Source organism: Bradyrhizobium sp. HKCCYLS2038 (genome assembly GCF_051167655.1).
GTDB lineage: Bacteria > Pseudomonadota > Alphaproteobacteria > Rhizobiales > Xanthobacteraceae > Bradyrhizobium.
On record NZ_JBNPTM010000004.1, the window covers coordinates 624,544 to 738,470 of the forward strand.

At 65.2% G+C, this 113,927-nt stretch carries 106 protein-coding genes, 1 tRNA gene and 1 riboswitch (2 of these 108 only partly in view); of the genes, 59 read left to right on the plus strand and 48 right to left on the minus strand.

The features are described from left to right. From ACQR1I_RS20785 to ACQR1I_RS20805, 5 genes are all read right to left on the minus strand, one after another. Positions 1-1,058, minus strand: the 5' portion of a protein-coding gene (locus ACQR1I_RS20785) for a branched-chain amino acid ABC transporter substrate-binding protein (RefSeq protein ID WP_434866412.1). 169 nt of this gene lie to the left of the window's left edge; the window shows 1,058 of its 1,227 coding nt (coding positions 1-1,058); its start codon is at positions 1,056-1,058; the stop codon falls past the left edge of the window. 145 nt (positions 1,059-1,203) lie between these two features. Then, positions 1,204-3,654 carry an alpha/beta fold hydrolase gene (locus tag ACQR1I_RS20790; RefSeq protein ID WP_434866413.1) on the minus strand — a complete coding sequence of 817 codons (2,451 nt, stop codon included), beginning with the start codon at positions 3,652-3,654 and terminating at the stop codon, positions 1,204-1,206. 5 nt (positions 3,655-3,659) lie between these two features. Beyond that, positions 3,660-4,601 (minus strand): phytanoyl-CoA dioxygenase family protein, encoded by a 942-nt coding sequence (locus ACQR1I_RS20795; RefSeq protein ID WP_434866414.1) that lies wholly within the window; start codon positions 4,599-4,601, stop codon positions 3,660-3,662. Positions 4,602-5,325: 724 nt separating this feature from the next. Next, positions 5,326-5,415 (minus strand) — tRNA-Ser (locus ACQR1I_RS20800). 467 nt (positions 5,416-5,882) lie between these two features. Beyond that, positions 5,883-7,007, minus strand: coding sequence for an ROK family protein (locus ACQR1I_RS20805; protein ID WP_434866415.1), 1,125 nt, complete (start codon positions 7,005-7,007; stop codon positions 5,883-5,885). Between the two features lie 373 nt (positions 7,008-7,380). Here ACQR1I_RS20805 and rplU point away from each other — a divergent pair, with 373 nt between their 5' ends. From rplU to ACQR1I_RS20820, 3 genes are all read left to right on the plus strand, one after another. After that, positions 7,381-7,764 carry a 50S ribosomal protein L21 gene (gene rplU, locus ACQR1I_RS20810; RefSeq protein WP_035648644.1) on the plus strand — a complete coding sequence of 128 codons (384 nt, stop codon included), beginning with the start codon at positions 7,381-7,383 and terminating at the stop codon, positions 7,762-7,764. A 136-nt stretch (positions 7,765-7,900) separates the two neighbouring features. Further along, the gene (gene rpmA, locus ACQR1I_RS20815; RefSeq protein ID WP_315715952.1) at positions 7,901-8,170 is read left to right on the plus strand and encodes a 50S ribosomal protein L27; all 270 of its coding nucleotides are present in this window, start codon (positions 7,901-7,903) and stop codon (positions 8,168-8,170) included. Between the two features lie 139 nt (positions 8,171-8,309). Beyond that, positions 8,310-8,897, plus strand: a complete 588-nt coding sequence (locus ACQR1I_RS20820; protein ID WP_434866416.1) for a GNAT family N-acetyltransferase — start codon at positions 8,310-8,312, stop codon at positions 8,895-8,897. 162 nt (positions 8,898-9,059) lie between these two features. Here the strand turns inward: ACQR1I_RS20820 and ACQR1I_RS20825 are convergent, their stop codons facing one another. Next, a complete protein-coding gene (locus tag ACQR1I_RS20825; RefSeq protein WP_434866417.1) occupies positions 9,060-9,977 on the minus strand; it encodes a DMT family transporter in 918 nt (305 codons plus the stop codon). Positions 9,978-10,178: 201 nt separating this feature from the next. Here ACQR1I_RS20825 and obgE point away from each other — a divergent pair, with 201 nt between their 5' ends. The 11 genes from obgE to ACQR1I_RS20880 all read left to right on the plus strand — a co-directional run bounded on the left by obgE (position 10,179) and on the right by ACQR1I_RS20880 (position 21,247). Next, complete coding sequence (gene obgE / locus ACQR1I_RS20830) at positions 10,179-11,249, plus strand: GTPase ObgE (RefSeq protein ID WP_434866418.1); 1,071 nt, start codon at positions 10,179-10,181, stop codon at positions 11,247-11,249. Positions 11,250-11,408: 159 nt separating this feature from the next. Next, a complete protein-coding gene (proB, locus tag ACQR1I_RS20835; protein ID WP_434866419.1) occupies positions 11,409-12,545 on the plus strand; it encodes a glutamate 5-kinase in 1,137 nt (378 codons plus the stop codon). A gap of 72 nt (positions 12,546-12,617) precedes the next feature. Then, positions 12,618-13,907, plus strand: coding sequence for a glutamate-5-semialdehyde dehydrogenase (locus ACQR1I_RS20840; RefSeq protein ID WP_434866420.1), 1,290 nt, complete (start codon positions 12,618-12,620; stop codon positions 13,905-13,907). Positions 13,908-13,973: 66 nt separating this feature from the next. After that, on the plus strand, positions 13,974-14,597 hold the full coding sequence (locus tag ACQR1I_RS20845; RefSeq protein ID WP_434866647.1) for a nicotinate-nucleotide adenylyltransferase: 624 nt from the start codon (positions 13,974-13,976) through the stop codon (positions 14,595-14,597). Between the two features lie 338 nt (positions 14,598-14,935). Continuing rightward, complete coding sequence (gene rsfS, locus ACQR1I_RS20850) at positions 14,936-15,292, plus strand: ribosome silencing factor (RefSeq protein ID WP_434866421.1); 357 nt, start codon at positions 14,936-14,938, stop codon at positions 15,290-15,292. A 56-nt stretch (positions 15,293-15,348) separates the two neighbouring features. Continuing rightward, on the plus strand, positions 15,349-15,831 hold the full coding sequence (gene rlmH / locus ACQR1I_RS20855) for a 23S rRNA (pseudouridine(1915)-N(3))-methyltransferase RlmH (protein WP_434866422.1): 483 nt from the start codon (positions 15,349-15,351) through the stop codon (positions 15,829-15,831). Between the two features lie 33 nt (positions 15,832-15,864). Beyond that, positions 15,865-17,259 (plus strand): murein hydrolase activator EnvC family protein, encoded by a 1,395-nt coding sequence (locus ACQR1I_RS20860; RefSeq protein WP_434866423.1) that lies wholly within the window; start codon positions 15,865-15,867, stop codon positions 17,257-17,259. Beyond that, positions 17,256-18,635: a S41 family peptidase gene (locus tag ACQR1I_RS20865; protein ID WP_434866424.1), complete on the plus strand. Its 1,380-nt coding sequence runs from the start codon at positions 17,256-17,258 to the stop codon at positions 18,633-18,635. Before ACQR1I_RS20860 ends, ACQR1I_RS20865 begins: the two co-directional genes overlap by 4 nt. A 186-nt stretch (positions 18,636-18,821) precedes the next feature. Then, positions 18,822-20,027, plus strand: a complete 1,206-nt coding sequence (locus tag ACQR1I_RS20870; RefSeq protein ID WP_434866425.1) for a divergent polysaccharide deacetylase family protein — start codon at positions 18,822-18,824, stop codon at positions 20,025-20,027. Positions 20,028-20,096: 69 nt separating this feature from the next. Continuing rightward, positions 20,097-20,603, plus strand: coding sequence for an RNA pyrophosphohydrolase (locus ACQR1I_RS20875; protein WP_434866426.1), 507 nt, complete (start codon positions 20,097-20,099; stop codon positions 20,601-20,603). A 143-nt stretch (positions 20,604-20,746) separates the two neighbouring features. Further along, entirely contained in the window at positions 20,747-21,247 is a 501-nt protein-coding gene (locus ACQR1I_RS20880; protein WP_434866427.1) for an RNA pyrophosphohydrolase, read from the plus strand. 204 nt (positions 21,248-21,451) lie between these two features. On the opposite strand, the gene ACQR1I_RS20885 is transcribed toward ACQR1I_RS20880, so the two are convergent. The 6 genes from ACQR1I_RS20885 to ACQR1I_RS20910 form a co-directional block, all read right to left on the minus strand. After that, complete coding sequence (locus tag ACQR1I_RS20885) at positions 21,452-23,131, minus strand: adenylate/guanylate cyclase domain-containing protein (RefSeq protein WP_434866428.1); 1,680 nt, start codon at positions 23,129-23,131, stop codon at positions 21,452-21,454. Between the two features lie 165 nt (positions 23,132-23,296). After that, on the minus strand, positions 23,297-23,704 hold the full coding sequence (locus tag ACQR1I_RS20890; RefSeq protein ID WP_434866429.1) for a F0F1 ATP synthase subunit epsilon: 408 nt from the start codon (positions 23,702-23,704) through the stop codon (positions 23,297-23,299). 97 nt (positions 23,705-23,801) lie between these two features. Then, complete coding sequence (gene atpD, locus ACQR1I_RS20895; RefSeq protein WP_434866430.1) at positions 23,802-25,244, minus strand: F0F1 ATP synthase subunit beta; 1,443 nt, start codon at positions 25,242-25,244, stop codon at positions 23,802-23,804. 96 nt (positions 25,245-25,340) lie between these two features. Then, entirely contained in the window at positions 25,341-26,219 is an 879-nt protein-coding gene (locus tag ACQR1I_RS20900; protein WP_434866431.1) for a F0F1 ATP synthase subunit gamma, read from the minus strand. Positions 26,220-26,374: 155 nt separating this feature from the next. Beyond that, positions 26,375-27,907 (minus strand): F0F1 ATP synthase subunit alpha, encoded by a 1,533-nt coding sequence (gene atpA, locus ACQR1I_RS20905; RefSeq protein WP_316238521.1) that lies wholly within the window; start codon positions 27,905-27,907, stop codon positions 26,375-26,377. Further along, positions 27,907-28,467, minus strand: a complete 561-nt coding sequence (locus ACQR1I_RS20910) for a F0F1 ATP synthase subunit delta (RefSeq protein WP_434866648.1) — start codon at positions 28,465-28,467, stop codon at positions 27,907-27,909. Before ACQR1I_RS20910 ends, atpA begins: the two co-directional genes overlap by 1 nt. A 660-nt stretch (positions 28,468-29,127) precedes the next feature. On the opposite strand from ACQR1I_RS20910, the gene ACQR1I_RS20915 reads away from it, so the two are divergent. Then, positions 29,128-29,673, plus strand: coding sequence for a septal ring lytic transglycosylase RlpA family protein (locus tag ACQR1I_RS20915; protein WP_434866432.1), 546 nt, complete (start codon positions 29,128-29,130; stop codon positions 29,671-29,673). Positions 29,674-29,794: 121 nt separating this feature from the next. On the opposite strand, the gene ACQR1I_RS20920 is transcribed toward ACQR1I_RS20915, so the two are convergent. Then, the gene (locus ACQR1I_RS20920) at positions 29,795-32,005 is read right to left on the minus strand and encodes a primosomal protein N' (RefSeq protein ID WP_434866433.1); all 2,211 of its coding nucleotides are present in this window, start codon (positions 32,003-32,005) and stop codon (positions 29,795-29,797) included. A 427-nt stretch (positions 32,006-32,432) separates the two neighbouring features. Here ACQR1I_RS20920 and ACQR1I_RS20925 point away from each other — a divergent pair, with 427 nt between their 5' ends. Both ACQR1I_RS20925 and ACQR1I_RS20930 read left to right on the plus strand, forming a co-directional pair. Further along, positions 32,433-33,335 carry a tyrosine recombinase XerC gene (locus tag ACQR1I_RS20925; RefSeq protein WP_434866649.1) on the plus strand — a complete coding sequence of 301 codons (903 nt, stop codon included), beginning with the start codon at positions 32,433-32,435 and terminating at the stop codon, positions 33,333-33,335. Between the two features lie 82 nt (positions 33,336-33,417). Further along, complete coding sequence (locus ACQR1I_RS20930) at positions 33,418-34,008, plus strand: DUF4337 domain-containing protein (protein ID WP_434866434.1); 591 nt, start codon at positions 33,418-33,420, stop codon at positions 34,006-34,008. Positions 34,009-34,322: 314 nt separating this feature from the next. Here ACQR1I_RS20930 and ACQR1I_RS20935 read toward each other — a convergent pair whose 3' ends face one another. From ACQR1I_RS20935 to ACQR1I_RS20985, 11 genes are all read right to left on the minus strand, one after another. Then, on the minus strand, positions 34,323-34,865 hold the full coding sequence (locus tag ACQR1I_RS20935; protein WP_434866435.1) for a hypothetical protein: 543 nt from the start codon (positions 34,863-34,865) through the stop codon (positions 34,323-34,325). A gap of 130 nt (positions 34,866-34,995) precedes the next feature. After that, positions 34,996-36,399, minus strand: a complete 1,404-nt coding sequence (gene lpdA, locus ACQR1I_RS20940; protein WP_434866436.1) for a dihydrolipoyl dehydrogenase — start codon at positions 36,397-36,399, stop codon at positions 34,996-34,998. A 45-nt stretch (positions 36,400-36,444) separates the two neighbouring features. Next, positions 36,445-37,191, minus strand: coding sequence for an SDR family oxidoreductase (locus ACQR1I_RS20945; RefSeq protein ID WP_434866437.1), 747 nt, complete (start codon positions 37,189-37,191; stop codon positions 36,445-36,447). Positions 37,192-37,256: 65 nt separating this feature from the next. Further along, a complete protein-coding gene (odhB, locus tag ACQR1I_RS20950) occupies positions 37,257-38,492 on the minus strand; it encodes a 2-oxoglutarate dehydrogenase complex dihydrolipoyllysine-residue succinyltransferase (RefSeq protein ID WP_434866438.1) in 1,236 nt (411 codons plus the stop codon). 141 nt (positions 38,493-38,633) lie between these two features. Continuing rightward, entirely contained in the window at positions 38,634-41,591 is a 2,958-nt protein-coding gene (locus ACQR1I_RS20955; protein WP_434866439.1) for a 2-oxoglutarate dehydrogenase E1 component, read from the minus strand. 137 nt (positions 41,592-41,728) lie between these two features. Continuing rightward, on the minus strand, positions 41,729-42,613 hold the full coding sequence (sucD, locus tag ACQR1I_RS20960; protein WP_172112915.1) for a succinate--CoA ligase subunit alpha: 885 nt from the start codon (positions 42,611-42,613) through the stop codon (positions 41,729-41,731). 55 nt (positions 42,614-42,668) lie between these two features. After that, positions 42,669-43,865: an ADP-forming succinate--CoA ligase subunit beta gene (gene sucC, locus ACQR1I_RS20965; protein ID WP_434866440.1), complete on the minus strand. Its 1,197-nt coding sequence runs from the start codon at positions 43,863-43,865 to the stop codon at positions 42,669-42,671. A gap of 126 nt (positions 43,866-43,991) precedes the next feature. Next, complete coding sequence (mdh, locus tag ACQR1I_RS20970) at positions 43,992-44,960, minus strand: malate dehydrogenase (RefSeq protein WP_434866441.1); 969 nt, start codon at positions 44,958-44,960, stop codon at positions 43,992-43,994. 227 nt (positions 44,961-45,187) lie between these two features. Then, positions 45,188-46,369, minus strand: a complete 1,182-nt coding sequence (zapE, locus tag ACQR1I_RS20975) for a cell division protein ZapE (RefSeq protein ID WP_434866442.1) — start codon at positions 46,367-46,369, stop codon at positions 45,188-45,190. A gap of 144 nt (positions 46,370-46,513) precedes the next feature. Beyond that, positions 46,514-47,053, minus strand: a complete 540-nt coding sequence (gene thpR / locus ACQR1I_RS20980; RefSeq protein WP_434866443.1) for an RNA 2',3'-cyclic phosphodiesterase — start codon at positions 47,051-47,053, stop codon at positions 46,514-46,516. 205 nt (positions 47,054-47,258) lie between these two features. Beyond that, positions 47,259-47,891: an arylesterase gene (locus tag ACQR1I_RS20985; protein ID WP_434866650.1), complete on the minus strand. Its 633-nt coding sequence runs from the start codon at positions 47,889-47,891 to the stop codon at positions 47,259-47,261. Positions 47,892-47,946: 55 nt separating this feature from the next. Between ACQR1I_RS20985 and ACQR1I_RS20990 the strand changes: the two genes are divergently transcribed. The 4 genes from ACQR1I_RS20990 (at position 47,947) to ACQR1I_RS21005 (ending at position 53,015) form a co-directional block, all read left to right on the plus strand. Continuing rightward, a complete protein-coding gene (locus ACQR1I_RS20990) occupies positions 47,947-48,681 on the plus strand; it encodes an ABC transporter ATP-binding protein (protein WP_434866444.1) in 735 nt (244 codons plus the stop codon). Then, on the plus strand, positions 48,678-51,248 hold the full coding sequence (locus ACQR1I_RS20995) for an ABC transporter permease (protein ID WP_434866445.1): 2,571 nt from the start codon (positions 48,678-48,680) through the stop codon (positions 51,246-51,248). The genes ACQR1I_RS20990 and ACQR1I_RS20995 overlap by 4 nt, the downstream gene beginning before the upstream one ends. Positions 51,249-51,541: 293 nt before the next feature. Further along, complete coding sequence (locus ACQR1I_RS21000) at positions 51,542-52,333, plus strand: Bax inhibitor-1/YccA family protein (RefSeq protein WP_434866446.1); 792 nt, start codon at positions 51,542-51,544, stop codon at positions 52,331-52,333. Positions 52,334-52,487: 154 nt separating this feature from the next. Continuing rightward, complete coding sequence (locus ACQR1I_RS21005; RefSeq protein ID WP_434866447.1) at positions 52,488-53,015, plus strand: GNAT family N-acetyltransferase; 528 nt, start codon at positions 52,488-52,490, stop codon at positions 53,013-53,015. A 50-nt stretch (positions 53,016-53,065) separates the two neighbouring features. Here ACQR1I_RS21005 and ACQR1I_RS21010 read toward each other — a convergent pair whose 3' ends face one another. The 3 genes from ACQR1I_RS21010 to acnA all read right to left on the minus strand — a co-directional run bounded on the left by ACQR1I_RS21010 (position 53,066) and on the right by acnA (position 57,542). Then, complete coding sequence (locus tag ACQR1I_RS21010) at positions 53,066-53,431, minus strand: DUF2794 domain-containing protein (protein ID WP_006609304.1); 366 nt, start codon at positions 53,429-53,431, stop codon at positions 53,066-53,068. 420 nt (positions 53,432-53,851) lie between these two features. After that, on the minus strand, positions 53,852-54,634 hold the full coding sequence (locus tag ACQR1I_RS21015; protein ID WP_434866651.1) for a DUF1223 domain-containing protein: 783 nt from the start codon (positions 54,632-54,634) through the stop codon (positions 53,852-53,854). A gap of 187 nt (positions 54,635-54,821) precedes the next feature. Then, positions 54,822-57,542 (minus strand): aconitate hydratase AcnA, encoded by a 2,721-nt coding sequence (acnA, locus tag ACQR1I_RS21020; protein ID WP_434866448.1) that lies wholly within the window; start codon positions 57,540-57,542, stop codon positions 54,822-54,824. A 223-nt stretch (positions 57,543-57,765) separates the two neighbouring features. Between acnA and ccmA the strand changes: the two genes are divergently transcribed. The 5 genes from ccmA to ACQR1I_RS21045 all read left to right on the plus strand — a co-directional run bounded on the left by ccmA (position 57,766) and on the right by ACQR1I_RS21045 (position 60,894). Next, on the plus strand, positions 57,766-58,389 hold the full coding sequence (gene ccmA, locus ACQR1I_RS21025; protein ID WP_434866449.1) for a heme ABC exporter ATP-binding protein CcmA: 624 nt from the start codon (positions 57,766-57,768) through the stop codon (positions 58,387-58,389). Between the two features lie 207 nt (positions 58,390-58,596). Beyond that, positions 58,597-59,265 carry a heme exporter protein CcmB gene (ccmB, locus tag ACQR1I_RS21030; RefSeq protein WP_434866450.1) on the plus strand — a complete coding sequence of 223 codons (669 nt, stop codon included), beginning with the start codon at positions 58,597-58,599 and terminating at the stop codon, positions 59,263-59,265. 92 nt (positions 59,266-59,357) lie between these two features. Next, positions 59,358-60,134, plus strand: a complete 777-nt coding sequence (locus tag ACQR1I_RS21035) for a heme ABC transporter permease (protein WP_434866451.1) — start codon at positions 59,358-59,360, stop codon at positions 60,132-60,134. After that, the gene (ccmD, locus tag ACQR1I_RS21040) at positions 60,134-60,313 is read left to right on the plus strand and encodes a heme exporter protein CcmD (protein ID WP_434866452.1); all 180 of its coding nucleotides are present in this window, start codon (positions 60,134-60,136) and stop codon (positions 60,311-60,313) included. Before ACQR1I_RS21035 ends, ccmD begins: the two co-directional genes overlap by 1 nt. Further along, positions 60,310-60,894: a DsbE family thiol:disulfide interchange protein gene (locus tag ACQR1I_RS21045; protein WP_434866453.1), complete on the plus strand. Its 585-nt coding sequence runs from the start codon at positions 60,310-60,312 to the stop codon at positions 60,892-60,894. The genes ccmD and ACQR1I_RS21045 overlap by 4 nt, the downstream gene beginning before the upstream one ends. A gap of 219 nt (positions 60,895-61,113) precedes the next feature. On the opposite strand, the gene ACQR1I_RS21050 is transcribed toward ACQR1I_RS21045, so the two are convergent. After that, positions 61,114-61,716: a septation protein A gene (locus tag ACQR1I_RS21050; protein WP_434866454.1), complete on the minus strand. Its 603-nt coding sequence runs from the start codon at positions 61,714-61,716 to the stop codon at positions 61,114-61,116. 79 nt (positions 61,717-61,795) lie between these two features. Then, positions 61,796-62,743 (minus strand): signal recognition particle-docking protein FtsY, encoded by a 948-nt coding sequence (gene ftsY, locus ACQR1I_RS21055; RefSeq protein WP_434866455.1) that lies wholly within the window; start codon positions 62,741-62,743, stop codon positions 61,796-61,798. A gap of 59 nt (positions 62,744-62,802) precedes the next feature. On the opposite strand from ftsY, the gene ACQR1I_RS21060 reads away from it, so the two are divergent. The 6 genes from ACQR1I_RS21060 (at position 62,803) to ACQR1I_RS21085 (ending at position 69,625) form a co-directional block, all read left to right on the plus strand. Continuing rightward, positions 62,803-63,717 (plus strand): pseudouridine synthase, encoded by a 915-nt coding sequence (locus ACQR1I_RS21060; protein WP_434866456.1) that lies wholly within the window; start codon positions 62,803-62,805, stop codon positions 63,715-63,717. A 637-nt stretch (positions 63,718-64,354) separates the two neighbouring features. Then, positions 64,355-65,755 (plus strand): ABC transporter substrate-binding protein, encoded by a 1,401-nt coding sequence (locus ACQR1I_RS21065; RefSeq protein ID WP_434888828.1) that lies wholly within the window; start codon positions 64,355-64,357, stop codon positions 65,753-65,755. 60 nt (positions 65,756-65,815) lie between these two features. Then, positions 65,816-66,742 carry a carbohydrate ABC transporter permease gene (locus tag ACQR1I_RS21070; RefSeq protein ID WP_434888829.1) on the plus strand — a complete coding sequence of 309 codons (927 nt, stop codon included), beginning with the start codon at positions 65,816-65,818 and terminating at the stop codon, positions 66,740-66,742. Beyond that, positions 66,739-67,578, plus strand: coding sequence for a carbohydrate ABC transporter permease (locus tag ACQR1I_RS21075; RefSeq protein ID WP_434866459.1), 840 nt, complete (start codon positions 66,739-66,741; stop codon positions 67,576-67,578). The genes ACQR1I_RS21070 and ACQR1I_RS21075 overlap by 4 nt, the downstream gene beginning before the upstream one ends. A 10-nt stretch (positions 67,579-67,588) precedes the next feature. After that, positions 67,589-68,692 carry an ABC transporter ATP-binding protein gene (locus ACQR1I_RS21080; RefSeq protein ID WP_434866460.1) on the plus strand — a complete coding sequence of 368 codons (1,104 nt, stop codon included), beginning with the start codon at positions 67,589-67,591 and terminating at the stop codon, positions 68,690-68,692. Positions 68,693-68,734: 42 nt separating this feature from the next. Then, positions 68,735-69,625 (plus strand): SMP-30/gluconolactonase/LRE family protein, encoded by an 891-nt coding sequence (locus tag ACQR1I_RS21085; RefSeq protein WP_434866461.1) that lies wholly within the window; start codon positions 68,735-68,737, stop codon positions 69,623-69,625. Positions 69,626-69,765: 140 nt separating this feature from the next. Here the strand turns inward: ACQR1I_RS21085 and mtaB are convergent, their stop codons facing one another. Beyond that, the gene (gene mtaB, locus ACQR1I_RS21090) at positions 69,766-71,088 is read right to left on the minus strand and encodes a tRNA (N(6)-L-threonylcarbamoyladenosine(37)-C(2))-methylthiotransferase MtaB (RefSeq protein WP_434866462.1); all 1,323 of its coding nucleotides are present in this window, start codon (positions 71,086-71,088) and stop codon (positions 69,766-69,768) included. Next, the gene (gene dapF, locus ACQR1I_RS21095; protein WP_434866463.1) at positions 71,085-71,954 is read right to left on the minus strand and encodes a diaminopimelate epimerase; all 870 of its coding nucleotides are present in this window, start codon (positions 71,952-71,954) and stop codon (positions 71,085-71,087) included. The genes mtaB and dapF overlap by 4 nt, the downstream gene beginning before the upstream one ends. Positions 71,955-72,123: 169 nt before the next feature. Between dapF and ACQR1I_RS21100 the strand changes: the two genes are divergently transcribed. Beyond that, positions 72,124-72,882 carry a GyrI-like domain-containing protein gene (locus tag ACQR1I_RS21100; protein ID WP_434866464.1) on the plus strand — a complete coding sequence of 253 codons (759 nt, stop codon included), beginning with the start codon at positions 72,124-72,126 and terminating at the stop codon, positions 72,880-72,882. Between the two features lie 8 nt (positions 72,883-72,890). Then, complete coding sequence (locus ACQR1I_RS21105; RefSeq protein ID WP_434866465.1) at positions 72,891-73,604, plus strand: SIMPL domain-containing protein; 714 nt, start codon at positions 72,891-72,893, stop codon at positions 73,602-73,604. A gap of 214 nt (positions 73,605-73,818) precedes the next feature. Here the strand turns inward: ACQR1I_RS21105 and ACQR1I_RS21110 are convergent, their stop codons facing one another. After that, a complete protein-coding gene (locus ACQR1I_RS21110) occupies positions 73,819-74,811 on the minus strand; it encodes an MBL fold metallo-hydrolase (RefSeq protein ID WP_434866466.1) in 993 nt (330 codons plus the stop codon). A 351-nt stretch (positions 74,812-75,162) separates the two neighbouring features. Here ACQR1I_RS21110 and ffh point away from each other — a divergent pair, with 351 nt between their 5' ends. From ffh to ACQR1I_RS21155, 9 genes are all read left to right on the plus strand, one after another. Next, positions 75,163-76,710, plus strand: coding sequence for a signal recognition particle protein (ffh, locus tag ACQR1I_RS21115; RefSeq protein WP_434866467.1), 1,548 nt, complete (start codon positions 75,163-75,165; stop codon positions 76,708-76,710). 171 nt (positions 76,711-76,881) lie between these two features. Beyond that, the gene (gene rpsP, locus ACQR1I_RS21120) at positions 76,882-77,214 is read left to right on the plus strand and encodes a 30S ribosomal protein S16 (RefSeq protein ID WP_015663540.1); all 333 of its coding nucleotides are present in this window, start codon (positions 76,882-76,884) and stop codon (positions 77,212-77,214) included. Positions 77,215-77,342: 128 nt separating this feature from the next. Beyond that, the gene (rimM, locus tag ACQR1I_RS21125) at positions 77,343-77,861 is read left to right on the plus strand and encodes a ribosome maturation factor RimM (RefSeq protein WP_434866468.1); all 519 of its coding nucleotides are present in this window, start codon (positions 77,343-77,345) and stop codon (positions 77,859-77,861) included. Between the two features lie 202 nt (positions 77,862-78,063). Beyond that, positions 78,064-78,753: a hypothetical protein gene (locus ACQR1I_RS21130; protein ID WP_434866469.1), complete on the plus strand. Its 690-nt coding sequence runs from the start codon at positions 78,064-78,066 to the stop codon at positions 78,751-78,753. 55 nt (positions 78,754-78,808) lie between these two features. Then, positions 78,809-79,528, plus strand: coding sequence for a TapB family protein (locus ACQR1I_RS21135; protein WP_434866470.1), 720 nt, complete (start codon positions 78,809-78,811; stop codon positions 79,526-79,528). 110 nt (positions 79,529-79,638) lie between these two features. Next, a complete protein-coding gene (gene trmD / locus ACQR1I_RS21140) occupies positions 79,639-80,415 on the plus strand; it encodes a tRNA (guanosine(37)-N1)-methyltransferase TrmD (protein WP_434866471.1) in 777 nt (258 codons plus the stop codon). A 109-nt stretch (positions 80,416-80,524) separates the two neighbouring features. Beyond that, positions 80,525-80,908 (plus strand): 50S ribosomal protein L19, encoded by a 384-nt coding sequence (rplS, locus tag ACQR1I_RS21145; RefSeq protein ID WP_015663536.1) that lies wholly within the window; start codon positions 80,525-80,527, stop codon positions 80,906-80,908. Between the two features lie 445 nt (positions 80,909-81,353). Then, positions 81,354-82,760, plus strand: coding sequence for a 3-isopropylmalate dehydratase large subunit (leuC, locus tag ACQR1I_RS21150; RefSeq protein WP_434866472.1), 1,407 nt, complete (start codon positions 81,354-81,356; stop codon positions 82,758-82,760). A 195-nt stretch (positions 82,761-82,955) separates the two neighbouring features. Then, on the plus strand, positions 82,956-83,171 hold the full coding sequence (locus tag ACQR1I_RS21155) for a hypothetical protein (protein WP_434866473.1): 216 nt from the start codon (positions 82,956-82,958) through the stop codon (positions 83,169-83,171). 99 nt (positions 83,172-83,270) lie between these two features. Here the strand turns inward: ACQR1I_RS21155 and ACQR1I_RS21160 are convergent, their stop codons facing one another. Continuing rightward, positions 83,271-83,966, minus strand: coding sequence for a hypothetical protein (locus ACQR1I_RS21160; RefSeq protein ID WP_434866474.1), 696 nt, complete (start codon positions 83,964-83,966; stop codon positions 83,271-83,273). Between the two features lie 177 nt (positions 83,967-84,143). On the opposite strand from ACQR1I_RS21160, the gene ACQR1I_RS21165 reads away from it, so the two are divergent. Then, on the plus strand, positions 84,144-84,437 hold the full coding sequence (locus tag ACQR1I_RS21165) for a DUF1330 domain-containing protein (RefSeq protein WP_434866475.1): 294 nt from the start codon (positions 84,144-84,146) through the stop codon (positions 84,435-84,437). A 47-nt stretch (positions 84,438-84,484) separates the two neighbouring features. On the opposite strand, the gene ACQR1I_RS21170 is transcribed toward ACQR1I_RS21165, so the two are convergent. The 3 genes from ACQR1I_RS21170 to ACQR1I_RS21180 all read right to left on the minus strand — a co-directional run bounded on the left by ACQR1I_RS21170 (position 84,485) and on the right by ACQR1I_RS21180 (position 85,623). Then, positions 84,485-84,754 carry a hypothetical protein gene (locus ACQR1I_RS21170; RefSeq protein WP_434866476.1) on the minus strand — a complete coding sequence of 90 codons (270 nt, stop codon included), beginning with the start codon at positions 84,752-84,754 and terminating at the stop codon, positions 84,485-84,487. An 85-nt stretch (positions 84,755-84,839) separates the two neighbouring features. Then, entirely contained in the window at positions 84,840-85,130 is a 291-nt protein-coding gene (locus ACQR1I_RS21175) for a hypothetical protein (protein WP_434866477.1), read from the minus strand. Between the two features lie 181 nt (positions 85,131-85,311). Further along, positions 85,312-85,623, minus strand: a complete 312-nt coding sequence (locus ACQR1I_RS21180) for a hypothetical protein (protein ID WP_434866652.1) — start codon at positions 85,621-85,623, stop codon at positions 85,312-85,314. Positions 85,624-85,768: 145 nt separating this feature from the next. Here ACQR1I_RS21180 and ACQR1I_RS21185 point away from each other — a divergent pair, with 145 nt between their 5' ends. The 5 genes from ACQR1I_RS21185 to ACQR1I_RS21205 all read left to right on the plus strand — a co-directional run bounded on the left by ACQR1I_RS21185 (position 85,769) and on the right by ACQR1I_RS21205 (position 88,669). Then, on the plus strand, positions 85,769-86,167 hold the full coding sequence (locus ACQR1I_RS21185; RefSeq protein WP_434866478.1) for a metallopeptidase family protein: 399 nt from the start codon (positions 85,769-85,771) through the stop codon (positions 86,165-86,167). Between the two features lie 93 nt (positions 86,168-86,260). Continuing rightward, positions 86,261-86,863, plus strand: coding sequence for a 3-isopropylmalate dehydratase small subunit (gene leuD, locus ACQR1I_RS21190; protein ID WP_434866479.1), 603 nt, complete (start codon positions 86,261-86,263; stop codon positions 86,861-86,863). Positions 86,864-86,947: 84 nt separating this feature from the next. After that, positions 86,948-87,745: a hypothetical protein gene (locus ACQR1I_RS21195; protein ID WP_434866480.1), complete on the plus strand. Its 798-nt coding sequence runs from the start codon at positions 86,948-86,950 to the stop codon at positions 87,743-87,745. Between the two features lie 99 nt (positions 87,746-87,844). Next, positions 87,845-88,261 carry a hypothetical protein gene (locus ACQR1I_RS21200; RefSeq protein ID WP_434866481.1) on the plus strand — a complete coding sequence of 139 codons (417 nt, stop codon included), beginning with the start codon at positions 87,845-87,847 and terminating at the stop codon, positions 88,259-88,261. Between the two features lie 36 nt (positions 88,262-88,297). Beyond that, the gene (locus tag ACQR1I_RS21205) at positions 88,298-88,669 is read left to right on the plus strand and encodes a c-type cytochrome (RefSeq protein WP_434866482.1); all 372 of its coding nucleotides are present in this window, start codon (positions 88,298-88,300) and stop codon (positions 88,667-88,669) included. 12 nt (positions 88,670-88,681) lie between these two features. Here ACQR1I_RS21205 and ACQR1I_RS21210 read toward each other — a convergent pair whose 3' ends face one another. Then, positions 88,682-89,560, minus strand: coding sequence for an HpcH/HpaI aldolase/citrate lyase family protein (locus tag ACQR1I_RS21210; protein ID WP_434866483.1), 879 nt, complete (start codon positions 89,558-89,560; stop codon positions 88,682-88,684). A gap of 102 nt (positions 89,561-89,662) precedes the next feature. On the opposite strand from ACQR1I_RS21210, the gene ACQR1I_RS21215 reads away from it, so the two are divergent. Next, positions 89,663-90,307: a carbonic anhydrase gene (locus ACQR1I_RS21215; RefSeq protein ID WP_434866484.1), complete on the plus strand. Its 645-nt coding sequence runs from the start codon at positions 89,663-89,665 to the stop codon at positions 90,305-90,307. A gap of 72 nt (positions 90,308-90,379) precedes the next feature. Here ACQR1I_RS21215 and ACQR1I_RS21220 read toward each other — a convergent pair whose 3' ends face one another. Both ACQR1I_RS21220 and ACQR1I_RS21225 read right to left on the minus strand, forming a co-directional pair. Next, positions 90,380-90,913 carry a TIGR00645 family protein gene (locus ACQR1I_RS21220; RefSeq protein WP_434866653.1) on the minus strand — a complete coding sequence of 178 codons (534 nt, stop codon included), beginning with the start codon at positions 90,911-90,913 and terminating at the stop codon, positions 90,380-90,382. A gap of 379 nt (positions 90,914-91,292) precedes the next feature. Continuing rightward, complete coding sequence (locus ACQR1I_RS21225) at positions 91,293-92,327, minus strand: aspartate-semialdehyde dehydrogenase (RefSeq protein WP_434866485.1); 1,035 nt, start codon at positions 92,325-92,327, stop codon at positions 91,293-91,295. 114 nt (positions 92,328-92,441) lie between these two features. Between ACQR1I_RS21225 and ACQR1I_RS21230 the strand changes: the two genes are divergently transcribed. Both ACQR1I_RS21230 and ACQR1I_RS21235 read left to right on the plus strand, forming a co-directional pair. Then, entirely contained in the window at positions 92,442-93,248 is an 807-nt protein-coding gene (locus ACQR1I_RS21230; RefSeq protein ID WP_434866486.1) for a hypothetical protein, read from the plus strand. A gap of 228 nt (positions 93,249-93,476) precedes the next feature. Continuing rightward, complete coding sequence (locus ACQR1I_RS21235) at positions 93,477-93,857, plus strand: hypothetical protein (RefSeq protein WP_434866487.1); 381 nt, start codon at positions 93,477-93,479, stop codon at positions 93,855-93,857. A 1,283-nt stretch (positions 93,858-95,140) separates the two neighbouring features. Here ACQR1I_RS21235 and ACQR1I_RS21240 read toward each other — a convergent pair. The 4 genes from ACQR1I_RS21240 to leuB all read right to left on the minus strand — a co-directional run bounded on the left by ACQR1I_RS21240 (position 95,141) and on the right by leuB (position 100,421). Continuing rightward, a complete protein-coding gene (locus ACQR1I_RS21240; RefSeq protein WP_434866488.1) occupies positions 95,141-96,082 on the minus strand; it encodes an ABC transporter substrate-binding protein in 942 nt (313 codons plus the stop codon). Between the two features lie 98 nt (positions 96,083-96,180). Beyond that, complete coding sequence (locus ACQR1I_RS21245; RefSeq protein ID WP_434866489.1) at positions 96,181-97,224, minus strand: ABC transporter permease; 1,044 nt, start codon at positions 97,222-97,224, stop codon at positions 96,181-96,183. Between the two features lie 4 nt (positions 97,225-97,228). Then, entirely contained in the window at positions 97,229-98,740 is a 1,512-nt protein-coding gene (locus tag ACQR1I_RS21250; RefSeq protein ID WP_434866490.1) for a sugar ABC transporter ATP-binding protein, read from the minus strand. Positions 98,741-99,308: 568 nt separating this feature from the next. Next, positions 99,309-100,421, minus strand: a complete 1,113-nt coding sequence (leuB, locus tag ACQR1I_RS21255) for a 3-isopropylmalate dehydrogenase (RefSeq protein ID WP_434866491.1) — start codon at positions 100,419-100,421, stop codon at positions 99,309-99,311. Positions 100,422-100,693: 272 nt separating this feature from the next. Here leuB and ACQR1I_RS21260 point away from each other — a divergent pair, with 272 nt between their 5' ends. After that, positions 100,694-101,890 (plus strand): YbfB/YjiJ family MFS transporter, encoded by a 1,197-nt coding sequence (locus ACQR1I_RS21260; RefSeq protein ID WP_434866492.1) that lies wholly within the window; start codon positions 100,694-100,696, stop codon positions 101,888-101,890. A gap of 164 nt (positions 101,891-102,054) precedes the next feature. Here the strand turns inward: ACQR1I_RS21260 and ACQR1I_RS21265 are convergent, their stop codons facing one another. The 3 genes from ACQR1I_RS21265 to ACQR1I_RS21275 all read right to left on the minus strand — a co-directional run bounded on the left by ACQR1I_RS21265 (position 102,055) and on the right by ACQR1I_RS21275 (position 104,237). Beyond that, positions 102,055-102,837, minus strand: a complete 783-nt coding sequence (locus ACQR1I_RS21265) for a molybdopterin-binding protein (protein ID WP_434866493.1) — start codon at positions 102,835-102,837, stop codon at positions 102,055-102,057. Positions 102,838-102,851: 14 nt separating this feature from the next. Next, the gene (locus ACQR1I_RS21270; protein WP_434866494.1) at positions 102,852-103,481 is read right to left on the minus strand and encodes a cytochrome b/b6 domain-containing protein; all 630 of its coding nucleotides are present in this window, start codon (positions 103,479-103,481) and stop codon (positions 102,852-102,854) included. A 201-nt stretch (positions 103,482-103,682) separates the two neighbouring features. Next, positions 103,683-104,237: a fasciclin domain-containing protein gene (locus tag ACQR1I_RS21275; RefSeq protein ID WP_434866495.1), complete on the minus strand. Its 555-nt coding sequence runs from the start codon at positions 104,235-104,237 to the stop codon at positions 103,683-103,685. Positions 104,238-104,719: 482 nt separating this feature from the next. Here ACQR1I_RS21275 and ACQR1I_RS21280 point away from each other — a divergent pair, with 482 nt between their 5' ends. After that, a complete protein-coding gene (locus ACQR1I_RS21280) occupies positions 104,720-105,085 on the plus strand; it encodes a hypothetical protein (protein ID WP_434866496.1) in 366 nt (121 codons plus the stop codon). Between the two features lie 12 nt (positions 105,086-105,097). On the opposite strand, the gene ACQR1I_RS21285 is transcribed toward ACQR1I_RS21280, so the two are convergent. Next, on the minus strand, positions 105,098-106,285 hold the full coding sequence (locus ACQR1I_RS21285; RefSeq protein ID WP_434866497.1) for a DNA topoisomerase IB: 1,188 nt from the start codon (positions 106,283-106,285) through the stop codon (positions 105,098-105,100). Positions 106,286-106,667: 382 nt separating this feature from the next. Here ACQR1I_RS21285 and acs point away from each other — a divergent pair, with 382 nt between their 5' ends. Then, positions 106,668-108,614 (plus strand): acetate--CoA ligase, encoded by a 1,947-nt coding sequence (acs, locus tag ACQR1I_RS21290; RefSeq protein WP_434866498.1) that lies wholly within the window; start codon positions 106,668-106,670, stop codon positions 108,612-108,614. 183 nt (positions 108,615-108,797) lie between these two features. Then, entirely contained in the window at positions 108,798-109,331 is a 534-nt protein-coding gene (locus ACQR1I_RS21295; protein WP_434866499.1) for a L,D-transpeptidase, read from the plus strand. Between the two features lie 41 nt (positions 109,332-109,372). On the opposite strand, the gene ACQR1I_RS21300 is transcribed toward ACQR1I_RS21295, so the two are convergent. Further along, on the minus strand, positions 109,373-109,615 hold the full coding sequence (locus tag ACQR1I_RS21300) for a DUF1674 domain-containing protein (RefSeq protein WP_434866500.1): 243 nt from the start codon (positions 109,613-109,615) through the stop codon (positions 109,373-109,375). 196 nt (positions 109,616-109,811) lie between these two features. Here ACQR1I_RS21300 and ACQR1I_RS21305 point away from each other — a divergent pair, with 196 nt between their 5' ends. The 3 genes from ACQR1I_RS21305 to purH all read left to right on the plus strand — a co-directional run. After that, positions 109,812-111,164: an RsmB/NOP family class I SAM-dependent RNA methyltransferase gene (locus ACQR1I_RS21305; protein ID WP_434866501.1), complete on the plus strand. Its 1,353-nt coding sequence runs from the start codon at positions 109,812-109,814 to the stop codon at positions 111,162-111,164. 268 nt (positions 111,165-111,432) lie between these two features. After that, a complete protein-coding gene (locus ACQR1I_RS21310; protein ID WP_434866654.1) occupies positions 111,433-113,124 on the plus strand; it encodes a heparinase II/III family protein in 1,692 nt (563 codons plus the stop codon). Between the two features lie 292 nt (positions 113,125-113,416). After that, a riboswitch (ZMP/ZTP riboswitch) is annotated at positions 113,417-113,497 on the plus strand. Positions 113,498-113,521: 24 nt separating this feature from the next. Continuing rightward, positions 113,522-113,927, plus strand: partial view of a bifunctional phosphoribosylaminoimidazolecarboxamide formyltransferase/IMP cyclohydrolase gene (gene purH, locus ACQR1I_RS21315; protein ID WP_434866502.1) — the beginning only. It continues 1,187 nt past the right edge of the window; the window shows 406 of its 1,593 coding nt (coding positions 1-406); its start codon is at positions 113,522-113,524; its stop codon lies off the right edge, out of view.

Here is a 113,927-nt window from a genome sequence, read left to right on the forward strand (position 1 = left end):
GCGTCGCGAACGTTTGAACGACTCATATCTCTTCCACTCTCCGCAACTCTGCGAATTGCGTCGATAACCACCAATGCTGCGCTGTGTGCAGTGAGAGAAAAATCGCTTGGTTGGGACCTGAATCTTGAATTGTACTCCTTAACGAAGGCCGCAAGCTTCGGATCGTCGATCAGATGAGGCCCCGCGTTGGTCGAATACCATCCCTCTATCGCCGGAAATCCGACACCTTTTAAGAAGCTCGCATAAACGCCGTCGCCTCCGGCTTTAATGACGTTGGGAATTATTTCGTAGGCCTGCTTAGCGAGCTTGACTCCCGCCTGACCCACCCCACCATAGTAAAGCGCGTCGGGTTTCGCGGCTCGGATCTTTGTAAGTACAGCAGAATAGTCTGCATCCCGCGGATTGAGTCGATCGCGACCGGCGACCTTGATACCAATCTCATTGGCACGCTTCTCGAATGCGTCTGCGATACCGACACCATAGGCACCCGAGTCGTCCAGCACATACACGCTCCTGACGTTGAGCCGCTGCGCCAAATAATTGGCCATCCCCGGTCCTTGAAACGCATCAGTCGTCACCGTCCGAAAGAGAACGGTCTTGCCCTTGGGACGAAACTGGCTCGCAAATTTTGGATCTGTAAGATCGGGGTTGGTCGCGGTGGGAGCGATTGTGGCGAGATCAGCTTCGCTAAGGATGGGCGCCACTGCCTTGCATTCACCGCTCATTTCCGGACCTAGTCCCGCGACGACTTTTGGATCAGCGATGAGCTTTCTGAAATTGATCACGGCCTGCGCCGGATCGTACTGACCTGCTGTTGCTGTACCGCTATCATAAATGATAGGTTCGATTCTGTATCCTGAAACACCGCCTTTTTCATTTTGCTGCTCAATCGCAAGCAGCAAGCCATTGCGAATTCTCGTGGCGTCCTCCGCGTCAGCGCCAGTTAAAGGCAATACTATTCCTACTCGGACCGAATTCTGCTCCGCCTTCGCAGTTGACGCGACCGTTAACACAGAAGAAGCAACGAAAAGCACCTTGAAAAACAGATCGAGTCGCATGCCCGCCCTCCTTTAGCTGCAGCAACACTTGTCATTCCAATTTCATAATCGTACCGTCAAACGCTTTGGTTGTATACAGGACCCATTGCCCCGACCCTATGCCTCTAGGCGCGACCTTTTTCTCCTGTCTGGAGCCAGGCCAGGTTTATCCCAGCCAGCTGCTGGCAAGAGCCCTGCTGAGTCCTGAAACGATTGAGTCGACATACCACTCGTCGAGAAGATGGTCATGCTCGCCAATTACCGGAATTACGCGCAACCCTCGGGGGCAATACTCAAGCCAGCCATTGAAAGGATCTGCACTGGTACTTTCCGACGCTTTGAGCAGAAAGATCCTGTCGAAGTCCAACGGCTTCGGACGGAATCTGAGAGATATTGCGTCGTGGCAATTCATCTCATCAACCAGTTGACATGCAAAAAATGAATTTGGATCAATGCCGACGCGAAGAAAGTATCGTTTGCGCGCGTCCGGATGACTGTCCGCCGTGGGAGTATTTGTGCGCGCGGTGTCCAACAGGACAAGTGCGTGGAGATTTAGGCCGCTCTCCAAGAAGAGGCGCGCCATCTCAAATGCGACTTCGCCACCGAATGATTGACCAACTAGGCAAATGGGCCCCTTCAATCCGATCTCAGCAATCGTATGTAAGTGAAGCCGAGCAAGCCCCTCGACCGAGTCGTAAGGCTTCTTGCTCTCCCCAAATGCCCGAGAATTTAGTGCATAGACCGGGTGATCCTTGATCCGCGGACGAAACGTCCGAAAAGCAAATCCTAGCCCTAGACCTGGCGGAACGCAGACTAGCGGAATGCCCTTCCCACCGGCGCAAACTTGAATAACATTGGCCTTCTCGGGCTCCTCCATTCTTACCAGCCGCGCCAGTTCTCGCGGGGTATTTGATGAAAAGACGGAGCCGAGCTCAAGCTTGGTCGAGAAGAACTCTTCGAGCGAAGCCGCTAACGAAACGGCGTCGAGCGAGTCGAGGCCCGCATCTAGCAGATCCGTGTCGGCGCCAAGACTTACCAAACCTAGGCAATCGCGTACAATCCTCAGAACGGTCGCTTCGATTTCATCGAACGGCTGCCCGCCGTTATCTACAATCGACCTAATTATCAGAAACGCATCGTGCTCAAGCAATTTTCTGTCGTACTTTCCACTTGTCGTGCGTGGGATATCTGAGACGATCGATATTAGTTTCGGGATGAACAGGGGAGAGACGATCCGATTTGCTCGCAATACTGCCTGCCTCGCGCGCTCAAGCACTGATCTTTCATCGGCACCTTGATTTTCTGCTACCAAGACGAGCTTGCTTCTACCCGCGATCGCGACACGGCAAACGACTCCGAGGTCTGTTAATTGCTCAAACGCCCTGTGACTTGCTTTCTGGCCGTTGATCTTAAAGAGACCGTCGTCACGTCCTACGAAATATAAATTGCCGTCGCGATACATCCCCAGATCGCCGGTTCTAAATCCATGCGCGGAGCGATTCTCACCGTCTTCAGTCGAAATAAAACTATGCTGATCAGCTTCGTCTCGCGATCTATATCCTAGAGCCACAGCAGTGTCGCTCAGCACCAAAATTTCTCCGACAGCTCCATGCGCTACGGGCTTCCCGAGTGGGTCAACGATCCGAACCTCAATGTTCGGTAGTGGCCGACCAATAGGCAGGCTTGCGCCATCGAGGTCATGGTCGGTTGCCTCGTGCCACGTGGCGTCGCCGGCACATTCCGTACTTCCGTAAAGGTTTATTAGGCGGCAGTTCGGCGCGAGCGCTAGAAACTGTCTAGCAAGCTCGACGGGCAAGACGTCTCCGCTGGAAATGCAACCCCTTACAGTTGAGAACAGCTCCGAAAAGCGCTCCTCTCTCAACAGAGAACTTAGCATTGCTGGCACAAGCGTTAGCCGCGTGATCTTGTGTTCCGCTATATACTTTAGAAAACGACTCGGATCGCGAACCACCTCGTGCTCGCAGATAACGAGGTCGGCACCGGTCGCTAACGGGACAAAGATCTCGGCCAACGAGTCAACAAAGGTAAGGGGAGTTCGTTGGCAAAAAACGTCGGTCGACGAGGACGAAAACAGAGCACGTCCCCAATTGATCCTCTCTACCAGCCCCCCTAGAGTGCCCAGAACGCCTTTCGGCGCTCCCGTGCTGCCGGAAGTAAACAACAAGTACGCGGGGTACCGAGCGTCTCGGTATTCGCTTCTTGGCATTTCACCGTCATGCGAGGCAATGTCGAGATCACCTATTATGATAACTCGATCGACGAATTGAACCAACGATGGGTAAACTTCGTCTACAAAGATATAGCTAGGGGTAGCAAGCTCGATACAGCTTTCGAACTGTTCAGCTGGAATCTGCGGATCCAATGGCACGTAGAGGGCGCCGGATTGGATAATACCAGCAATCACTCCTATTGTTTCCGGAGACCTCGTTCGCGTGATGACGGCGCAAACGACTTGCTCGGACTTGTTTCCTTGTGACACCAATTTCGCAACCGACGAAGCTACCTTCGACAAGTCGTCGAAGGTTAGGCTGGACTTTGCTGACCGGACGCTGGAGGCTGTTTTCGGTATGCCGGGAAATGAGTACAGCTTGGACATTTCGCTCACCCGGAGTGGTGACGCGCAAAGCAGGAGGTATCGAAAACGGTTGATCTAGACAGCTTACTGTCGTGGTACCTCAAGATGCAATCATCGTCTTCGGCCTGGATTTCGGTGTAGTCATTCGAGACAATGTCCTTGGCGCGGTGGGAGCCCTTCGCTCGTGTTGATAGTGCACTGTATGTGCATGTGATGAGGGCTCGGCCGAAGGGCGATGGATTGTTGGCTGAACCGTGCACGATATTGGGATGCGCAATTACAATGGACCCAGCACATCCCTTCGGGGCAACAATCCCGCCATCCCGAACAATTGACTCGATCTTCGAAGTCTCCAACCAACGAGACGCCCATCCTGTTCTATCATGATCAACTTCTGGCAGAGGAAGGATAAATTTCTGTGAGCACGGAACAAACATCATCGGGCCGTTGAACTCGTTAACGTCTTCCAAAAAGATTAGAACGTTTACCGCTCGGCAATCCGGCATGCCATCGTCATGTTGAAACGTTGGGTAATCCTGATGCCACGGCCATTCTTTCCCATCGAACGCTACTTTGAAATTCAGCTGGAACTGGAAACAATAGAAGGGCTCTTGGATCAGCTGGTGCACTGGTAGGACGATAGCGGGATGTCGAATAAGGGAGGCATAGATTGCACTATAGGCTGGTAAATTGAAAATAGACCTAGGCGTTACTCCATTCGCTTCGTAATGAATGCGGGATGGTGGATTCGCGCAAAGTCGCTCAAGTTCTCGTAGAAGGATGGACACCTCGGTCGGATGGAGGCCGGTAGATTGCGATGTAAAACCCTGGTGTTGGTACTCTTCCATTCTGGCCTGGGAAAGGAAGTATCCGTGCTTGTCTTGAATCGCTCGAACGTCGCTAACATCCACCATCGGTCGCTTCCTCACAAAATCATTCAAAACTTTTCCTAATTGCGGGAGCTTCACCCACTACTTCCCGCGTCCTAACGCGATGCAGCCCCAGCGGGTCTAAGCAAACAATAGCAACCACGGCAACTCGTGTCACCCGCCATTCGGGCACACGGCATTTAGGCCTTCGCGAGTAGACGCGTTGGGGCCATCAGTCTCATCGAGACCCGATGCTCGAAACCTCACATCCAACTGCTTGAGTTCGGCGGCCGAGACCCGGCGCTGGTGGACCAAATCGCCAACATCGCGAATGCGGCCAGGAAGATCGTCTTGGGCGCTATGGCCTGGGGTGGGCAATGGTGCACCTCGCCGGGCCACCCTAAGTGCACGAATCCGGGGCGGAAACGTTCGTCGCCGAGGCCAAGAATGCCGTCGACGAGCTTTGCAAGAACCCGAAAGCACTTCGTCGCGCCGCGTGCCGCCGGCCGAGCCGCCGCTCGCGATCGTACAGGGTGTCCTCTTGCTATCCTCCGTCGTCATGATCGTCGGTGCGGTCCGGCGATACCGACGGGTGAAGGCAATACACGATCCCATCCGTCAATGAGCCCATAGTACTGCAGATGTCAGTTTGCTGGGCTGTCCAGTACCCTGAGCAACGCGCGTGGTTTGGCAAGCGTTGTCTTCGGCCATCGCCCGTGACAATATCGGGCGGCTGTCGGGGCTACACCCCGGGGCTACACCAGACGCCTCTGGCGTGCAGAAAGGCCTTATTTCACGGGGCTTCCTCGAAGCCGTTTTATTATGGCGGAGAGGGAGGGATTCGAACCCCCGATAGGCTTGCACCTATGCCGCATTTCGAGTGCGGTGCATTCAACCACTCTGCCACCTCTCCAGGCGCAAATCAGGGGCAGGCCCTGTGGTCGGGGCGTGTTCTAGGGCACCGCTGCGGGGGTGACAAGGCGGGGTTTGCGATATTTCCCATCGAAATGCGGCGCATGATCGGGAGCGCGCGGGGGAATGCGAGCGCGGCCGTGCGCGCGGGCCCCAGATAGGTGGGACCGCCGTACGCTGACACATACCGGCGGTCCCTTGTCGCTGCATCTTGGGGAAACCGACGGAAGAGACGGGGGTCAATCCGGCCGGCCTGAGCGACGCGGATGACCCTGCGGCATCCTGGCATGCACCGCAACGCAAACCGTTTCTTAACCTAACCGGTCAAGGTTACCGGCCTCCCGCGATCCACTTGGTTGTACAAGTGTTTTTGGCACCTGCCACGGCCGGATCAGGCCCCGGAGGTGCCATACTGCAGCGCAACAATACCCCGATACGCACGCGCGGGGGGCCATCCCGGACGACGGCTCAATCCTTCTTCTTTTTCGCGGCCTTCTTCTCGTCGCCCTTCTTATCCTCATCCTTGCGGCCATTCTCCTTGCGGCGGTTGGTGAAGCGCGCATTGCCGAGGCCAGTGCCGATCGTCAGCACGCCCCAGCGCTCGAACTCCTGCATGAAGGGCACCTCGGAGAGGCCCTGGACGACGCCGTCATTGTGCATCAGGACAGCCGTGTCGTGATCGCCGATCATCGGGATCGCCTCGACCAGGCTGGCCGGCAGGTTGAACTTGCTGCTTTCCCAATTGCCCGGCAGGTTCTGCGCGCCCTTCTCGATCGATCCGTCCTCGTTGATGACCCCCGGGCAGGCGATGCCGATGAAGGGCGCCAGCCGGAGACCCTCGGTATCAGCCTCCTCGATCAGCCCCTTCAGCATCTTGGCGAGCCGCTTGACCGCGCCCTCGCGCGTCGGCTCGTCATCGGCGTGGCGCCACAGATCGGACTTCCTGACCGAGGCCTTGGCGAGGTCGGGCGACTTCTTCCGGGCGGTCTCGACCACGCCGCAACGGATGTTGGTGCCGCCGATGTCGACCGCGAGGATGCTGTCATGGGCTTCGAAGATCCACGACGGCGCCAGATGCAGCGCGCCGATCAGCCCGGCATCGTCGGGATGGTAGCGGATCGGCTCGAGCTCGACGCCGAATCCCTCGTCCTTGAGGATGATCTCGGTGCGGGCGATCGCGAGCTCGCCAAGCCGGGAATCGCGAAACCCGCCGCCGACCACGATGCATTCGGTCTTGCCCCAGGCCTTGGTGCGCAGGAAGCGCCGGGTGACGTGCGCCAGCTCCTGGGCGAACTCCTCGATCGCCGAATGCACCACGGCGGAGGCCTCGGTATCCTCGCCGACCAGGATGGCATCCAGCGTCTTTTTGCTGATGGTCTCGCTGTCCTCGTCACCGAACGGGTCCTGGCCGGATTTGCGCAGCGGTTTGCGCCAGCGCTCCAGGATCTTGCGGAACGCGCCCTTGGAGGCGCGATCGCCGAGGAAGCCGTCCTCGTCCTTGATCTCGATGTTGAAGCTGTCGATCTCGACCGACGGCAGCCGCGCGGCGCCGTGACGGGCGATGCCCGTGGTGGTCATGACGTCGTCGGCCATGTCTTGCTCCGTGTGTGCGGTGGACAACGGCGGACGGAACAGATGGTTCGGGGGAAGAGGGCGAATAGCGAATGGCGAGTAGCGAATAGGGAAGACAGGACAAGCCGGGCCCGCTCTTCCCTATTCGCTACTCCCTATCGCTATTCGCCCCTTTCCCTTGACTCCCCGACCCCGGCCGCTATAACCCCGCGATCGACCGGCGCGAGCTTCTCGCGCCGATTGTCGTTGCGCGTATCGGACGGGCCTCGATGCCCGGGACACGCCGACGCCGGCCCCGATCGGGCCGGACCTCATGAACCATAACGACTGAACAAGAAGCCGACCCGGGGCCAGCGCGCTCTGAGGCCGGGATCGAACACGAAGGATGAGAACGATGTTCGCAGTCATCAAAACCGGCGGCAAGCAATACCGCGTCGCCCCGGATGATGTGCTCGAGATTGGCAAGATCGACGGTGAACCCGGCACGATCGTGCAGCTGAACGAGGTGCTGGTGGTCGGCGGTGACACGCCGGTACTGGGCATTCCCGCGGTGGCCGGTGCGTCCGTCGCCGTCGAGGTGCTGGACCACAAGCGTGGCCCCAAGGTCATCGCGTTCAAGAAGCGCCGCCGCAAGAATTCCCGCCGCAAGCGCGGCTACCGGGACGAGCTGACGCTGATCCGCGTCTCCGAGATCCTGACCGACAACGCCAAGCCGACCAAGGGCCCGCGCCCGAAGAAGGCCAAGGCGGAAGCCCCGGCGGCCGACGCCGCCGAATAAATCTGCTGGCGCGCACGGGCGCGCCGCAGCGGCTTGATCCTCATCGCGCGCAGATTTTTTGTGCGCGCAGGTTGCAATTGTGAATGATCCCTTCGCGGAATCGCGCTAAAGGTGATCTTGAGATCGGAGACGAGCGATGGCTCATAAAAAGGCAGGCGGTTCATCCCGCAACGGACGTGACTCCAAGGGCAAGCGCCTCGGCATCAAGGCGTTCGGCGGCGAGCGCGTGATTCCCGGCAACATCATTGCGCGTCAGCGCGGCACGACCTGGCATCCCGGCCTCAACGTCGGCATGGGCACGGATCATACGATCTTCGCGAAAATCGACGGCGTCGTCGAATTTCATGCCCGCGCCAACCGCACGTTCATTTCGGTGCGTCCGGTAGCCGCCGAGGCTGCTGAATAACGGTGGAACACATAGCGTCCGCCGGGTCCTGTTGAACCGGCGGAGCGCAAGATGGCTCCAAGGGGAGGCGGGACAACCGGCCTCCCCTTTTCATTTTCGCTGATCCCAAGCTGATCCCGAAGCGTCGACGGAGCCCGACATGCTGCAGGACATCACGACTCCCACCTTGCGCGAGGCGAGACCTTGCGTCCTCGAGCCCCCCCGGCTGACGCTGCGTCCGCCGGAGCTCGCGGACGTGACTGCGATTGCCCGGATCGCCAATGACCGCGCTATTGCCGAGAACACCCGCCGCCTGCCGCATCCCTATTCTGAGGTCGACGCCGCCCGCTTTGTGCGATCGCTGGAGCAGAGTGACGAGACGGTGTTCCTGATCGCGCATCTGGATGCGCCGATCGGCATGATCAGCATCAACCGGCCGGCGTCCGGCCGCGCCGAGCTCGGCTACTGGCTTGGCGTCGAATATTGGGGCCGCGGCTTCGGCACCGAGGCCGCGCGGGCTGCGATCGACTATTTCTTCGAGACCAGCGAGGACAACGTGCTGATCGGGCACGCCCGGGTCAGCAATCCCGGTTCGCGCAACATCCTCGAAAAGTGCGGCTTCCAATGGACCGGCGTAGAGCTGCACCGCTTCGAGGTGATCGGCTCGTCGGCCCCCGTCGACGCCTTCCGCCTGACCCGCGGCGTGTGGGCCTCGCTGAAGGCGTGGACCAACGCGGCGCGGCGGTAGGCCCGGCTCGTCACTGCGCAATCGGTGTCGTCCCGGCCTTGAGCCGGGACCCATAGCCACCGAATCGGTGGTGGAATTACGCTGGCGCCACAGCCTTCTCCACCACAGGCCGAACGGAGTCTGGGTCCCGGCTCAAGGCCGGGACGACGGCGGTGGGTGCCGCTACACCGGCGGATTCACCGCACCCTGGCCCTGCCCCAGGCTGCGCTCGCGCAGGTAGATGTAGAGGCCCGCGCCGATAATGATGATGGCGCCGACGATCGTCGCCGGATGCGGGATATCGCCGAACACGACGAAGCCGAACAGCACGGCCCAGACGATCATCGTGTACTGATAGGGCACGACCACCGAGGCCGGAGCGAGCTTCAGCGAGCGGTTGACGCAGAACAGTGCGGTCACCGAGATGAGGCCGGCGGCGGCGAACATCACGAGGCTGCCGGGCGTCGGCGTGACCCAGCCGAACGCGGACATCGCGGCCCCGAGCAGGAAAGTGCCGACGAACTGCGACGAAGCCATCACGATGTCGGGCGTCGACCGCAGCGAGCGCGTGATCAGCATCAGCACTGCAAACGACAGGCTGCCGCCGAGCGCGATCAGCGCCGGCAGGCTGAAGGTCTGCGCCGAGGGACGCAGCGCAATCAAGACTCCGCAGAAGCCGATCAGGATCGCGGTCCATCGCCGCCAGCCGACGTGCTCGCGCAGCACCAGCGCCGAGAGCGCGGTGACGAAGATCGGACCGGCGAGATAGTAGGTGATGACGTCGGCGAGCGGCAGATACACGGTGGCGAGGAAGAACGCCGCGACTTCGAGCGTCGACAGGACGACGCGCACCAGCTGCAGCCAGGGCCGTTCGAGCTGCAGGAAGGCCGCCCGGTTGCGCCAGATGAACGGCGCGAGCAGCAGCAGCGCCGCGCAGGCGCGCAGCCACAGCAGCTGGCCGACGGCATAGGTCGAGACCAGGAACTTGCCCAGCGCATCGCCGAACGAGAACATCGCGATCGACAGCAGCATCAGGCCGATGCCGGCCAGCCGCGCCGAGCGCTCGTCGTTGGCGGTGGAGATTCGGGAGAGCACGCTCATGATTGCGCTGCCTTATCAGGCGCGCTGCCATGGCTCCAGCCCTTCCGCTGAAAGCGTCACGCAGCCCTGCCGCAACCCCTGCGCAAGCCTTGTCCAGCTCTTGCGCAGCGCCGCTTTACCGCTCGAAATTAAGGCTTCGGGCCGAATTAAACCCATTCCGCGGTTGCCGTGGGGTCCCGCCTCGCCTACGTAGGGCGCATCATGAAATTCCTCGATGAAGCCAAGGTCTATGTGCGCTCCGGCGACGGCGGCAACGGTTGCGTTGCGTTCCGGCGCGAGAAGTTCATCGAGTTCGGCGGGCCGAATGGCGGCAATGGCGGCCGCGGTGGCGATGTCATCATCGAGGCCGTCGACGGCCTCAACACCCTGATCGACTACCGCTACCAGCAGCATTTCAAGGCCCAGCGCGGCGGAAACGGCTCCGGCAAGGACTGTCATGGCGCTGGCGGCAAGTCCGTGGTGCTGAAGGTTCCCGTCGGCACCCAGGTGTTCGACGAGGACCGCGAGACGCTGATCCACGACTTCACCGCGGTTGGCGAGCGCTTCGTGCTCTCCGAGGGCGGCAATGGCGGCTTCGGCAACGCCCATTTCAAGTCGCCGACCAACCGGACGCCGCGCAACGCCAATCCCGGCCAGCCCGGCGAGGAGCGCTGGATCTGGCTGCGCATGAAGCTGATCGCCGACGCCGGCCTGGTCGGCCTGCCGAATGCCGGCAAGTCCACCTTCCTGTCGAAGGTGTCGGCCGCCAAGCCAAAGATCGCCGATTATCCGTTCACCACCCTGCATCCGCAGCTCGGCGTCGTGAACGCCGATGGCCGCGAGTTCGTGCTGGCGGATATCCCTGGCCTGATCGAGGGTGCGCATGAGGGCGCGGGGCTCGGCGACCGCTTCCTCGGCCATGTCGAGCGCTGCCGCGTACTGCTGCATCTGGTCGATGCCACCTGCGAGCACGCCGGCAAGGCCTACAAGACGGTCCGGCACGAGCTCGAAGCCTATGGCGGCGAGCTGACCGACAAGGTCGAGATCGTCGCGCTCAACAAGATAGACGCGGTCGATCCCGACGAGCTCAAGAAGCAGAAGGACCGGCTGAAGCGCGCCGCCAAGAAGACGCCGCTGGTGCTGTCCGGTGCGACCGGCGATGGCGTCAAGGACGCCCTGCGCAAGCTCGCCGACGTCATCAGCGAGCAGCCGGTGTCCAACAAGGCCAAGAGCACGACGGACAACGCCGCGACCGATGAGCCGTGGGCGGGGCCAGTGCCACCGCAGGGCTGAGCTGAAGCTCAACCTTGCCTCGCGAGCCTTGCCTCTCGAGCCCCGGCTTGCGACACTCCGCCGCGATCACTCACTCCATAGCCCGTCCCGCGCGGACCGCGTGTCCATCACGCAACCGCTCGTCACGCGACGCGGGCTAGAACCGACCCCGTATCTGCCATGGCCCCCCGTCTCGAAAACTTCCGCCGCATCGTCGTCAAGGTCGGCTCGTCGCTGCTGGTCGATTCCGAGGCCGGCGAGGTCCGCGCCTCCTGGCTCACAGCGCTGGCTGCCGATATCGCCCGGCTGCATGGCCGTGGCTGCGAGCTGCTGGTGGTATCGTCGGGCTCGATCGCGCTCGGCCGCAGCCGGCTGAAGCTGCCGCGCGGGCCGCTGAAGCTGGAAGAGAGCCAGGCCGCCGCTGCCGTCGGCCAGATCGCGCTGGCGCGGATCTGGTCGGAGGTGCTCGGCGCCCACGGCATCGGCGCCGGCCAGATCCTGGTGACCCTGCAGGATACCGAGGAACGCCGCCGCTATCTCAACGCGCGCTCGACCATCGCCAAGCTGCTGGAGTGGCGCGCGGTGCCGGTCATCAACGAGAACGACACGGTGGCCACCGCCGAGATCCGCTATGGCGACAATGACCGCCTCGCCGCCCGCGTCGCGACCATGGCGAGCGCCGACCTGCTGGTGCTGCTGTCGGACATCGACGGCCTCTACACCGCCCCTCCGGCGCAGGATCCGAACGCGCGGCTGATCCCGGTCGTCGAGAGCATCACCGCCGACATCGAGGCGATGGCCGGCAGTGCGGCGTCCGAGTTGTCGCGCGGTGGCATGAAGACCAAGATCGAAGCCGCCAAGATCGCGACCACCGGCGGGACGCACATGCTGATCGCCTCCGGCAAGATCGAGCACCCGCTCGCGGCGATCGCCAATGGTGGCCGCTGCACCTGGTTCCTGACGCCCGCCAATCCCGTCACCTCGCGAAAGCGCTGGATCGCCGGCTCGCTGGAGCCGAAGGGGACGCTGACGATCGACGCCGGCGCCGTCACCGCGCTGCGCGCCGGCAAGAGCCTGCTGCCGGCCGGCGTGATCCGGGTCGACGGCCAGTTCGCCCGCGGCGATGCCGTCGTGGTGCGCGGCCCCGACACCGACGAGATCGGCCGCGGCCTGGTCGCCTACGACGCCGACGACGCCGAGCGCATCAAGGGCCGCTCATCACCTGACGTCGCCGTGATCCTCGGCATGTCCGGCCGCGCGGAGATGATCCATCGCGACGATCTGGTGATCGGGCCGGCGGGGGTTGGCCCGGCGTAAGGCCTCGCCGCCGACGTCGCAAATGGCTGATTTTCGTGCTACCAAGGGCCTTACTTCAAGGTTGAACCGCCCATGACCGTGCCTCTCAAAGCCATCGACGGCAGCGCCGATCTGCCTGCGCTGATGAACGACCTCGCCCAGCGCGCCCGTGCGGCGGCGCGGGTGCTGTCGCTGGCGTCGGCCGAGCAGAAGAACCGGGCGCTGGAGGCGATGGAGCGGCGGATTCGCGCCCGCGCTGATGCGATCATCGCGGCCAACGCCGAGGACGTCGCCGAGGCCAAGGCCGCCGGCATGGCGGCGTCGTTCCTCGACCGCCTGACGCTGACGCCGGCGCGCGTCGCCGGCATGGCGGACGGCATTGCAGTCGTGCGCGGCGTCGCCGATCCGGTCGGCGTCGTCACCGAGAGCTGGCAGCGGCCGAACGGCATGACCATCGAGCGCGTGCGGGTGCCGCTGGGCGTGATCGCTGTGATCTTCGAGAGCCGTCCCAACGTCGCGGCCGATGCCGGCGTGCTGTGCCTGAAGTCCGGCAATGCGGTGATCCTGCGCGGCGGCTCGGACTCGTTCCGCTCGTGCCGGGCGATCCATGAATGCCTGGTCGAAGGCCTGCGCGAGGCGGGCCTGCCCGAAGCCGCGATCACGCTGGTGCCGACCCGCGACCGCGCCGCCGTGGGTCTGCTGCTGTCCGGCCTGAATGGCGGCGTCGACGTCATCGTGCCGCGCGGAGGAAAAAGCCTCGTCGCGCGCGTCGAGGCGGAGGCGCGGGTGCCGGTGTTCGCGCATCTCGAAGGCGTCAATCACGTCTATGTCGACGGCGCCGCCGATCTCGAGATGGCCAAGTCGATCGTGCTGAACGCCAAGATGCGGCGCACCGGGGTGTGTGGCGCGGCCGAGACCTTGCTGGTCGACCGGGCGTCGCAGGACAAGATCAAGCCGCTGGTCGATATGCTGATCGGCGCCGGCTGCGAGGTGCGCGGCGATGACGCCGTGCGGGCCGCGGACGCGCGGGTGAAGCCGGCGAGCGATGAGGATTGGGATACCGAATATCTCGACGCGATCATCGCGGCCAAGGTGGTCGACGGCGTGCAGGGCGCGATCGCTCACATCCACGCGCACGGCTCGCACCATACCGACGCGATCGTCACCAACGACAACGCCGCCGCTGACAAGTTCCTCAACGAGGTCGACTCGGCGATCGTGCTGCACAACGCCTCGACGCAGTTCGCCGATGGCGGCGAGTTCGGCTTTGGCGCGGAAATCGGCATCGCCACGGGCAAGTTCCATGCACGCGGGCCGGTCGGCGTGGAGCAGTTGACGAGCTTCAAATACCGGATTCACGGCACCGGGCAGACGCGGCCATGACCGCGGCAGCCTGTGGTTGAGTCGGACGCGGAGCAAGCGGGGGCAGCCGTGACCGACGAGACCGCCATGCGCGCTGCGATCCGGCAGGCGCTGCCGCCCTACAGCGACGGCATGCGCATCGGCCTGCTCGGCGGCTCGTTCAATCCGCCGCACCAGGCGCATCGTGCAATCAGCCTGTTCGCGCTGAAGCGGCTGCAGCTCGACCGTGTCTGGTGGCTGGTCACCCCCGGCAATCCGCTCAAGGACAATGGCGGGCTGCATGCGCTGGCCGAGCGCGCCGCTGCAGCGCGCCGAGTCGCTGCGGATCCGCGGATCGAGATCAGCTGTCTCGAATCGGTCATCGGCACCCGCTATACTGCCGACACCATCGATTATCTGCGCCGGCGCGCCTCGCGCCTGCGCTTCGTGTGGATCATGGGCGCCGACAACCTCGCGCAGTTCCATCGCTGGCAGAAGTGGCAGCACATCGCGGCCCAGGTGCCCATCGCCGTGGTCGATCGCCCGCCGCGCAGCTTCCGCGCCCTGAATGCCCCCGCCGCCCGTGCGCTGGCGCGGTATCGCGTTGCGGAGGCGGAGGCCAGTCGTCTTGCAGACCGCGCTGCGCCCGCCTGGGTGTACCTCACCGGCCTCAAGTTGAACCTGTCGTCGACGGGGTTGAGGAACCCGGACGGCAGCTGGAAGTCATTTTGAAATGGCCGCAGGACGTGCATCCCCGCGGCATCGGATGTGCATGGAACTTTCCGCCCGCCGCGGTCCGAGGCGGGTGGTGGGAAGCGACGCCGGACCACAACCGCTGGGGACTGGATTGTTGAAACCGTTAACCCCACATGCCTAGTATGGTCAGCAGGCCCCGATGGATTCGGCCTGCGATACAGTGAAAGGAATGGTCCCTGACCACATCTGTATTGTCCCAGTCGGCCTTACCCAAGACCAAGGCAACGACGTCAAAGGCAAGCACTGCCAAGTCTGTGAGTGCCAAGTCGGCGACTGCCAAGTCCACGCGTAAAGCTGCGACCCTGGAAGCGGCCTTGCAGGCGCAACCCGACGCCGACAAGACCTTGCGCACGATCCTCTCTCGCCTCGAGGACATGAAGGCGGAAGAGACGGTCACCATCGATCTTCACGGCAAATCGGCGTATTCCGACTACATGGTCATCACCACGGGCCGCTCGAACCGGCACGTCGGATCGATCGCGGAAAACGTCGCGAAAGGCCTGAAGGAGAGCGGCGCCAAGAAGGTCCACATCGAAGGCCTGCCCAATTGCGATTGGGTGCTGATCGATTGCGGCGACGTGATCGTTCACGTGTTCAGGCCCGAGGTGCGCGAGTTCTACAATCTCGAGCGGTTGTGGACGCAGGGGCCGAAACCAGCGAAGACGGTCTAGGGGGCCGAACGCGGCCGCCGGTGCGAATCGCGCCACGCACGTGCTAGTGCGGGCGCATGCGCATCATCTTGATCGCCGTCGGCCGGTTGAAGCAGGGTCCCGAGCGGGAGCTCGCGGAGCGCTACCGCGAGCGTTTCGACGACCTCGCCCGCAAGCTCGGGCTGCGCAGCATCGAGATTCACGAGCTGCCCGAAAGCCGCGCGCGCGACGCTGCCACCCGCATCAGCGAGGAAGCCGCCGCGATCGCGGCCCTGATCCCGGACAAGGCCATGCTCGTCTGCCTGGACGAGCGCGGCCGGAACGTCGACAGCACAACCTTCGCGGGTCACATCGGGCGCTGGCGCGACGAAGGCATTAACGCTACCGCCTTCGTGATCGGCGGCGCCGACGGACTTTCGCCCGAATTGCGGCGCAGAGCCAAGCTCGCGGTCGCGTTTGGGGCCGCGACCTGGCCGCATCAGATCGTCCGCGTTCTCCTGCTCGAGCAGATTTACCGTACTGCTACGATCCTGACCGGTCACCCCTATCACCGCGCTTGAATCGGCTAGGATGGGAGCACATTAAGGACGTCGATGTTCGCTGCGCGGTCCACCACTCGCTCATTGATGACCGGCCGCAGCGGCTGGGCGTGCGGCGCGTCGCTGATCGCAGTCCTGTCTCTCGCGGCAACCGCCGCAAATCCGGCAACGGCCCAGAACGGCCTCCGCCCCTCGATCACGGCTCCCAGTACCGCTCCGGCTACGCCCCCCGGACCGCCACCGACACCCGAGCAGCTGAAGCAGCGCGAGCAGGAGCTCGAGGCGGCCCGTGCTGCGCAAAAGGCCGCCGCCGAGGCGCAGGAGCGTCTCAAGGCCGAGATCGCCGCCCTCGGCGAGGACCGTGGCAAGCTCAATCAGCAGCTGATCGACGTCGCGTCCCAGGTGCGGAGCGTCGAAATCAGGGTTGGCGAGGCCGAGACGCGGCTGCGCGGCCTCGATGGGCGCGAGCAGGATCTGCGCACCTCCCTGGAATCCCGCCGCAGCGAGATCATCGAGGTCCTGGCTGCACTGCAGCGTGCGGGACGCCGTACCCCGCCGGCCCTGTTCGTCCGCCCCGAGGATGCTCTGCAGTCGCTGCGCACCGCCATGCTTCTGGGAGCGGTCGTGCCGGAGATGCGCGGCCGTGCCGAGAAGCTCTCCACCGACCTCGGCGAGCTCGTGGCCATTCGCAAGACCATCGCAACAGAACGCGACAAGCTTTCCGGCGACCGCGACAAGCTGCGCACCGATCAGACCCGGCTTGCTGCGCTGGTCGAGGAACGTCAGCGCAAGCAGACCACGGCCGAGAAGGACATGGAGGCCGAGAGTGCCCGCGCGGTGATGCTCGCGCAGCAGGTCGATTCGCTGCAGGGCCTGATCTCAACCATGGAACTCGACATCAAGAGCGCCGCCAAGGCCGCCTCGACGGCGAGCCTGCAGGGCGTTCCGGTCAACTCAAAGCCGGATGCGAATGCGCTGCGCAATCCCGGGCGCAAGGCGCCGGCGATCGCGTTTGCATCCAGCAAGGGCATGCTGACCTACCCGGTCAACGGCACCAGGATTCGGGAATTCGGCGCGTCCGACGGCGCCGGCGGCGTCGATAAAGGCATTTCCTTGGCATCCCGTCCGGGCGCTCAGGTCACAACCCCGTGTGATGGCTGGGTTGTGTATGCGGGCCCCTTCCGCAGCTACGGACAACTCTTGATCCTCAACGCCGGGGGCGGGTATCATGTCTTGATCGCCGGGATGGAGCGCATTTCCGTCAACATCGGGCAGTTTGTTCAGACGGGAGAGCCGGTCGCGACCATGGGCATCACATCCCAAGTCGCCTCCATTCTCGCTACCAATGCGAGTCAACCAGTGCTCTATGTCGAGTTCCGTAAGGACGGCACTCCAATCGATCCAGGCCCATGGTGGGCCGCAAATGAAGGCGAAAAGGTACGCGGATGATGCGTAAGACTTCGGTAATTCTCCTGAGCGCGGTCACCGGTGCGGCATTGACCTTGTTCGTGACCCAGCCGCGCGCAGTGCTGATGGGATCGACCGCGCGCGCCGCGACTGCCGATACCTATCGCCAGCTCAATCTGTTCGGCGATGTCTTCGAGCGCGTGCGCAGCGACTATGTCGAGAAGCCGGACGATTCGAAGCTGGTGGAATCCGCCATCAGCGGCATGCTCTCCGGTCTCGACCCGCATTCGAGCTACATGGATGCGAAGAGCTTCCGCGACATGCAGGTGCAGACCCGCGGCGAGTTCGGCGGCCTCGGCATCGAAGTCACGATGGAAGACGGCCTGATCAAGGTCGTGTCGCCGATCGACGATACGCCGGCCTCGAAGGCGGGCATCCAGGCCAACGATATCATCACCAATCTCGACGAGGAGGCCGTGCAAGGCCTCACGCTCAACCAGGCGGTCGAGAAGATGCGCGGCCCGGTCGGCACCAAGATCAAGCTGAAGGTCGTGCGCAAGGGCGCCGACAATCCGCTCGACATCACGCTGACCCGCGACAACATCCGCGTGCGTTCGGTACGCTCGCGCATCGAGTCCGACGACATCGCCTACATCCGCATCACCACCTTCAACGAGCAGACGACCGAAGGCCTGAAGAAGAGCGTCGCCGACCTGCAGACCCAGATCGGGGACAAGCTGAAGGGCTACGTGATCGATCTGCGCAACAACCCTGGCGGCCTGCTCGAAGAGGCCGTCACGGTGTCCGACGCGTTCCTGGAGCGCGGCGAGATCGTGTCGACCCGCGGCCGCAACGCCGAGGAGACGCAGCGCCGCTCGGCGCATGCCGGCGACCTCACCAAGGGCAAGCCGGTCATCGTGCTGGTCAACGGCGGCTCGGCCTCCGCGTCGGAGATCGTGGCCGGCGCGCTGCAGGACCACAAGCGCGCCACGCTGGTCGGCACGCGCTCGTTCGGCAAGGGCTCGGTGCAGACGATCATCCCGCTCGGCGCCGGCAATGGCGCGCTGCGCCTGACCACCGCGCGCTACTACACGCCATCGGGCAAGTCGATCCAGGCCAAGGGCATCGTGCCGGACATCGAAGTGCTGCAGGACGTGCCGGATGAGCTGAAGTCGCGCACCGACACCAAGGGCGAGGCCTCGCTGCGCGGCCACCTGAAGAACGACGGTGACGAGAAGACCGGCTCGCAGTCCTACGTCCCGCCGGACGCCAAGGACGACAAGGCGCTCAAGATGGCGGCCGACCTGCTGCATGGCATCAAGAGCAGCTCCTCGGCAAATCCCGCGCCGGCCGCGACGACCGACAAGGCGGCGGCCGACAAGCCGACCGCCAATCAGCCGGCTGCGAAGCCGAACTGAGACCGGCTCAATCACGAGACAGGTTTTGCTTGAGACAGGTTTTGAAAGGGCGGCCTTCGGGTCGCCCTTTTGATTTTGCGGCAGCCGCCCCTGCCGTTTGATCCGCCGATCTACGGGCTCCGGACAAGCGCCCTGCGCTGGACTCCCCGCCGTGATATCGTCGGCCCGATTGATTCGGGAATATCGATGACAGAGACGGCCGACGAGCTGAGCGCACCGCTCGGACAGACGGAGAAGCGTCGCGGGCGCCGCATTCGGCTTCCCTTCACCCTGCTGCAAGCCGTGGCCGTGCTGCTCGGACTGGTCCTGGTCGTGTTCGCCGGCTTTGCCATGTTCGCCGACAACCCGTTCGGCGGCGAGCCGGTCGCCCGGATCGCGATCAATGAGGGCGCCAAGCCGGAGGACAAGCCGGCTGCGGCCACGCCCGAGGCCAAGGACTCGCACGGTGCGCCGGCCGCCAAGCAGGAGGGTGGCGAGCGTAAGACCATCACCATCATCGACGGCTCCAGCGGGACCCGGCAGGAGGTGGCGATCGGCGGCGGCGCGAGCGAGACCACGGAGCCGGGATCTTCGACGGCGCCAAGCCAGATGCCCGGTGTCGATCCGCGCCTGCTCGAGAAATCGCGCTACGGCATGATCCCGGTGATGGCCGACGGCCTGAAGCCGTTCACCGCCTACGCCGCCGAGTTCGACCGCGCCAAGGCAGCGCGGATGCCGGCAGTCGCCATCGTCATCGGCGGCCTCGGCGTCGGGGCGGCCAAGACCGTCGACGCGATCATGAAGCTGCCGCCGGCCGTGACGCTCGCCTTCACGCCCTACGGCTCCGATCCGACCAAGCTCGCCGAGCGGGCGCGGGCGCAGCGCCACGAGATCCTGCTGCAGGTGCCGATGGAGCCGTACGACTACCCCGACAACGATCCGGGCCCGCAGACGCTGCTGGCCACGCTCGGTCCGGACCAGAACATCGACCGGCTGTTCTGGCACATGAGCCGGCTGCAGGGTTACGTCGGCATCGGCAATTTCATGGGTGCGCGGTTCGTTGCCACCGAAGCCGCGATGCAGCCGGTCGTGAACGAGGCCGCCAAACGCGGCCTTGCCCTGTTCGACGACGGCGCCGCGCCACGCAGCGTGGCGGCATCGCTGGCCACCGGGCGCGCCATTCCGTTCGCCAAGGGCGACGTCACCATCGATGCCGTCCCGACGCCGGTCGAGATCGACAGTGCGCTGGTCAAGCTCGAGAGCCTCGCGAAGGAGCGCGGTATCGCGGTGGGTACGGCGTCGGCCCTCCCGGTCTCGATCGACCGCATCAGCACCTGGATCAAGGGGCTCGACCGCAAGGGCATCCTGCTGGTGCCATTGACAACCGCAATGCTGAAATCAAAATCGAACTGAACGCACGCAGGCGGCGTGACCGCGACCTGGGCGATGCGCGCAGGGATCACGCAGGAAGGCCGAGACGGAATGACGCGCTACGAGGACCTGCCCTACCGCACCTGCGTCGGCATCACGCTGATCAACTCGGAAGGGCTGGTGTTCATCGGTCGCCGCGCTGGTGGCATCGAGCATGTCGACGACACCCATGTCTGGCAGATGCCGCAGGGCGGCGTCGATCCCGGCGAGGACACCTGGGAAGCCGCCAAGCGCGAGCTCTACGAGGAGACCAGCGTGCGCTCGGTCGAGAAGCTGGCCGAGATCGGCGACTGGCTCACCTACGACATCCCGCGCACCGTCGCCGGCCGCGCCTGGAAGGGACGCTACCGCGGCCAGCGGCAGAAATGGTTCGCGCTGCGCTTCACCGGCGCCGATGCCGAGATCGACGTCGAGCGACCGGGAGGCGGCGGCCACAAGGCCGAGTTCATCACCTGGCGCTGGGAGCCGCTGAAGAACCTGCCGGGCCTGATCGTGCCGTTCAAGCGCCCCGTCTATGAGCGGGTGGCGAAGGAGTTCGCCCCGCTCGCCGGCGGCTGAGCGCACGCGCGCCTTCAGCCCACAGAACGCATGAATCGCAGCCCTCGGTTTCTGCGCATCGGCTGCAATGAATCCGTGCAGATCGGTCGCGACAACGCCGTCACGGTGTCGTGCTATGCGAGTGTCCAACGATGGGAACGAGCATGACCGAAACCAGACCCTACCGGCCGAACGTCGGCATCACGCTGTTCAATGCCGACGGTCTCGTCTTTCTCGGGCGCCGCTTCCGCGACGACGGACCGGAGATCGTCCTGCCCGGCCTCGAATGGCAGATGCCGCAGGGCGGCGTCGATCCCGGCGAGGACCTGCAGGCCGCCGCACGCCGCGAGTTGTGGGAGGAGACGGGCATCCAGGACGCCGAGATCCTCGGTGAGAGCGACTGGCTGACCTACGAGTTTCCGCCGTTCGAGGACCCGAACCATCGGTTGGCGCGGTTTCGTGGCCAGCGCCAGAAATGGTTCGCCATGCGCTTCACCGGCCGGGAGGCCGCGATCGATCCGGTGACGCCGCGCAACGGCCAGCCGGCCGAGTTCGACGCTTGGCGCTGGGAGCGGCTGGAGCGTGTCCCCGACCTGGTCGTGCCGTTCCGGCGCGATGTGTACCGAGCCGTGGCGCAGGCGTTTCGACATCTCGTCAACGCCTGATAGTCGTCGCTGCGTCAGGCGCGCAGGCTCTGTCCGCTCGTCATTCTAAGGCGTGCGCAGCGCGAGCCCGGAATCCATAGCCACGATCGGTGATGAGGAGCGGGATGGATGTGGCGCTTGCCTTTGAGACAACCACCGTTCGTGGCTATGGATTCCGGGCTCATCGCTGCGCGATGCCCCGGAATGACGACGGAGAGAGGCGAGCTAATTGCCCTCGACCGTGAACGGGCCGATCGCGATCACGCGGCAATCATTGTCGCGAGTGGAGCAATCGGCCAGCGCGCCGCCGATCGCGGTCTCTTCCCGATCGCCGTTCAGGCCATAGCCAGGATGACCGCCGGTGCCGACCGCGATCGCGTTCCAGCCGGACGGAGACGCATCAAGCCGGCGCGCGACCTCCTCGCGGGCATCGGCTGATATCGCGGGATGGCTGGCGACATGGAAGAAGCCGGTGGCCTTCATGACCGTCGGAACGGGCACCACGAAGGTGTCGTCCAGCGCCACGATCATGCACGCGGTGCCGGCCTGTGCCCCACAGGATTCGAGATTGCGCCGCACGACGTCCTCGACCAGGTCGGCACCGACGCCGAAGAAGAACTGCCCGTTGGGCCCGAGCGCGATCGCCTTGGAGCGCCGCCCCGGCTTGTAGTTCGCTTCGAGCCGGGCCTTGCCGGCATCATGCGCCAGCGGCATCTCCGCAACCGAAAATGTACGCTCGGTCGAGGGGTCGTGGCGCACCCATGGCTGCGGTGGCATCGGCGGCTTGCTATGCGGATAGACGACGACGTCGCCGACGGCATAGAGATCGCACTTGCGCGGGCCGTTCACGCTTTCGACGCGCTGACGGCACTGCTCGAGCGCGGCCGCCTTGGCGGCCTCTTCGCTGGGCTGGCCGCTGACATAGGCGTTGATGCCGTTGATCGTGGTCGCGAACGCCTTGTAGTCCTGTGCCGGAACGTAGTCGCGCGCGAGCGCGATGCGGGTGCGCTCCGTCACGAACGGGACCGCCTCGGGCGCGAACTTCTCGGGCGCTACCGCTGGTGACGGCGAGCCGGCCGGCTGTGGCGATGCGCTCGGCTCCGCGGCAGCGGTGGAGGACGCAGGCGACGATGCGGCCGCGGGCGACGGCGGCTGTTTGGCCGGCGCCGCCGACAGCCGGGCCAGCGCCTCCGCCGCCGACTTGGCCGCATCCCGCTGCACCGGCGGCGGATCACGGTGATCCAGATACAGTGCCGTGCCGACGCCGGCCGCGACCATCATCACCACGACGGCGGCGACGGCCGAAATCAGCCGGCGGGCGCCGCCAGGCTTGGCCACCTTCGGATCCTGCGGCGGCGCGTAGGTGCCGTCCTCGCGGCGCATCGCGACCCGATAGGCATGCACCGGCGTCGGGATGTTCTTGACCTCGCGGGCGCCCATGTCGGCGAACTGCACCGACAGTTTGTTGGCGACCTGCTCATGCACCGCGCGCGAGATGCAGATGCCGCCGACATCGGCGAGGCCCTCGAGGCGCGAGGCGATGTTGACGCCGTCGCCGAGCAGATCGCCATCGCGCTCGACCACATCGCCGATGGTGATGCCGATGCGGTAGCTCATCTGCCGGTTCGGCGGAAACGCCATGTTGCGGGTGCGCAGGCTCTCCTGGATGTCGATCGCGCAGCGCACCGCCTCGACCGCGCTCGGAAATTCCGCAAGCACGGCATCGCCCGCCGTATTGAAGATCCGGCCGCCGGCGCGCGCGATGAAGTCGTCGACGACCTCGCGATAGGCTTCCAGGCGCCGCAGCGTCTCCTCTTCATCCTCGGCGACGAGGCGCGAGTAGCCGGCGATGTCGGCGGCGAAAATCGCCGCGATCTTGCGCTTCAGAACGGTCTGGCCTGCCATCTCACCACGCCCGGTCGTACAGTCGGAAGCATGCCCAGAGATCGGCGAGCACGCAACCAACATCCCTTGTAGTAGTCATCCGCCGGCCCGGGACGTTCGAGCCGCAGACGAAAATGGCCGGGCAAAGCCCGGCCATGAACGTTCATTCACACGTCGCGTGCTGGATCAGTGCAGCGCCGTCGTGTTGACCTGCTGCTGGATCGTCTTGAAGTGATCGAGCCGCTCGATCGCGCGATCGAGCTCGTTGCCCTGCTTCTCGTTGAGCTTGGCTTCCATGCCGGCGATCTCGGCGGCGAAGGCGGTCTGGTCCAGATCCTTCAGCGACGTCGCGACGTCGGCGAGAATGGTCAGCCCCTTGTCCGAGATCTCGGCGAGGCCGCCGAGCACGATGATCTTCTGCTGCGATCCGCCTGTCGTGACGGTCAGCACGCCCGGACGCAAGGTGGCGACGAACGGCGCGTGGCCTGCCAGCACGCCGAAATCACCCTCCTGGCCGGGGACGTCGACCTGGTCGACCTCGCCCGAGAAGGCGATCTTTTCCGGCGAGACGAGATCGAAGTGGAAAGTAGCCATGGGGAACCTGCGAATAGCGATTAGCGAATGGCGAGTAGTGAATGGAGAAGGGAGCAGCGGATAACCCTATTCGCTACTCCCTATTCGCTATTCGCCCTTAGGCGGCTTCCGCCGCCAGCTTCTTGCCCTTCTCGACCGCCTCGTCGATGTTGCCGACCATGTAGAAGGCGGCCTCCGGGAGGTGGTCGTACTTGCCTTCACACAGGCCCTTGAAGCCCTTGATGGTGTCGGCGAGGTCGACGAACTTGCCGGGCGAGCCGGTGAAGATTTCGGCGACGTGGAACGGCTGCGACAGGAAGCGCTCGATCTTGCGGGCGCGGGCGACGGTGAGCTTGTCCTCTTCCGACAGCTCGTCCATGCCCAGGATGGCGATGATGTCCTGCAGCGACTTGTAGCGCTGGAGGATCTGCTGGACCATGCGCGCGGTCTGATAGTGCTCCTCGCCGACGACCAGCGGGGAGAGCATGCGCGAGGTCGAGTCGAGCGGGTCGACCGCCGGATAGATGCCCTTTTCCGAGATCGCGCGGTTGAGCACGGTGGTGGCGTCCAAGTGGGCGAACGAGGTCGCCGGCGCCGGGTCGGTCAAGTCGTCGGCCGGCACGTAGATGGCCTGCACCGAGGTGATCGAGCCCTTGTTGGTGGTGGTGATGCGCTCCTGCAGCGCGCCCATGTCGGTGGCGAGCGTCGGCTGATAACCCACGGCGCTCGGAATACGACCGAGCAGCGCCGACACTTCCGAGCCCGCCTGGGTGAAGCGGAAGATGTTGTCGACGAAGAACAGCACGTCCTGGCCCTGGTCGCGGAAGTGCTCGGCGACGGTGAGGCCGGTCAGACCGACGCGGGCGCGGGCGCCCGGCGGCTCGTTCATCTGACCGAACACCAGCGCGCACTTCGACTTGACGCTCGGATCCGGATTGTGCGGATCGGCGTTGACCTTGGACTCGATGAACTCGTGATAGAGGTCGTTGCCCTCACGGGTACGCTCGCCGACGCCGGCGAACACCGAGTAACCACCGTGCGCCTTGGCGACGTTGTTGATCAGCTCCTGGATCAGCACGGTCTTGCCGACGCCGGCGCCGCCGAACAGGCCGATCTTGCCGCCCTTGGCGTAAGGCGCGAGCAGGTCGACGACCTTGATGCCGGTGACGAGAATTTCAGCTTCCGTCGACTGGTCAGTGTAGCTCGGCGCGTCGGCGTGGATCGGGCGCAGGCCTTCCGCCTTGACCGGGCCGGCTTCGTCGATCGGCTCGCCGATGACGTTCATGATGCGGCCGAGCGTGCCCTCGCCGACCGGCACCCGGATCGGCGAACCGGTGTCGCTCACCTCCTGGCCACGCACCAGACCTTCGGTGGTGTCCATCGCGATCGTGCGCACGGTGGATTCACCGAGATGCTGGGCGACCTCGAGCACCAGGCGGTTGCCGCCGTTCTTGGTTTCGAGCGAGTTGAGAATGGCCGGCAGGTGACCTTCGAACTGCACGTCGACGACGGCGCCGATGACCTGGGTGATGCGACCGATCTGGTTGGCTGCGGTAGCCATTGAGTGTCTCTCCTTACGATCCGTATACGAAACCACGGTCGGCTCGACCGGGATATGTTCCAAAGTTGCGCTTTCAACGGGCGCTGCGCGATCCGGTTAGACCGCTTCGGCGCCCGAAATGATTTCGATCAGTTCCTTGGTGATCATCGCCTGACGCGTGCGGTTGTAGATCAGCGTCTGCTTGCGGATCATCTCGCCGGCGTTGCGGGTGGCGTTGTCCATCGCCGACATCTGCGCACCGTAGAACGAGGCGTTGTTCTCGAGCAGCGCGCGGAAGATCTGGACGGCCAGATTGCGCGGCAGCAGACCGGCGAGGATCTCGTCCTCCTCCGGCTCGTACTCGTAAGGGGCCAGCGGCGCAGCATTGGCGGCACGCGCCTCGACGACCAGCGGAATGATCTGCTGCGCGGTCGGGATCTGCGCGATCACCGAGCGGAAGCGCGAGTAGAACAGGGTGCAGACGTCGAACTCGCCGGCCTCGAAGCGGGCGATCACCTTCTTGGCGATGTCATCCGCATTGGCGAAGCCGATCTGGCGCACCGACCGCAGGTCCAGGTGCTCGACGATCTGCTTGTCGAACTGGCGGCGCAGCTGCTCATAGCCCTTGCGGCCGACGCAGAAGAATTTCACTTCCTTGCCCTGGTTCATCAGGGCGAGCGCACGTTCGCGCGCCAAGCGCACGATCGAGGAGTTGAACGCGCCGGACAGGCCGCGCTCGCCGGTGCAGACCAGCAGCAGATGCACCTGATCGCGCCCGGTGCCCGCGAGCAGGCTCGGCCCGCCGGCGGAGGCGATGGTGGCGCTCGCGATGTTGGAGATCACGGCGTCCATCTTCTCGGCATAGGGACGCGCCGCCTCGGCCGCCAGCTGCGCGCGGCGCAGCTTGGAGGCGGCGACCATCTGCATCGCCTTGGTGATCTTCTGCGTCGCCTTGGTCGAGGCGATGCGGACCCGCATGTCTTTCAGTGACGCCATTGTTCGTCTAGCTCACCCCGGCAGCCGATCCCCTGGAGACCCGACCGCTCAACCCTGAGATTGGTCATGCCCGGCCTGATGCCGGGCATGAGATGTCACGTTGTTCCACCCCGAAGGCGTGGATGGCCGGCTGGAAGCCGGCCAAACCTTCGCGATCAGGCGAAGGTCTTGGCGAAGCCTTCGACCACCGCCTTCAGCTTGGCGGCGCTGTCGTCGGACAGGTCCTTGCTGTCGCGGATCGCGTTCAGCAGGTCGGCGTTCTTGCCGCGCAGCAGCGACAGCAGGCCGTCCTCGAAGGCGCGAACCTTGCCGAGCGGAAGCGCGTCGAGATAGCCGTTGGTGCCGGCCCAGATCACGCAGACCTGCTCTTCCATCTTCAGCGGCGAGAACTGCGGCTGCTTCAGGAGCTCGGTCAGGCGCGAGCCGCGATTCAGCAGGCGCTGGGTCGAGGCATCGAGGTCGGAGCCGAACTGCGCGAACGCCGCCATCTCGCGGTACTGCGCCAGCTCGCCCTTGATCTTGCCGGCGACCTTCTTCATCGCCTTGGTCTGCGCCGAGGAGCCGACGCGCGACACCGACAGACCGACGTTCACCGCGGGGCGGATGCCCTGGAAGAACAGGTCGGTCTCCAGGAAGATCTGGCCGTCGGTGATCGAGATGACGTTGGTCGGGATGTAGGCCGACACGTCGTTGGCCTGCGTCTCGATGACCGGCAGCGCGGTCAGCGAGCCCAGACCATGGTCCTTGCCGAGCTTCGCAGCGCGCTCGAGCAGGCGGGAGTGCAGGTAGAACACGTCGCCCGGATAGGCTTCGCGGCCCGGCGGGCGGCGCAGCAGCAGCGACATCTGGCGGTAGGCGACGGCCTGCTTGGACAGATCGTCATAGATGATGACGGCGTGCATGCCGTTGTCGCGGAAGTACTCGCCCATCGTGCAGCCGGTGAACGGTGCGAGGTACTGCATCGGCGCCGGATCAGACGCGGTCGCGGCGACCACGATCGAGTACTCCAGCGCGCCCTGCTCCTCGAGCACCTTGACGAACTGGGCGACGGTCGAGCGCTTCTGGCCGATCGCGACGTAGACGCAATACAGCTTCTGGCCTTCGGGCGCGCCGGCAACGTTCAGCGGCTTCTGGTTCAGGATGGTGTCGAGCGCGATCGCGGTCTTGCCAGTCTGGCGGTCGCCGATGATCAGCTCGCGCTGGCCACGGCCGACCGGGATCAGGGCGTCGATCGCCTTCAGGCCAGTGGCCATCGGCTCGTTGACCGACTTGCGCGGAATGATGCCGGGCGCCTTGACGTCGACCCGCTTGCGCTCGGTCGCCTGGATCGGGCCCTTGCCGTCGATCGGGTTGCCGAGCGCGTCGACGACGCGGCCGAGCAGGCCCTTGCCGACCGGCGCGTCCACGATGGCGCGGGTGCGCTTGACGGTCTGGCCTTCCTTGATCTCGCGGTCGGCGCCGAAGATGACGATACCGACGTTGTCGGTTTCGAGGTTCAGCGCCATGCCGCGGGTGCCGTTCTCGAACTCGACCATCTCGCCGGCCTGGACGTTGTCGAGACCGTAGACGCGGGCGATACCGTCACCGACGGACAGCACCTGTCCGACTTCGGTGACTTCGGCTTCCTGCCCGAAATTCTTGATCTGGTCCTTGAGGATCGCGGAAATTTCCGCGGCGCGGATGTCCATCAGCCTGCCTCTTTCATCGCGTGCTTGATCGAGTTGAGTTTGGTGCGAAGCGAACTGTCGATCATCCGGCTGCCGAGCTTGACGACGAGCCCGCCGATGATCGCTGGATCCACTTTCACGTTGAGCGCAACGTCCTTGCCGGTCACCGTCTTCAGTGAGGCCTTCAAGGCGTCGAGATTCTTGTCGGAGAGCGGCTCGGCGACGGTAACGTCGGCCGTGGCCTCACCCTTGTACTTGGCAACCAGCGCGTTGAAGGCGCGGATCACGTCGGAGACCGCGAACAGGCGGCGGTTGGTGGTCAGCACCCGCAGCACGTTGGCGGCGACACCGCTGATGCCGGCCTTGTCGAGCACGGCATTGAGCGCCTTGAGCTGCACGTCGGCGCCGAACACCGGACTGCGGACCAGACGCTTGAGGTCAGCGCTCTCATCGAGAAGGGCATTGAACTTGTCGAGATCGGCCTTGACCGTATCGACGGACTTTTCGTCGCGGGCCAGTTCAAACAGGGCCGTCGCGTAACGTCCGGACACACCGGATACGGAGGGATCTTCAGCAGCCACAGACGTGCTCTTTTTTATATGTGCCCAACCCACAAGAGGGAAACCGGCGCGCTGGTGCAGCACAAACCAGTTAAGCCCTTGGAATTCAAGCAGGACTTTGATTTTCGATCGCCGCAGGGAGCAGCTTGATCACGAAAAGCGGCGCTTTGCTAACATAGCGTAAGCGCAGCCGCAACAAGCGGTGGCCCGCTATTCGGCACCTTGTTGCCGCGCCGCACCGAGAGCGCGCCCCGCAGCACGACGCGACCGTCTCAGCTCTCCGCTCGCCCCAACACTCGCCGGACTTCGATACCGTTGAACCAAAGAGCGTTCCAGCTGTTGCTGCATGGCCGCCATGCCTCAGAACCCTTGACTACCGGTTCTTACCTGCGGTGGCCGCCGCCTAACACCGGCACGCATTACTTGCCGACATCTTGACACGCACGATGGAGACTTCGGTCAACAGTATCCCGAAGTATTAATAAGTTAATGAAACGTTAAATCGTCAGATTACGGAATTTTCCCTAGCTCTGAAAGACAGTCTCAAGTTCATCTGGCCGAAACGGAACAAAATCTACTGCCCCATTCATGCCTCATTGGCCCACCAAACGGCGCCCGCCTCAACACCTGACGGGGGTCCACTGGCTGCAGAATGCAGCAATACTGTTTCGAGGGACTGAGATGCTGAAACTGAAGAACTTCTCGGCTGGCAAGATTGCCGGCTCGCGCACCGCGCTCGCTGTTGCCGTTACGCTGATCGTCGGCGGCACCACCACCGAAGCCTCGGCCCGGTCCAGGCATCACCATCATCATGCTCGCCATCACCATCATCACATGGCGCGCCAGGCCGCTGAGCCCGCGGCAGACTCGTTCTCGAATGGCTGGTCGAACAACTCGTCCTGGATGAATGCCCACGCGTCGGTCTCGCCGTCCTCCGGCACCGGTCGCAGCTTCTCCGGCTTGGCGTCGTACTACGGCAACGAGTCCGGCAGCCGCACCGCCTCCGGCCAGCGCATGAACGCCAACGCCATGACCTGCGCCCACCGCTCGCTGCCGTTCGGCACCAAGCTGCGCGTCACCCATGGCGGCAACAGCGTCATCGTCACGGTCAATGATCGCGGCCCGTTCATTCGCGGCCGGGTGCTCGACCTCTCGACCGGCGCCGCCCGCGCCATCGGCCTGACCCGCGCCGGCGTCGGCCGCGTGACCGCCGAGATCGTGTCGTAAGCCACCCATCTATCCGCGCGTCATTGCGAGCGCAGCGAAGCAATCCAGGGCCCCGTCGGGACTCTGGATTGCTTCGTCGCTGCGCTCCTCGCAATGACGGTGGAGAGAGCGGTGCCAACCTCTACAGGAAGCTCTGCGGGTCGACGTCGACCTCGAGCTTGAGATTGCCCCTGGGCTTCTCCGCATGCGCCAGCCAGTGGCGCAGGTAGTCCGACAGATCGAAATTGCGCGCCGACTTGAGCAGCAGCCGGAAACGGTAGCGGCCCTTGATGACGGCGAGCGGGGCTTCGGCCGGGCCGAGCAGCAGTACCCCCTCCTCACGCGGCGCTGACGCCACCAGCCGACGGGCAAAACCTTCCGCAGTAGGCCTATCCCCCGCCGAGATGATCAGGCTCGCCAGCCGTCCGAACGGCGGATAGCCGGTGCGCTCGCGGGCCTCGATCTCGCTGGTGTAGAAGGCCTCGCGGTCGCAGGCGACCAGCGCCTTCATCACCGGGTGCTCGGGCTGGTGGGTCTGAAGATAGCCGCGGCCGCGGCCCTGCTCGCGGCCAGCGCGGCCAATCACCTGGTTCAGGAGCTGCCAGGTGCGCTCGGCGGCGCGCGGATCGCCGTTGCCGAGGCCAAGATCGGCATCGACCACGCCGACCAGATTGAGCCGCGGGAAGTTGTGGCCCTTGGCGACGAGCTGGGTGCCGATGATGAGGTCGACGCGGCCTTCGGCGATCTCGGTCAGCTCGGCGCGCATGGTCTCGACCGAGGTGATCAGGTCGCTAGACAGCACCATGCTGCGGGCATCGGGAAACAGCGTCGCCGCTTCCTCCTGCAGCCGCTCGACGCCTGGGCCGACGGCGACCAGCGATTCCTCGGCCGCGCAATGCGGACAGGTCGGCGGCCTCCCCATCGAGAACCCGCAATGATGGCAGACCAGCCGCTGGCGGAAGCGGTGATCGACCAGCCAGGCGTCGCAGATGGTGCAGGCGAAGCGGTGGCCGCAGGCGCGGCACAGGGTGAGCGGGGCATAGCCGCGCCGGTTCAGGAACAGCAGCGCCTGCTCGCCGCGCTCGATCGCGGTGCGGATCTCCCCCGCCAGCCGCGGCGAGACGTAGCGGCCGCGCGGCGGCGGCTCACGCCTGAGATCGATAGCCTCGATGTGCGGCATGTGCTGGCCGCCGAAACGCGACGGCAGCGCGACGCGCTGGTAGCGGCCCTTGCGCGCGTTGACCTCAGTCTCGACCGAGGGCGTCGCCGAGGCCAGCACAACCGGGAATTTGGCGAGGTGGCCGCGCACCACGGCCATGTCACGGGCGTGATAATGGGCGCCCTCGTCCTGCTTGTAGGCCTGGTCGTGCTCCTCATCGACGACGATGAGGCCGAGGTCGGCATAGGGCAAAAATAGCGCCGAACGCGCGCCGACCACCACCGGCGCCTCGCCGGCCGCAATCGCCGCCCAGTTGCGCTGTCGCGTGCGCGGCGTGAGCTCGGAGTGCCATTCCAACGGACGCACGCCGAAACGTTTCGAGAAGCGGTCGAGAAACTGCCCGGTCAGCGAAATCTCCGGCATCAGGATCAGCGACTGCCGGCCGCGCCGCACCGTCTCGGCCACCGCTTCGAAATACACTTCCGTCTTGCCGGAGCCGGTGACACCGTCGAGCAGCGCGACGTTGAAGGTGCCAGTCGTGGCCAGCGCGCGCATCGCCTCGACGCCGGCCAGCTGGGCGTCGAAGAACTCCGGCTGGGCGAAGGACGGATCGGGCGCCGGCGGCGGCAGCGCGCGGGGCATGGCCTCGACCGTGAGCGTGCCCTCGTCGACCAGGCCGTCGATCACGCTGGCGGAGACACCGATCTCGCGGACGAGGTCGGACTTGCCATGCAGCAGGCCGTCCGACATGGCCTCGATCACGCGGCGACGCGCCGGTGTCAGCCGCTTCGGCGGATCACCGACCAGGCGGACGCCGAGGCGGACGCGCTCCGGGCCGAGCTGCTCGCCCATGCGCAGGGACATCCGTAGCACCATGCCGCGCGGCGACAGCGTGTAATTGGCGACCCAATCGACCAGCGACCGCAGCTCCGGCTTGAGCGGCGGCACGTCGAGCTTCTCGCTGACGTCCTTGAGCCGGTTGTGCAGCCGCGGATCGGGATTGGCGTTCTCCGCCCACACCACCGCCAGCACCTCGCGCGAGCCCAGCGGCACGCCGACAACGTCGCCCGGCTTCAGCGCCATCCCCCGTGGCACGCGGTAGGAATAGGTATGGTCGAGCGCGACCGGAACCAGCACGTCGACCACGCCGGCCGTGCTGGCTGCACCTGGGAAGAGATCGGTCGGGCGGTCCATGAGGGCGGAGATAGCCTTGCTCGGATGGAAGCGAAAGCCGCCCGGCAAAGTTAGCGAACGGTAAAGGACGAGGATGCGATATATGGGATTGTCCTTAGATGAGGTCGAGCACTTTCGGCATCTGCCGTGCACCCTCTCCCTTTGTGGGAGAGGGTGGCGAGAATGAGCGGAGCGAAGTTCGCGCCGGGTGAGGGGTCTGTCTCCGCGGATGCAGACCCCTCACCCGGCTTCGATGCTTCCGCATCGAAGCCACCCTCTCCCACAAGGGGAGAGGGTGCACCGACATTGCCGCCGACTGGGTTCGACATCATCAACACGATGGATCGGCGGGCATCGACGACGCACTATGGCAAAGACGGCACAAGTCACTGAGCAGGAGCCTGAGCTCACCGACCTCATCGGCGCCGATGACGGCGTCGTCCGCGCGATGATGCAGTGGCTGGCGCATCTGCGCAGTGAGCGGCGGCTGTCGCCGAAGACGGTCGAGGCCTATGCGCGCGACCTGCGGCAGTGCCTGCAATTCCTCTGTACCCATTGGGGTGAGCCGGTGACCTTGGCGCGATTCGCCGCTCTCGAGGCCGCCGACATCCGCGCCTTCCTGGCGATGCGCCGCGCCGATGACATCGCCGGACGCTCGCTGATGCGGACCTTGGCGGGGCTGCGCTCGTTCGGCCGCTTCCTGGAGCGCGAGGGCCAGGGCAAGGTCGGTGCGCTCTCCGGCGTCCGCGCACCCAAGATCGCCAAGAGCCTGCCGAAGCCGTTGCCGATGGATGCCGCCAAGCGCCTCGCCGATGCCGACGAGCGTGCCGGTGAAACCCGCGAGACCTGGGTGCTGGCGCGCGACGCCGCCGTGATGGCCCTGCTCTATGGCTCAGGCCTGCGCATCTCCGAGGCGCTCGGCCTGAAGCGCCGCGAGGTGCCACGCGCCGGCGAAGGCGACGTACTGATCGTCACCGGCAAGGGCAACAAGACGCGCATGGTGCCGGTACTGCAGAACGTGCTCGCGCTGATCGACGAGTATGCCCGGCTGTGCCCTTATCCGCTTCCCGGCGACGGCCCGATGTTCGTCGGCGCCAAGGGCGGTCCCCTCAGCCCGCGTATCATCCAGCTCGCGATGGAGCGGCTGCGCGGTGCGCTCGGCCTGCCCGACAGCGCCACGCCGCATGCGCTGCGCCACTCCTTTGCAACCCATCTGCTGTCGCGCGGCGGCGATCTCCGCGCAATCCAGGAGCTGCTCGGCCACGCCTCGCTGTCGACCACGCAGGTCTATACCGGCATCGATGCGGAGCGGCTGCTGCAGGTCTACGCTTCGGCGCATCCGCGGCGCTGACACCGTTCCGTCACATCGTTTCCCTTGCGCGACCACCATGGTTCCGGCAATCGTCTCCCTCGCTTGATCCGGAGGGGAACAGATGAGCGCACATGAGAGCATGGAGCATGCGGAGCACGCCGAGCACGCCTCGGGTGAGAACAAGAAGATCGCGCTGCTGATCGCGATCATCGCGCTGTTCCTGGCGCTGTCGGAAACGCTCGGCAAGGGTGCGCAGACCGAATCGATCAGCAAGAACGTCGAGGCGTCCAACCTGTGGGCCTTCTTCCAGGCCAAGACCGTGCGCCGCACCGTGGTGCAGACGGCGGCCGAGCAGGGCAAGCTCAACCTGCCGGCGCTGCCCGACGAGGCGGCGAAGGCGTCGCTGCAGAAGCAGATCGACGAGTGGCAGAAGAATGCAGCCCGTTACCGCTCGGAGCCGGAAACCGGCGAAGGCAGCGAGCAGCTCGCCGAGCGCGCCAAGCACGCCGAGCACGAGCGCGACGAGGCGACGGCGAAGTACCATCATTATGAGCTGGCGTCGGCCGCCTTCCAGATCGGCATCGTGCTGGCCTCGGCGACGATCATCACCGGGATGGTGATTCTGGCCTGGGCCTCCGGCGGGCTCGCGCTGATCGGGATTGCCATGACGCTGCTCGGGCTCTTCCAGCCGCATCTGCTGCATCTGCACTGAGATGAGGAAGCGGCCTTGATGCGGCGTACTGCTCGCCAGGGCTAGCACTTCGACGTTCAGAGTCTCGTGATCGTCTTTGTCCCCGTCGTCATGCCCGGGCTTGTCCCGGCCATCCACGTGGTTCTGCACGCTGAAAACGACGTGGATGGCCGGGACAAGCCCGGGCATGACGGAGTAACTAAATTAGGGGGTTGCTCATCGCGACAGCCCCACATCTCTCGATGCGATTGCTCCGCCTCGCTCGTTCAGGGCCGTAACAGCTCCGGCCATTGCCATTGTGGTCGGTCGGAACGTTCCGACTCGTTCGGCGAGTGTCAGCGTGCCTGCTGCACGCTGCGGCGGAAGCGCTGGATCTGGCGAAGCACGCGGACCGACCAGCCGCGGGTGTTGCCGCGGAGCAGATCGCCCACGACCTCACGGACGCGCTGCTTGATCGGATCGACCAGAGCGGCCGCCTTGCTTCGCAGCGCCAGCACGTTGTCATACAGCCAGGCGAACCAGCCCATCTGCAGCAGCTTGCTGCGCGTGACGTCAAAGATGAAGGCGGTGATACCGACGCCGACCATCTTGCCGAAGACGATGGTGACGATCGCCAGCTTCCACTGATGGTGCATCAACAGCCACATGCCGAGCAGCTTGAGCGGAAACAGCAGCACGACGGGCACGACGAAGACAACCAGGGTCAGCGCTGGCGACAGCGTCTCGATGCGCGCGGCGAGCCAGTGCTTCAGGCTGCGCAGCGGGATCGCGGCGACGATACGCGCGACGATCGGCTCGAGATGGTCCCACAGCCAGGCTTCGATCAGGAAGATGATCGCGAGCAGGACCCAGAACGGCTGAAGCAGGCGGCGCAGCATTGGTCTCCATCTCCGCCAGGCCCCGGACATGAGGCCGCTATGACGTTAGGACCTCACACCTTGCCGTTTGGTTCAGCGTGACCGGCCGGTTTTTTTGTCGCACCTGCCGACCATACCGCTGTGGCGCCGGTCACATGTGGATGGCGCGCTTGCCCACCGCAAGTGCCGCTTCCTTGACAGCCTCCGACCGCGTCGGATGGGCGTGGCAGGTGCGGGCGAGATCCTCCGCAGAGCCACCGAACTCCATCAATACGGCCGCTTCGTGAATCATCTCCCCGGCTTCGCGGCCGATGATGTGGGCACCGAGCACGCGATCGGTCTTCGCATCTGCGAGGATCTTCACGAAACCGTCAGTCGTCTGGTTGACCTTCGAGCGGCCGTTGGCGGTAAAGGGGAACTTACCAACGGTATAAGCGACGCCGGCCTGCTTCAGCTCGTCCTCCGTCTTGCCGACCGAGGCGACCTCCGGCGTGGTGTAGACCACGCCCGGAATGATGTCGTAGTTCACGTGGCCGGCCTGGCCGGCCAGGATCTCGGCGACCGCAACACCCTCGTCCTCAGCCTTGTGCGCAAGCATCGGGCCGGCAACGACGTCGCCGATGGCGTAGACGCCGGGCACGCTGGTCGCGAAATGGTGATCGATCTGGACGCGGCCGCGATTGTCGAGCACCACGCCGGCCTCTTGCAGGCCGAGACCGTCGGTGTAGGGCACGCGTCCGATCGCGACGAGCACGACATCGGCTTCGATCTTCTCGGCAGCGCCGCCCGCTGCCGGCTCGATCGTGGCCGAGAGCGTCGCACCCGAGGTGTCGACGCCGGTAACCTTGGCGCCGAGCTTGAAGGCGAAGCCCTGCTTCTCGAGGATGCGCTGGAACTGCTTGGCGATCTCGCCATCCATGCCGGGCAGAATGCGATCGAGGAATTCGACCACCGTGACCTTGGCACCGAGGCGGCGCCACACCGAGCCAAGCTCGAGCCCGATCACGCCGGCGCCGACCACGAGCAGGCTCGACGGCACCTTGTCCAGCGACAGCGCGCCGGTCGAAGAGACGATGCGCTTCTCGTCGATCTCAATGCCCTTCAGGCGCGCGATGTCGGAGCCGGTGGCGATCACGATGTTCTTGGTCTCGACGGTCTGGGCTGCGCCGTCATTGCCAGTGACCTGAAGCTTGCCGGTGCCGAGGATCTTGCCCTTGCCCACGAGCACGTCGATCTTGTTCTTCTTCATCAGGAACTCGACGCCCTTGACGTTGCCGTCGATGCCCTGCTGCTTGAAGTTCATCATCGCAGGCAGATCGACCTCGGGTGCCGAGACCTTGATGCCCATCTTGGCGAAGGAATGCCCGGCCTCCTCGAACAGCTCAGAAGCGTGCAGCAGCGCCTTCGAGGGCATGCAGCCGACGTTGAGGCAGGTGCCGCCGAGGGTGGCATTCTTCTCGACCACCGCCACCTTCATGCCGAGCTGTGCGGCGCGGATGGCGCAGACATAACCACCGGGACCGGTACCGATGACGACGAGATCGTAGTTAGCCATGGTCGAATGTTCCGTAAGCTTGCAAGTCAGAAATAGTGACGGTCGTCAGCGTCCGCCCGACACGTCGAGAATGGCCGAAGTGACATAGGAGGCCTCGTCCGACAGCAGCCAGACGATGGCATTGGCGATTTCCTCCGCGGTACCGACGCGCTTCATCGGCACATTGGGGGCGAGGCGGTGAGCGCGATCGGGCTCCCCGCCGGAAGCGTGAATTTCGGTGTCGATCAGGCCGGGCCTGATCGCGGCGACGCGAATGCCCTCGCTCGCGACCTCATGGCCGAGACCGACGGTGAAGGAATCGATCGCGCCCTTCGACGCGGCGTAGTCGACATAGGTGTTGGGCGAGCCGAGCTTGGCCGCGACCGACGACAGGTTGATGATCACCCCGCCCTGGCCGCCGTGCCGCGTCGACATCCGCTTCACGGCCTCTCTTGCGCACAGGATGCTGCCGGTGACATTGACCGCCATCAAACGCTCGATACGCTCCGCGCTCATCTCGTCGACGCGCGTGGTCGGGCCGACGATGCCGGCATTGTTGATCAGCGCACCAAGTGTGCCGAACTTGTCGGCCGCCTTGAACAGCGTGAGAATGTCGTGCTCGCTGCCGACATCGCATTTCACCGCGATGGCCTTGCCGTTCCTGGCCTCGATCGCCGCGACCGTGCTCTGCGCCGCCGCTTCGTTCGACGCGTAGCCGACCACGATCTTGAAGCCGCGCGATGCGGCGGCGATTGCGGTGGCGCGGCCGATGCCGCGACTGCCGCCGGTGATCACTGCAACCCTGTCGGTCATGATGGCCCCCGTAGGTTTGAGGCGCGCTGTTGGGCGCGCCTCATGTGGTCAAGTCGTCGTTAGGCTCAGAGATCCAAAACCAACCGCGCCGGATCCTCCAGGCTCTCCTTGACGCGCACCAGGAAGGTCACCGCTTCCTTGCCGTCGATGACGCGGTGATCGTAGGACAGCGCCAGATACATCATCGGGCGGACCTCGATTTTGCCGCCGACCACGATCGGACGCTCCTGGATCTTGTGCATGCCGAGGATGCCGGACTGCGGCGCGTTCAGGATCGGGGTCGACATCAGCGAGCCGTAGATGCCGCCATTGGTGATCGTGAAGGTGCCGCCCTGCATCTCGTCGATCTTGAGCTGGCCGTCACGGGCGCGGCGGCCGAAATCGGCGATGCCCTTCTCGATGTCGGCGATCGACTTGTGGTCGCAGTCGCGCACGACCGGCACGACCAGGCCCTTGTCGGTGCCGACGGCGACGCCGATGTGGTAGTAGTTCTTGTAGATCAGATCGCTGCCGTCGATCTCGGCGTTGACGGCCGGGATGTCCTTCAGCGCCTGCACGACGGCCTTGGTGAAGAAGCCCATGAAGCCGAGCTTCGAGCCGTGCTTCTTCTCGAACACGTCCTTGTACTGGCTGCGCAGCGCCATCACGTTGGTCATGTCGACCTCGTTGAAGGTCGTCAGCATGGCGGCGGTGTTCTGCACGTCCTTGAGGCGGCGCGCGATGGTCTGGCGCAGCCGGGTCATCTTGACGCGCTCCTCGCGCGCGGCGTCGTCGGCCGGCGACGGCGCGCGGACCTGCACCGACGCAGCCGGCTGATTGACCGGAGTCGGCGCCGAGGCGGCGCGCTCGATCGCGGCCAGCATGTCACCCTTGGTGACGCGGCCGTCCTTGCCGGAGCCCGGCACGGTGGTGGCGTCGACGCCGCTCTCGGCCGAGAGCTTGCGCACCGACGGGGCCTGCGGCGTGTCGGCGGGCAACGCCTTGGCGGGCGCGGGAGCGGCAGCTGGTACCGCTGCGGCAGGCTTCGCCGGAGCGGGAGCCGTAGCAGCCGGCTTGGCGGCGACAGCACCATCGTTGATCTGGCCGAGCAGCGCGCCGACGGCGACGGTCTCGCCGTCCTTGGCAATGATCTCGCCGAGCGTGCCGGCCGACGGCGCGGGCACCTCGATCGTGACCTTGTCGGTCTCGAGCTCGACGAGCGGCTCGTCGACCGCGACCGCGTCGCCGGCCTTCTTGAACCAGCGGCCGATGGTGGCTTCGGTGACGGATTCACCAAGCGTCGGAACGCGAATGTCAGTCATGGTCTTTATCCTCAATAACCCGTGCGGTCATAAAGCCCGTCCGCCATCGCCTTGCGGCGAGCAAGCGATGCGGCACGGATGATCAACGCGATGGACTTGTACTCGCGCCCCGCAGATCGCGGGGCGCACTTCAAAGGCAGGTCAGTTCAAGGCTTCGTCGAGCAGCGCCTTCAGCTGGGCGAGATGCTTGGACATCAGGCCCGTGGCGGTGGCAGCCGATGCGGCACGGCCGGCATAGCGCGGACGCTTGCTCTTGCCGCCGGTCTGGTTCAGCACCCACTCGATATAGGGCTCGATGAAATGCCAGGCGCCCATGTTGCGCGGCTCTTCCTGGCACCACACCACTTCGGCGTTCTTGAAGCGTCCGAGCTCGGCGACCAGCGCCTTGAGCGGCACCGGATAGAGCTGCTCGATGCGCATCAGATAGATGTCGTTCAGCCCGCGCTTCTCGCGCTCGTCGTAGAGGTCGTAATAGACCTTGCCCGAGCACAGCACGATGCGGCGGATCTGATCGTCCAGCACCAGCTTGGTCTTGTCGTCCGCCTGCATCTGGGCGTCATCGTACAGGATGCGGTGGAACGTCGTGCCCTTGGCCAATTCCTCGAGCCGCGACACCGCGCGCTTGTGGCGCAGCAGCGACTTCGGCGTCATCACGATCAGCGGCTTGCGAATCTCGCGATGCAGCTGACGGCGCATGACGTGGAAGTAGTTCGCCGGCGTGGTCGGGTAGACCACCTGCATGTTGTCCTCGGCGCAGAGCTGCAGATAGCGCTCGAGGCGCGCCGACGAATGCTCCGGACCCTGGCCCTCATAGCCATGCGGCAAGAGGCAGACGAGGCCGGACATGCGCAGCCATTTGCGCTCGCCGGACGAGATGAACTGGTCGAACAGCACCTGCGCGCCGTTGGCGAAGTCGCCGAACTGCGCCTCCCACAAGGTCAGCGCGGTCGGCTCGGCCAGCGAGTAGCCGTACTCGAAGCCAAGCACGGCCTCTTCCGACAGCAGAGAGTTGATGACCTCGAAGTGGCCCTGCTGCGCGACCAGATGGTTGAACGGCGTGTAGCGGCTCTCGTCTTCCTGGTCGATCAGCACCGAGTGGCGCTGCGAGAACGTGCCGCGCTCGCAGTCCTGACCCGACAAGCGAACCTTGTGGCCCTCGAGCAGCAGCGAGCAGAACGCCAGCGCCTCGCCGGTCGCCCAGTCCAGGCCGATGCCGCTCTCGATCGCCTTGGCGCGGTTCTCCAGGAAGCGCTGGATCGTGCGGTGCGGCCTGAAGCCGTCCGGCACCTTGGTGATCTTGCGGCCGATCTCCTGCAGCCGATCGAGCTCGACGCCGGTCACGCCGCGGCGCGCCTCTTCCTCCTGGTCGGCGGACTTGAAGCCCGCCCACTTGCCGTCGAGCCAGTCGGCCTTGTTCGGGCGATAGGACGTACCGGCCTCGAATTCGGCATCGAGACGGGCGCGCCAGTCGGCTTTGGCCTTGTCGACCTCGCCCTCGGTCATCACGCCCTCGGCGACCAGCCGCTTGGAGTAGATCTCCAGGGTCGACGGATGGGCACCGATCTTCTTGTACATCACCGGCTGGGTGAACGCGGGCTCGTCGCCCTCGTTGTGGCCGTGCCGGCGGTAACAGAACATGTCGATGACGACGGGCTTGTGGAATTTCTGCCGGAACTCGATCGCGACCTTGGCCGCGAACACCACCGCCTCCGGATCGTCGCCGTTCACATGGAAGATCGGCGCGTCGATCATCTTGGCGACGTCGGACGGATAGGGCGACGACCGCGAGTACCGCGGATAGGTCGTGAAGCCGATCTGGTTGTTGACGATGAAATGAATCGAGCCACCTGTCCGGTAGCCCTTCAGATCGGACAGCGCGAAGCACTCGGCCACGACGCCCTGGCCGGCGAACGCGGCGTCGCCATGCATCAGCAGCGGCAGCACCGAAATGCGCATATCAGGCGGATCACCGTGCTGGTCCTGCTTGGCGCGGACCTTGCCGAGCACGACGGGATCGACGATCTCGAGATGCGACGGGTTCGCAGTCAGCGACAGATGGATGCGGTTGCCGTCGAACTCGCGATCCGAGGAGGCGCCGAGGTGATACTTGACGTCGCCGGAGCCTTCGACCGCGTCGGGATTGGCCGAGCCGCCCTTGAACTCGTGGAACAGCGCGCGATGCGGCTTGCCCATCACCTGCGTCAGGACGTTGAGGCGGCCGCGATGCGGCATGCCGAGCACGATCTCCTTCACGCCGAGATTACCGCCGCGCTTGATGATCTGCTCCAGCGCCGGGATCAGCGACTCGCCGCCGTCGAGGCCGAAGCGCTTGGTGCCGGTGAACTTGACGTCGCAGAACTTCTCGAAGCCCTCGGACTCGATCAGCTTCTGCAGGATGGCGCGGCGACCCTCGCGGGTGAACGAGATCTCCTTGTCCGGACCCTCGATGCGCTCCTGGATCCAGGCCTTCTGCGCCGCGTTGGTAATGTGCATGAACTCGACGCCGAGCGTCTGGCAGTAGGTGCGCTCGCAGATCGCGACGATCTCGCGCAAGGAGCCGTATTCGAGGCCCAGCACGTGATCGAGGAAGATCTTGCGGTCGTAGTCGGCCTCGGTGAAGCCATAGGAACGCGGGTCGAGCTCCTCGCGGTTCTTCGGAGCCTCGATGCCGAGGGGATCGAGCTTAGCGTGAAAGTGGCCACGCATGCGGTAGGCGCGGATCAGCATCAACGCGCGGACAGAGTCGCGGGTGGCCTGGTTGACGTCAGCCGGCGACAATTCGACGCCCTTGGTCTGCGCCTTCTGCGAAATCTTCTCGCCGACCTTCTTCTCCACCACGGCCCAGTTGCCGTCGAGCGCGGACGTCAATTCGTCGCGGGGGGAGACCGGCCAGTTGTTGCGCGCCCAGGAGGGGCCCGAGGCGTTCTTCTGAACGTCGGCCGGCGCGTCCTTCAGGCTCTTGAAGAACTCCTGCCACTCCGGGTCGACCGAAGCGGGGTCTTTCTCGTAGCGCGCGTAGATCTCATCGATGTAGGTGGCATTGGTGCCCTGCAGAAAAGACGACAGGGCGAAGGCGGCGTTCGCATCTTGGCGAGACATGGTAGCGTCCTGGTAATTTCGATGCGCCCATCAAAACGGCGCAATGCCTGACCCCTGTGAAAAGGGGTCAGGCTCGGGTTAGGACGGTTTACCTTATTCTTTGTAAATATTCGCGCCGAAAAGCACTAAGTCCTGAATCAGGATTTCAACTTTTCGACAAGCGTCTTGCCAAGGCGCGCCGGCGACGGAGACACTGTAATACCAGCCGCTTCCATCGCGGCCGTCTTCGAGCCAGCATCGCCCTTGCCGCCCGAGATGATCGCACCCGCGTGGCCCATGCGGCGGCCGGGAGGGGCGGTGACACCGGCGATGAATCCCACCATCGGTTTCTTGCGGCCGCGCTTGGCCTCGTCCTTGATGAACTGCGCCGCGTCCTCCTCGGCCGAACCGCCGATCTCGCCGATCATGATGATCGAGGTGGTCTTGGGGTCGGCCAGGAACATCTCGAGCATGTCGATGAATTCGGTGCCCTTAACCGGGTCGCCGCCGATGCCGACCGCCGTGGTCTGGCCGAGGCCTTCCGACGTCGTCTGGAACACGGCTTCATAGGTCAGGGTGCCGGAGCGCGACACGATGCCGACCGAGCCGGGCTTGAAGATGTTGGCCGGCATGATGCCGATCTTGCACTCGCCGGCGGTCATGACGCCCGGGCAGTTCGGCCCGATCAGGCGCGACTTGGATCCCACAAGCGAGCGCTTGACGCGAACCATGTCCAACACCGGGATACCCTCGGTGATGCAGACGATCAACGGGACCTCGGCGTCGATGGCCTCGCAGATCGCATCCGCGGCGCCCGGCGGCGGCACGTAGATCACCGACGCGTCGGCGCCGGTGGCCTCGCGGGCCTCCTTGACGGTGTCGAAGACGGGCAGGCCGAGATGGGTCGAGCCGCCTTTGCCCGGCGAGGTGCCGCCGACCATCTTGGTGCCGTAGGCGATCGCCGCCTCGGAGTGGAAGGTGCCGTTCTTGCCGGTGAAGCCCTGGCAGATGACCTTGGTGTTCTTGTCGATGAGGATGGACATCGTGCTTTCTCTAAAAGCGTTGCGGTGAGGACGAAGCGAGCGCCGGAAACGGCGCTCAGCCTCCCTTGACGGCCTTGACGATCTTCTGCGCGGCGTCGTCGAGATTGTCGGCGGGCAGCACGTTCAGACCGGACTCGCTGATGATCTTCTTGCCGAGATCGACATTGGTGCCTTCGAGGCGCACCACCAGCGGCACCTTCAGGCCGACTTCCTTCACCGCGGCCACGACGCCCTCGGCAATGACATCGCACTTCATGATGCCGCCGAAGATGTTGACCAGGATGCCCTTCACGTTCGGGTCGGCGGTGATGATCTTGAAGGCAGCCGCGACCTTCTCCTTGCTGGCGCCGCCGCCGACGTCGAGGAAGTTGGCGGGCTCCATGCCGTACAGCTTGATGATGTCCATCGTCGCCATGGCGAGGCCGGCGCCGTTGACCATGCAGCCGATGGTGCCGTCGAGCGTGACGTAGTTGAGGTCGTACTTGGAGGCCTCGATCTCCTTGGCGTCCTCCTCGGTCTCGTCACGCAGTGCGACGACCTCGGGATGCTTGAACAGCGCGTTGGAGTCGAACGACACCTTGGCGTCGAGCACGCGCAGCTGGCCCTGCTTGGTGACGACCAGCGGGTTGATCTCGAGCATCGCCATGTCCTTGGCGACGAAGGCGTTGTACAGCTGGGTGGTCAGCTTCTCGGCCTGCTTGGCGAGATCGCCCGAGAGCTTCAGCGCCTTGGCGACGGCGCGGCCGTGATGGCCCATGACGCCGGTGGCCGGGTCGACCGAGAAGGTGATGATCTTCTCGGGCGTGCTGTGAGCGACGTCCTCGATGTTGACGCCGCCTTCGGTCGACACCACGAACGCGACCTTCGAGGTCTCACGATCGACCAGCAGCGACAGATAGAATTCCTTGTCGATGTCCGAGCCGTCCTCGATGTAGAGGCGGTTGACCTGCTTGCCATCGGGGCCGGTCTGCACGGTCACCAGGGTCGCGCCGAGCATCTGCTTGGCGAACGCATTGACCTCGTCGATCGACTTGGCGAGGCGAACGCCGCCCTTGTCGCCGGCCGAGGCTTCCTTGAACTTGCCCTTGCCACGGCCGCCGGCGTGGATCTGGCTCTTCACGACCCAGACCGGACCGCCGAGCGTCTTAGCCGCCGCATCCGCGTCCTCCGGACGGAGAACCGGCACGCCCTTGGAAATCGGCACGCCGAACTCGTGCAGCAGTGCCTTGGCCTGATATTCGTGAATGTTCATAAGCGCTTGCTCCCCAAACCCGCGAAGGGGTGACGTCTGGAATTGTTCTGTGGATGCTTGGTATACCATATACCAAGCATCCTGCAACTCGATCTCAGCGGGTCTTGCGGCCCGCCGCTACAATGTTCAGCGGCCGAGCAGGTCGGGCGCGATCTTCTTGCAGGCGTCGACCAGGCCCTGGACGGCTGCGACCGACTTGTCGAACGCCTCGCGATCCTTGCCGGCGAGCTCGATCTCGACGATGCGCTCGACACCCTTCGAGCCGATGACAACCGGCACGCCGACATACATGTCCTTGACGCCGAACTCGCCGTTGAGATGGGCGGCGCAGGGCAGCACGCGCTTCTTGTCGCGCAGATAGCTCTCGGCCATCGCGATCGCCGACGCCGCCGGTGCGTAGTAGGCCGAGCCGGTCTTGAGCAGGTTGACGATCTCGGCGCCGCCGTTGCGGGTGCGATCGACGATCTCGTCGATGCGTGCCTGCGAGGTCCAGCCCATCTTGACGAGATCCGGCAGCGGAATGCCGGCAACGGTGGAGTACTTGGTCAGCGGCACCATGGTGTCGCCATGGCCACCGAGCACGAAGGCGGTGACGTCCTCGACCGACACGTTGAACTCATCGGCCAGGAAGTAGCGGAAGCGGGCGGAGTCGAGCACGCCGGCCATGCCGACGACCTTCTTCGCCGGAAGGTTGGAGGCCTTCTGCAGCGCCCAGACCATCGCATCGAGCGGGTTGGTGATGCAGATGACGAAGGCGTCGGGGGCGTACTTCTTGATGCCGGCGCCGACCTGCTCCATGACCTTGAGGTTGATCGACAACAGATCGTCGCGGCTCATGCCCGGCTTGCGCGGCACGCCGGCGGTCACGATGCACACCTTGGCGTTGTCGAGCGCCTCGTAGGAGTTGGCGCCGGAGTAGTGCGCGTCGAAGCCGTCAACCGGCGAGGACTGGGCGATGTCGAGCGCCTTGCCCTGCGGGACGCCTTCGGCAATGTCGAACATCACGACGTCGCCGAGCTCCTTGAGGCCGACGAGGTGAGCCAGCGTTCCGCCGATCTGACCGGAGCCAATCAAAGCAATCTTGTCGCGCGCCATGGCAAATTTTCCTTTGAACCCGAAGGAGTGAGGGAGGTTGAAAAGTCGACTGGGTGGTTATCCCTTTCGCCCCGGCCGTTCAAGTCACGCTATGGCCAATTGACGGGCGTGCCTTGATTTCGATCAGGACCGGGCGGCAGGTGATGCTGATCCTTTCAGCATGATTGACGTGGCCTTTTCGCGGCCATCTGCCCGGCGGCGGGTGCTGCCGGTTGGATCCTTGTTTGTCAGGTTTCGACCAGACCCGTAGAAGTCCCGGATGCGGCGGAGTCCTTCCGTCCGTGAGGCAGCGCCAGATACGACTCCGAGCCCATCTCGATCAAGCGCGACGACGTGCGCTTGAACTCCATGGCTTCGATGCCCTCGGTCGCGACGTAGAGCGAGATCGGGTCGGCTTCGGCAGAGGCGATCAGCTTCACGGCATTGTCGTAGAGCGTGTCGATCAAGGTGATGAAGCGCTTGGCGGCGTTGCGCTCCGCGTAGTCCATCACCGGAATATGGTCGATCAGGATCGTATGGTAGTCGTGCGCCAGCCTGAGATAATCCGAGGCGGCCAGCGGCTTGTCGCACAGGTCGGCAAAGCCGAAACGGGCCACGCCGTTGGCCGAGCACGGCACATCCAGCACGCGCCCCTTGATGGTGATGTCCCGTGAGCGGCACGGCGCATGGCCGGTCAACCGGCCCCAGGCCTTGTCGAGCGCAGCGCGCGCATCGGCGTCGGGCGGCACCAGCCACATCTTCACGCCCGCCAGCTTCTCCAGCCGGAAATCGGTGCGCGCGTCGAGCCGCGCGACATCCATGTGATCGGCGATCTGCTTGATGAAGGGCAGGAACAGCGCGCGGTTGAGCCCCCCCTTGTAGAGATCTTCCGGCGCGACGTTGGAGGTCGCCACGACGACGGTGCCGAGCTCGAACAGCTTGGCGAACAGACGCCCCAGGATCATGGCGTCGGCGATGTCGGTGACGTGGAATTCGTCGAAGCAGAGCAGCCAGGCCTGATCGAAGATCGCCTGCGCCGTCAGCCCGATGACATCGCCATCGGCGAGCTCGCCACGCGCGATGTTCTGTCGATAGCCGTAGATGCGCTCGTGCACCTCGGCCATGAATTCGTGGAAATGCGCGCGGCGCTTGTGCTCGACCGGACAGTTCTGGAAGAACAGGTCCATCAGCATGGTCTTGCCGCGGCCGACTTCGCCATGGACATAGAGGCCATTCGGCGGCTCGCTCTTGTCGGCAAAAAGGCGGCCGAACAAACCTTGCTTGCGCGTCGGCTTGTAGGTGGAAAGGCGGCGCTCAAGCGCGGCCAGTGCGTCGGCGACCTCGGCCTGGGCCGGGTCGGCCTCGATCGCACCGGTGTCGACCAGCGACTGGTATTGCGCGCGGAACGCGTCTGAGGGAGTGGACAGCATGAGCCCACTCTAGGTCATGAGACTAACGGAAAATGCAATCCGCAAATGGTGGAAGCCGCCATGCAGCCGGGCCGTAGGATCGTGGTATATGGCACGCAAACGCCGTTGCTCGCGTTAGTCGCGGGCTAACGACGTTGCACGGCCTCAGCCCGCGCACAGATCGTAAGCGTCCTCCACGACGTACGGCCCGCCGCCCGTGGACGCACGGGACGAGAACAGCACGAAGCGCTCGGCGACGAAAACCCGGCTCGGGAAGTAACCGCGGACCGACAGATAGTCGGCCACGTCCTGGCTCGACGCGTCGTGCAACCGCGCCAGCGTGACGTGCGGCACGAATTTGCGTCCCTCCGGGTCGAGGCCGATCCGCTGCATCATCCGCTCCAGCTCGGCCTGAAGCTCGATCAGCGGCCGGCTCGGCGCGATGTTGGCGATGACTGCGCGCGGCTTGCGGCCGCCGAACGTGGACAGGCCCTGCACCGTCACCTCGAACGGCTTGCGGTTGACCCGCCAGAGCATCGCGGCGATCTCGTTCGCCGACGCGCCGTCGATGTCGCCGATGAAGCGCAGGGTGACGTGGTAATTTTCAGGATCGATCCAGCGGGCGCCGGGAAGGCCACCCCGCAAATTGGAGAGCGTCTGGCCGACCTCGGCCGGGATCTCCAGTCCAGTAAACAGACGCGGCATCGTTTCAGGACTCCCGATGCTGGAGGCTGATCTCGAAAGGTGACGAGATCATGCCTTGACGAAATGATCGACGACGAATCGCCAATGCATAAATCCTACCGAACTTATATGACTCCACGACGGAAGGGGCGTTAACGCCCGTAAAACCTGCGGAAAACCCGGCCCTTATGGTTATCGCAAATGATCTGCCGCGGGCTTCGTTCCGTCATTGCCCACGAAGCGGACGCAGGAATGCTTCCGCACTAGGCAGCATCCTGGAGACGATGATGTCGACCCCGGCCGCAGTCGGATGGATGCCGTCCGCCTGGTTAAGCTTGGGATCGGCAGCCACGCCATCAAGGAAGAACGGGTAGAGCGGCACGTCGAATTCCTTGGCGAGATCTGGGTAGATCGCATTGAACTTCGCAGCGTAGTCGCTGCCGTAGTTCGGCGGCGCCAGCATGCCGCACACCATGACGGCGATCTTCCGCGCCTTCAGCCGGGTCACGATCTCGGTCAGGGCCTTGCGGGTGACTGCGGGATCGATGCCGCGAAGCGCGTCGTTGGCGCCAAGCTCGACAATGACAGCCTCGGTGCCGTCGGGCACCGACCAGTCGAGCCGGTCGCGGCCGCCGGAGGAGGTGTCGCCGGACACGCCGGCATTGGTCAGGTCGATCGGCAGCCCCTTGGCCTGCAAAGCCTTTTGCAACTTGGCAGGAAACGAATCCGAGGCCGACAGGCCAAGCCCAGCGCTCAAGGAATCGCCGAGCACGACGAGCTTGATCGGCTTGGCGGGATCGGCCCCGGCCCATGCCGGGCCGACTGTCATCAAGCCGAGCATCAACACGAGTATGTGCACGAAGAAATGTCCGCGCCTCTCGACCCGGCTTGCGGAGTTGCCATATGACCGAGCCATGGACAGTCTCATCGAAACCTCGCGCTTGGCCGGCAGGGCGCCGGACACCATTACCATTTCAAACGTCAACCTCTCGCTCGGCACCGGCGCGGCGCGGGTTCATATCCTCAAGGACATCAGCCTGCGGGTGGGACAGGGCGAGACGATCGGCCTGATCGGCCCCTCGGGATCGGGGAAGTCCACGCTGCTGATGGTGATGGCGGGGTTGGAACGTCCTGACCGTGGTGAGGTGGTGGTCAACGGCACCGCTTTCAATGCCCTGGACGAGGACGCGTTGGCCAGGTTCCGGGGCCGGCAGGTCGGCATCGTCTTCCAGTCCTTCCATTTGATCCCGACCATGACGGCACTGGAGAACGTCGCCGTGCCGCTCGAACTGGCGGGCCATTCGGGAGCGGCCGAACGCGCCGCCCGCGAGCTCGAGCAGGTCGGCCTTGGCCACCGGCTGCATCACTATCCGACGCAGCTGTCCGGCGGCGAGCAGCAGCGCGTGGCGTTGGCCCGCGCGCTGGCTCCGGATCCGGCGATCCTGGTCGCGGACGAGCCGACCGGCAATCTCGACGAGACCACGGGACAGCAGATCGTCGACCTCCTCTTCACCAAGCATGCCGAGCGCGGCATGACTCTGGTGCTGGTGACCCACGACAGCGGCCTCGCGCATCGCTGCGATCGCGTGGTGCGGCTGCGCTCGGGGCGGATCGAAGCCGACGGCGCGCACGAGCCCGCCGACGCATGAGCACAATGTCCGAACCGATTCGAGGCCGCCGGATCGCGGCGCTGCCGGTGCGCTACGCCCTGCGCGAACTGCGCGGCGGACTGCGCGGCTTCTACGTGTTCATCGCCTGCATCGCGCTCGGCGTGCTGGCTATCGCCGGCGTCGGCTCGGTGGCGGCGAGCCTCAATGACGGCCTCGTCCGCGAGGGCCGCACGCTGCTCGGCGGCGACGTCGCGTTCTCGCTGTTTCAGCGCGAGGCCAAGCCCGAGGAGATCGCCTTCCTGCGTGCGCGCGGCCAGGTGTCGCTGGCCGCGACCTTGCGCGCGATGGTGCGCTCGGGCGATGCCAAGCTGGCGCTGGTCGAGCTCAAGGCGGTCGACAACGCCTACCCGCTGCTCGGCAAGGCCGAGCTGCAGCCCGATCTGCCGCTCGCCGACATCCTGGCCGAGCGCGACGGCGCGTTCGGCGCTGCCGCCGATCCGGCCCTGCTGGCGCGGCTCGACCTGAAGGTCGGCGACATCGTCAACATCGACACGGTGCGCTTCCAGATCCGCAGCGCGCTTGCTGCCGAGCCGGACAAGCTGTCCGGCGGCATCGGCCTCGGGCCGCGCTTCCTGATCAGCGAAGCGGCCTTGCGCGCGACGCCGCTGCTGCAGCCCGGCAGCCTGGTGCGCTGGACTTACAGGGTCCGACTGCCCGACAACGCGACCGACGACCGCGCCGCCGCGTCGTTCATCGCCGACACCCGCCTGGCGTTGCCGCAGGCTGGATGGGAAATCCGCAGCCGCAGCAATGCCTCGCCGCAGCTGGAGCGGACGATCGGCCGCTTCACCCAGTTCCTAACCCTGGTCGGCCTCGCCGCGCTGCTGGTCGGCGGGGTCGGCGTCGCCAATGCCGTGAAGAGCCATGTCGACCGCCGCACCGAGGTGATCGCGGCGTTCAAGGCGCTCGGCGCCACCAGCCGCGACGTGTTCGGCATCTACCTGGTGCAGGTCATGGTGCTGGCCACGATCGGTTCGATCATCGGCCTGTGCGCCGGTGCCGCCCTGCCCTTTGTCATCGTCGGACTGTTCGGCACGATCCTGCCGCTGCCGGTCATCCCGGCCGTTCATCCGGACGAGCTGGCGCTGTCCTTCCTCTACGGCCTGCTCACCGCGCTCGCCTTCGGACTGTGGCCGCTCGGGCGCGTCCGCGACGTGCCGGTGGCGGCGCTGTTTCGCGAGGCGGTGATCGCCGAATGGCACCGGCCGCGCTGGAGTTATCTGGCGCTGATCGCCGGCACCGTCGCGCTGCTGATCGCGGTCGTCATCGGCCTGTCCTACGACAAGAAGATCGCCGCGGTGTTCGTCGTGGCCGCCGCGCTCGTATTCGTGCTGTTGCGGGGCATTGCCGCGATCGTGATGTCGGTTGCGCGCGCTCTGCCGCGCAGCCGCTTCCCGATGCTGCGGCTGGCCGTCAGCAACATCTATCGACCCGGCGCGCTGACGCCCTCCGTCGTGCTGTCGCTCGGACTGGGGCTCGCCGTGCTGGTCACGATCACCCAGATCGACGGCAATCTGCGGCGGCAGTTCATGGCGCAACTGCCGGAGCAGGCGCCGTCGTTCTTCTTCATCGACGTGCCCTCCGGCGAGGCCGACCGTTTCCGCGATTTCCTGAAGGGCCTTGCGCCGCAATCCACCGTGGATGACGTGCCCATGCTGCGCGGCCGGATCGTCTCCGCCCGCGGCGTTCGCGCCGAGGATCTCAAGCCGACCTCCGAGACCGAATGGGTGCTGCAGAGCGACCGCGGCCTGACCTATACCGGCGAGATTCCGAAGGGCTCCAAGGTCGTCGAGGGCGAATGGTGGGGCGAGAGCTATAGCGGGCCGCCGCTGGTCTCGATCGAGAAGCGCATCGCCGACGGCCTCGGCCTCAAGCTCGGCGACGACATGGTCGTCAACGTGCTCGGACGCGACATCACGGCACGGATCGGCAACATGCGCAGCATCGACTGGCAGGGCCTGGGCATCAATTTCGTGCTGGTGTTCTCGCCCAACGCCTTCCGGGGGGCTCCCCACACTCACGTCGCCACCCTGACGGAACCGCGCTCCGATGCGACCGAGGACGCCCGGATCATCCGCAAGGTGGCCGATGCGTTCCCCATGGTGACCAGCGTACGGGTTCGCGAGGTGATGCAGACGGTCGGCGGGGTGGTGTCCAACCTGGTGCTCGCGATCCGCGGGGCCAGCGCGGTGACGCTGATCTCGGCCATCCTGGTGCTGGGCGGAGCGCTGGCCGCCGGACACCGGCACAGGGTCTATGACGCGGTCATCCTGAAGACCCTGGGCGCCACCCGGATACGGCTGCTCGGCGCCTATGCGCTCGAATACCTCATGATCGGCTTTGCGACGGCGGCCTTTGGCGTCATCGCGGGGTCGGTATCGGCGTGGCTGATCGTGACGCGGCTGATGACCCTGAGCTTCGCCTGGCAGGCCGGCAGCGCCGCCCTGGTCGTGCTGGCGGCCCTGGTGGTAACCGTGGGCCTCGGCCTGGCCGGCACCCTGCTGGCGCTGAACCAGAAGCCGGCGACAGTGTTGCGGAATCTCTGAGCGCGGAAACTCTAAGGGCCGAAACGCTAAGGATTGTGCGCTCTTGCCGCACGGTTAACGCGTTAAATACGGCCCTGACGCGCGCGGAGCGACATTCAGCCGCGCGTGGAAGCTTGCACCAAATATGCTAGTTTCCCATTTAGGGAATGGGCTCAGAGACGTGCCGAAAGATGGCGAATTTGCCGATGACGCAAATTTAATATCTGCGGCCGCGGGTATGAGATAGGGTTTTTCGAGCGCCGGCCGAAGGTCCTGCCAGGACCGGAGCGCCGGACAACCAACGGGAATCGACCATGTCGGACCTCAACCGCAACTATGCTTCACCCTTTGGCCGGGTGGCCGGGCGCGCTGATGCCGCGACCGTCGACGCCGGTCTGCGCGCCTACATGCTGCGCATCTACAATTACATGAGCATCGGCCTGGCCATCACCGGCCTCGCGGCGCTCGGCGTCTACATGGCGGCAGTGACCGGCGATCCGGCGGCCGGCGTGTTCAAGTTCGGTAACGCCTACCTGACGCAGTTCGGCTACGCGATGTTCGTGAGCCCGCTAAAGTGGCTGTTCATCCTGGCCCCCTTGGTCATGGTGTTCGCGATCTCGGCCGGCATCAACCGCCTCGCACCGTCGACCGCGCAGGTCCTGTTCTGGGTGTTCTCGGCCTTGATGGGCGTGTCGCTGTCTTCGATCTTCTTGGTGTACACCCACACCTCGATCGTGCGGGTGTTCTTCATCACCGCGGCGACGTTCGGCGCGCTCAGCCTGTACGGCTACACGACCAAGCGTGACATGACGGGCATGGGCTCGTTCCTGTTCATGGGCCTGATCGGCATCGTGCTGGCGAGCCTCGTGAACCTGTTCCTCGGCAGTTCGATGCTGCAGTTCATCGTCTCGGTGATCGGCGTGTTCGTGTTCGCCGGCCTCACCGCCTGGGATACGCAGCGGCTGAAGAACGAGTACATCTACGGTTACGCCTCCGCGGGCGGCGATATCGCCGAGCGCGCAGCGATCAGCGGTGCCCTGTCGCTGTACTTGAACTTCATCAACCTGTTCACGCTGCTGCTGCAGCTGCTCGGACAGCGCGACTGATCGAACCGCTCTCTCACGAGCGATCCTCGAAGCCCCGGCCTCAGCGCCGGGGCTTTTCGTTTGCGGACGGCCCATGACACGCCTCGCACTGGCGCGGCCCCAGCCATGCCGCGAGCCGGATTGATCGCCGCCCGCGCCTTGGTATGGTTTGACCATGTCCGACATCGAAATTCGGCCCACCCTGGAGGCCGACCTTCCCGCCATCACCGCCATCTACGGCCAGGCCGTCCGCGAAGGCACGGCAACCTTCGAGCTCGACCCGCCGGATCTGGCCGAGATGACCCGCCGCTTCCGCGCGCTGAGCGACGGCGGCTTCCCATATTTCGTTGCCGTGCTGGATGGGGAGGTGGTGGGCTATGCCTATGCCGGACCATACCGGCCCCGTCCCGCCTATCGCTTCACCGTCGAGAACTCGGTCTATCTCGCGCCCGCCAGCCAGCGCCGCGGCATCGGGATGCGGCTGATGCGGCAGCTGATCGATGCGTGCGAAGCTCGGGGTTTCCGCCAGATGATCGCGGTCATCGGCGCCTCCGCCAACGCCGGCTCGGTCGGTCTGCATACCGCCTGCGGTTTCGAGATGATCGGCACCCATCCGAGCGTCGGGCTGAAATTCGGCCGCTGGCTCGATACGGTGATGATGCAACGGCCGCTCGGACCGGGCAGCAGCAACGTTCCGGCTTGAGCCGGCTGCACTGATTTTCTGATGCTGAGTTCGCGGCGGAGCGTGCCGCGTCAGACCAGCGCCGGCTTCGGCGCGATCGCCAGGAGCACACGCTCGAGCTCGTGGCCGCGGCGCAGGATCAGGCCGGTCGCCGAGATCACGCTGTACATGCCCTGCTTGCGGGCCAGGCGCGGATCCTTCTCGATGCGGTAGAGCGGCACCTCGGAGGCGCGGCGAAAGACGGAGAACACGGCGCGGTCGCGCAGGAAGTCGATCGAGTAGTCGCGCCACTCGCCGTCGGCGACCATGCGGCCATAGAGATTCAGGATGCGGTTCAGCTCGAGCCTGTCGAACGTCACCCGGGTGGGCGCCGCAGCCGCATTGCGGGCTGCCGCGCGGTTCTCGCTGGGATCGGCATCCTCCGGGGTGAGGTTCATGGGCGTCCTCCTGTCATCTATGTGACATGATCGCGCCAACCGCCGACGGCCGCAAGGGGCGGTTTTCATTGTTGATCTCGGCGCCCTCGGCCGATGAGCGCGAGTTCCACGAACACGCAACCGTCACGGGATCGTTAGCAGAATCATAATCGCGCCGCCTTTCCGCCCAGCGACCGCCCCCGACGTTAGGCATAAGATTCGTGTGCGTTGGCCCGGTCCTTTCGGTTCCGGATTCCTCAGCCCCCAGCCCCCCGGGGTCGTCAGGATCGGGTCTATTCACAAGTAAAGGCAAAGGGCCAACGCAAGTTGGTCCTTTTGCTTTTATGGCGAGAGCTGCCGCAAAGATTTGCGGCGCGCACCGTCTCACGGACGCGACGCCTGCTCAGGTCAGCAGCAACACGAGATCATAAGGACTGAAGATCAGCGCTCGGGGCTTCGCGCCGTGGCTGACACCCGCCCAACCAATGGCAGCTCGGAAAAGGCGGCCCCCAGCATCGGCCCGGGGCGGTCACGACTGCCGTCCTGCACATAGACGACAGTGCCGTCGACGCCGTCGCGGGCGATCTTCTCCAGCGGCACGTTCCAGCTGACCGGAGCGCCATTCCAATCGCCCAGCTTCAGCAGGCTGCGAACGACGTTGTAGTAGGTCAGATCGCGGCCGCTGTTCTCGCCGCGCCCGACCGAGACCGGCGCCACCCGCGTGATCGCGCAGATCCAGACCTCACCGTGCCGGCGCAACATCTGGTCGTTGGCCCCGGCCACGGAGACGGCAAGCTCCTGGCCGTCGACCGCCAGCCTCACCGGCAAGGACATCACCGTGCCGCCTTGGGCCGTCTCCTCGATGGCGCCTTCGATCGCCTCGCGATCGCTGCCGATGACGTGCACGGAGCCGTTGACCACCGCCTGCGGCGTATAGACCTCGCGATCACCGCGGGCACGCGAATAGGCGCGCTGCCGCGCCGTGAAGCGGGAGTCGGCCAGCGTGTCCTTCCAGCCGAGATAGTCCCAGTAGTCGATCGGAAGCGACAGCGCGATGATGTTGGGATCGTGCGCGAGGTCGCCGAGCACCTTGTCGGCCGGCGGACAGGAGGAGCAGCCTTGCGAGGTGAAAAGTTCGATGACCGCACGCGGATCGGATGAGGCTGGCCGGACGAAAGCGATGACCGCACAGACGCCCAACGCCGCGCGTGACCACCACGACATCTGTCCACTCATCGCCACTGTCCTGTCTGGAACACTGTCCGCTGCGCCTTGCCGCGTCAACGATCGCGAAGCCGCCCTCGTAGTTAAAAGTCTGCAAACGCAAAGGAGGCGGCCTTTGTCATAGGCCGCCTCCTTCATCACCCGCTACTCACTTCAGAGTGAGCCAAACTGTCGCATCGCGCTTTGGTTAAGCGGCGAGCTTCCGCAGCACGTAGTGCAGGATGCCGCCATTACGATAGTAGTCCAGTTCGTCCAGCGTATCGATCCGGCAGAGCAGCGGCACCTGTTGCGCCGCACCGTTTGCCGACACGATCTCGGCGGTCAGGGTCTGGCGCGGCTTCAGATCACCTTGGAGGCCCTTGATGGTGACCTTCTCGTCGCCCTTGAGGCCGAGCGACGACCACGACGTGCCCTCCTGGAAGGTCAGCGGCAGCACGCCCATGCCGACCAGGTTGGAGCGGTGGATGCGCTCGAAGCTCTGGCAGACCACGGCGCGGACGCCGAGCAGACGGGTGCCCTTGGCCGCCCAGTCGCGCGACGAGCCGTTGCCGTATTCGGCGCCGGCGAACACCACCAGCGGCACGCCCTCTTCCTGGTACTTCATGGCGGCGTCGTAGATCGACATCTGCTCGCCGTCCGGCCAGTGCTTGGTCAGGCCGCCCTCGGGGATGTTGCCGTCGGCGCCCTTGAGCATGAAGTTCTTGATGCGGATGTTGGCGAAGGTGCCGCGCATCATGATCTCGTGATTGCCGCGGCGGGTGCCGTACTGGTTGAAGTCGGCCGGGCGGACCTGGTGCTCGCTGAGGAACTTGCCGGCGGGCGAGGTCAGCTTGATCGAACCGGCCGGCGAGATGTGGTCGGTGGTGATCTTGTCGCCGAACAGCGCCAGCACGCGGGCCTCGAGGATGTCCTTGATCGGCTCCGGCTCCTTCTTCATGCCCTCGAAATACGGCGGGTTCTGCACGTAGGTCGACGACATGTTCCAGCGATAGGTCTCGCTCTCGACGGTCTTGATCTTGCGCCAGTTGGTGTCGCCCTTGAACACGTCGGCGTAGCGCTTCTTGAAGATCGAGGCCTTGACGAACTTCTTGACGAAGTCATTGACCTCCTTCGTCGTCGGCCAGATGTCCTTCAGGTAGACCGGCTTCTTGTCCTTGCCGATGCCGATCGGCTCGACCGCGAGGTCCTTGGTCACGGTGCCGGCCAGCGCGTAGGCGACGACCAGCGGCGGCGAGGCCAGATAGTTGGCCTGGACGTCCGGCGAGACGCGGCCTTCGAAGTTGCGGTTGCCCGACAGCACGGCCGCCGCGACGACGCCATTGTCGTTGATCGACTTCGAGATCTCCTCCGGCAGGGGACCGGAATTACCGATGCAGGTGGTGCAGCCGAAGCCGACCAGGTTGAAGCCGACCTTGTCGAGGTCCTTCTGCAGGCCGGAGTTGGCGAGGTACTCGGCAACCACCTGACTGCCCGGAGCGAGCGAGGTCTTCACCCACGGCTTGGCCTTGAGGCCCTTGGCGGCGGCGTTGCGGGCCAGCAGGCCGGCGCCGATCAGCACGCTCGGGTTCGAGGTGTTCGTGCAGGAGGTGATGGCCGCGATGACGACGTCGCCATGGCCGATGTCGAAATTCTTGCCCTCGACCGAGAAGCGCTGCTCGGCAGCATCCGGCTTCTTGTATTCGCCGGCCAGCGCGGTGGCGAAACCTTCGGCAACCGCGGGGAGCGCGATGCGGCCTTCGGGACGCTTCGGACCGGCCATCGACGGCACGACGTCGGCGAGATCGAGGTTCAGCGTCTCGGTGAACACCGGGTCAGCCGACTTGGCGGTGCGGAACAGGCCCTGCGCCTTGGCATAGGCCTCGACCAGCGCGACGCGCGGGCCCTTGCGCCCCGACGTCTTGAGATAGTCGATGGTGGCGGTGTCGACCGGGAAGAAGCCGCAGGTCGCGCCGTATTCGGGGGCCATGTTGGCGATGGTCGACTTGTCGGCGACCGAGAGATGGTCGAGGCCGGGACCAAAGAACTCGACGAACTTGCCGACCACGCCGAGCTTGCGCAGCATCTGGGTGACGGTCAGCACGAGGTCGGTGGCGGTGACGCCTTCCTTCAGCGCGCCGGTCAGCTTGAAGCCGACGACGTCGGGCAGCAGCATCGACAGCGGCTGGCCGAGCATGCAGGCCTCGGCCTCGATGCCGCCGACGCCCCAGCCGAGCACGGCGAGACCATTGACCATGGTGGTGTGCGAATCAGTGCCGACCAGCGAATCCGGATAGGCGACCTCGAAGGTGCCCTTGGTCCGGCCGATCGTCATCTTCTCCTTCTTGGTCCAGACCGTCTGCGCCAGATATTCGAGGTTCACCTGGTGGCAGATGCCGGTGCCCGGGGGCACCACCGAGAAGTTCGAGAACGCCTTCTGGCCCCACTTCAGGAATTCGTAGCGCTCCTGGTTCTGCTTGTACTCCTCGGCGACGTTCTTGCCGAACGCCTTGTTGTCACCGAAGTAGTTCACGATCACCGAGTGGTCGATGACGAGGTCGACCGGCACCAGCGGGTTGATCTTCTCGGCATCGCCGCCGAGCGCCTGCATCGCGTTGCGCATCGCGGCCAAGTCGACCACCGCCGGCACGCCGGTGAAATCCTGCATCAGCACGCGCGCCGGGCGGAAGGCGATCTCGTGCTCCAGCGACTTCTTGCGCAGCCACTTCGAGACCGCGACGATGTCGTCCTTGGTGACGGTGCGGCCGTCCTCGTTACGCAGCAGGTTCTCGAGCAGCACCTTCATCGAGTACGGCAGCTTCGAGATGTCCTTGAGACCGTTCTTCTCGGCTGTGGGCAAGCTGTAATAGATGTAGCTCTTCGTTCCGACCTTGAGGGTCTTGCGACACTTGAAGCTGTCGAGCGAGGTCATGCGTGGAAATCCCAATTGATCTGGATACCCGGAGGGGGTACTTGAGAACCGTCAGCGCGTGGCGCCGGATGGCTTGCAGCGGGCGATTGTGTGCTGCATCAAGGTCGGGCTTATAGAAGCTTTCTAGTTGCGCCGCCACAGCCACAAGCAAGCAGCGACGTGGCATCACCCACAAATTCTCACGCGCTAGCCATCAATTCCCTAGGGGCTGTCACAACAGACCATGCAGCTGTCTCCAACACTGTCTCCGAAGCTGTTCGGCAGCGACGTCCGCTGCGTGCGCGGCGGCCGCGAAGTCTTCGCAGGACTTGCGTTCGAAGCGACCGCGGGCGAGGCGCTGGCCGTGACCGGGCACAACGGCGCGGGCAAGACCTCGCTGCTGCGGCTGATCGCAGGCCTTTTGCTGCCGGCCGGCGGCACCATCGCCATCGAGGGCGGCGAAGGCGAGCTGACGGTGCCCGAGCAGGCGCATTATCTCGGCCACCGCGACGCGCTGAAGCCGGCGCTCAGCGTCGCCGAGAACCTGACCTTCTGGGCCGACTTCCTGGGCGGCGGCGTGTTGCGACCAATTCCGGATTGCCTGGCGGCCGTCGGCATCGCCCATGCGATCGATCTTCCCGCCGGCTATCTCTCCGCCGGCCAGCGCCGCCGGCTGTCGCTGGCCCGCCTGCTCGCCGTGCCCCGTCTGATCTGGCTGCTCGACGAGCCGACCGCTGCGCTCGACGTCGCCGGCCAGGCGATGTTTGCCGGATTGATGCGTGAACATCTCGCCGGCGGCGGATTGATCGTCGCGGCCACGCATGGACCCTTGGGGATCGACACGCGCGAGCTGCGGATTGGGACATGATGTAATGCTCATGAGTCGCACCAATCGCTCCACTTGGCTCGCTGCACTCCCCTCCCCCTTGCGGGGAGGGGTCGGGGGTGGGGGTCCCAGGAAAGACCACCCGTGTGGACCCCCCACCCCGACCCTCCCCCGCAAGGGGGGAGGGGGCGCAGCGTGCGGGAGGAGGGAGCGCAGCTCGCTCGCCACCACCAGTCAGGCCGGCCCCACATGACCACCCTCGGTGCCCTAATCCGCCGCGACATCCGGATCGCGCTGCGCATCGGCGGCGGTGCGCTGATCGGCGTGCTGTTCTTCCTGACCGTCGTGGTGCTGATGCCATTCGCGGTCGGGCCGGACCTCGCGCTGCTGACCCGGCTCGGCCCGGCGATCCTGTGGCTCGGCGCCCTGCTCGCCAGCCTGCTGACGCTCGACCGTCTGTTCACCGCCGACCACGAGGACGGCTCGCTCGACCTGATCATCATGAGCCGGACGCCGCTGGAGCTCGCCTGCGCCGCCAAGGCGCTGGCGCATTGGCTGGCCGCCGGTCTGCCGCTGGTGATCGCGACACCCGTCCTCGGACTGCTTCTGAATCTCGACGCCACCGCCACCGGCGCGGTCGCGCTGACCCTGCTGGCCGGCACGCCCGCCTTGACCTTCATCGGCATGATCGGCGCGGCGCTGGCCGTGACGATGTCCCGCGGCGGCCTCTTGCTCGCCGTCCTGGTGCTGCCGCTGTCGATTCCGGTGCTGATCTTCGGCGTTGCGGCCTCCCAGGCGGCGATTGTCGGCCCATTGCCGTTCGGGGCACCGTTTTCGATCCTGTGCGCGCTGTCGCTGGTGAGCTTCGTGATCGGCCCGTTCGCGGCTGCGACCAGCTTGCGGAACGGCCTGGACTAACGGAACACCACCGGGGTTTGACTCCGATCAACTCTTGCCGAGCCGCTTCGTGCTGATGGACTGCAACCGCTTCCGCCTTTAACAAGGTTCTCATGTCGCTGATCGACCTCGCCAATCCGACCCGGTTCCTCGCGCTGGCCGCGCGGCTGCTGCCGTGGCTTGCGCTGGTGACCGTGGTCCTGCTGGCCGCCGGCATCTACCTCTCAGCGCTGGCGCCGGACGACTACCAGCAAGGCGCGACCGTCAAGATCATGTTCATCCACGTGCCCAACGCGTGGCTGTCGATGTTCGTCTGGGGCGTCATGAGCATCGCCTCGCTCGGCACCCTGGTGTGGCGGCATCCGCTGGCCGATGTCGCCGCCAAAGCCGCCGCGCCGATCGGTGCCAGCTTCACGTTCCTGGCGCTGCTCACCGGTTCGCTGTGGGGCCGACCGATGTGGGGCACCTATTGGGAGTGGGACGCACGGCTGACCTCGGTGCTGATCCTATTCCTGATGTATCTCGGCCTGATGGCGCTGTGGCGCTCGGTCGAGGACCCGACGCGCGCGGCACGCGCCGCCGCCGTGCTGACCCTGGTCGGCGCCATCAACCTGCCGATCATCAAATTCTCCGTCGACTGGTGGAACACGCTGCACCAGCCGGCCTCGGTGATGCGCATGGGCGGGCCCGCGCTCGACAAGTCGTTCCTGATCCCGCTGCTGGTGATGGCGATCGGCTTTTCATTCCTGTTCATCACGCTGCACGTGGCCGCCATGCGCAACGAAATCCTGCGTCGCCGCGTGCGCAGCCTGCAAATGCTGCAAGCTCGCGCCTATGCCGGCAGCGCGCCGTCCGGCGGCACGACCGGCCAGATCGTCGGAGCCGCGTGATGGACCTCGGCCCCTATACCTCCTTCATCGCGACCTCCTATCTCGCCGCCGCGCTCGTGGTCGTGCTGCTGATCGGCTGGATCGCCATCGACTACCGCATTCAGAAGGCGCGGCTGCGCGCGCTCGAGGACAGCGGCATCAGCCGCCGCTCCGGCCGCGCAGCGACGGATATCCAATGACTGACCAGCCGCCGCCGCGCCGCCGTTCCTTCCTGATGCTGCTGCCACTCGTGGTCTTTCTCGGCCTCGCGGCACTGTTCTGGTTTCGGCTCGGCAATGGCGATCCGTCGCGGATTCCCTCCGCATTGATCGGGCGACCCGCGCCGGCCACACCGCTGCCGGCGCTGCCTGAATTGGCCAAGGACGGCACGGCGGTGCCCGGGCTCGATCCGGCCGCGCTCAAGGGCAAGGTCAGCATCGTCAACGTCTGGGCATCCTGGTGCGTGCCGTGTCACGACGAGGCGCCGCTGCTGGTCGACCTCGGCCACGACAAGCGCTTCCAGATCATTGGCATCAACTACAAGGACGCCGCCGACAATGCGCGCCGCTTCCTCGGCCGCTACGGCAATCCCTATGACGTCGTCGGCGTCGACGGCAACGGCCGCGCCGGCATCGAATGGGGCGTCTACGGCGTCCCCGAGACCTTCGTCGTCGGCCGCGAGGGCACCATCGTCTACAAGCTGGTCGGCCCGATCACGACGCAGAACATCGATGCGGTGCTGAAGCCGGAGATCGAGAAGGCGCTGAAGGCGGGCAGTTAAGCTCGCGCAGCCAACACAGCCTCAGCGGCAAACACCCCCCCTTTCCGCGTCGTCATTCCGGGGCGGCGCGAAGCGACGAGCCCGGAATCCATAACCACGAGCGGTCGCGTGGCGAAGACCAGTGCCACAGCCATCTCGCGTCACATGCTGTTTCGTGGCTATGGATTCCGGGCTCACGCCGCTGCGCGGCGTGCCCCGGAATGACGGCGTTCGGGGCAGCTACCCCTTGCTCACATCCCCTTCGGCCGCGTCGCTGGTTTCGAGCGAGGCCGGGTCGAGATGATAGCGCTTGATCAGCGGCATCTGGGCGATGGCGAAGATCATGGTCAGCGGCACCACGCCGAAGGCCTTGAAGCCGACCCAGAAGTCGGTGCTCTGGGTCCGCCAGATCACCTCGTTCAGCACCGCCATCGCGGCGAAGAACAGCGCCCAGCGGAAGGTGAGGATACGCCAGCCCGCGGGCGTCAGGTTGAACATCTGATCGAACATGATTGCGATGAAGGAGCGGTTGAACAGCAGCCCGCCGCCGAGCACGGCCGCGAACAGGCCGTAGATGATGGTCGGCTTGACCTTGATGAAGGTCTCGTCGTGAAGCACCAGGGTCAGCGTTCCGAACACGATGACGACCACGGCGGTGACCAGCGCCATCAACGGCACGTGCTTCGTCACGACGTAGGACGCGATCAGCGCCGCGATGATCGCGACCATGAAGGCGCCGGTCGCCGCGAACAGATTGAACTTGGCGTTGACGACGAAGAACACGATCAGCGGACCGAGTTCGGTCGCGAGCTTGAACAGCGGATGCGGCTGGGTCTTGTCCATTCCATGTCCTGTTGGCTGACGTCAGCGGCGACGCAGCTGGTCGTCTTCGATCACACCGCGCCGGAGCGGCGCGGCGGCGTCAATCCTCGATGCCGGCGATTGCGCGCGCGAAATCCTTGGCGGCGAACGGGGAGAGATCGTCGACGCCTTCGCCGACGCCGATGAAGTGCACCGGCAGCTTGAACTTCTCCGATAGCGCCACCAGGATGCCGCCGCGCGCGGTGCCGTCGAGCTTGGTCATCACCAGGCCGGTGACCCCTGCCGTACGATGAAACGCCTCGACCTGCGACAGCGCATTTTGTCCCACCGTGGCGTCGAGCACGAGCAGCACCGCATGCGGCGCCGAGGCGTCGACCTTGCGAATGACACGCACCACCTTCTCGAGCTCATTCATCAGCTCGGCCTTGTTCTGCAGCCGGCCGGCGGTGTCGATCAGCAGGATGTCGCGGCCCTGCTCCTTGGCCGCTGTGATGGCGGTGAAGGCGAGGCTCGCGGAGTCGGAGCCTTGCGCGCCCGCGATCACCGGCGCCCTGGTGCGCTCGCCCCACACCTTGAGCTGCTCGATGGCGGCGGCACGGAACGTGTCGCCTGCAGCCAGCATCACCTGCTTGCCTTCGGAAGCGAATTTCTGGGCGAGCTTGCCGATGGTGGTGGTCTTGCCGGAGCCGTTGACGCCGACGACGAGAACGACGAATGGCTTGTGACCAGGCTCGACGACCAGCGGCTTCGCCACCGGCGACAGCACCTTCTCGACCTCGGTCGCAACGACAGCCTTGACCTCGTCGGCGCTGATCGCCTTGTCGTAGCGGCCGTGGCCGACGGCCTCGGCAATCCGCGCGGCGACCTGGGTGCCGAGATCGGCGCGCAGCAGCACGTCCTCGATGTCGTCCAGCATCGCGCGGTCGAGCTTGCGCTTGGTGACGAGATCGGCCACGGCGGTGCCGAGCGCGCCGGAGGTGCGCTTCAGACCGGCCGACAACCGCCGCCACCATGACAGCTTGGGTGTTTCGGAGGTGGTATCGTTCATGGCGTGGTGTTAGCCCTTTCCTCCATCAAACGAAAGCTCACACCCGCGTTACGGTTTCCATGGACATTAACCAACCCACCGACGAGGAGATGCTCGCCCGCGTGCTCCACCGCGACGGGCTGATGCTGGTCATCGACAAGCCCGCCGGCATTCCCGTGCATAAGGGACCGAAGGGCGGACCGAACCTCGAAGCGTCGTTCGACGCCCTCCGCTTCGGCCTGCCGCGCCCGCCGGTGCTGGCGCATCGGCTGGACAAGGAAACCTCCGGCTGCCTGGTGCTCGGCCGCCATCGCAAGGCAACGGCGTCACTCGGGCTTTTGTTCAAGCACGGCAAGATTTCGAAGACCTATTGGGCCGTCGTCGAAGGCGGGCCCGATGCGGACGAAGGCGTCATCGAGTTGCCGCTCGGCAAGCTCAACGCCGAACGCGGCTGGTGGCAGAAGCCCGACCCGCAGGGCCAGCCGGCCGTGACGAAATGGCGCGTGCTGGGCAGGTCGTATTCGACAAGCACCCCATCCGCTAGCGCGCCTCTCGCTTCGGGCACCGACTCCCCTCCCCCTTGCGGGGAGGGGTCGGGGGTGGGGGTCCCCACGGGCAGTCTCGCCCGGAGCCACCCCCCACCCCAACCCTCCCCCGCAAGGGGGGAGGGAGCGCAGCACCCGAACGGCGAGCTCTTGGCTCACACCACGAGCCCGTCGACACCAATGGCCAGCCCGCGCCTCACCTGGCTCGCCATGGAGCCGGTCACCGGCCGCACCCACCAATTGCGCGTGCACTCCGCCGCATCCGGCTGGCCGATCGTCGGCGACAACATCTACGGCAACGGGCCGCGCTTCGGTGAACCGCGGCTGCACCTCCACGCGCGCGAGATTTCGATCCCGCTATCGAAGAACAAGCCGCCTGTGCAGGTGGTGGCGCCGGCGCCGCTACACATGCACGAGCGGCTGCGGTTGTGCGGTTGGAAGGGAGAGTAAGTCTCGCTCGAGCCAGACGTCCGCCGCACTGCAGGCGTCTGCAAGCTGCACAGCGACGAACGACGAACGTCCGTGCAACTCTGAGCCGCGGGTGACGCCTCGACAGTCCCAGCATTCTCGGCCATGGAGCAAGTTGGGCTCACTTCAGTGCGTTGCACAGATATGCCCCAAAGCGTGATCCGCTGGTTTGCCCCGCAGCGCGGCAACAGGATGCAGCGCACAGGCGACGCCGGCGCGAGCGACCTGCTTTGCCGCTCCACTCAGATGAATCTGATTCATCAGTGAATGCAATTTTCTCGTTTGTACGTGCGTTCGGCCGCATCGCAGACTTGGCGTGAAAATCAACGCGCTCAAGCGTGATGAGGGAGGACGCCGGCTTTCGCGAGGCCAACATCGCGCGCAATCCGCGTTGCGGACGCAGGGCCCGCATGCGCGCTCCTCGCATGACATCCGATCATGATGACTCTGCTCGATCGACCGCACGTGCACGGCGGCTCGTAGCCGTCGAAAACTGCCACTCTGCCAGAGACCCTAACATAACAAGAAGCGCTCCTCAGCCAACTCGAGGCCAGCGGACGCTCAAGAAGAGGAGGAAGACGGGATGAGACTTAGTAGATTTCTAGGTGCAGCGGCAGTCTTGGCGCTGACGTCCGCCTCGGCGCTGGCCGCAGACAAGGATGCAGCCGACGCCGCTGTCGAAGCCGCGAAGAAGTACGCGGGCACGACGATCAGCATCGTCTGGGAGGCCGGCCTCCAATCGCTCGACCCGTTGAACTATTCCGGTCCGAAATGGGAGAAGCTCACCGGCATCAAGGTGAAGGTGGTCGAGGTTCCGACCGACCAGATGTTCACCAAGATCATGCAGGACTTCAGATCCGGCGCCGGCGCCTATGACGCGCTGAACGTCATTCCATCCTGGATGCCGGACCTTGCGCGCGCCGGTGCGCTCGAAAACCTCGACAAGTATGTCGACAAATACGGCTATCGCGACGAGCTGCAGGACATTGCCGCCGCCTATCGCGACAACCAGATGCAATATGACGGGAAGATCTACGGCTTCCCGGACGACGGCGACGTGATGCTCCTCTACTACCGCAAGGACATCTTCGAGGATCCGAAGATGAAGGAGGAGTTCAAGGCCAAGTTCGGCTACGAGCTGGCGCCGCCGAAGGACTGGAAGCAGTTCGACGAGATCGGCCAGTTCATCACCGACAAGATGGCCCCCAAGGTCTACGGCGCCGGCTTCTTCCGGACTGCGCCCTATCCGCAGTACATGTTCCAGGAACGTTTCCGCATGGAGGGCGGCAAGTTCTTCAATGCGGATACGATGAAGTCGACGGTGAACAGCGACGTCGGCCTCAAAGTGTTCAAGCAGATGGTCGCCGAAAACAAGTTCATGCCGCCGGGCGTCGAGCAGTGGAACTTCGTCGACAATCTGGCCGCGTTCCTCCAGGGCACCACCGCGATGACGATCTCCTGGCCTCCCTATGGACGCTGGGCCGCGGGATACGGCTCCGGCGAAGAGGCCCTGAAGTGGGTGCCCAAGTCGCAAGTGGCCGGCAAGGTCGGTTATGCGCTCAACCCGCTCGGCCGGCCGGAGCTCGGCGTCGGATTCGATCTGGCCGTCTCCTCCACGAGCAAGAACAAGGAAGCCGCCTATCTCTTCATTCAGTGGCTCAACAGCAAGAAGACCAGCCTCGAGCGTGTCCAGCTGCCCTATACGCTGCGCGACCCGTTCCGCCTGTCGCACTACGCGAGCGAGAAGTATCGGTCGCTGTGGCCCGATGCTCCGTCCTATCTCGACACGGTCAAGACGTCCGGCGAGAAGGGCCTGCTCGACCTGTCGCTCCTGCAGCAGGACAAGTATGACGAGGCCATGACCAAGGCGATCTCGAGCCTCTGGGCCGGAGAGGACGCCAAGGCCATTCTCGACCGCCTGGCACAGCAGTTCGACGCCATCACCGAGAAGGTCGGCGTCGATAACCAGAAGGCCGTCTACAAGGTCTGGGCGTCAAAGCCCGGCGCCTACCCGCAATAGCCGTCCCTGGCCGCCGCACGGAAGGAGACCCCTTCCGTGCGGTCCTGCTTGCTGGAATTCATGATGACGCTTTCCGGAATATCCAACGGGACCGAGCAGCCTCGCCCCGGTCGCCTCGGGCGCCTGCTCGAGGACCGCCTGCCCTATCTCATCGTCGCGCCCGCAATTTTCATACTCTTGCTCGTTGGACTTTTTCCGCTGATCTATTCGCTCGTCGTGAGCTTTCAGCGTATCACAATGTCCGACAATGATACGTCCTTTGCCGGTCTGCTGAACTACGCAGAGCTGTTCCGCGACGCCCGCCTCTGGGCATCGCTTGGCCATACGGCGCTCATCACGGCCGTCGCGCTGCCGCTGGAGCTCCTGATCGGCTTCCTCATGGCGCAGCTGTTCATCGACCGCATTCCGGGACGACAGCTCTTCGTTGCGCTGCTGGTGCTGCCGACGGTGATCTCTCCGATCGTTGCCGGCGCGACGTGGCGGCTGATGTTCGACGTCCGCTTCGGTCCGATCGGGCAGATCCTCAGCTTCTTTGCCGGAGAGCCAGTCAGGATCCTGTGGACCGTCAACCCTGCTTACGTCTATCCGGCGATCATCATCTGCGAAGTCTGGCAGTGGTCTCCGTTCATGTTCCTGCTGCTGCTCGCCGCCCTCTCGAATGTCGATCAGTCGCAGCTCGAGGCTGCGGAGATCGACGGAGCGTCATATCTGCGCGTGCTTCGGGCGATCATCCTGCCGGCGATCGCGCCCGTGGTCGCCGTTGCCTGCCTGATCCGCGGGCTCGATCTGGTTCGCATCTTCGACATCATCTGGGCGCTCACGGAAGGTGGCCCGGGCTCCATGACCGAGACAATCTCGCTCTACACCTATGTGCAGGGTTTCACGCAATTCGAGACCAGCTATACCGCGGCGATCTCCTTTCTCGTGATCGGCCTGCTGACGGTCATCACCACTCTGGTCCTCAAGCGCATGGAGCTGACGCGGTGAGCGGCCGAAAGCTGTCGACGAGAAAAACCCGCATCCTGGCGCTTCGCTACCTCGGCGCCGTCATCGTGACCGTGCTGTTCCTGTTTCCCGTCTACTGGCTGTTCATGATTTCGTTCAAGACGCCGGACGAAATCTATCACGTGCCGCCGGTGTGGTTTCCGGCACAGATCCAGTTCTCGAACTACTACGTCCTGTTCAAGGACGGCGACGTCGCTGCCATCCTGAACAGCCTGATCGTGGCGGGCGCCAGCTCCGGCGCCGCAATCGTTCTCGGCACGCTCTGCGCCTACAGCCTTGCCCGGTTCGGCACCGGTGGCGAGAACCTTGCGATGTGGATCATCTCCCAGCGCATGATCCCGCCGATCGCGGTCGTCTTCCCGATCTTCCTGCTCTACGTCCATCTGGGCATGGTCGACAGCTTCTTCGGGCTGATCCTGCTCTACACGGCCTTCAACCTCCCCTATGTCATCTGGATGATGCGGGGCTACATCGTGGACGTCCCGCTCGAGCTCGAGGAGAGCGCGCTGGTCGATGGCCTCACGCGATGGGAGGTGATCTGGAAGGTCGTCTTCCCGATGGTTCGTTCAGGCCTCGTGGCCACGTCCGTGTTCACCTTCGTATTCGCCTGGAACGACTTCCTGTTTGCGCTCGTGCTGACGCGCACGGAGGTCATCACCTTTCCGGTGCAGCTGACCCACTACTTTGGCGGGCAGTCGAATTTCTGGGGCAAGATCGCGGCGATGTCCGTGCTGGGGACCTTGCCGATATTCGTCGCGGTTTCGGCGATGCAGCGCTATCTCGTGCGCGGCATCTCCTTGGGAGCAATCAAGGGTTAGGGAGAGCTGTGTGGCGGACGTGAAGCTATCCGGCGTGCACAAATATTACGGCAACGTGCACGCGGTACGAGGGCTCGATCTGACCATTGCGGATGGCGAGTTCGCCGTTCTGGTGGGACCATCGGGCTGCGGCAAGAGCACGCTCCTGCGCACGATCGCCGGCCTCGAGGATCCGGACGACGGAACGATCATGATCGGCGGCGCCGTGGTCAACGATTTGCGCCCGCGCGAGCGCAACATCGCCATGGTGTTCCAGAACTACGCGCTCTATCCGTATCTGACCGTCAACGAGAACATCGCCTTCGGCCTGCGCGCGCGGAAGACCCCCGAGATCGAAGTCAGAAAGCGGGTCAACGAGGCGGCCGAGATGCTCGGCATCGGCAATCTTCTCGGCCGTTACCCGCGGCAGCTCTCCGGCGGACAACGCCAGCGCGTCGCGATCGGGCGCGCCATCGTTCGCAAGGCAAGCCTGTTCCTGTTCGACGAACCGCTCTCCAATCTCGACGCGCAATTGCGCGACGAGATGCGCACCGAGATCAAGCGTCTGCATCAGGAAATCACGACCACGATGATCTACGTGACGCACGATCAGGTCGAGGCGATGACGCTCGCGGACCGGATCGTTCTGCTGCGCGATGGGCAGATCGAACAGCAGGGCGCCCCGCTCGAGCTGTTCGAACAACCGCGCACCAGCTTCGTGGCGCGCTTTCTCGGCTCACCGTCCATCAACCTCATACCGGCGACGCTCCGAGTCGAGGGCAACGACGTCACGGTCGTGTTTCAGTCGGGAGAGTCTCTGCCGCTCCCTCCCGCGAAGGTCACGTCGCTTCGCTCGGCAAATGGGCAGCAGGTACTCGCCGGCATCCGGCCGCAGCATTTCGGCCGGGCCACCGGCGCTCCGTTTCGCGATGGTGTGGTCCGCTATTCCACGGTCACCGACCTGATTCAGCCCACGGGCACCCGCACCTTCACCACCATCAAGGTCGGCGGCGTAGACGCGGTGGCCGAACTGCAAGCACATGACGTTGGACGGCACGGCGAGCAGATCGAGCTCACGATCGACCTCAACCGCCTCGTCCTGATCGACCCGGCGAGCGGCCTGGTCATCGCGTAGAAGGTGGACGGCCTGAGCGACACGGAGAGCAGGGAGGAAACAATGGCGGCGAGACATTTTGCGACGGGGATCGGGGCACCGGAAGGTCCGGTCTGCCTGCCAGACGGATCGATGTATGTCACCGAGATGTCGGCATCGACGCTGTGTGTCACGCGGATCGACACCGGCGGCCATCGCCGGGTGATCCGGACCACCAGCGGGCGTCCGAACGGATTGACGACCGATGGCCATGGCAGGATTTGGATTGCCGAAGCCGGCCTGCAGGCGCTGATCTGCATCGACGCGGACGGAAACGAGATCCGGCGCATGCATGGCGAAGGTGCGGATCGATTCCTGTTTCCGAACGACCTCTGCTTCGGTCCCAATGGACTGCTCTACATGACCGACTCGGGCATGGCCGCGAAGGACTTCATTAATGGCCAGGCCTTCGTCGACGGCTATATGGACCTGGATTGGGATGGTCGCGTCTATGAGATCGATCCATCGGCAATGAAGGTGCTGCGCGTGATCGATCGCAAGATCCGCTTCACCAACGGCATCGCCTTCGGCCCCGACGATCGGCTGTACGCCAACGCCTCCTTCACCGGCGAGATCTATCAATACGACGTCCTCGGCCAGACGGCGCCAGAGCGCGTCGTCTTCGGAAATGTGCTGCAACCCGATTCGAATCCCGATTTCAAAGGTCCGGATGGGATGGCGTTCGGCACGGACGGGCGGCTCTATTGCACGGTCTACAATCAGAAGAACGTCACGGTGCTCGACAAGCAGGGTCGTGTGGCCGAACGGCTGATGCTGGACGGCCCGCAGCCGACGAATTGCGCCTTCACCCTGGCAGGCAAGAAGCTGCGCGTGACCGAGGTCGGCAAGGGGCAGGTCGAAGAACTCGATGTGCCCTGCGATGGCCTGCCGCTGCACCTGCCGAAATTTGCCTGACGGCTTCGCGGGCGGCAGTGCAGGTGGTGGAGCCGGCGCCAATGCGCCTGCAGGCGGTTGCGGCGGCGCGGATGGAACGTGGAGATGAAGCCTATCTCCCTCCACACGTCATGGCCGGGCTTGTCCCGGCCATCCACGTCTTACTTCGTGGAAACAGCGTGGATGCCCGGGTCAAGCCCGGGCATGACGGAGTCCTTGACTAACAGCTTCGACCCATCATTCCCCGCGATCGTGAGCCGCTGAACAGTGCCGGGCTCAGCACCGCTGACGGCCACCGGCAGATAGTGCTCCGTCCGCCCCTGTGTCGCGCTCTCGATCAGCACCTGGCGCTCACAGCCGATCTCCCGATCTAACCGCCGCCGTAACGCAGCCTCTCCCGCCGCCCGCAGCCGTCGCGCGCGCTCGCGAATAACGCTGCCTTCCACCTGCGGCATGCGCGCGGCCGGCGTGCCCGGGCGGGGTGAATAGGGAAACACGTGCAGGAAGGTCAGGCCGCATTCCTCGACGAGATCGAGCGAGCGGGCAAACATCTCCTCGGTCTCGGTCGGAAAGCCCGCGATCAGATCGGCGCCCAGCGCGATGTCCGGCCGCAATCGCCGCACCTGCTCGCAGAACGCGATCGCGTCGGCGCGCGAATGCCGCCGCTTCATGCGCTTGAGGATCAGGTCATCGCCGGCTTGCAGCGACAGATGCAGATGCGGCATCAGCCTCGCATCGTCGGCGAGCGCATCGAGCAGGTCGGCATCGGCCTCGATCGAGTCGATCGAGGAGATGCGCAGCCGCTGCAGCTCCGGCACATGCCGCAGGATCTGCTTCACCAGCCGGCCGAGCTTCGGCGCGCCCGGCAGGTCGGTGCCGTAGCTCGTGAGATCGACTCCGGTCAGCACGATCTCGGCATGGCCGCGCGCAGCGAGCGTCCGCACCTGATCGACGACGGCGCCCATCGGCACCGAGCGTGAATTGCCGCGGCCGAACGGAATGATGCAGAAGGTGCAGCGGTGATCGCAGCCGTTCTGCACCTGCACGAAGACGCGCGGCAGGCCGTGCTGGAAACCGTCGACGAGATGCGGCGCCATCGCCTTGACGGCCATGATGTCGGAGACCGCCACCTTCTCCGACGCATCGATGCCGAAGCGCGGCACTGCCAGCGCCTGCGCCGTCGTACGCCACGCCTCCGGCTGCAACTTGTCATCATTGCCGATGACGCGGTCGACCTCTGGCATGGCGGCGAACATGCCGGCCTGCGTCTGCGCCGCGCAGCCGGTGACGACGATGCGCACGTCCGGCCGCTCGCGCTTCAGCTTGCGGATCGACTGCCGCGCCTGCGCCACGGCCTCGTTGGTGACGGCGCAGCTGTTGATGACGATGGTGTCGTCCGCGCCCGCCGCCTCGGCGTGGCGCGCGATCAGTTCGGATTCGAACGCGTTGAGCCGGCAGCCGAAGGTGACGACGTCGACGCTCATGCGACGCTGGCGAACAGCTCTGGCGCGAACCGCCCCTCGAACTCGAAGGTCGCCGTGCCCGTCATCAGCACGTGATCGTCGCGCTCGCGCCATTCGATGGTCAGCTCGCCGCCGGGCAAGGTCATGTGGACGAGACGGTTGGCACGCTTCAGCCGGGCGGCAGCGACAGCCGTGGCGCAGGCGGCCGAGCCGCAGGCCCTGGTCAGCCCCGCGCCGCGCTCCCAGGTGCGCATCGTGATGTGGTCGCGATCGACGATCTGGGCGAGCGTGATGTTGGCGCGCTCCGGAAAGATCGGGTGATTTTCGAGCAGCGGTCCGAAGCGTTCGAGGTCATAGGAATTGACGTCGTTGTCGACCCAGAACACCGCGTGCGGATTGCCCATGCTGACGACCGACGGCGAATGCAGGATCGGCGCGTCGATCGGGCCGATCTGCAGCTCGATGTAGCGGGTGTCGCGGAACTCCTCCGCCAGCGGAATGTCCTGCCAGCCGAACTTCGGCGCGCCCATGTCGACCGTATAGAGGTCCGGCGCCGGCCCCTGCCAGCAGTTGAGCAGGCCGGCCCGCGTCTCGAACGTGGCGCTCGCCTGCCCGGTCTTCTCGAACACCTGGCGAACCACGCAGCGCATGCCGTTGCCGCAGGCGCCCGACTCCGAACCGTCATTGTTGTAGATGCGGATGAACGCCTCGGTGCCGCCGAGCCGCGGCGGCTGCAGCACCATCAGCTGGTCGTAGGGAACACGCGATGCAACCGCGCGCGCCTCGTCGGGCGTGACGACATGCTTCACGTCGCGCAGGTCCAGCACGACAATCTCGTTGCCGATGCCGTTCATTTTGGCGAAGCTGTGGTTGGCGAGCGCGCTCATCAAAATATCCAAATTGTGTCCGCTTTATATGGCCATGGGCGTGGCCTTGACCAGTCCGCAGCGGGACATGACGCATCTGTCATGGGACGCCACGCCGCCGGGCATGTTAGGACCGGACATTCGCCGGCACGAACCGGGCAAACCAGCACGGCCACTGGAGAATAGTCGAATGAATCTCAGCACTTTCCGCCTCGTTCTGGCCGTGAGCTCGGTCGCGCTGGCGCTGGGCGGTCCGATCGCCCGGGCGCAGGCGCCGTCGGCCTCGCCGGCTCCGGCGGTTTCAGCCTCGCCCGCCCCGGTCCCGAGCGCCATCCCGGCGCCGGCCGCCTCGCCCGCGCCGGCGGCATCCGCCGCCAGCCCGGCGCCCAGCGGCAGTCCGACGCCGGCTGCCAGTGCGAGCCCATCGCCCTCGTCATCGCCGAGCGCGGCCCAGGCTCCGGCGGCCACGACGCCGCCTGCCCAGACGGCTGACGCCTTTGGCGACGAGATCAAGCTCGAGGCCAAGAAGGTCGTGCTCGTCAAGGGCACCGCGAATTGGGACAACGCCTTCGACACGCTGATCGACTCGTTCAAGGCGCTGGCGACCACCTTGGACAAGCAGGGCGTCAAGCCCGCCGGCAACGGCATGATCGTCTACACCTCGACCGACGATAACGGCTTCACCTTCTTCGCCGAGATTCCGATCGAGCAGGAGCCGAAGACGCTCGGCAAGGGCATGAGCATCGGCCAGTCGCCCGAGGGCAAGGCGCTGAAGTTCGTCCATCGCGGCTCCTACGACAACATGGACAATACCTACGAGGCGATCACCAACCATCTCGACGAGCGCCGGCTGGAGGCCAAGGACACCTTCATCGAGGAGTACCTGACCGATCCGTTGAAGACCGCCGAGGACAAGCTCGTCATCAACGTCTACGTACCACTGAAGTAGTGAGACCCATGGTCATCAGATCGATCTTGTTAGCCGCCATCGCGGCGTCGGCCGCCGTGCCGGCGCTCGCTGACGACATCGCCCGGCAGGACACGCCCGCGATCACGGTCAGCGGCGAAGGCAGCGTGCAGGCCCCGCCGGACCTGGCGCAGATCGATGCCGGCGTGGCGTCGGATGCCAAGACCGCGCGCGAGGCCGGAGAAGCCAACAACGGCGCGATGGCCAAGGTGCTGCAGGCGCTGAAGACGGCCGGGATCGCCGACAAGGATGTCCAGACCTCGCGCCTGTCGCTGCAGCCGCAATACCAGCCGAACCGGCCGGGCCAGGCGAGCGTCACCGGCTATCGCGCCAGCAATCGCGTCACCATCAAGGTCCACGACGTCGCCAAGGTGGCGAACGTGATCGACACCGTGGTAGGCGCCGGTGCCAATGATGTCGGCAACGTCTTCTTCAGCGTCGCCGAGCCGTCGAAGCTGCTCGACCAGGCGCGCGAGAAGGCGGTGGCCGATGCGAGGCGGAAAGCGGAGATCTACGCCAAGGCCGCCGGCGTCACACTCGGCCAGCCACTCAACATCGCCGAGGACGGCGCGCCGACGCCGGTGTTCCGCGCCAAGACCTTTGCGGCACCGATGGCCGCCGGAGCGCCGACACCCGTAGCACAGGGCGAGGAGACGCTGTCGATCACGGTCAGCGTGACCTGGGCGATCAAGCCGGCGCAGTAAGGCTCACTTGTTTGAGCTCGGCGCATTCGCAAGCGGATATGAGCCGACAGCGCGACTACAAACTCAGTGTCGTCCCGGCCTTGAGCCGGGCCCCATACTCCGCAGCCGATGTTGTTGCGCGAGATGGAGCTGCCAGCCTTCGCAAAACTGTATCCGGTGGTTATGGGTCCCGGCTCAAGGCCGGGACGATACCGTTGTTGTTGCGGCAGCCTGCTTAAATCTCCACCACCTGACCCGGCTTCAACACACCGAACCGCTCACGCGGGATGCCGGCGGAATCCAGCGCGGCGTGCAGCGCGTGCACCGGCGCATCGATCGCCTCGTCCGTCAGTTGGAACGTGCCGTGGTGATGGGCCAGCGCAGTCTCGGCGCCGCAATCCTGTAGCGCCTGCACGGCATCCTCGGGATTCATGTGCTGGTCGCGCATGAACCAGCGCGGCTCGTAGGCGCCGATCGGCAGGATCGCCAAGCGCAGCGGCGCGTGCAACTCGGCGACGCGGCGGAAATGCTTGCCCGTGCCGTAGCCGGAATCGCACACGATGTAGACCTTGCCGCGCGGCGTCTCCAGCACGAAGCTCGCCCACAGCGCCTTGTTGCGGTCGAAGATGCCGCGCGCGGTCCAGTGCCGCGTCGGCACCAGCGTCACCGCGACCTCGTCGTTCAAAACCACGCGATCGTGCCAGTCGTAGGCCTCGGCGCGGATCTTGGCGTCGGCGTCGGTCATCGTGAGGTCGTTGCCGAGCGGCGTCACCACGCGCGGTGAAAAACGCGCGGTCAGCTTCGACAGCGTGCGGATGTCCAGATGGTCGTAATGCCCGTGGGAGACCAGCACGACGTCGATATGCGGCAGGGCTTCGAAGGCGATACCGGGATCGTTATGGCGGCGCGGTCCGGCGAACGAAAACGGCGACACCCGCTCCGACCAGACGGGGTCGATCAGGATGTTGAGGCCGCCAGTCTGGACCAGCCAGCTGGCATGGCCGATGAACGACAGCCGCACCGTCTCGCCGTCGATCCGGTGCGGCGGCGCATCCGCATGCGGGCTCGGCGCCCAGGACGGCCATTTCGCACGCTTGCCGTTGCGGTCGAACTGCCAGCGCAGCACCTGGGAGAGGGATTTGGGCGGAGCGCCGTCGGGATCGTAGAAACGCTTGCCGTCGAAATGGTCGGTGACGGGGCCGGAATAGGTCCTGGAGCGGCGCAGCAAGGTCGTCCTCGCGAAGGGAAAGCTGACACGGGAAAGCTGAACTGGCGCAAGAGGTAAGCCGCCCCATGGGGGCCGGCAACGGGACGCCGGCAAGCAAGTTTCCTTGACTTTTCCGGCCGCGGAGGGTTTAACCCGGCCGAATTTCGGAAAGTTTGGTCTTTTCGAGCCACCGCCCGGCCCTGGAGGCCGGAGGTCACCGCCCGACAGCGCTGTGCGCCCTCGGGCGCAAACGTGTTTGGACTGATGGTTTCGGCAGGTCAGCCGAGGTCTATATGGTCGTCATGGGCCGCAGCGAGCGGCGATGACGGGCGGCAATGAAGCGAGCGCCCGACAAGGGCAAAGGATACGGCATTGTTCGACAATCTGTCGGAAAGGCTTGGCGGCATTCTCGATCGGCTGACGGGGCGTGGTTCGCTCTCGGAAGCCGATGTCGACGCCGCGATGCGCGAGGTCCGCCGGGCGCTGCTCGAGGCCGACGTCGCGCTGGAGGTTGTCCGCAGCTTCACCGAGCGCGTGCGCGAGCAGGCGATCGGTGCCACCGTCGTCAAGTCGGTCACTCCCGGCCAGATGGTCGTCAAGATCGTCCATGACGAGTTGGTCAAGACGCTCGGCGACGACGGCCAGACTATCGACCTCAACGCCGTGCCGCCGGTGCCGATCATGATGGTCGGCCTGCAGGGCTCGGGCAAGACGACCACCACCGCCAAGCTCGCCCGCCGCATGGTCCAGCGCGACAAGCGCAAGGTGCTGATGGCCTCGCTCGACGTCTACCGTCCGGCCGCCATGGAGCAGCTCGCGGTGCTCGGCCGCGACCTGGACATCCCGACGCTGCCGATCGTCGCCGGCCAGATGCCGCCGCAGATCGCGCGCCGCGCCATCGAGGCCGCCAAGCTCGGCGGCTACGACGTGGTGCTGCTCGACACCGCCGGCCGCACCACGCTCGACGAGGACATGATGAAGGAGGCCGCCGAGATCAAGGCGGTCGCCAACCCGCACGAGGTGCTGCTGGTCGCGGACTCCCTGACCGGCCAGGACGCCGTCAATCTCGCCCGCTCGTTCGACCAGCGCGTCGGCCTTACCGGCATTGCGCTGACCCGGATCGACGGCGACGGCCGCGGCGGTGCCGCGCTGTCGATGCGCGCGGTTACCGGCAAGCCGATCAAGCTGCTCGGCACCGGCGAAAAAACCGACGCGCTCGAGGACTTCTATCCGTCGCGCATCGCCGGCCGCATCCTCGGCATGGGCGACATCGTCTCGCTGGTCGAGAAGGCTGCGGCGAACATCGACGCCGAGAAGGCCGCGCGCGCCGCCGAGAAGATGCGCAAGGGTCAGTTCGACCTCAACGACATGCGCGAGCAGCTGCTGCAGATGTCGCAGATGGGCGGCATCAGCGGCCTGATGGGCATGATGCCCGGCATCTCCAAGATGAAGAACCAGATCGCGGCCGCGGGGATCGACGACAAGATCCTCAAGCGCCAGGTCGCGATCATCGATTCGATGACGCGCGACGAGCGCAAGCATCCCGATCTGCTCAAGGCCAGCCGCAAGAAGCGCATTGCCGCCGGCTCCGGCCAGAGCGTCGAGCACGTCAACAAGCTGCTCAAGATGCACCGGAACATGGCCGACGTGATGAAGGCCATGGGCTCCGGCAAGCGCGGCCCGCTCGCCGGCATCGCCCAGGCGATGGGCTTTGGCGGCGGTGGCGGCATGCCCTCGCCGGACCAGCTCAAGGCGCTCGCCGAGAAGATGCCGGGCGGCATGCCCGGCGGCCTGCCGAATTTGCCGAAGGATCTTCCCGCCGGCCTGCGTGGTGGCCTGCCCAATCTGCCGGGACTTACCGGTCTGAGCGGCAAGCCGACGCTGCCGGGCCTTGGGCTGCCTCCGGGGAAGAAGAAATAATGAGGATGATCCGCTCCTCTCTCCATTCGTCATTCGGGGGCGCGCGCGGCGCGAGCCCGGAATCCATAACCACGATCGTGCGTATGGATTCCGGGCTCACCGCTGCGCGGTGCCCCGGAATGACGGCTTAGCTGACACCAAACCCTTCAATCGACACTCAGGAGAACTTTCATGTCCGTCGTCATTCGTCTCGCCCGTGCCGGCACCAAGAAGCGCCCGGTCTATCACGTCGTCGTCGCCGACTCGCGCTTCCCGCGTGACGGCCGCTTCATCGAGCGTCTCGGCCATTTCAATCCGCTGATGCCGAAGGACAACGAGGCGCGCCTCAAGCTCGACATGGAGAAGGTGAAGGCCTGGCTCGCCAAGGGCGCCCAGCCGTCCGACCGCGTCGCCCGCTTCCTCGATGCCGCCGGCGTCAAGAAGCGCGAAGCCCGCCAGAACCCGATCAAGGCCGTGCCGCGCAAGGAGCGCAAGGCGCAGGCCGAAGCCGCCGCCAAGGGCTAACGTCCTTTGACGATCGTGGCCTCATGCTTCGAGACGCACGGCTCACGCCGTGCTCCTCAGCATGAGGATCTGGCTCCTCGTCCTGAGGAGCGCGCCGCGGCGCGCGTCTCGAAGGACGAGGCCTCCTGATGTCCAAGCTCATCTGCGTCGCCAAGATCGGCGCCGCGCACGGCGTGCGCGGCGAGGTTCGCTTATGGACCTTCACCGAGGATCCGCTGGCGGTGCTGCATTACGGCCCCCTCACGACCAAGGACGGCAGCCGATCGTTCGAGGTCGCCAAGGCGCGCGAGGCGAAGGACCACCTGGTCGCGAGCATCAAGGGCATCACCGACCGCAATGCCGCCGAGCGGCTCAACGGCGTCGAGCTCTACGTTCCGCGTGACCGCCTGCCCGAGACCGGTGACGACGAATACTACCACGCCGACCTGATCGGCCTCGCCGCGGAAACCACCGCAGGCGCGCCACTCGGCCGCGTGCTCGCCATCCACAATTTCGGCGCCGGCGACATCATCGAGATCGCTCCGCCCTCCGGCAGCACGCTGATGCTGCCCTTCACGAATGCTGTGGTGCCGACGGTCGATCTGAACGGCGGCCGCGTGATCATCGAGCTGCCGCCGGAAATCGAGGGTGAGGAGCGCGAGCCCTAAATCAGCTTCGCCGCCCGGCCCGTCGTGCGACTAATGCACGACGGGTAGCAACCCAGCCTCGCTCACGGCTTTTCCCGGCTCCACGCCGCCGAGCCTGGAAATATCCGCTTGCAATGAGACATACATTGACGCACCGGTAGTTCCACTGAGGTGGAACTTTCGCTGCTTCGATATTCAACTTATAGTTGTTTTTGGGGGACGCATGTCACGCTGGGTGGTTCTTGCCGTCGCTGGGCTCATGGGAAGTGCACAAATCGCTTCCGCCCAACCCAATGATCCGCCGACAGCCCAGGCTACTCCCGCCGACTCAACGAAGTCGACGGAGAGTCAGGAAGAACCTCTCGTCGGCGACCATTGGACCTATGACATCCGTGACGAGATCACCGGCGACTTCAAATCGACCATCGTGCAGACGATCACAGACGTCACGGCCACGGAAATCAGCATCCGTGTCACCGCTCTTGGAAATAACAACACGAACTTCCTGACCTTCGACCGCGCTTGGAATCTGAAGAACAACGGAACCTGGCGCTACACCCCGAACGACGGCACAGGCGTCGCAAACGCGCTGGCGCCGAACAAGACTTGGGCGCTGAAATCGACAGAGGTTAATTCCTCCGCCGGCGCGATGTGGAAGCGATCTGGCACGTCGAAGGTGCTCGGCCAGGAGAGCCTCACGACACGCGCCGGAACGTTCGATGTTTTCAAGATTCAGACCACCGTCCATCTGCAGAACAGCAACGACCCGACCAAGAAGCTCGATTTCGTGCAACTGACTTGGTACTCGACCGCGGTCAACCATTGGGTCAAGCGCACGAGCGAAACGCGCATCGACGGCAAGCTGCGCGAGAAGAGCTCTGCGGAATTGGTCGAATATGGCCGCCGCGATTGATGATTGATTCCAATTCGAGCTGCACGCTGGGATCCAGCATGAATCTCGACTCACGATGAGCATCTGGACGGAGGGGGACTTTGAGATGCGTTACGCGCTGATTGGGTTGTTGGGACTATGGGCGGGCAGCGCGGCTGCACAACAAGCGGCAACGCCCGCAGCTTCCGGACAGGGAAAGCCGGAGCAGGCCCGACCAGCCTCCATGGAAGAGCCACGAGCGGGGGACCATTGGACCTGGGAGGTGCACGATGAGATCACCGGCAAGCTGCTGGAGCCGCGCGAAGAGGTCGTGACCGAGGTCAATGCCACCGAGATCGCTGTTCGTTTTTCGCTCGTCGGAACGACGAGGAACGCACTGCGGTTGTATGATCGATCCTGGAACTTGAAGAGCACCTCACCCTGGACGTTCAATCCGAACGACGGCCAGGGCATCAAGGCGCCGCTGAAGGTCGGCGCCGGCTGGACATTCAAGTCCGAGGACAAGAACGCAGACAATCACATCGTCCTGAAGCGAAGCGGCACATCGAAAGTCGTCGCGCAGGAGACAGTGACGACCAAGGCTGGCACGTTCGAGACGTACAAGATCGAGACCAGCTATACATCGCGCCTTGCCAACCCGACCGCCGGCGTCAACGAGACCACGGTTCAGACGTGGTACGCCCCATCGATCGATCACTGGGTCAAGAAATTGCAGGTCACCCGGGTCGACAAGCACCTCAAGACCCAGGAAAGCATCGAGTTGGTCGATTACGGCCGAAAGGCAGGGGGGAGCTGATCGCGCCAGACGTCAAGCGCATGGCGGCGACGCCGGTGGCAAGCGCGAAACGATGCGGCGACGTCGGATGGAGGCTCGATCTCACCGCCTCCATGCCTTAACAGACCGTCATGACCGTTTTGCCTCCACCGTCCGCCGCGCCCTGGCGCGCCACCGTGCTGACGCTGTTTCCCGAGATGTTTCCCGGGCCGCTCGGCGTGAGCCTGGCCGGCCGGGCGCTGGCCTCCGGCATCTGGGCACTGGAGCCGCGCGACATCCGGGCGTCGGCCACCGATAAGCACCGCAGCGTCGATGACACGCCGGCCGGCGGTGGCCCCGGCATGGTGCTGCGCGCGGACGTGCTGGCCGCGGCGATCGACGCTGCGACGATCGCGCCGGAACGGCCGAAGCTGCTGATGAGCCCGCGTGGTCGGCCATTGACCCAGGCGTTCGTCCGTGAGCTCGCCGCGGGCCCGGGGCCGCTGATCGTGTGCGGCCGCTTCGAGGGCATCGACCAGCGCGTCATCGACGCCCGCGAGCTGATCGAGGTCTCGATCGGCGACTACGTGCTGTCGGGCGGCGAGATCGCGGCGCTGGTGCTGATCGACGCTTGCGTGCGGCTGCTGCCGGGCGTGATGGGCAAGCTCGAATCGGGCACCGACGAGAGCTTTTCCGACGGCCTACTGGAGTACCCGCAATACACCCGCCCACAGTCGTTCGAGGGCCGTACCATTCCGGACGTGCTCACATCCGGCGATCACGCCAAGGTCGCAGCCTGGCGGCGGGCGGAGGCCGAGGCGCTGACGGAGGCGCGACGACCCGATCTGTGGGCTGAATGGCAGGCCCGGCACGGCCGAGAACAAAGCGGGTCCCGCCAAAAAGCGCCAAAAAACACGACAGACGGGTGACAAGCCTTCCGCTTTGCCTTATAGGAGCGCCCAATTCCGCAAGTGACGGCAGGAACAAGCGCAGCCCCCGCGTGACCCGGCTGGGCGCGCCGCCGATGGAGATTTACCCGTGAACCTGATTCAGCAGCTCGAAAAAGAGCAGTTCGACAAGCTGTCCGCCAACAAGACCATTCCGGAGTTCGGCCCGGGCGACACCGTGATCGTGAACGTGAAGGTGGTCGAAGGCGAGCGCACCCGCGTGCAGGCCTATGAGGGCGTCTGCATCGGCCGTTCCGGCGGCGGCATCAACGAGAGCTTCACCGTCCGCAAGATCTCCTACGGCGAGGGCGTGGAGCGCGTGTTCCCGATCCTGTCCCCGATGATCGACTCGATCAAGGTCGTGCGCCGCGGCAAGGTGCGTCGCGCCAAGCTGTATTACCTGCGCCAGCTGCGCGGCAAGTCGGCCCGCATCGTCGAGAAGCAGGACCGTCAGCAGACCGCGGTCAACGAGTAATCGTTGCTTCCAATGGATTGACGAAAAGCGCGGGCTGGCCCGCGCTTTTTTGTTTCGAGGCACCGTCATTGCGAGCGAAGCGAGGCAATCCAGGGCCGAGCAAGGATTCTGGATTGCTTCGTCGCGGAGCCTGTCATCGGGCCGCGCTTTGCGCGGACCCGTTGGCTCCTCGCAATGACGCCCGGAGAGAAACGCATCTCGCACTCCCCAGCCTGCGTGCTATATATCCCCCTGAAATGGTTCTAGATCGCACCAGCATGGCCTGCCGCCGCGTCGTCATCGACGATCATAGCCGGCTGCCCGGGCGGTTCTTCGGACGGTTCGCGACGTCTGCGACATCCGAGCTTAGGCGCGCGCTGTAAGCCGCAGCGCCTCTTCCTGATTGTTCGCGCGTGCCCGTCACGCGTCCTGTTTCAAACCTTAAGATTCCCGGGAGCATTCGCTCATGTCGAAACCGACCACGCTGTACGACAAGATCTGGAACGACCATCTGGTGCACGAAGCCGAGGACGGCACCTGCCTGCTCTACATCGACCGCCATCTGGTCCACGAGGTCACCTCGCCGCAAGCGTTCGAAGGCCTGCGCATGACCGGGCGCAAGGTGCACGCGCCGGAGAAGACGCTGGCCGTCGTCGACCACAACGTGCCGACCACCGATCGCTCCAAGCCGAACCCGGATCCGGAGAGCATCGAGCAGATCAAGGCGCTGGCCGAGAACGCCAAGGAGTTCGGCGTCGAATATTACAACGAGTTCGATCGCCGCCAGGGCATCGTCCACGTCATCGGCCCGGAACAGGGCTTCACGCTGCCGGGCACCACGATCGTCTGCGGTGACAGCCACACCTCGACGCACGGCGCGTTCGGCGCGCTGGCGCACGGCATCGGCACGTCAGAGGTCGAGCACGTGCTGGCGACGCAGACGCTGATCCAGAAGAAGGCGAAGAACATGCGCGTCACCGTCGACGGCAAGCTGCCGGACGGCGTGACGGGCAAGGACATCATCCTCGCCATCATCGGCGAGATCGGCACCGCGGGCGGCACCGGCTATGTGCTGGAATATGCCGGCGAGGCGATCCGCGCGCTGTCGATGGAAGGCCGCATGACCGTCTGCAACATGTCGATCGAGGGCGGCGCCCGCGCCGGCCTGGTCGCGCCGGACGAAAAGGCCTACGACTTCCTGCGCGGCCGTCCCAAGGCGCCGCAAGGTGCGGCCTGGGATGCGGCGATGCGCTACTGGGAGACGCTGCGCTCCGACGAGGGCGCGCATTTCGACCACGAGCTGCGGCTCGACGCCGCCAAGCTGCCGCCGATCGTGACCTGGGGCACCTCGCCCGAGGACGTGATCTCGATCACCGGCATGGTGCCGGATCCGGACAAGATCGCCGACGAAGCCAAGCGCATCTCCAAGCATCGCGCGCTGAAGTACATGGGCCTGACCGCGGGCACGAAGATCACCGATATCAAGCTCGACCGCGTCTTCATCGGCTCCTGCACCAACGGCCGCATCGAGGATCTGCGCGCGGCGGCCAAGATCGCCGAGGGCAAGACCGTCTCTGGCCATGTCAACGCGATGGTCGTGCCGGGCTCGGGCATCGTCAAGGAGCAGGCCGAGGCCGAAGGTCTGGACAAGATCTTCATCAAGGCCGGCTTCGAATGGCGTGAGCCGGGCTGCTCGATGTGCCTCGCCATGAACCCGGACAAGCTGGCGCCGGAAGAGCGCTGCGCCTCGACCTCGAACCGCAACTTCGAGGGCCGCCAGGGCTTCAAGGGCCGCACCCATCTGGTGTCGCCCGCAATGGCCGCCGCCGCCGCGATCGCTGGCCACTTCGTCGACGTGCGCGACTGGTGCTAAGGGCCAACTTCGCCGGCGGCCGACGCTGCACGGCGGCCGATCTACGAACGAGCGCGGTGGCTTCGAACGAGGCCGCCGCGTTTTCATTTCGACTCAACCTCGACGCGGCCAGGCAAGGGCTTCTTAAACTTCTTGGCGCACGATCCTACCACCGGGCGCAACGCGTCTGCGGAGGAACGTGCCGAGGAGCCTGCCATGGCCAATAAGCCGGAATACGTCGACCTCATCCGCGACGCGACAAGCCAGCGCCGCAAGACTCCGCCTGCCAAGATCATCGCCAAGGCCGAGGCACCGAAGGAGGAGCGCCGGCTGTCGAACTGGCCGCCGCAGCGCTTCGCGAAATGGCGGCTTGAGACGTTGACGCCCTGGCGGCTGAGCATGAAGAACTGGCAGTTCAAGGACTGGCTCTGAGCGTCGCGGCGTCTTGGCGGCAAACGGACTCATTGCGCCCAAACGAGAGAAGGACGCCGTCGGGCGTCCTTCGATGTCTCGGTGCAGGTCTCTGCGTCGTCAGTAGTAGCGCCAGTGATGGCGGTGGTGACGATGGTGCCACCGGTGATGATGACGCCAGTGGTGACCTCGCCAGTGCCGGTAGTGGCAGATGCGGCGCGGTCCGTAATAGGTATAGACGATACGGCAGCGGCGATAGGGATAGTAATAGCCCGTCGTATAGGTCGGAGTGTAGTAGCTGCGATAGCCGTAGAAGTGCCGGCGGTGATGGTGGAAATACGGCCGGTAGGCGTAGTGCGGGCGATGATGATAGCCGCCGCCGTAGAATGCCGGCCGCGGACCGCCACCGTGAAACACGGGACGCGGACCGCCACCGCCGAAGGCGTGACCTCCGCCGCCGTGGAACGCCGGACCACCGCCGCCTCTGAACATTCCGCCGCCGCCATGGAAGGCGGGAGCGGCATGGAAGCCGCCGCCTCCGCCGTGGAAACCGCCACCACCGCCGTGGAAGCCACCACCGCCGCGGAACCCGCCACCGCCGCCGCCGTGATGTCCGCCGCCGCCTCCGCCATGGCCGCCACGGACTTGAATCGTGAGAGCATCACGAGATGTCTGAGTCGATGGTCCCGCACCGGGACTGACCGGCGACATCGCAGACGCGGGCCGACCGGATGCGCCCGCGATCAGAAACAGTGTTGCCGCCGCCAAGCCGAGGCGACGAGCAAGACCAGCGCGCTGGTCCTTCATCCTCATCATGGTCCCTTCTCCCTGAATGCTGTGCACGATGGACCCATGCAGCGCCGATGCTGGTCGTCCGATCGATGGATTGGCGCACCCCCGAACATGAACGTAGAGATAGCGACGTGAATGCGGCATGAATGATGCACGTCTCGCGCGCATCTGCGGCGTGGCGTCGCGGCAGAGGACGAGCGCATGAGTGTCTACGTCGTCGTTCAACTCAAGATGACGGATCGCGCTGCCTACGATCGCTATCAGGCGCGCTTCTTCGACGTGTTTCGCAACTTCAACGGCCGGCTGCTCGCTGCCGATGAGGCACCCGTCTTGGTCGAAGGATGCTGGGACGGCGACAAGATCGTCCTGATGTCGTTTCCCGACGAGCGCGACTTTCGCGCCTGGTCGAATTCACCCGCGTATCAGGAGATCGCGAGCGACCGCAAAGCCGGCGCCGAGGCGGTCGTGCTTCTCGTGAGCGGGCTCGGCCACTGACTCCACATTCATGCGATCTACGAACGGCTGCCCCATCATTGCCAGGATCATTCGTAGAATGGCGTGAACAACACGAACGGGCCCGGCGCATAGGCGGGCGCGTAGTCCAAGGGACGACCATAGTAGCGTGGTACGGCCGATGAGGCATGCATCGGCTTGGGCCAGCGGCCATGCCGGCCCGCTGAGGGCTTGGTCGCGGTCAACTTCGTTGCCAGTTCGACCGAGGTGGCGCGGACGGGAGACGTTGCGGCGGATGCTGCAAGCAGCGCGGCACCGATGCCGATGACGAACCTGGCCTTGCGGATGAAAGACGCCATGGCAGACCCCATTGCCGTCCCTATCAAGCTACAGGCCCGCGATGCGGGCCTGTTCGACGTCGATCATGGATCGAACGGCAGCAGATCACCAGTGACGGTGATGCCGGTGCCATGCGCGCCGCGGATGCCAATGACGCCGCGGATGCCAATAGTGGCGGCGCGGATGCCAATGGCGACGGCCGTGCCAATGCGCCTGCGTCGTCTCCTGCGCCGCTCCCTGCTGCACCGACGTTGCGGCGCCCGGGTTGATCAGCGACAGCGCCTGAGCGCGTTCGGCGGGCGCAGCCATCGCCAGGACGGCACCAATGGCCGCGATGCCCAACAGCTTCGTCACAGTCATGTACTTCTCCTTGCATCGCATCACGTCGAGCACCATGCCCCCACCGCATCAGTCGATCGGCAGCCGCAGCAGCGCGACGCAGATCAGTCTCGGACGAGCGACGTGAATGGGACATGAAGACCTGCGCAGGAAGCAGAATGCCAAATGGCCGCGCGCGGTTCCGCCGCACCGCGCGACAAAATGCGCCGGGGACCGATGCTGCGGCGGGAACGCCGGATCAGCCGCGCCGCCAATAGCAGCTCATATGCGGCACGATGACGGTGCCGCTCGGCCGATGCTCTTGAACGTAGGCCGCATTGCAGACCCTGACAGCATTGGGGCCTGGATTGTAGCGCGGCACGACATCGGGCTCCCAGTGCCCCTGATAGCGCGGATAGATCAGAACACGCCGCGGACGCCGCTGCGCCGAGACATCCGTCATCTCGTTGCCCTGGACGGTCCGCAACTGCACGCCGCCGGCCTGTTCGGCCTGCGCGCGCGCCGAAACCAAGATCATGACAGAAGCTGCCAGCGCCGTTCCGGCCAGCATCACCGACATCCGTCTCATGCGAGACCCCCAAAACAAATCGTCCGCGGCGAACGGTCGCCGTTTTCACTCCCGGCGTCAACGGCAACTGAGACACATGTCGAGAACCCCGGATGCATCATGATCAAAGCCGGGCTAGAAGGCAGCCATGTGGACTGAATTGAAAGCACCCTCGTTGGCCGACATGGAAGCCATGGCGCACGAGATGTTCGAGCGTCTCCCGGACCATTTCCGCAAGATGTGCGAAGGCGTCATCATCCGGGTCGACGACTTCCCGACAGAGGAGGTGCTCGACGAGATGCAGGCCGAGAGCGAGTTCGACCTGCTCGGCCTGTTCCAGGGCACCGGGCTGCCGTTTCGCAGCGGCGACGACCTGCCGCGGCTGCCCAACATGATCTGGCTCTACCGTCGTCCGATCCTCGATTACTGGGCCGAGCATGACGAGAGCTTCGGCCATATCGTCCGCCATGTCCTGATCCACGAGATTGGCCATCATTTCGGAATGTCGGACGACGACATGGAAGCGATCGAGGCTTCCGCCGACTGACCGGGCTGCGGCCGGACATGGGGATTTGGTCTTTATCCGCCCGCCCAATCGGGCTAAACAGCGGCCTGCCCGATACTCTCGAAGGTGCTTTCGATGGACAAGTTCACCACGCTGGAAGGCGTCGCCGCGCCGCTGAAGATCATCAATGTCGACACCGACATGATCATTCCCAAGCAGTACCTGAAGACCATCAAGCGCACCGGCCTCGGCAAGGGCCTGTTCTCCGAGCAGCGCTACAAGGACGACGGCAGCGAGAACCCGGATTTCGTGCTCAACCAGCCGGCCTATCGCAATTCCAAGATCCTGGTCGCCGGCGACAATTTCGGCTGCGGCTCGAGCCGTGAGCACGCCCCCTGGGCACTGCTCGATTTCGGCATCCGCTGCGTGATCTCGACCTCGTTCGGCGACATCTTCTACAACAACTGCTTCAAGAACGGCATTCTGCCGATCCGCGTGTCGCAGGCCGATCTCGACAAGCTGTTCGACGACGCCGAGCGCGGCGCCAACGCGACCTTGACGATCGACCTCGCCGCCCAGGAGATCCGCGGCCCCGACGGCGGCACCGTCAAGTTCGACATCGATCCGTTCCGCAAGCACTGCCTGCTCAATGGGCTCGACGATATCGGGCTGACCTTGGAGAAGAAGGCCTCGATCGACAGCTATGAGGCCAAGCTGGCCGAGCGCGCCTGGGCCTGAGCCCCGCCTGACGGCAGAGAGTTCGCGGGCCCCGGACCTCGTCCGGGGTCTTGTTTCGAGAGCACCCCGAACACAGGTCCGCCGTTGCCGCGCGTCTTGCCCGAGGTCGTGACGTTCTGGCGCGGCCCACTCGACCGGCTGCGCCAGACCTGCCTGCGCTCGCAGCTGGCTGCCGGCCACAAGGTCACGGTCTACAGTTTCGATCCGCTGCCCGGCCTGCCCGATGGCGTTGGCAATGCCGATGCCGAGGCCGTGCTGCCTTACGCATTCTCCGAGCGTCTCAGGCCGCCGCAGCCGGACGGCAGCTGGCGCGACTGGACCACGCTGCAGTTCAGCGACTTCTTCCGCATGCGGCTGATGGCCCAGCGGGCCGGGCTCTGGCTCGACGCCGATGTGCTCCTGCTGCGTCCCGTCGAGATCGACCCCGCCTTGCCCACCTTCGCCTGGGAACGGCCGCGGCAGCTCGGCAATTCGGTGCTGTACCTGCCGCCGGACGACCCGATCGTGGCCGAGTTCGCCGCGCTGATAGCCCAGGACGTGCTGACGCCGAACTGGCTGTCGCTGCGCCACCGGATCACGTTCGCGCTGCGACGGCTGCGCGGCGGCTCCGACCGCCTGTCGGACATCCGCGTCGCCATCTTCGGCCCGGCCGCGCTCACCGCCCTGGCCGGGCGCCACGGCTCGCTGCGCCACGCGCTGCCGAAGCGCAGCTTCTATGCCGTCCACGCCGAGCCTCGGGCGTTCTTCGATCCGTCCGACTTCTCCGGCCTGATCAGGGATCCCGGCATCGTCGGCCTGCACATCTCGCCCAAAGGCCGCGGCGGCGAGGCGCCCATCCCGGGCAGTCTCTATGCGTGGGCCACCGAGCGGTTCGGCGCCTGACGACCTGCGCCTCCGGCAGGGCCGTTGCGCTGCTTGATCTACCGCAACGTTCGTCTCGCCGGCCGGTGTTTGATTGCAGGCAATCATCGGAGACGTGCCATGCCTGCCCAAGCCAAGCCTTATCCTCGGGTCCAGTTCCTGATCGACACCTTCGCGCAATGGCTGCGGCACCGGCGCGAGCTCAGCGAGCTGCGGCAGCTGGATCGCGACGATTTCGAGCGCATCGCGATGGACCTGCAGGTTACTCCGTCCGATCTCGACGAGTTGGTCCGCCATGGCGAGCACGCCGCCGACGAGCTGCCGCTGATGCTCAAGGCGCTCGGCATCGACGAGGCCGCGCTGTCGCGGGCGGAGCCGCTGGTGCTGCGCGACATGGAGCGGGTCTGCGCGATGTGCAAGGACAAGCCGCGCTGCCATCGCGATCTCGCGGCGGGCAAGGCCGGCGAGCATTATGAGGAATACTGCCTCAACGCTCCGACCATCGACCGCCTCGGTACCGGCATCGTCAAGCACTGATCGCCGTCCGCCCTTCCACTTCAGCGGAGCAACGCGATGAGTCGGCCGAATCTCCACCGCAACACTTGGCTCCATGTCGGCGCCGCGATCCTGCTCGCGCTTGCCGCGATGCTGCTGATCCGGCTGCACTACGCGGGCGGCGCGACGCCGGCGGACCAGAGCGTGCAGGCCGGCCGCAAGCTGGCGGAAGCCTGGTGCAGCCCCTGCCACGCCATCGACGCCAGCGGCGCGCGCAACCAGACCAGGACGGCGCCGGATTTCGCCGCTGTCGCCAACATGCCGTCGACGACCGAGCTGTCGCTGAAGGTGTTCCTGCAGAGCAGCCACCCGACGATGCCCAACGTCATCCTGACGCCGGAGCAGCGCGGCGATCTCGTCAACTACATCCTCAGCCTCAGGCAGATCTGACGCGGCCTCCAGCTACTTGCCCACCGCCGCGATCGCATCCGCGATCGCGATCGTGCGCTTGGCCATCTCGGCGTGCAGCCGCTCGACCATGCGTCCGTCGAGCTGGATGGCGCCGCGCGACGCATTTTCCGGCAACTCGAACGCGGCGAGGATCTTGCGCGCCTCGGCGACCTCGGCCACGGGCGGCGTGAAGATCGCGTTGCAGGCGTCGATCTGACCGGGATGGATCAGGGTCTTGCCGTCGAAGCCGAGGTCGCGGGCCTGGATGCATTCCTGCGTGAAGCCGTCGGTGTTGGCGAAATCGCTGTAGGGCCCGTCGAGAATCTCCAGCCCATGCGCGCGCGTCGCCAGGATGCAATGGCTGATCATCGGCAGCATCGTCGAACGTCCCGGCACCATGCGGATGCGGGTCTCGCGCGAGATGTCGTTCGGACCGAACACGAAGCCGGCCAGACGTGACCCCGCCTCGTGCACCGTCGCGGCGAGCAGGTCGGCATCGAGCACGGACCGCGCGGTCTCGATCATCGCCCACACCTTCAGCGCCGGATCGGCTCCGACCTCGGCGAGACGGTTGGTGACCGTGTGCAGATCCTCGACGGTCGACACCTTGGGAACCAGGATGCCGTCGGTCGCCGCCTGTCCGGCCATGGCGACATCGTCGCTCCACCACGGCGTATCCAGGCTGTTGATGCGGATCAGCAGTTCCCGCTTGCCGTAGCCATCAGCCGCGACCGCCTTGGCGATCTGCTCGCGCGCCGCCGCCTTGGCGTCGGGCGCCACCGAGTCTTCGAGATCGAGGATCAGGCCATCGGCCGGCAGGTTCCGCCCCTTCTCCAGCGCGCGCGCATTGGAGCCGGGCATGAACAGAAGACTGCGGCGCGGGCGGATCATGTCGGCGTTTCCCTTGGTTTATCGAGGCGTCCCGCGATACCATTTCGGTCGCCGGGCCGAAAGGCTTGTTTCCCGACAGCCGCATGTGTTTAGGCAGGGCCCATGATCTCGTTTCCGCATCGTCTGCTCGAGGGCTATCGCGCCTTCACCACCCAGCGCCTGCCGACCGAACAGAGCCGCTATCTGGAGCTCTCGGAACGTGGCCAATCCCCCGAAGTGATGGTGATCGGCTGCTGCGACTCCCGCGTCTCGCCGGAGGTGATCTTCGACGTCGGCCCCGGCGAATTGTTCGTGCTCAGGAACATCGCCAATCTGGTGCCGATCTATCAGCCCGATGCCAACGCCCACGGTGTGTCGGCGGCGCTGGAATATGCCGTCACGGTGCTGAAGGTGAAGCACATCGTCATTCTCGGCCATGCCCAGTGCGGCGGCATCCGCGCCTTCGTCGACAAGGCGGCGCCGTTGTCGCCGGGCGACTTCATCGGTCGCTGGATGTCGATGTTCATCAAGCCCGGCGAGGTCGTCGAGCAGCGCGACCGCGAGAGCTTTCAGGACTTCGTCACCCGGATCGAGAAGGCCGCCGTGTTCCGCAGCCTCGAGAACCTCATGACGTTCCCGTTCGTGCGCAGCCGCGTCGAGGCCGGCGACCTGCAGCTCCACGGCGCCTATTTCGGCGTCGCCGAGGGCTCGCTGTTCGTGCTGGACAAGGTGGCGAAGGAATTCAAGAGCGCGCGCGCAGGCGAGTAGCGAATTGGGGGGTGCGAGTAGATTCGATCTCAATTCCCTATTCGCCATTCGCTACTCTCTATTCGCCCCTCATCAATGCTCGCCTGACCATCGATCCGACAGCGCCAGCATCAGGGTCGACACCACGAAGGTCATGTGCACGCCGACCAGCCACGCGAGCTTGACCGAGTCGTAGCCGGCGTCGAGGTTCATGAACGCCTTCAACAGCTGGATCGCCGAGATCGCGACGATCGAGGCCAGCAGTTTCTGCTTCAACCCGGCGAAGTCGACCTTCGTCATCCATTCCGGCCAATCCGGATGGCCGTTCGGATCGATGCGCGAGACGAAGTTCTCGTAGCCGGAGAACACCACGATCAGCACGAGATTTCCGGTGAGGCAGACATCGATCAGGCTGAGCACGCCGAGGATGATGTCGCTCTCCTTCGCGCTCGGCAAGTGGACGATGTTCTCCCACAGCAGCAGCACGAACTTGAACAGCAGCACGGCGAGGCTGACGACGAGGCCGACATAGAACGGCGCCATCAGCCAGCGGCTCCTGAACAGGAAGCCTTCGAGCCCGCGCTCGATCGCCGACGGCTTGTGCTTGTCCGAGATGGACGCCGGCACCGTTGCCGGCTCGGTCGGTTTGCTGTCAGCCACGTTTCGATCCCACCCGAATCCGCTCTGTCGTCCTACACATCATGCAGCCCGCCGGCTGCAAACCTCGCCCCACTTGCGGCAGGGCCATCGCGTATCGAGATACAATACAGGGCTGTCCCAACGAACAACCCTGCTGATGAGTTACTCCGTCATGCCCGGGCTTGTCCCGCCTGCGCGGCCGTAGCCGCTTCGGCGCGGCGAAGGCCCGGGCATCCACGCCGTTCCCAGGATGCCGAACCGCGTGGATGGCCGGGACAAGCCCGGCCATGACGACGTGGAGACAGTCGAAGGCAACACTATAGCCTCCATCTTGGGAGCGTACCGGCGGCTCCCTAACGGCGACCTCTCACGCCGCCTTCTTCTTCGCGGTGATCAGCTTGCGGTTGATCAGAACCTCGGCGATCTGGATCGCGTTCAGCGCCGCGCCCTTGCGCAGATTGTCGGAGACGCACCAGAAGGCGAGACCGTTCTCGACGGTGGCGTCCTCGCGGATGCGGCTGATATAGGTCGCGTCCTCGCCGGCGGCCTCATAGGGCGTCGCGTAGCCGCCCGGCTCGTGCTTGTCGATCACGAGACAGCCCGGCGCGCGGCGCAGGATCTCGCGCGCCTCGTCCGCCGTGATCGGCTGATCGAACTCGACATTGACTGCTTCGGAGTGACCGACGAACACCGGCACGCGCACGCAGGTGGCGGTCAGCTTGATCTTCGGATCCAGGATCTTCTTGGTCTCCGCCATCATCTTCCACTCTTCCTTGGTGAAGCCGTCTTCCATGAAGACGTCGATGTGCGGGATGACGTTGAAGGCGATGCGCTTGGGGAACTTCGTGTTGACCAGCTCATCATTGGTGTAGACGGCCTTGGTCTGCGAGAACAATTCGTCCATCGCGTCCTTGCCGGCGCCGGAGACGGACTGATAGGTCGAGACCACCACGCGCTTGATCGTCGCCTTGTCGTGCAGCGGCTTCAGCGCGACCACGAGCTGCGCCGTCGAGCAGTTCGGGTTGGCGATGATGTTCTTCTTGGTGAAGCCGGCGGCCGCGGCGGCATTCACCTCCGGCACGATCAGCGGCACGTCGGGATCCATGCGCCAGGCCGACGAATTGTCGATCACCACGGCGCCGGCGGCGCCGATCTTCGGCGACCATTCCTTCGATACCGATCCGCCGGCGGACATCAGGCAGATGTCGACATCGGCAAAATCGTAGTGCTCGAGCGCTTTGACCTTCAGCGTGCGATCGCCATAGGACACCTCGACGCCGACGCTGCGGCGTGAGGCGAGCGCCACGACCTCGTCGGCGGGGAATTTGCGCTCATCGAGGATGTTGAGCATTTCCCGTCCGACATTGCCGGTCGCGCCGACCACTGCGACTTTGTAACCCATCGTTCACTCTCCGAAGAAATATGGCCGACCGCGTTTATCAGCGGAAACGGAAGCGGCAGCGCTTCTATGCGAGAAACGTCCCTGACACAACGTTACCACGATGTCTCGCATTCGATGCTTCCCGATTCGGCCAGAACAGCCGCCGCGCCCCGCAATCCCCCGATCTCGTCGGCCCTCAGGGCCGTGGTCGATGAGATCTGCGGGACGTTCGCGCGCCTGTTCGCCTATGTGGGGGCTCTGGCGCTGATCGCCATGCTCGGCGCGGCAGCCTGGAACCACCTCGACGGCGGCGACGGGGCCGATTTCGCGACCCGGCCGGGCTGGACCGCGGCCGACGGCGCCGTTCCGGCGTTTTCGCTCCGCCTCACCGACCAGCCCGACAAGACCGCGACTTACACCGTGCTCACCCATGCGGCAGGCGGCCGCAAGGACGTGCTGCGCTGGGGCGAGCGGGCCGGCCGGCCAGCAGCCGAAATCGAAGTCTACCGGATCGGACCGGAGCGCGAGGGCATGCGCAACCCGGTCGGGCAGCTCGCGTCGCGCATGGGTCGCCACGCGCCCGATCTCGAAGCGGCGGGGATCGTCGATAGCCGGTTCGGCCCGGTCAGCCTGCTGCGCCAGGCCGGCACTCCGGACGGCCCAGGCGCCTGCCTCGGCTTTCTGAAGACGATCGCCGTCCCGGCGCTGCGCATTTCCGGATGGTCCTGCCAGGGCGTCGCGCTGCAGACCCGCCGCGCCGCGGTCGGCTGCATGCTCAACCGCCTGACCCTGCTGTCGTCGTCCAGTCATGACCCGGCCCTGACCGAGCTGTTCGCCCAGGCCGAGCCGCGCCGCACCGACTGCGATGCGCCTGGAGTCGCCAAGACCCTCAACGACTGGATCAGCGCGCTCGACAATCCCAGGCTGCGCGGGCCGCTCTGAGCCAGCGGATCGCGTCGGTCCGTTGCGGACTGTTTCGGACCCTGTCCGAATGTTCGGCGCTCGCGGCAAGTTACGGATTTTGATGCAACTTTCCCGCCACAGCGGGAATTTATCTTGGCCTTCGCCGCCGGAATGACCTTGTGATGCCACAGCCGACGCAGATATTGTGCGGGCCAAATCATGCGCATGGCGAGCGCCCGCCCCTTTTGGCGCGAGGAAGAGGACGTGATGATTGAATTTTCTGCCATGACCCGGGCCTTGACCTTGGCGGCGGTCGCCGTGACCGGTCTTGCTGCGGCGTCGCTTGCCGTCACGTCCGCTGATGCCGCCCCCAGCAAGCGCCGCGTGACCGTGGTCAGCACCACCGGCAGCCCGAACTATTCCTACCAGGCCGGCCCGCGTACCCGAGTGTTCGTCAGCAAGCGCTCCTTCCTCGACGGCGGCACCGAGGTCCTGCCCGGCGATCGCAAGTTCACCGATTATGCGTTCCCGCCGGCCGCCGGCTATCCGTCGTTCGCCCGCGAGAACCTCAACCGCCCGATCGACCGGCAGCCGCTGATGGCGCCGACCGATCTCGGCGGCTATCCGCGGGGCATTCCGCTGTACTGAGCGGCACGGCATGATTGGATGAGGGAAGGCCGGGCTCTGCCCGGCTTTTTCGTTTCGGGGATCGCCGTTGGCGGCGCGTCCTGCCCGTTGCGCGTCGGCGGTGACCGTTCGGAGACATGGCTGACACATCAACGGCATCCATGAGCCTAGCGTCGGCCGCATGCCATTCGGCGTCATCCCGGCGAACGCCGGGATCCATAACCACCAACTACCGTTGCCGCCCGATCCGGTAGTTCCAGCGTGCCTCACATCGACTTCGGTGGCTATGGGCCCCGGGTCGGCGCCACGCCAACGCATGCGCGTCGGTGTGGCTTGCCCAGGACGACGACGGAGTTTGGTGTCGCGCGCTTTCATCCTCGCGCCCGCGTTTCGCGTCCGAGCCTTGGTTGTCTCGTCGCCCTCTCAAAGCAAGGGCGCAGGGAAGGCCGGGCCTCGGCTGAGGCCCGTGGCCCCCGTGCGGAAAGAATGCACGGGGCAGGAACCACAGGTACAGCCGGCTTGACCCGGCCCTCCCTACGCGATGGCTTTCACGCTTACTCTGCGCTCTCCCCGGTGTCCGGCTTGTTAGCCACCGTCGCCCAGCGGATCATCATCACCACCGAACTTGGCGCCAGCTTCGGGGCGCCAGGACCACGCAGCTTCACGTCCGCAAGAGCCTCGTTCGTCCGCACATCCAAGGACATGCTGCGAGCCCTCGCGGCCACCGCATCCCCGCCTCACGCCTCGTGACGATCGCGAAACGCCCCTTTAGCGAGACGGGATGGCATGAGAGAACACGAATTCTGAAATAGAGAAAGAGCAAATTCTGGTGCGGGCTGGGCGATCGAGCTCATCGGATTGAATGCGCAGGTGAAATGAGTTTTTCGGCGCAGCCGCTTTTTGGCCCGACTACAGGAGATCGCTCTCGTCGAGCCGCGTAATCGCGCAAAACGAGGAACTGATTTGCCCGACGAGCAGTGTTGGCTCGTGAAGTTCCGGCGGTAGCAAGAACAAGGCCGTGGTACTTGGACCTCAAAAAATCGAGCGCGGTGCCAGTGAATGCGCAATCTCCCCTTGTGGGAGAGGGCATGTAGGACAGCGCGGCAGGTTCGGTTTGGTGAGGAGTATCTCACCACGATTGACACCCGCGGAGAGATACCCCTCACCCAACCGCATGCTTGGATGGGCCGTACATGCCCTCTCCCACAAGGGGCGAGGGCGCTGTATCGCACGGCTCGCTGAGGAGCTCGTTGGCTTGGGCGGACAACGACGTACTCACACTCTTTGCCCGACCTACCTCATTCTCAGTCGTACAGCACCGCCGCAATCTTGGCGTCGCCGATGTTGGACTTGTCGTACCAGTAGAAGCCGGTGTCGGTGACCTTGGGCAGCTTCTCGCCCTTCAGCGCCTTGACGGCGGCGTCGACGGTGCAGCTGCCGATGCCGATCGGGTTCTGGGTGATGGCACCGGCCATCTCGCCCGAGTTGATCGCGGCCTTCTGCTGCTTGCCGGAATCGTAGCCGATCACGACGATCTTCTTCTTCATCTCCTTGACGCCGTTGAGCACGCCGATCGCCGAGCCTTCGTTGGCGCCGAAGATGCCCTTGACGTTCGGGTTGGCCTGCAGGATCGACTTGGTGATCTCGGTCGACTTCAGCTGATCGCCGCCGCCATACTGCACGCTGACGATCTTGATGTTCGGATGCTTGTCCTTCATCTGCTTCAGGAAGCCGTCGCGACGGTCGATGCCGGTGCGGCTGGTCTGGTCGTGCACGACGACGGCGACCTCGCCGGCATCGCCGATCAGACCGGCCATCTTGTCGGCAGCGAGGCCCGCCGCGGCCAAGTTGTCGGTGGTGCAGGTCGTCAGCGGGATGTCGCTGTCGACGCCGGAGTCGAACGCGATCACCGGGATCTTGGCGGCTTGTGCCTTCTTCAAGAGCGGAATGGCCGCCTTGGAGTCGAGAGCGGCAAAGCCGATCGCCTGCGGCTTCTTGGCGAGCGCGGCCGAGAGCATGTCGATCTGCTTGTCGACCATGGCCTCGGTTTCCGGCCCCTCGAAGGTGATCTTGACGCTGGCGGCTTTCGCGGCCTGCTCGGCGCCGAGCTTCACGGCCTGCCAGAACTGGTGCTGGAAGCCCTTGGACACGAGCGGGATGTAGACGTCGTCGGCGCGGGCGCCTGCGGACACGCCGGCAGCGATGAGGGCGCCGAGTGCGACGCCCAGGAGATGCTTCTTCAACATGGGGGTTCCTCCGTTGGTGATGCTGATTGTCTCGTTTTGGCGATGGTTCTCGTTGCAATGGCCGCCGCTGACGACGGCCAGCGTGGTCTCCTCTGGCGTTAGGCGCGGTTTCGCCTGAGCATGTCGGCGTAGACGGCGAGAATGATGATGATGCCGGTGACGACGAACTGCCATTCCTGAGCCACCGAGAGGATCCGCAGGCCATTGGTCAGCACGCTCATGATAAAGGCGCCGATGATGGTGCCAAGGATGGTGCCGGTGCCGCCGCTCAGCGACGTGCCGCCGATCACCACCGCGGCGATGGCATCGAGCTCATAGCCTTGGCCGAGTGCCGGCTGCGCGGAGTTGATGCGCGAGGCGAGCAGCAGGCCGGCGACACCGCAGATCGCGCCGCCGAGGCCGTAGATGATGATCTTCCAGCGATCGACATTGACGCCGGAGAGCCGCACCGCCTCCTCGTTGCTGCCGATGGCGAAGGTGTAGCGGCCGAGCGCGGTGCGGTTGAGAACGATGGAGGCCAGGATTGCCATCACGATCAGGATCAGCGCCGCATTGGGAATCGGCAGGTCCGGCACGACAACGCCGAGCAGCGAGTCCTGCGAGATCATCGAGAAGTTCTCGGTGTTGGTGAAGTAGATCGGCTTGCTGCCGGAGACGACCAGGGCCAGCCCCTTCAGCACCAGCATCATGCCGAGCGTCGCGATGAACGGCGGCACCTTCATCTTGGTGATGACCGCGCCCGACAGCGCACCTGACAGCGCGCCGGTGACGATCGCAGCAATGACGCCCGTCCACATCGGCAGCTCCCAATAGGTCAGGAACACGCCCGCCATGACCGCGCAGAACGTCATCAGCGTGCCGACCGACAGATCGATGCCGGCGGTGATGATGACGAAGGTCGAGGCGATCGCCAGCACGCCATTCACTGCGGTTGCCTGCAGGATGTTGATCATGTTGTCGGTCTGCATGAAGGCCGGCGAGGCGAAGCTGAAATAGATCATCAGCAGCACCAGGCTTGCGAAGGCCAGCAGCTTCTGCAGCGCCGCCGGACCGAGCAGCCGGCGGCGCAACGCGGACATCGCGCCCGACCCGCCTGCGGCGAGGCCGTCCTTGTGATCCTTGACCAGTGCGGGGTCGCTCATGCCGTCAGCCTGCCTTCATGGTTTCGCGCTGGGTGGCCAGCTGCATGATCCGCTCCTGCGTGGCCTCGTCCGGCGACAACTCGCCGGTGATGCGGCCCTCGCACATCACGACGATGCGGTCGCTCATCCTGATCACTTCCGGCAGCTCCGAGGAGATCATCACGATCGCCTTGCCCTGGTCGGCGAGCGCGCGCAGCAGCCGGTAGATCTCGTTCTTGGCACCGATGTCGATGCCCCGCGTCGGCTCGTCGAAGAACAGGATGTCGCAATCGCGATCCAGCCATTTGGCGATCACGATCTTCTGCTGGTTGCCGCCGGACAGAAGCCGCACCTGCTGCGACGCCGACGGCGTGCGGATGTTCAGCATCCTGATGAAACGGCCGGCGGTGTCGCGGATCGCGCGCTTGCGCAGCATGAACTTCATCGCGAGATAGCTCGCGAGATTCGACATCACGACGTTGGACTCGACGTCCATGCCGGTGGCCAGCCCGAAGCGCTTGCGGTCCTCGGAGAGATAACCGATGCCATGGGAGACCGCATGCGCCGGGGTGCGGATCGTCACGGCGCGGTCGTTGACGCGGATCTCGCCGGTGGGCACGGCGTCGGCGCCGAAGATCGCGCGCGCCACCTCGGTGCGGCCGGCGCCCATCAGGCCGGCGAAGCCGAGGATCTCGCCCTTGCGCAAGGCGAAGCTGACGTCACGCACCAGCGGTCCGCAATTGAGGCCGCGCACCTCGAGCGCGATCTCGCCGGCGGGCTGCGCGCCGGCCACGCGCGCGTCGCTCAAGGTGCGCCCGACCATCATGCCGATGATGGTCTCGATCGGTGTGGTCGCGGCCGGCACGGTGGCGACATACTCGCCGTCGCGCAGCACGGTGACGCGATCGGAGATCTGCTTCAGCTCATCCATCTTGTGGGAGATGTAGACGATGCCGACGCCGCGCGCCTTCAGTGCGCGGATCATCTTGAACAGCTCGGCGATCTCGCGATTGTTCAGCGCTGCCGTCGGCTCGTCCATGATCAGGACGCGCGAGTTGAACGACAGCGCCTTGGCGATCTCCACCATCTGCTGCTTGGCGACGGTGAGACCGCCGACGACGGTGCGCGGGTCGATCGCCAGGTTGAGCTGGGCGAGCAGCTCGGCGGCCTGCCGGTTGAGCCGGTCCTCGTCGAGCAGCAGCCCGAACGCCTTCATCGGCTCGCGGCCGATGAAGATGTTCTGCGCCACCGTGAGGTGGTTCATCAGCTGCAGTTCCTGATGAATGATGCCGATGCCGGCCGCCTGCGCCTCGCGCGGCCCAGGGAAGTCGACGCTCGCGCCGTCGTACACGATCTCGCCGCTGTCCTTGCGGTAGACGCCGGCGAGGATCTTCATCAAGGTCGACTTGCCGGCGCCGTTCTCGCCCATCACGGCATGGACCTCGCCCGCAACCAGGTCGAAGCTGATATTGTGCAGCGCCCGCACGCCGGGGAAGCTCTTGCACAGGCCGTGAACGGAAATGAGCGGCGCGGTCATGCGTCAGCGCGCGCGATGAAGCAGGCCGCGCGCCGCCGCCGCAGCGTGGCCCCGCGACTGGCGGCGACCCCATGCATGGCAAGCGACATATCGTATCGCAGCCGCGATCACATTCGTCCTCCCAACCTTCGCATTCGTCGTCCCGACGGCTGCGAGTCCACGTCCGTTCAATGGCGCGGCGTTGGGGTGAGGCTAGTCATCCCGAAATGAAAGTCCATAGGCAAAATTGACAGGCGCGAGGCGGAGATGCCGGCGCAGAACGCGGCAGACGAACACGAGCTGCAACGCTTGATGACTCAATCGAACACAACGCGCGTGAAACGAATTCGAGCAATCTCGGCAACGGCGGTGAGCCCCCCTCCCCCTTGCGGGGAGGGGTCGGGGGTGGGGGTCCCCGGGGCGACGCTCTCTGATGAGTTCGGGCCAAGACGCGCGACGAAAGATGATCGTCGAGAAGATAGAACAGCCTTGCCCAGAGCTGAACTCACTGGGTGTGACCCCCACCCCCGACCCCTCCCCGCAAGGGGGAGGGGAGCGCACCGTGCGCGGAGTACGAGCTCGACTCCAATTACGCCGTGAGCTTCTCCAGCTCCTTGATGATCGCCTCGCCCATCTGGGTGGTCGAAGCCGGCGTGGAGCCCTCGGCCTTGATGTCGGCCGTGCGCAGGCCGGAGGCCAGCACGGCGGCAATCGCGGCGTCGAGCTTGTCGGCGAGGCTGCCGAGATCGAACGAGTAGCGCAGCGCCATGCCGAACGAGGTCAGCATCGCGATCGGGTTGGCGAGGCCCTTGCCGGCGATGTCGGGGGCCGAGCCGTGCACCGGCTCGTACAGCGCGCGGCGCTTGTGGGTCTTGGCGTCGACCTCGCCGAGCGAGGCGGACGGCAGCATGCCGAGCGATCCCGTCAGCATCGCCGCGATGTCCGACAGCATGTCGCCGAACAGGTTGTCGGTGACGATGACGTCGAACATCTTCGGATACTTCACCAGGTTCATGCCGCCGGAATCGGCGAGCTGGTGCTCGAGCGTGACGTCCTTGTACTCGCGCGCGTGGACCGCGGTGACGACCTCGTTCCAGAGCACGCCCGACTTCATGACGTTGCGCTTCTCCATCGACGTCACCTTGTTCTTGCGCTTGCGCGCGAGGTCGAAGGCGACGCGGGCGATGCGCTCGATCTCATAGGTGTCGTAGACCTGGGTGTCGACGGCGCGCTTCTGGCCGTTGCCGAGATCGGTGATGGTCTTGGGCTCGCCGAAATACACGCCGCCGGTGAGCTCGCGCACGATCATGATGTCGAGGCCCTCGACGATCTCGCGCTTCAGGCTGGAGGCATCGGCGAGCGCCGGATAGCACACGGCGGGACGCAGGTTGGCGAACAGGCCGAGATCCTTGCGCAGGCGGAGCAGGCCGGCCTCGGGACGGACGTCGTAGGGAACGCCGTCCCACTTCGGGCCGCCGACGGCGCCGAAGATGATGGCGTCGGCCGCCTTGGCCTTGTCCATGTCGGCTTCGGAGATCGAGGCGCCGTGGGCGTCATAGGCGGCGCCGCCGACCAGGCCCTCTTCGGTCGCGAACGAGGCGAGCCCCTTGCCGTTGAGCCAGCCGATCAGCCGCTTCACCTCGGCCATCACTTCGGGGCCGATGCCGTCGCCGGGCAGCAGAAGGAGCTTGTGGGTCGCCATGGTCGTTGTCCTCGTAGGGCTTGTCATGCCCGGGCCTAGCGCGGGCAGCCTTCAATCTTGGGATTGCCGGCCTGCCGCCGATCGGGTCGGGGCGGGCGGCCGGCAATGACGGGAGCTGTCAAAATCGGCGGAGTGCTAAAGCCCTCCTGCGCCCTTGGCAAGCCACCATTGCCGCTGCCCCTCTTCTGCCGTGATGGCGCGGGCGGTAATGTGCTGCGAAATCGCGGCCGAACAGCATGATTTGCCGGCCGAGCGCCGCGCCGGAGCATTTCTTGCCAAAGCCCTCGTCCGACCCGACACCGGCGCGCCCGGCGCTGACCAATCTCACATTGTCATTGGGTCCGATCATCGGGCTCGGCATCGGCCGTTTTGCCTATGCGCTGGTGCTGCCGGACATGCGCGACACGCTGCACTGGTCGTATTCGGCGGCGGGGTTCATGAACACCGTCAACGCCGCCGGCTACCTGATCGGCGCGCTGATCGCCTCGCAGACCGCCCGGCGCTTCGGCGGCCTCGCCGCGGTGCGCGGCGGCACCTTGGCGGCGCTGGCCTCGCTGATCGTCTGCGCCATGACCGGCGACTTCGTTGCGCTCAGCGCGGCGCGGCTGATCACCGGGATCGGCGCCGGCGTCGCGCTGGTCGCCGGGGGCGCGCTGGCGGCGCGCGTCGCCTTGGCGCGGCCGGCGCAGGCGAGCTTCGTGCTGAGCCTGTTCTATGCCGGGCCGCCGCTCGGCATCGTCATCTCAGGCTTGATCGCGCCGTTCGTGCTGCAGGCGTTCGGGCCGGGCTCGTGGTGGATCGTGTGGGCGGTGCTCGCCGGTGTCGGCGCGGTGCTGATCGTGCCGCTATTGCTGATGCCGTCGCCGCCGAGCGCGGCCGTGCCGGAGAGCCGCGCCGACCGCGTCTCGCTGCGGCCGATGGCGGTCTATCTGTTCAGCTACTTCCTGTACGGCGCCGGCTACATCGCCTATCTCACCTTCATGATCGCCTATGTGCGCGATCTCGGCGGCGGCGCCGCGGCGCAATCCGGCTTCTGGTGCCTGATCGGCCTCGCCGGCTTCACCACGCCCTGGGTGTGGCGCCGCGTGCTGGCGCTGGACCGCGGCGGCTGGCCGACCGCGCTCATCCTCACCATCAACGCCATCGGCGCCGCCCTGCCCTCCCTCGGCCATTCGCCCGTCATGCTGACACTGTCGGCCGCGGTGTTCGGCCTCGCCTTCTCGACGGTGACCACGGCCACAACGGCGTTCGTCCGCTTCAACCTGCCGCAGCCCGCCTGGCCACGCGCGATCGCCGCATTGACGATCTCCTTCGGCATCGGCCAGACCCTCGGCCCCTTCGCCGTCGGCGCGATCACCGATGCGATGGGGAGTTTGACTTATGCGCTGAACGTGTCGGCGGCGCTGCTGCTGCTGGGAGCATTGATGGCGGCGCTGCAAGGCAAGTTGAAACCCACCGCCCGCGCCTAACAAACGGTGTCGTCCCGGCGAACGCCGGGACCCATACCGCGGAAGCTGTCGAGGGACATGGCTGGCAGTTGCCTGCCTCATACCGGCCGGTGGTTATGGGTCCCGGCTCAAGGCCGGGACGACAGCGGAGGTTGGCGCCGTCATCCGGCCATATCAGCTGGAGCTCAACTCCCGCTGAACGAATTGTACCCCTGGTCCTCCCAATAGCCGCCCTTGTAGTCGTTGGTGACTTCCATCGCGACGACGTATTTGGGGTTCTTGAAGCCGAGCTTGGTCGGCACGCGGATCTTCATCGGGTAGCCGTAGGCGCGCGGCAGGATCTGGTCGGCGAACTTGAACGTCATCTGGGTCTGCGGATGCAGCGCGGTGCGCATGTCCAAGGGCGAGTTGTAGCCTTGCGCATCGGCGCAGTTGAACCAGACGTATTTCGCCCTTGTGTCGGCGCCGATCAGCTTGAGGAAGTCGCGCAGCGGCGTCCCGGTCCAGGAGCCGATCGCGCTCCAGCCCTCGACGCAGATGTGGCGGGTGATCTGCGTGACCTGCGGCAGCGCGTGCAGTTCCTCCAGCGTCCACGACTTCTTGTTGTCGACCAGGCCGCGCACCTCGAGCTTCCAGTCGGCCGCATCGATCTCCGGCGCCTCGTCGAGCGTGTAGTAGGCGTTGAACGGGAACGGCTTGGTGATCGCGCTCTCCGCGAAGGTCGGCGCCAGCGCGTCCGGATTGAAGATCCAGGCCTGCACCGCGTCGTTGAACTTGGAGACCTTCTTCAACAGCTCCTCGGCGCTGTCGCCGTCGACGACGTCGCAGCCGGTCAGCAGCGTGAGCGCGCCGAGGCTGGCGCCGCCGGTGATGAAGCGGCGCCGCGTGAGATCGGGCATCGCCTTGATCGAGTCCTTGATCAGGAGCCGCTTGTCGACGCCGGGAATGAGGAACGGACGCTTGGCCATGATGAGCTCTCCTCTCAGCGACCGGTGATCATCGCGCGCAGGCTCTTCGGCACCAGCAGCGCGAGCACGATGTGAACGACCAGGAAGGCGCAGATCAGCGCCATGCAGGCGAAATGAACGTAGCGAGCCGCCGGATAGTCGCCGAACAGGCTGACCAGCCAGTGCAACTGCACCGGCTTCCACATCGACAGGCCCGTCAGCACGACGACGATGCCGACCGCGATGATGCCGAGATAGAGCAGCTTCTGCACCGCGTTGTAGGCCGAGAGATCGTCATGCGACAGCTTGAAGGTCAGCGCGGCCTTGAGATCTGACAGCACGGAGGCCGGCGAGATCGGCAGCAGCTTGCGCCGGAACCGGCCGGTGACGAGGCCCGTCACCAGATAGGCCAGCCCGTTCAGCATCAGCAGCCACATCGCGGCGAAGTGCCACAGCAGCGCGCCGCCGAGCCAGCCGCCGAGCGTGATGCTGCGGTCGAAGCGGAAGTCGAACAGCGGCGAGGCGTTGTAGATCTGCCAGCCCGACATGATCATCATGATCATCGCGGCGGCGTTGATCCAGTGCACGACGCGCACCCAGGCCGGCTGGATCACCTTGGCTTTCGGCGTGCTGATCGTCGTGTCTGCGGCGGCGATGCTGGACATGGCGGGCTCGGTGGTTCGGGGTGGTGTCAGGGTTCCCACAGATATACGCGAATTGCTGGCGGTCCGTTACGGGCGCAAACCGGCAAATCCATGCTTTCAGAGCGGTGGCTCTCACAAAAAAGCGAGCCGGGGTGGGCCCGGCTCGCTCGGGAACGCATCCGCGAGGAGGAGGAAACGGATGCGTCCGGTGTTGCGCCGAGCTTACGACGCCGGCATCAGCACGGTATCGACCACGTGGATGACGCCGTTCGACTGGTTCACGTTCGGGATCGTGACCATCGAGGTGCCGCCCTTGGCGTCGACGATCATGACGTTCTTGCCCTCGCGCTTCACGGTGAGCTGCTCGCCCTCGACCGTCTTCAGCATCTGGCCGTCCTTCAGGTCGGCGGCCTCGAGCTTGCCGGGCACGACGTGATAGGTGAGGATCTTGGTCAGGGTCGCCTTGTTCTCCGGCTTCACGAGCGTATCGACGGTGCCGGCCGGCAGCTTGCCGAACGCGGTGTTGGTCGGCGCGAACACCGTGAACGGACCCTTGCCTTCCAGCGTCTGCACGAGGCCTGCGGCCTTCACCGCGGCGACCAGCGTCGTATGATCCTTCGAGTTGACGGCGTTCTGGATGATGTTCTTCGACGGAAACATCGCCGCACCTCCGACCATCACGGTCTTCTCCTCGGCGCGTGCGGGCGCAACGAAGGTCGAGGTCAGCGACAGCGCGCTGAAGGCGGCGGCAGCGAGGAAGGCAATGCGCTTGGACATGGGTAGCTCCCTATGAAAGGCGGCGGCAGGGCCGCAAGATGAGTTCAACTGCGACATTCGATGCTCGTGAGCAGGTGTGCTCTCGCGTCGTGTCGGGCCGAGCTACGCCTTCTCTGGGATGCGAGTTTCGCATCAAAATTTAACGTGATCCGTGAAACCAACCGCACCCTCGAACGTCTCGCCCGTTCATTGGCCGAGATGTCGCGCGCCGCAATGTCGCAGCCGGTATCCAACTGATCAGTACGATGTGGGCCATTGGCCGACGACCAATGAGCAAACTCGGCCATTAACTACGATGCCAGCCGAGGGCGGCCAAAGCTGCCGAAAATATTGCGAGTAAGACTTTCTTAAGGTTGATTGGTCGTCACGGCGCCGGCTGCGGGAAGGGGATGTCCTGCACTGTCCGGTGCGATCGGCGGGGGTTTCCAACAGTGAACAGAACGATCTGGATTGCGGGGTTCTGCCTCGTGATAATCTGCTGCTTGCTTGCAACCAAGATGGTGCTGGCCGCGGTGTCGCCCGGCGACCTCGGCGGCGAGACGACATCCGCGTTGATGCGCGAGCCGATTCCCGGCGTCGATACGCTGAGCGACTCCGATCGCAGCTTCGAGACGCAGCCCGTCGATCTCAATGACGGCGTGCGCCTGCCACTGGTTTCGAAGTCCGTGCGTGCGGGGCGTAACGCGTCGATCGCGCGAAGGGCAAAGGCGAGCGGCAAAGCAGCGGTGCTGCGTCCCATGAAGCGCAATCCGGAGCCGGCGAAGACCGCGGCGGCCTCCTGCAAGCAGCTCGACCCGATCGCCCGCTTCCTCGCCACGAACAAGATCGGGCCGCGCTGCCAGGCGTGACGGCCGGCCGCGTCAGGCGGCTGCGGCCATGACCACTTGGGCCAGCAGCTGCTCGCGGCGGGTCTGCGAGCGCTGCCCCTTCATGGTGGCGGCAAAGCGTTCGAGAATGCCGTCCTCGAACGCAGTCACGATGGTGTCGTGCACGTAGCTCCGGCGACAGATCGCCGGCGTGTTGGTGAGCTCGTCGGCGGCGGCGCGGATCGCTTCCAGGATCTGCTTCTTGCGGCCGCGGGCGCTCGCCGCCGGCGTGATCCGCGACAGCGTCTCCAGCGCGACCGCGGACGCCATCAGCGTGCGGAAATCCTTCAGCGAGATCTTGATGCCGGCAATCTCGCGCAGGAACGCATTGACCTGCGTGGTCGACACCGCGCGGACGACGCCCTGCGCGTCACGATACTGGAACATGCGCCGGCCCGGCACGCCGCGGAGAATGCCGACGGCACGCACCAGCTTGGCGGCGTCGCACTCCTTGCGCACCGCCTTGCCGCCCTTGGCCTTGAACGTCAGCACCAGGCTGTCGTCCTCGAGCGTGACGTTCGACTTCAGCAGCGTCGTGGCACCGCGGGTACCGTTGAGCCGCGCATAGGATTCGTTGCCGGGACGGATCGCGGTGCGCGCGATCAGCTCGATGACCGCGGCCAGCGCGAATTCGCGCGTCGGCGCGTCGCCGGCGAGATGCTTCGACACCGCACGGCGGATGCGCGGCAACGCGCCGACCAGCCTGGCCAGGCGATGCGCCTTGCGATGCTCGCGCACCTTCTCCCAATCGGCGTGATAGCGATATTGCAGCCGCCCGGCGGCGTCGACGCCGACCGCCTGCAGATGCAGGTTCGGATCGGGCGCGTAGCGGACCTCGCGATAGGCCGGCGGCACCGCCATCGCATGCAGGCGGCGGATGGTGCCGGCGTGCCGGATCGGGGTGCCGTTGGCACGCAGGAAAGTGTAGCTCTTGCCGCGCTTGATGCGGCGGATCGTCAGCTCGGTCTGGTCGCCGAGCTTGAGGCCGATGCTGTTGGCCAGCTCCTCGACCGAGCTCTTGGCATTGGCCTGCGCATTGGCGGTCTTGGCGTGCGCGAGGTCCTTCAGCGTCAGCTTGCGGCGGCCCGGCTTCGGCGGCCACTGGCCCAGCGCCTTCGCGAGCGCAACCTCGGCATCGGCCGGGCCGACCCGCAGGCTCTCGAAATTCTGCTGGTCCATCATTGCTTTAGACGCCCTGCCGTCGTGCTTGTCCGCTCAATGCCCCGAGCCGGGATTTGGTTCCGGACGGGTTATCCACAGCTTCAAGGCGATTTAGGGCGTCGGGGGGAGAATGGCGAGTCCCTAATTTTGAGCAAAACGGTTCAAAGATACCGTCTTCTGGGCTGATCCGGGGTAACCTTGACGATGGACCAGCGTCGCGTGCGCCGGCCGAGGAACGGCTGCCGCAACCTCTGCGCACATTTCTTTGATCCTGCGCAGAACGCCTCCCCGCCGAAGGTCCTACTTGTCTTGGCTTGTCGCCGCCGGTTACGCGGACGCATAGTGCAGATAACGACGGCCTGTGACGGGGTTCATCCGCAGGCCGCATGGTGGAGGGTGTGAAATGTCCGAGAAGATCTACGACGTTCCGGCCGAGTGGACGAAACGTGCCTTTGTCGACGACGCGAAGTACCAGGAAATGTACGCGCGCTCGATCAAGGATCCCAACGGCTTCTGGGCCGAGCAGGCCAAGCGCGTCGACTGGATCAAGCCGCCGACCAGAATCGAGAACGTCTCCTTCGCGCCCGGCAACATTTCGATCAAATGGTTCGAGGACGGCGTCCTCAACGCGGCCTACAATTGCATCGACCGGCATCTCGCGACCCGCGGCGACCAGACCGCGATCATCTGGGAAGGCGACGATCCCGCCGATTCGAAGCACATCACCTATCGTCAGCTGCACGACGAAGTGTGCAAGATGGCCAACATCCTGCGCAACCGTAACGTCAAGAAGGGCGACCGCGTCACCATCTATCTGCCGATGATCCCGGAGGCGGCCTATGCGATGCTGGCCTGCGCCCGCATCGGCGCCATCCACTCGGTGGTGTTCGCCGGCTTCTCGCCGGATTCGCTCGCCCAGCGCATCAAGGATTGCGATTCCAAGGTCGTCATCACCGCCGACGAAGGCCTGCGCGGCGGCCGCAAGGTGCCGCTGAAGGCCAATGTCGACGCCGCACTGAACAAGGTCGACAATGTCGACTGGGTCGTCGTGGTCAAGCGCACCGGCGGCAAGATCGAGATGAAGCCGAGCCGCGACCTCTGGTACCACGAGGCCGCCGAGATGGTGACGACCGAATGCCCGGTCGAGCACATGAACGCGGAGGATCCGCTGTTCATCCTCTACACCTCGGGCTCGACCGGCCAGCCCAAGGGCGTGCTGCACACCACGGGCGGCTATCTCGTCTATGCGTCGATGACGCACCAATACGTGTTCGACTATCACGAGGGCGACATCTACTGGTGCACCGCCGACGTCGGCTGGGTCACCGGCCACAGCTACATCCTCTATGGACCGCTCGCCAACGGCGCCATCTCGCTGATGTTCGAAGGCGTGCCGAACTATCCGGACAATTCGCGGTTCTGGAACGTCGTCGACAAGCACAAGGTCAACATCTTCTACACCGCGCCGACCGCGATCCGCGCGCTGATGCAGGGCGGCGATGCGCCTGTGACCAAGACCTCGCGCGCATCCTTGCGCCTGCTCGGCTCGGTCGGCGAGCCGATCAATCCGGAAGCGTGGGAGTGGTATCACCGCGTCGTCGGCGAGAACCGCTGCCCGATCGTCGACACCTGGTGGCAGACCGAGACCGGCGGCATCCTGATCACGCCGCTGCCCGGCGCAACCAAGCTGAAGCCGGGCTCGGCGACGCGGCCGTTCTTCGGCGTGGTGCCGGAGATCGTCGATGCCGACGGCAAGACGCTGGAGGGCGCCACGGAGGGTAATCTCTGCCTCACCCGCTCATGGCCGGGCCAGATGCGCACCGTCTATGGCGATCACGAGCGCTTCGAGATGACCTACTTCTCGACTTACAAGGGCAAGTACTTCACCGGCGACGGCTGCCGCCGCGACGCGGACGGCTATTACTGGATCACCGGCCGCGTCGACGACGTCATCAACGTCTCCGGCCACCGCATGGGCACGGCCGAGGTCGAGAGCGCGCTGGTCGCCCATCCCAAGGTCTCCGAAGCTGCCGTGGTCGGCTACCCGCACGACATCAAGGGCCAGGGCATCTATGCCTATGTCACCCTGATGGCCGGCGAGACGCCGAGCGAGGAGCTGCGCAAGGAGCTCGTCGCCTGGGTGCGCAAGGAAATCGGCCCGATCGCCTCGCCCGACCAGATCCAGTTCTCGCAAGGGCTTCCGAAGACCCGCTCCGGCAAGATCATGCGCCGCATCCTGCGCAAGATCGCCGAGGACGAGCCGGGCGCGTTGGGCGACACCTCGACCCTGGCCGATCCCGCCGTGGTCGACGACCTCGTGCAGCATCGGCAGAACCGCAAGCCGGCGTAAGATATCGCGAGCCGGGCGGCCGCCGTGCGCGGTCGCCGATTCGTCAAGCGTCGAGACACTCCCGCGGATGATTCCGCGGGAGTGTTGTTTTTGTGTCATTTACTTGGCGGCGAAGTTTTCCTTTCCTCAAGCCATCCGAGCGCTTCCAGCGGGGAGCGGGCACCGACGTCAACGGTTGGAGGAATGGCGATGCGGCTGGCGATCAGGACGGCAAAGGCAGTCTCGTTTGCAGCGGCCGCTTTCGGCACGCTTGTGGCCACGAGCGGCACGGCATCGGCCCGGCCGGAGGTGGTCGGCATCGCCGGCGACTATTCGCCCGGCACGATCGTGGTGAAGACCAGCGAGCGCAAGCTCTACCTCGTGCTCGATGGCAGCCACGCGATGCGTTATCCGGTTGGCGTCGGCAAGGCCGGGCGGCAATGGGCCGGCACGACGAAGATCGACGGCAAGTACAAGAACCCAGCCTGGGCGCCGCCCGCCGACGTCCGGCGCGACAAGCCTGAGCTGCCCGACGTGATCCCCGGCGGCTCGCCGCGCAATCCGATGGGCGTGGCAGCCATGACGCTGTCCGGCGGCGAATATGCCATCCACGGCACCAACGTGCCGAACTCGGTCGGCGGCTACGTGTCCTATGGCTGCATTCGGATGCTCAACCAGGACATCACGGATCTGTATGAGCGCGTCTCGATCGGGACCACCGTGGTCGTGGCCCGCTGAGGCGGCCGACCAACGCGCGGGGCGCGTCGCCGCGCATCGTCTCAGAAGTCCGAGATGATTCCCTTGTTCTCCCAGTCGCCGTAGCGCGTCGGTTCCGGGCCCTTTGGTCCCTGCAACTCCTTCGGCCGCGGCGTCGCCTGCTCGGCCGCGCGCCGGCGCCGCTCCTCGGCCTCGGCCAGCGCGCGTTGCGCGGCTGGCGTCAGCGGCTTGCGCGGCGAATCATTGCTGGCGACCACGGCCAATGCGGGCTTGCTGTTCGGACCGCTGTCGGACTCGTTGCTCATCATACCATTCCACCGTTCATCCGGATCGTTCCGGACCTCATCAGATCGTGTGACCACCCATGAAAAAACAAGGCTAATAAAAGCAGAGTTGATTCTTAGATTTGGCATATTCCGGTGGCAGAGGACCCGCAAGCTGATGGCATGCACCCGATCGTCGCGGAACTGCCTTTCTTCTCTTCGCGAGTGACTCCCCCGCATGCCCCCGCCGCGTTTCGCGACCCCTTCCGAAGTCCCCGGCCTCGCAGCACGGCGGATCGCTGCTGACGTCGTCGATGGCGTCTTGCACAAGCATCGCACGCTCGACGACCAGCTCGATGGCAGCGGCGCTCATCCGGGACTGAAGCACCTCGCCGACCGTGACCGCGCGCTGATGCGCCGGATGGTCGCAACCACTCTGCGGCGACTGGGCACGCTCGGCCATGTGCTGTCGCGGCTGCTCGATCGCGGCGTTCCGACCGATGCACCCCGCGCGCAGAGCGCACTGCTGATCGGCGCCGCGCAGATCCTGTGGATGGATGTTCCCGACCACGCCGCCGTCGACCTCTCGGTCCGGCTGGTTCAGGCCGACCGGCGCGCCGCCAAATATGCCGGTCTGGTCAACGCCGTGCTGCGGCGCTGCGCGCGCGAGGGCGCGGGCCTCCTGGAGGAGGTCAAGGGCCAGCCGCTCGACATTGCTCCGTGGCTGTTGAAGCGCTGGACCGCCCATTATGGCGAAGCGACCGCCAGGGACATCGCGGCCGCGCTGGGCCAGGAGCCGTCGCTCGATCTCACCGTCAAGTCGGACCCGTCGCAATGGGCGACGCGGCTGCATGGCGAGGTGCTGCCGACCGGGACCGTCCGCACCTTGCTGCACGGCTCGGTGACCGTCCTGCCCGGCTTCGCCGAAGGACAATGGTGGGTGCAGGACGCGGCCGCTGCGCTGCCGGCGCGCCTGTTTGGCGACATCACCGGAAAGACCATCGCGGACCTGTGCGCGGCGCCCGGCGGCAAGACCGCACAGCTCGCCCATGGCGGCGCGCATGTCACGGCCGTAGACCGTTCGCCCGCCCGCATGAACCGGCTGAAGGACAACATGACCCGGCTGCAGCTGACGGCCGAGACGGTGGTCGCCGACGCCGCCGAGTGGCAACCGGCGCAGGCCGGCAGCTTCGACGCCATCCTGGTCGATGCGCCCTGCACCTCGACCGGCACCATCCGCCGCCATCCCGACGTCGGCTGGCTGCGCAGCGAGGCCGACATCACCGGCCTGTCGGGCCTGCAGGCCCGGCTGCTGACCAGGGCCGCGAGCCTGCTCAGGCCAGGAGGAACCCTGGTCTATTGCACTTGCTCGCTGGAGCCCGAGGAGGGCGAGCAGCTGGTCGACGGCGTCCTCGCCGGAACGAGCGAGCTGCGGCGCATCCCGGTCACCCCGGGCGAGGTCGCCGGACTGGCGGAGCTCATCACCGAGGCGGGCGATCTGCGAACGCTCCCCAGCCATTTGCCGCACCAGGATCCACGTCTTGGGGGTCTCGACGGTTTTTATGCGGCGAGACTGGAGCGGCGGCCTTGAGCGTGTCATCGTGCATGACGTGCCTCGGCCTGCGCCGGTAGCGGGTTGAGGCGTCCGCGTTGCGTCAGTCGGTTAAATCCTGAATTTTGCACCAGATTCTGGTCCCGCGATGGTGCTGCACCGGGGCCAAAAATGGTGTATCGGCGGCAGTTGCGATCTATGAAGGGTCCGCAACCGAATCCCCCCTCTGAATCCAAGGCTTGGCGTGTCCGCCGCTCAACGCAGACGCATATCGACGCTGGTAGCAGGCCGCTTCGCGCGGAGCCTGATCTCGCATGTCGGCGGGGCGTCGGTATCGGTGTCCGGATTGTGGCCGGGACGCGCCGATCGGCTGATCATCGCCCCGCACGACCTGCGCACGTCGGACGCCACCCGGGCGGCGGAGATCTATGCCGGCCGCTTCGTGTTCGCCGGCAAGATCGTGACCTGCCACGGCCGCTCGATCTTCGACCTCGAGCCGCCGTCAGAGGACTGGGAGGTCGCCCTGCTCGGCTTCGGCTGGCTGCGGCATCTTCGCGCAGCCGACACCGCGCTGACCCGCGCCAATGCCCGTGCGCTGGTCGAGGACTGGATCACCAACCAGATCGGGCGGCATCCGCTGAGCCGCCGCGCCGACGTGCTGGCGCGCCGCGTGATCTCGCTGCTGTCGCAGGCGCCGCTGGTGCTGGCGGATTCCGACGGCAAGTTCTACCGGCGCTATCTGCGCGGGCTAAGCCGTGAAATCCGCTATCTGCGCTATTCGACCATCGACATTCCGGATGGGGTGCCGCGGCTGCAGGTGCTGATCGCGCTGTGCTACGCCGCGCTGTGCCTCGCCAATCAGTCCAAGCACGTCCGCAGCGCCAGCCGGAAACTCTCCGACGAGCTACAGCGCCAGATCCTGCCCGACGGCGGCCACGTCTCGCGCAATCCCGGCGCGCTGATCGAACTCCTGATCGACCTGCTGCCGCTGCGCCAGACCTTCGCCGCGCGCAACATCGCGCCGCCGCCGGCGCTGCTCAACGCCATCGACCGCATGATGCCGATGCTGCGCTTCTTCCGCCACGGCGACGGCAACATGGCGCTGTTCAACGGCATGGGCGGCACGCCGTCCGACCTGCTGGCGACGCTGCTCGCCTATGACGACACCTACGGCACGCCGATGGCGAACATGCCGCATTCCGGCTTCCAGCGCCTGGATGCCGGCGCGATGACCGTGATCGTCGACACCGGCCCGCCGCCGCCGCCGCATCTCAGCCACGAGGCGCATGCCGGCTGCCTGGCGTTCGAGCTGTCCTCCGGGGCGTGCCGCATCGTGATCAATTGCGGCATGCCGTCCACCGGCCGCGACAATTGGCGGACCTTCGCGCGATCAACGGTCGCGCATTCGACGCTGACCTATCACAACACCTCATGCTGCACCTTCGTCGAGATGTCGGCGATGAAGCGCCTGCTGCACGGCGCGCCGATCGTGTCGGGCCCGACCCGCGTCGAGAATTTCCGCGAGACCGTGCCCGACGGCACCGTGCTGTCGACCTCGCATAACGGCTACGCGGCGAAGTTCGGCCTGATCCATCGCCGCGTGCTGGTCGCCGCCAATGACGGCTCGCGTCTCGACGGCGAGGACACCGTGACCCCGGCGCAGGGCGCGCGGCTGCGCGGCACCGGCTCCGACTACACGCTGCGCTTCCATCTGCATCCGGCGGTCAAGGCCAGCCGGCTCAGCGACGGCCGCGGCGCGATGCTGGTGCTGCCCAATCGTGAGGTCTGGACGTTCGAGACGGCCGACGACCTTGTCGAGCTGGAGGACAGCGTATTCCTCGCCGGCAATGACGGCCCGCGCCGCACCACCCAGCTGGTCATCCGCCAGGACGCCCAACAGGCCCCCTCGATCCGCTGGAGCTTCGTGCGCTCGTCGACCTCCCCGAGCGAAACGAATGCGCGGAGGAACGCGCGGCGAGAGCCGGAGCTGCCGTTGTAGGTGACAGCAGCATTGGTGGGCCGGCTCATCCTGATTTGAGACTCATGCTGTCTCTGCGCGGGCAGCGCGCTCCCTCGCCCCGCTCTTGCGGGGAGAGGGTCGGGGTGAGGGGCAGCCGCGCGAGAGGTGTCCGCGGCGAGACCTGTACCCCCTCACCCGGATCGCATCTGGCGATGCAATCCGACCTCTCCCCGCAAGCGGGGCGAGGTGCACCGCGCAAGCTTGCGGACCTGTCCTTCCTCACGAACATGTCCCTTACCGTTGTCGCCGCAGCGAAAAGCTGATATCCACCCGGCTCTCGCGCGACTGGCGACTTTGGATGGAGCACCATCGGGGAGCGCGGGATCGACCGCCGTGCGCCTGGGCAAATTGAACTCCTGCAACAGGACTCTTTGCCATGACCAACCAGCTACGTCCCGTCCGTCGTGCTCTGCTCTCCGTGTCCGACAAGACCCGCCTGGCCGACTTCGCGCTGGCGCTCGCCGCGCGCGGTGTCGAACTGATCTCCACCGGCGGCACCGCCAAGGCGATCGCCGAGGCCGGCTTGAAGGTGAAGGACGTCTCCGACCTCACCGGCTTTCCCGAGATGATGGATGGCCGCGTCAAGACGCTGCATCCGAAGGTGCATGGCGGCCTGCTCGCGATCCGCGGCAATGACGAGCACACCGAGGCGATGACGACCCACGGCATCGCGCCGATCGACCTGCTCGTCGTCAACCTCTATCCGTTCGAGGCCACCGTCGAGCGCGGCGCGCCGTTCAGCGACTGCATCGAGAACATCGACATCGGCGGCCCGGCGATGA

Coding starts and splice junctions, on each gene's coding strand:
- ACQR1I_RS20790 (WP_434866413.1), bottom strand. CDS start 3,654: ATGTCCAAGCTGTACTCATTTCCCGGCATACCGAAAACAGCCTCCAGC.
- ACQR1I_RS20805 (WP_434866415.1), bottom strand. CDS start 7,007: ATGGCCGACGACGTCATGACCACCACGGGCATCGCCCGTCACGGCGCC.
- rplU (WP_035648644.1), top strand. CDS start 7,381: ATGTTCGCAGTCATCAAAACCGGCGGCAAGCAATACCGCGTCGCCCCG.
- rpmA (WP_315715952.1), top strand. CDS start 7,901: ATGGCTCATAAAAAGGCAGGCGGTTCATCCCGCAACGGACGTGACTCC.
- ACQR1I_RS20820 (WP_434866416.1), top strand. CDS start 8,310: ATGCTGCAGGACATCACGACTCCCACCTTGCGCGAGGCGAGACCTTGC.
- ACQR1I_RS20825 (WP_434866417.1), bottom strand. CDS start 9,977: ATGAGCGTGCTCTCCCGAATCTCCACCGCCAACGACGAGCGCTCGGCG.
- obgE (WP_434866418.1), top strand. CDS start 10,179: ATGAAATTCCTCGATGAAGCCAAGGTCTATGTGCGCTCCGGCGACGGC.
- proB (WP_434866419.1), top strand. CDS start 11,409: ATGGCCCCCCGTCTCGAAAACTTCCGCCGCATCGTCGTCAAGGTCGGC.
- ACQR1I_RS20840 (WP_434866420.1), top strand. CDS start 12,618: ATGACCGTGCCTCTCAAAGCCATCGACGGCAGCGCCGATCTGCCTGCG.
- ACQR1I_RS20845 (WP_434866647.1), top strand. CDS start 13,974: ATGCGCGCTGCGATCCGGCAGGCGCTGCCGCCCTACAGCGACGGCATG.
- rlmH (WP_434866422.1), top strand. CDS start 15,349: ATGCGCATCATCTTGATCGCCGTCGGCCGGTTGAAGCAGGGTCCCGAG.
- ACQR1I_RS20860 (WP_434866423.1), top strand. CDS start 15,865: ATGTTCGCTGCGCGGTCCACCACTCGCTCATTGATGACCGGCCGCAGC.
- ACQR1I_RS20865 (WP_434866424.1), top strand. CDS start 17,256: ATGATGCGTAAGACTTCGGTAATTCTCCTGAGCGCGGTCACCGGTGCG.
- ACQR1I_RS20870 (WP_434866425.1), top strand. CDS start 18,822: ATGACAGAGACGGCCGACGAGCTGAGCGCACCGCTCGGACAGACGGAG.
- ACQR1I_RS20875 (WP_434866426.1), top strand. CDS start 20,097: ATGACGCGCTACGAGGACCTGCCCTACCGCACCTGCGTCGGCATCACG.
- ACQR1I_RS20880 (WP_434866427.1), top strand. CDS start 20,747: ATGACCGAAACCAGACCCTACCGGCCGAACGTCGGCATCACGCTGTTC.
- ACQR1I_RS20885 (WP_434866428.1), bottom strand. CDS start 23,131: ATGGCAGGCCAGACCGTTCTGAAGCGCAAGATCGCGGCGATTTTCGCC.
- ACQR1I_RS20890 (WP_434866429.1), bottom strand. CDS start 23,704: ATGGCTACTTTCCACTTCGATCTCGTCTCGCCGGAAAAGATCGCCTTC.
- atpD (WP_434866430.1), bottom strand. CDS start 25,244: ATGGCTACCGCAGCCAACCAGATCGGTCGCATCACCCAGGTCATCGGC.
- ACQR1I_RS20900 (WP_434866431.1), bottom strand. CDS start 26,219: ATGGCGTCACTGAAAGACATGCGGGTCCGCATCGCCTCGACCAAGGCG.
- atpA (WP_316238521.1), bottom strand. CDS start 27,907: ATGGACATCCGCGCCGCGGAAATTTCCGCGATCCTCAAGGACCAGATC.
- ACQR1I_RS20915 (WP_434866432.1), top strand. CDS start 29,128: ATGCTGAAACTGAAGAACTTCTCGGCTGGCAAGATTGCCGGCTCGCGC.
- ACQR1I_RS20920 (WP_434866433.1), bottom strand. CDS start 32,005: ATGGACCGCCCGACCGATCTCTTCCCAGGTGCAGCCAGCACGGCCGGC.
- ACQR1I_RS20925 (WP_434866649.1), top strand. CDS start 32,433: ATGATGCAGTGGCTGGCGCATCTGCGCAGTGAGCGGCGGCTGTCGCCG.
- ACQR1I_RS20930 (WP_434866434.1), top strand. CDS start 33,418: ATGAGCGCACATGAGAGCATGGAGCATGCGGAGCACGCCGAGCACGCC.
- ACQR1I_RS20935 (WP_434866435.1), bottom strand. CDS start 34,865: ATGCTGCGCCGCCTGCTTCAGCCGTTCTGGGTCCTGCTCGCGATCATC.
- lpdA (WP_434866436.1), bottom strand. CDS start 36,399: ATGGCTAACTACGATCTCGTCGTCATCGGTACCGGTCCCGGTGGTTAT.
- ACQR1I_RS20945 (WP_434866437.1), bottom strand. CDS start 37,191: ATGACCGACAGGGTTGCAGTGATCACCGGCGGCAGTCGCGGCATCGGC.
- odhB (WP_434866438.1), bottom strand. CDS start 38,492: ATGACTGACATTCGCGTTCCGACGCTTGGTGAATCCGTCACCGAAGCC.
- ACQR1I_RS20955 (WP_434866439.1), bottom strand. CDS start 41,591: ATGTCTCGCCAAGATGCGAACGCCGCCTTCGCCCTGTCGTCTTTTCTG.
- sucD (WP_172112915.1), bottom strand. CDS start 42,613: ATGTCCATCCTCATCGACAAGAACACCAAGGTCATCTGCCAGGGCTTC.
- sucC (WP_434866440.1), bottom strand. CDS start 43,865: ATGAACATTCACGAATATCAGGCCAAGGCACTGCTGCACGAGTTCGGC.
- mdh (WP_434866441.1), bottom strand. CDS start 44,960: ATGGCGCGCGACAAGATTGCTTTGATTGGCTCCGGTCAGATCGGCGGA.
- zapE (WP_434866442.1), bottom strand. CDS start 46,369: ATGCTGTCCACTCCCTCAGACGCGTTCCGCGCGCAATACCAGTCGCTG.
- thpR (WP_434866443.1), bottom strand. CDS start 47,053: ATGCCGCGTCTGTTTACTGGACTGGAGATCCCGGCCGAGGTCGGCCAG.
- ACQR1I_RS20990 (WP_434866444.1), top strand. CDS start 47,947: ATGGACAGTCTCATCGAAACCTCGCGCTTGGCCGGCAGGGCGCCGGAC.
- ACQR1I_RS20995 (WP_434866445.1), top strand. CDS start 48,678: ATGAGCACAATGTCCGAACCGATTCGAGGCCGCCGGATCGCGGCGCTG.
- ACQR1I_RS21000 (WP_434866446.1), top strand. CDS start 51,542: ATGTCGGACCTCAACCGCAACTATGCTTCACCCTTTGGCCGGGTGGCC.
- ACQR1I_RS21005 (WP_434866447.1), top strand. CDS start 52,488: ATGTCCGACATCGAAATTCGGCCCACCCTGGAGGCCGACCTTCCCGCC.
- ACQR1I_RS21010 (WP_006609304.1), bottom strand. CDS start 53,431: ATGAACCTCACCCCGGAGGATGCCGATCCCAGCGAGAACCGCGCGGCA.
- ACQR1I_RS21015 (WP_434866651.1), bottom strand. CDS start 54,634: ATGTCGTGGTGGTCACGCGCGGCGTTGGGCGTCTGTGCGGTCATCGCT.
- acnA (WP_434866448.1), bottom strand. CDS start 57,542: ATGACCTCGCTCGACAGCTTCAAGTGTCGCAAGACCCTCAAGGTCGGA.
- ccmA (WP_434866449.1), top strand. CDS start 57,766: ATGCAGCTGTCTCCAACACTGTCTCCGAAGCTGTTCGGCAGCGACGTC.
- ccmB (WP_434866450.1), top strand. CDS start 58,597: ATGACCACCCTCGGTGCCCTAATCCGCCGCGACATCCGGATCGCGCTG.
- ACQR1I_RS21035 (WP_434866451.1), top strand. CDS start 59,358: ATGTCGCTGATCGACCTCGCCAATCCGACCCGGTTCCTCGCGCTGGCC.
- ccmD (WP_434866452.1), top strand. CDS start 60,134: ATGGACCTCGGCCCCTATACCTCCTTCATCGCGACCTCCTATCTCGCC.
- ACQR1I_RS21045 (WP_434866453.1), top strand. CDS start 60,310: ATGACTGACCAGCCGCCGCCGCGCCGCCGTTCCTTCCTGATGCTGCTG.
- ACQR1I_RS21050 (WP_434866454.1), bottom strand. CDS start 61,716: ATGGACAAGACCCAGCCGCATCCGCTGTTCAAGCTCGCGACCGAACTC.
- ftsY (WP_434866455.1), bottom strand. CDS start 62,743: ATGAACGATACCACCTCCGAAACACCCAAGCTGTCATGGTGGCGGCGG.
- ACQR1I_RS21060 (WP_434866456.1), top strand. CDS start 62,803: ATGGACATTAACCAACCCACCGACGAGGAGATGCTCGCCCGCGTGCTC.
- ACQR1I_RS21070 (WP_434888829.1), top strand. CDS start 65,816: ATGATGACGCTTTCCGGAATATCCAACGGGACCGAGCAGCCTCGCCCC.
- ACQR1I_RS21085 (WP_434866461.1), top strand. CDS start 68,735: ATGGCGGCGAGACATTTTGCGACGGGGATCGGGGCACCGGAAGGTCCG.
- mtaB (WP_434866462.1), bottom strand. CDS start 71,088: ATGAGCGTCGACGTCGTCACCTTCGGCTGCCGGCTCAACGCGTTCGAA.
- dapF (WP_434866463.1), bottom strand. CDS start 71,954: ATGAGCGCGCTCGCCAACCACAGCTTCGCCAAAATGAACGGCATCGGC.
- ACQR1I_RS21100 (WP_434866464.1), top strand. CDS start 72,124: ATGAATCTCAGCACTTTCCGCCTCGTTCTGGCCGTGAGCTCGGTCGCG.
- ACQR1I_RS21105 (WP_434866465.1), top strand. CDS start 72,891: ATGGTCATCAGATCGATCTTGTTAGCCGCCATCGCGGCGTCGGCCGCC.
- rpsP (WP_015663540.1), top strand. CDS start 76,882: ATGTCCGTCGTCATTCGTCTCGCCCGTGCCGGCACCAAGAAGCGCCCG.
- rimM (WP_434866468.1), top strand. CDS start 77,343: ATGTCCAAGCTCATCTGCGTCGCCAAGATCGGCGCCGCGCACGGCGTG.
- ACQR1I_RS21130 (WP_434866469.1), top strand. CDS start 78,064: ATGTCACGCTGGGTGGTTCTTGCCGTCGCTGGGCTCATGGGAAGTGCA.
- ACQR1I_RS21135 (WP_434866470.1), top strand. CDS start 78,809: ATGAGCATCTGGACGGAGGGGGACTTTGAGATGCGTTACGCGCTGATT.
- trmD (WP_434866471.1), top strand. CDS start 79,639: ATGACCGTTTTGCCTCCACCGTCCGCCGCGCCCTGGCGCGCCACCGTG.
- leuC (WP_434866472.1), top strand. CDS start 81,354: ATGTCGAAACCGACCACGCTGTACGACAAGATCTGGAACGACCATCTG.
- ACQR1I_RS21155 (WP_434866473.1), top strand. CDS start 82,956: ATGGCCAATAAGCCGGAATACGTCGACCTCATCCGCGACGCGACAAGC.
- ACQR1I_RS21160 (WP_434866474.1), bottom strand. CDS start 83,966: ATGATGAGGATGAAGGACCAGCGCGCTGGTCTTGCTCGTCGCCTCGGC.
- ACQR1I_RS21165 (WP_434866475.1), top strand. CDS start 84,144: ATGAGTGTCTACGTCGTCGTTCAACTCAAGATGACGGATCGCGCTGCC.
- ACQR1I_RS21170 (WP_434866476.1), bottom strand. CDS start 84,754: ATGGCGTCTTTCATCCGCAAGGCCAGGTTCGTCATCGGCATCGGTGCC.
- ACQR1I_RS21175 (WP_434866477.1), bottom strand. CDS start 85,130: ATGGTGCTCGACGTGATGCGATGCAAGGAGAAGTACATGACTGTGACG.
- ACQR1I_RS21180 (WP_434866652.1), bottom strand. CDS start 85,623: ATGCTGGCCGGAACGGCGCTGGCAGCTTCTGTCATGATCTTGGTTTCG.
- ACQR1I_RS21185 (WP_434866478.1), top strand. CDS start 85,769: ATGTGGACTGAATTGAAAGCACCCTCGTTGGCCGACATGGAAGCCATG.
- leuD (WP_434866479.1), top strand. CDS start 86,261: ATGGACAAGTTCACCACGCTGGAAGGCGTCGCCGCGCCGCTGAAGATC.
- ACQR1I_RS21200 (WP_434866481.1), top strand. CDS start 87,845: ATGCCTGCCCAAGCCAAGCCTTATCCTCGGGTCCAGTTCCTGATCGAC.
- ACQR1I_RS21205 (WP_434866482.1), top strand. CDS start 88,298: ATGAGTCGGCCGAATCTCCACCGCAACACTTGGCTCCATGTCGGCGCC.
- ACQR1I_RS21210 (WP_434866483.1), bottom strand. CDS start 89,560: ATGATCCGCCCGCGCCGCAGTCTTCTGTTCATGCCCGGCTCCAATGCG.
- ACQR1I_RS21215 (WP_434866484.1), top strand. CDS start 89,663: ATGATCTCGTTTCCGCATCGTCTGCTCGAGGGCTATCGCGCCTTCACC.
- ACQR1I_RS21225 (WP_434866485.1), bottom strand. CDS start 92,327: ATGGGTTACAAAGTCGCAGTGGTCGGCGCGACCGGCAATGTCGGACGG.
- ACQR1I_RS21230 (WP_434866486.1), top strand. CDS start 92,442: ATGCTTCCCGATTCGGCCAGAACAGCCGCCGCGCCCCGCAATCCCCCG.
- ACQR1I_RS21235 (WP_434866487.1), top strand. CDS start 93,477: ATGATTGAATTTTCTGCCATGACCCGGGCCTTGACCTTGGCGGCGGTC.
- ACQR1I_RS21240 (WP_434866488.1), bottom strand. CDS start 96,082: ATGTTGAAGAAGCATCTCCTGGGCGTCGCACTCGGCGCCCTCATCGCT.
- ACQR1I_RS21245 (WP_434866489.1), bottom strand. CDS start 97,224: ATGAGCGACCCCGCACTGGTCAAGGATCACAAGGACGGCCTCGCCGCA.
- ACQR1I_RS21250 (WP_434866490.1), bottom strand. CDS start 98,740: ATGACCGCGCCGCTCATTTCCGTTCACGGCCTGTGCAAGAGCTTCCCC.
- leuB (WP_434866491.1), bottom strand. CDS start 100,421: ATGGCGACCCACAAGCTCCTTCTGCTGCCCGGCGACGGCATCGGCCCC.
- ACQR1I_RS21265 (WP_434866493.1), bottom strand. CDS start 102,837: ATGGCCAAGCGTCCGTTCCTCATTCCCGGCGTCGACAAGCGGCTCCTG.
- ACQR1I_RS21270 (WP_434866494.1), bottom strand. CDS start 103,481: ATGTCCAGCATCGCCGCCGCAGACACGACGATCAGCACGCCGAAAGCC.
- ACQR1I_RS21275 (WP_434866495.1), bottom strand. CDS start 104,237: ATGTCCAAGCGCATTGCCTTCCTCGCTGCCGCCGCCTTCAGCGCGCTG.
- ACQR1I_RS21285 (WP_434866497.1), bottom strand. CDS start 106,285: ATGATGGACCAGCAGAATTTCGAGAGCCTGCGGGTCGGCCCGGCCGAT.
- acs (WP_434866498.1), top strand. CDS start 106,668: ATGTCCGAGAAGATCTACGACGTTCCGGCCGAGTGGACGAAACGTGCC.
- ACQR1I_RS21295 (WP_434866499.1), top strand. CDS start 108,798: ATGGCGATGCGGCTGGCGATCAGGACGGCAAAGGCAGTCTCGTTTGCA.
- ACQR1I_RS21300 (WP_434866500.1), bottom strand. CDS start 109,615: ATGAGCAACGAGTCCGACAGCGGTCCGAACAGCAAGCCCGCATTGGCC.
- ACQR1I_RS21305 (WP_434866501.1), top strand. CDS start 109,812: ATGCCCCCGCCGCGTTTCGCGACCCCTTCCGAAGTCCCCGGCCTCGCA.